We start from the raw sequence: 98,692 nt of genomic DNA on the forward strand, positions 1-98,692 counted from the left end.
CACCGTGGCCGAGGTCCAGCCCGCTTCCGCCAGCTGCTTCCAGACGGCCGCGTCCCAGCCCGGCCGCGTGCCGCGCAGCGCGCGCAGGCGCGATAGGGGGGAGACCTGGGCCAGGATGCCCGCGGCCGCCTCCATGAATTCGGCGTGGCGCGGCAAGGCGCCGAACAGCGCGTGGGGGGCTAGCGTTTCCATGATGACCTCGAGAATGACGTGGACGGGCTCGTGACTGGAATTCTAGGAACGGCGCCGCCCCCGATTCATAACGTCCCGCTGAGACCAGCTATTCGGCGCGCCGGCGCCCGCCGCGCCCTTTTCTTTCTAGAATCGGACCATGAGAGACGCGGCCACGAAGAAAACATCGGGGACATCGACAAGCATGAGCAGCGATCAGGACCAAGCAGGCTGGGACCTCAAGGCCTTGCGGATATTCTCGATGGTGGCGCGCCACGGCAGCATCACCAAGGTGGCCATCGACCTGGGCGTGAGCCAACCGGCCGTCAGCCGCTATCTGTCGATGCTGGAAAAACAATGCGGCGGATACCTGTTCACGCGCAACGGCCGCGGCGTGGGCCTGACGGACCTGGGCGCGCAGATCCTGCCCGTGGCCGAGCAGGTGCTGTCCAGCGCCCATGACCTGAACGACGTGGTGGCGGCCGCGCAGGGCAGCGTGTCGGGCGTGGTGCGCCTGGGCACTTTGCCGTCGCTGAGCGAGCCGCTGATCGTGCCGCTGCTGCTGCGCCTGCAGCGCGAATATCCCCGCATCCACATGCAGGTAGTGGATAGCGCCGCCGGGCAGATCGAGAACTGGCTGCAGCGGCGCGAGATCGACATCGGCCTGCCGTACCGCAGCCACGATGCGCTGGGCAGCGACGAGGACGTGCTGATGCGCCTGCCTTCTTACCTGATCGGGCCGCCGGGCGACCAGGTGACCAGCGCGCCGCAGGTGCCGTTCGTCAAGCTCGATGGGTTGCCGCTGGTGCTGTCGCGCAAGCCTTCTTCGGTGCGCATGATGCTCGACGAGATGGGCAAGCGCAACGGCATCGCCATCAACGTGCCCATCGAGGCGGACTCGGGTTTGATCCAGAAGCAGATGGTGGTCCGCCGCGGCGGCTACACGGTGCTGCCCTGGCACGTCGTGGCCGGCGAGGTCGCGGCCGGCGAGCTGCAGGCCGCCGAGATCGTGCAGCCCGGCGTGCTGCGCATCGTGTCCCTGATGCATTCCGACCGCCCCACCCAGGCGGTCAAGACCGTGGTGTCGATGCTGCGCGAGATCGTCGGCGAAACGGTCGGCCGGCTGTCCGCGCGCGCCTGACGAAGCAACGGCCCCGTCAAGACCCATCACGGCCTCGAACCCTACACACAGGAAGCCCCATGCCGCACCCGCTTTCCCACATCCGCGTGCTCGACCTGAGCCGCGTGCTTGCCGGTCCCTGGGCCAGCCAGACGCTTGCCGACCTGGGCGCCGCGGTCACCAAGGTCGAACAGCCCGAGGTGGGCGACGATACGCGCGCCTGGGGCCCGCCGTTCCTGCATCGCCCCGACGGCTCGCGCACGCACGAGTCGGGCTATTACCTGATCTGCAATCGCGGCAAGCGCTCCATCACGGTGAACCTGAAGACGCAGGAAGGCCAGGACATCGTGCGGCGGCTGGCCAAGGATGCCGACGTGGTGCTGGAGAACTTCAAGGTCGGCACGCTGGACAAGCTGGGCCTGGGCTACGAGGACCTGCGCAAGGAAAATCCGAGCCTGGTCTATTGCTCGATCACCGGCTTTGGCCAGTCGGGGCCGCGTGCGAAGCAGCCCGCGTACGATTTCATGATCCAGGCGATGAGCGGGCTGATGAGCATCACCGGCGAACCGGATCATCTGCCGGGCGGCGGGCCGATGAAGATCGGCGTGCCGATGGTCGACCTGATCACCGGCCTGTATGCCACCACCGGCATCCTGGCCGCGCTGGCGCGCCGCGCGCACACGGGCGAAGGCGAGCACGTCGACATGGCCATGCTGGACGTGGGCGTGACGCTGCTGGCCAACCAGGCCATGAACTATCTGCTGACCGACAGTGTGCCGCCGCGGCGCGGCAACCGGCATCCCAACATCCAGCCGCAACGGGTCTTCGAGTGCCGTGACGGCCGGATCATCATGGCCATCGGGTCGGACAGCCAGTTCGCCAAGCTGTGCAAGGTGCTGGGGCATCCCGACATGGCACAGGACGAGCGCTTCCGGACCAACGCGGGCCGCGTCACCAACCTGCCCGAGCTGGACGCCTGGCTGGACGAACAGCTGGTGCACCACGACAAGCGCGTGCTGCTGGACGCGCTGGAGCGGGAAGGCGTGCCGTCCGCGCCGATCAACGACATCGCCGAGGTGTTCCAGGATCCGCAGACGCGCCATCGCGAGATGCTCTTTCACGTCGAACATCCCGACGGCATGCGCATTCCGCAGGTCCGCAGCCCGTTCAGGTTCAAGAATTCCGAGCTGCGGCTGGACCAGGCGCCGCCCACCGTCGGGCTGCATACCGACGAGGTGCTGGGCGAGTTGGGGCTGGCTGAGGAGCAGATCGCGGCGCTGCGCGCCGCCAAGGCGATCTGAGGGGGCAGGCCGCGGGCCGCGCCGGGTGGCCGGCCCGCGGCACCGGACGCGCGGCTCGGCAAGAAAGACAAAGGGCGGGGTCCTGACTGAACCCCGCCCTTTTTTTTGCTCAAGACCCCGTCAGACCGTGACCCCGGCCTTCACGATGACGTCCTTCCACTTCGCCTGCTCGCGCTGGATGCGCTGGCCCAGCTGTTCGGGCGTGTCCAGCAGGATGGTGTAGCCCTGCTCTTGGACACGGCTCTTGGTGGCGGGCTCCTGCAAGGCTTTCCTGAACGCCTGGGACAGGGTCGCCACCACTTCCGGCGGCGTTCTGGGCGGCGCCAGCACGTAGTTGATCGCGCCGGATTCGAAGCCGGGCACCGTGGCCGCGATGGTGGGCACGTCCGGCAGCGCGGGATGCGGCGCCAGCGTGCCGATGCCCAGGGCCCGCAGCCCGCCGGAGCGGATGTGCGGCAGCACCGTGGAGATGGTGTCGATGGTCAGCTGTACGCGGCCGGCCAGCAGATCCGTCATCGCCGGCCCGCTGCCCTTGTATGGCACGTGCGTCATCTGCACGCCGGCCATCAGGTTGAACATTTCGCCCGACAGATGCGAACTCGACCCGGGACCCGAGCTGGAGAAGTTAAGCTTGCCCGGCTGGCTCTTGGCCAAGGCGATCAGCTCGGCCACGGTCCTGGCGGGCACGCTCGGATGCACGACCAGCACGTTGGGCGCGTCGAACAAGGGTCCCACGGGCACGAACTGATCGGGATCGTACGGGATGCTCTTGAACAGGTAAGGGTTGATCAGCTGCGTGCCCGGCGTGGCCATGAGCAGGCTGTAGCCGTCCGGCGCGGCCTTCGATATGAAGTCGGCGGCGAGGACGCCGCCCGCGCCCGGCTTGTTCTCCACGACCAAGGTTTGGGCCAGGCCGCGGGTGACGGGCTCGCTGATCAGGCGGGCAAACGCGTCCGAAGCGCCGCCCGCGGCGAACGGCACGATGAAGCGCACCGGGCGCTCGGCCTTCCACGTCGCGGCGGCGCGCGCCGAGGCGAACATTGCCGGGCCCGCGGCGGCCAGGATCCCCATCGACACGCAGAATCTGCGCCTTGTATTCATTGTCTGTCTCCTTGTCGGCCCGGGCGTGATCGCCCTTTTGCTTGATTGTCGGTCTGCATGTAGCCAGCGGTCGCCGTGCTGTTCGAGGCTGGCTGACGTATGGTAGGCAATCGGCCGCGTTTTCGACTTATCACGATCTGCATATCAGGTATGCACGTTCTGGTACGAACGAGGCCGCACCAGCGCACCAGAATGGCGGGCACGAATGCTCGTGGATTGCCGAACAAGGAGGGTGGAGATGGGGCGTTTCGACGACAGGATCATCCTGATCACCGGGGCCGCGCATGGCCAGGGCGCGGAAGAGGCCACGCGCTGCATCGAGGAAGGCGGGATCGTGTTCCTGGCCGACATCGACGACGAGGCCGGAACGGCGCTGGCCGGCTCGCTGGGCGCCAGGGCGCACTACCTGCGCCTGGACGTCGGCCAGCAAGCCGATTGGCAGCGGGCCATGGCCGAGATCGCCAAAGCGGGACCGCTGTACGGCCTGGTGAACAACGCGGCCATCTATCGGCCCCAGCCGCTGCTGGACACGTCCGTGGCGTCGTTCGACCAGCACGTGCAGATCAACCTGCGCGGCAGTTTCCTGGGGATGCAGCACGCGGCGCGGGCGATGGCGGCGGCCGGCTCGGGCACGATCGTCAACATCTCGTCGACGGCCGGGCTGCGCGCCTCGCCGGGCTCTTTCGCCTACAGCGCCACGAAGTGGGGACTGCGCGGCATGACCTTGTCCGCCGCCGCCGGCCTTGCCGCGCAGGGCATCCGCGTCAATGCGGTCTATCCGGGGCCGATCGACACGGACATGCTCAAGGTCAAGACGGCCGACGAACTGGCCGCGCGGGTGAAGCGCGTGCCCATGGCGCGCCTGGGCACGTGCAGCGAGGTGGCGGCGGCGGTGCTGTTCCTGCTGTCGGACGACAGCGCGTACATGACGGGCGCCGAGTTGACCGTGGATGGCGGGGCGACGCTGTAACGGTCTGCGGTTGCGCGCCCCGTCCGCCAGGCGGGATCGAGCCCGGACAGCGCGCCGCTACTGCGCGCCCCCCGTCGCGCTGGACACGTACTTCGCCAGGGCCTGCACATCGGCATCGCTGAGCCCCTTGAAGGCCGGCATGACGCCGATGCCATTGCGTACCGCCTTTTCCACGCGGCTGGCATCCGGCTTCATTTCGTCCAGGTCCGGACCGATGGTGCCAGCCGCGCCGGCGTCGGCCAGGGTATGGCAGACGGCACAGGCCGGGGTGGCGCCCTTGAGGAACAGGGTGCGCCCGGCCTCGGCGTTCTGCGTGTCGGCCGCGCACGCCGAACCGCCCGCCAGGAACAACAGGCCCGCCGCCAGCGCGGCCCACGCCCGTCGCCCGGCCGGGCGACGGGAAGCAACATACCTCAGGCTGCCGTGCATCGATGCCGCCATGATCAGGACACGACGACCGTCAGCGCATGGTCGCGCCAACTGCTGTTGAGATAGCCGTCCAGGTTCTCGGCGCGCGCCTCGACCTGCACATTGCCCGCCGTGTCCTCGACGCGGCTGGCCAACACGTGCTTGCCGGCGGGCAATTCCACCGGCAGCGCGAACTGCCGCCAGGCGTACTTGCCCAGGTCCGGTCCCACCAGCGCGGCCTGCTTCCAGGTCTTGCCGCCATCGACGGACACGTCCACCCGCTTGACCGCATGCATGCCGCCGAAGGCCACGCCGCGCACCACGGCGCGCCCTCCCTTGACCGCCTGGCCTTCCGCGCCGGGGCCCGTGATCCAGGACTTGGGCTCCATGGCCCAGACCGAGGGATGCTCGGGGCCGGGCTTGGCATCCATCGGCACCAGGCGGTAGCCGCTCTGCTGGATCTTCGCCGGGCTCTGCTCGGCCGTGAAGGCCAGCCGCTTGATGTACTTGACGTTGTTCACGCCGGTATAGCCCGGCACGATCAGGCGCAGCGGGCCGCCGTGGGCCAGCGACAGCGGCTCGCCGTTCATTTCCCAGGCCAGCATGGCGTCCTGCATGGCGTCGCGCGGTACCGAGCGTTCCACCAGCAAGGTCTTGGGGTCCAGGCCCTCCGGCAGGGTTTCGCCGCCCGTGCCCGTCATGTAGGGCAGCGAGCCTTCGAGGCCGCCCAGGTGCTCGACCAGGACGCGAACCGGCAGGCCCGTCCACATGACGCAACCGGCGGCGCCGACCTGCCACTGCGTGCCGCTGCGCTTGTCGGGAAAGAATCCGCGGCCATTGCCCGAGCACTGCAGCACCGTGGCCATCGTGTCCATGCCCAGGGTCTTGAGTTCGCCCAGGCTCAGCGTGCGCGGTTGCTTGACGCCCTGGACCTGCACCGTCCAGGCGTCCCGGTCATTCAGGATGGCGGGATCGGGCGGCGGCAGGTTGTTGCGGATGTAGAGCTGCCGCGACGGCGTGACGACGCCGTCGCCGAACGCGCCGCGCCGGGTCTCGATGGTGTTGGCGCTGTGCACGATGACGCTGTCGGCGTCTTTCCAGGCGGCATAGGGCGGCAACGGCTTTGCCGCCGCCGGCTTGGTGGCGGTTTCGCTGGCGCGCCCGATGCCTGGCGCGCCCAGGCCGGCCGCGGCCAGTGCGCCGGCGCTGCCGGCCAGCAGGCGGCGGCGTCCGGGATTGCGGGGGATTGTCTCCATGTCATGCGTCTCCGGTTGTCGCGCCTTGCGAGGCAGGCGCGGGTTTTTATCGGCCCGGCGAGTTGCGGCCCTCTGCATCATCGGCACCGCCCTCCTTTATGTCAACAAGTACTAAAGAACTATAGATTTATGCTTTTTCAGATATAAGCGTATTGGATAACCGCTCCGCCCCCGCGAGGCCTCCGAGGGTCTGGTCGCGTTGCGTGATACAGAACTTGACATTTAATCAACCAACTAGTAGATTGGAATCAGCTTCTGCCGTCGCGTCCGCAGCTCGGACCACGCCGCGGCCTATGGAAAAACATGGACACTACCCCGGAACTCTCCCCCCGCGCCGCTGAAATCGCCGAACACGCGAAGGCGTTGCTGGCCATCGGCGGCTACAACGGCTTCAGCTACGCCGACATCTCCGAGCGCGTGCACATCGGCAAGGCGAGCATCCATCATCACTTTCCCAGCAAGGCCGAACTGGTGCATACCGTGGTGGTGATCCACCGCGAACAGGCGCGTTCGGGCCTGGCGTCGCTGGATCGCCAGATCGAGGATCCGCTGGCCCGGCTCAATGCCTATACCGGCTATTGGGCCCAGTGCATCCGCGAGAACACCGCTCCCATCTGCATCTGCGCGATGCTGGCGGCCGAGTTGCCCGCCATCCCCAGCGACATCGCGCACGAGGTGCGCGGGTACTTCAATGACCTGTCCGGCTGGCTGGCCTCGGTGATCGAGCAAGGCGCCGCCATGGGCAAGTTCCAGTTGCAGGACGAGCCGGCCGTCGAGGCCCACAGCTTCATGGCCTCGGTGCATGGCGCGATGCTGTCCGCGCGGGCGCTGGGCAATGCGGAGACATTCGAGTCGATCACGCAGGCCGCGATCGGACGGATTGCCGTGCCAGCTTGAACGCGGGTGAACAGGCCGGACCCTCCGGCCTTATCCTGCCGCATTTTACCGACCAACTAGTTGATTGCAGTTGTAAACCGCGCCGGACGGGCCGGTTTCCCGGATATCCGAGACTTGCCGTCTTCCCCGCTTCCAAATGGAAACCTTTTGATCGCTTCGAGTCGTGTTTACTGTCCTTAGATGATGAGCGGGATGCCAGCGCCCGGCCTACGGACGCCATCCCGCCGCAAGGAGGTCGCCATGCTGTCCCCTATCGCCCCGTTGGAAAGCCCGTATGTGCAAGCCATCCGAGCCGTGCGGCGCACCGTGGCAGCCGATGCCGCCACGACGGCAGCGGCGCAGCGTGCCGCGCACGAGGCAGCCATGGCGAATGCGGTGACGGCCCCGGTCCGCGCGCACCATGCTCCGCGCGTGAGCCAGGACCTGCTGCGCGACCAGTATGCCGACGAGCGCATGCACCGCGCGGTGACGGAATACCAGCCGGCCGCGGCGAACTACGCGTCGGCCAACTGGGGCTCGGTCGACACCCTGCTGCCGCTGCAGCCGTACCGCGTGGCACTGGGCAATCCGCCGGTGGAAAGCTTCGGCCCCATGCTGGCCTCCACGCTGCGCCGGCTGGATGTGCCGCGCATCGAAAGCACGGGCCTGGATGACGGCTTCGAAAGCGCCCGCCAGCGCAAGCGGATGGCCAATTGGCCTTGAGGCGTGCCATGACGACGCGAGCAGCCTGAACGCGCCGCCTCATGACCGGCGCGACTTCGCAGCGTACTGTTCGATCAGCAATCCGTTGGGACGACGGGAGTACCATCCCGTTACCGCGCGGCCCATGCCCGCGCCCTACCTGATTCCAACGGAGCCTGCCTTGAAATACCGCAAACTCGGCCGTACCGATCTCGATGTCAGCCTGATCGGCCTGGGCACCATGACCTGGGGCGAGCAGAACACCGAAGCCGACGCGCACGCGCAACTGGACTACGCGCTGGAGCGCGGCGTGAACCTGGTGGACGCGGCCGAGATGTACCCCGTGCCGCCCAAGCCCGAGACCCAGGGCCTGACCGAGACCTACATCGGCACGTGGCTGGCCAAGACCGGCCGCCGCAAGGACATCGTGCTGGCCAGCAAGGTGGCCGGCCCGGTGCGCGATCCGAAGCGCCCCGGCCACATCCGCGACGGCAAGACCTTCCTGGACCGCAAGAACCTGACCGCCGCGCTGGACGCCAGCCTGAAGCGCCTGCAGACGGACTACCTGGACCTGTACCAGCTGCACTGGCCCGACCGCACCACCAACACGTTCGGCCAGCTGGCCTATCCGTGGGTGGAAGACGAGCACACGGTTCCCGTGGCCGAGACGCTGGAGGTGCTGCAGGACTTCGTGCGCGCGGGCAAGGTTCGCCACGTGGGCGTGTCGAACGAAACGCCATGGGGCATGGCGCAGTTCATCAAGCACGCCGAGGCCGGTCTGCCGCGCGTGGCGTCCATCCAGAACCCGTACAGCCTGCTGAACCGCGTGTTCGAGATCGGGCTGTCCGAGTTCTCGCACCGCGAAGGCGTGGGCCTGTTGGCCTACTCGCCGCTGGCGATGGGCGTGCTGGCGGGCAAGTACCTGAACGGCGCACGGCCGGAAGGCGCACGCATGACGCTGTTCACGCGTTTCACTCGCTACAGCAATCCGCAGGCGGAAGCGGCCACGGCCGAATACGTGGCGCTGGCCCGGGAACACGGCCTGTCGCCCGCGCAAATGGCGCTGGCCTGGGTGAACCAGCGGCCGTTCGTCACCAGTAATCTGATGGGCGCGACGACGCTCGCGCAACTGAAGGAGAACATCGAGAGCGTGGATGTGACGCTGGATGCAGACGTGCTGAAGGCCATCGAGGCCATCCACGCGCGGCATCCGAATCCGGCGCCCTGAGCACGGACGGGCTCGGGCCGGATCGGACATCGATGGCGGCAGACGGCGGGTGCCGCCGCCTTCCGCCGATGTACCGGGCACGGCCGGTCTTTACAGCCCCACCGCCTTCAACTGCGTCGCCGCCCTGTCGCCAGGCAGGATGCGCGGCTGCTTGGCGCGGCGCAGATCCGACAGGAAATTGTCGCGCCACTTGGCCAGATCGTAGCCGCGCAGCCGTTTCATCAGGGACTCATAACGCGCGGCGCGTTCGGCCAGCGGCATGCGCAGTGCGCGGTCCAGCGTCAGCGCCATGCCCTCGATGTCATAGGGGTTGACCAGCAGCGCGCCGTCTTCCATTTCGCGCGCCGCGCCCGCGAATTCCGACAGCACCAGCACCCCGGGATCGTCGGGCGGCTGGGCCGCCACGTATTCCTTGGCCACGAGGTTCATGCCGTCGCGCAGCGGCGTCACGAAGCCGACCTGCGAGGCGCGCATCAGCGGCATCAGCACCGAGCGTTCGTACGAGCGGTTCATATACCGCAACGGCGTCCACGCCAACTCGCCCCACTTGCCGTTGATGCGGCCGGCGGTGCGCTCCAGTTCGCGGCGGATCTCGCGGTAGCCCAGCACGTCCGAGCGCGAGGACGGCGCGATCTGCACGAAGGATACCGACGAGCGATGGCCCGGCACGCGCTCCAGCAGCTGCTCGAAGGCGTTGAAGCGCTCGACCAGGCCCTTGCTGTAGTCCAGCCGGTCGACACTGATGATGAGTTTGCGGTCGGACAGCCCGGACTTCAGCGCAACCACCTGGCGCGACCGGTCGGCGCGCGACATCTGCGCCACCGAATCCGGATCGATGCCGATGGGATAGGCGCCCATGCGCACCTGCCGCCCGTTCGCGGTCAGCACGTGGCCCGCGCGCTGCGCACGCAGGTAACGCACGCAATAGTCGCCGAAGGCCAACTGGTCGGCTTCCGTCTGGAAGCCCAGCAGGTCGTAGGCGCACATCGCCTGCGCCAGCTCGCGGCTGGGCGGCACGGTGCGGAACACTTCTGGGCCGGGAAACGGAATGTGCAGGAAGAACCCGATGCGGTTCTCGATGCCCAGGTCGCGGCAATAGCGGCCCAGGGCCAATAGATGGTAGTCGTGGACCCAGATGATGTCGTCGGGCTTGAGCAGCGGCGCAAGGCGCCGCGCGAAGTCGCGGTTCACCTGCAGATAGCCTTCGTAGTCCTTGCGCTGAAAGCTGCTGATGTCGGCACGGTAGTGGAAGGTGGGCCACAGCGTGGCGTTGGAGAAGCCGCGGTAGAAGCGGTCGTAGTCACGCTTGGCCAACGGGAAGGTGCAGTAGTCGATGCCGTCGTGCGAGGTGGTGGCCACGTCGACCTGCGCGCTGTCTTCCACGGTCTCGCCGTTCCAGCCCAGCCACATGCCTCCGGAGCCGCGCAACGCATCGTAGACGCCGACGGCAAGTCCACCGGTGGCCTTGCCATCGGCCGCCTGGGTGACACGATTCGAGACGACGATCAATCTGCTCATGAAGCACTCCCGTTAGTTGTTCTGGAACGCGCCTGACGCGCGCCTGCCCAGCCTGCCGGTCCCGCTTCAGCAGCCGGACTTGGCGCACAAGGCGCCGAGCCAGCGGGCCAGGTCGGCGGGACTGCCCAGCCGCCACGGCGCGGCGGAATCGCCCGGCCCGATCTTGATGCCGTAGCCGCCCGCGTCCCGTGCCGCGATGAAGGCCGATTCGTCCGTCAGGTCGTCGCCGGCCATCACGGGCACACGATCAGCAAATAGCGTGCCGCGCATGAACTCACGCAGTGCGCGTCCCTTGTCTATGCCGTGCGGCTTCAGTTCGTAAACCATTTTTCCGGGCTGGACGTCGAACTGCCCGGCATGCCGCGCCGCCACGTCCCGCACCAATGCGTGCACGTCTTCGCCCCGATCCGGTGCCATGCGGTAGTGCACGGCAACGCCCAGCGGCTTGGGCTCGATGAGAATGCCGTCCCAGACCGCGGCGCGCTGGCGCAGCTCGGCCAGGGCGTCCGCGAGGCCCGCGGGCGGCTCGATGCGGTCGACGCGACCGGCGAGATCGCGCCGCTCGGCGCCGTGGTTCGCGCCGTAGGGCAAGGCCAATGGCCGCAGCAACTCGTCGATGCCGCTGCCGGGACGCCCGGACAGGATGACGACCGCGCCGTCCAGCGCGGTCTGCAAGCGGCCCAATACGGCCACGGTGGACGCGGGCACGACCACCTGCGATGGCTGCTCGCACAGTTCCGCCAGGGTGCCGTCGACGTCGAGGAACAGCGCGGTGCGCGCAGGGTCCGGCAAGGGAGGCGGCGCGGCGGCGGCCGATAGTCGGGATTCTGGAGTTGCCTGCATCGAGGTTCCTGCGCAGCGGTGATGGCGCGCGAGGAGTCGGCAGTACATGAGAACGGACGGTCGCGCGCCCGGATGGTAGGACTTCAGAGTAACGCTGGAGGGGGGCGGCAGGCGTATCCAGGCGTTTCCGGGTCTGGGGTTTATTTTGATGGCCGTTGATTATTTATGTGGCGCTTCAGGGTTCTTATGGCGCCTGGGCCATGACTGCGTACTCTCGTCCTCGCGCTTTCGCGCTGCGGGCGAGAGTACGCAGTCATGGCCCAGGCTCACTGCAACGCCATGCCACGGTCGATAAACCCTTGCTCTGGATGAGCCGCTTGACTTAATGCGATTGGCACATAATGGCGGAGCCATCTCCGCATGGCCGCGGCGTCTCAAGCACTCAGGCCGAGACCGCATCGAATCAATCGCAAGCTGCAAAGACAACGCGCCACCAAAAGGCGGCGCGTAGATACTGCAATCGCTCTGGATCAGAGAGAAGAGCGAGATCAGTACTTCGAAGGCACGAACATATCCCCAGGCAGCGGATGGCGGATGTAGTCGGGATGGTGTTCGCGCTCGGGCAGCACGATGCTGGGATGCTCGACGTCCTCGTACGGGACCTGGCTCAGCAGGTGGTGGATGCAGTTCAGGCGAGCGCGCTTCTTGTCCACGCCTTCGACCACCCACCAGCGCGCTTCGGGGATGTGCGAGCGCTCGATCATCTCTTCCTTGGCCTTGGTGTAGGCCTCCCAGCGGCGGCGCGACTCCAGGTCCATCGGCGACAGTTTCCACTGCTTCAGCGGATCGTGCACGCGGGCCAGGAAGCGGCGGTTCTGCTCTTCGTCGCTGATCGAGAACCAGTACTTGATGAGGATGATGCCCGAGCGCACCAGCATCTTCTCGAACTCGGTGACGCTGCGGAAGAATTCCTCGTATTCGTCCGGCGTGCAGAAGCCCATGACGCGTTCGACGCCGGCGCGGTTGTACCAGCTGCGGTCGAACAGCACCATTTCGCCGCCGGCCGGCAGGTGCGACACGTAGCGCTGGAAGTACCACTGGGTTCGTTCGCGGTCGTTGGGCGCGGGCAGCGCGGCCACGCGGCACACGCGCGGGTTCAGGCGCTGGGTGATGCGCTTGATGGCGCCGCCCTTGCCCGCGGCGTCGCGGCCCTCGAACAGCACGACGATCTTCAGCTTCTTGTGCACCACCCAGTCCTGCAGCTTGACCAGCTCGCCCTGCAGGCGCAGCAGTTCGCGGAAATAGACGCGGCGGTCGATGTCGCCGTCGGACGTATCGCTGGGAGCCATCGCGTCCAGGCGATCGTCGTCCATTTCCATCTCCAGCTCTTCGTCGAGGCTGTCGATCATTTCTGCGTAAAGGCGGCGGGTCTGTTCGGAGAGGGTGTCGCGGTCGCTCATGATGTCCGTCAGGCAGGTAAGGGCCGGGCCAGGGGCGCGTCGGCCCGGCGCAGCGAAAACCGGCGGGGACGGGAAGGTCCATCCGCCGGCGGCGTGATGCGTCCGCACAATTTATGTCGTTCGGATGACATCTCTGTGAATGGGCCGTCCGAGGGGCCCACGCCAGGGCCCGCAGGGCGGGCGCTCCCGTCCCGCCTTGCCGTGACACCCCCGGTGTCACACCCCGATGCGGCGCCGAGCAAGAGGCGCGGCGCGATGCGCCCAAATGCGCAAAACGCCGTCATGGATATGCCCGGAAAATGGACGCCGGCCGCTCGCGCCCAAAAATATCGGAATCGTGCCGCGATAATGTTTCTGATCGTGGGGAGTATTTCGCCGAGCGTCACGCGGATCGAGAAAATGAAGCCCGCGCAAAATGGACGGCACGCGCGGGGAGGACCAGAGTCGAATAAAAGACGCGCGTCGAATGAAAAAACCGCGCGATGCGCGGCTTCGTTCATGTGTTCGTACGCCCGCTTGCTGGTCAGACGACGGCTTCCCGGCCGACGGCGTCAACCCAGCGCCGCCCGGATTTTGGCCGCGTGCTCGGCCAGCAGCTCGGGCCTGGCCATGTCGCCGGTATGCGGGCGCAGGGCCACGCCCTCGAAGCGCGGCAGGATGTGAAAATGGATGTGAAACACCACCTGCCCGCCCGACGGTTCGGAAAACTGCTGCAGCGTCAGGCCGTCGGCCTGCATGGCCTGGCGCGCGGCGATGGCGATGCGCTGGGTTTTCACGATCAGGTCCGACAGCGCCTCGGGCGCGATGTCGAAAATATTGCGCGCGGGCGTCTTCGGAATCACCAGCGTGTGGCCGTCGGTGCGCGGCATGATGTCCATGAAGGCCAGCGTGGAGTCGTCCTCGTAGACCTTGTGGCACGGGATTTCGCCTCGCAGGATCTTGGCGAAGATATTGCTGTCGTCATAACCTGACATGGGGGCTCCTAGCTATGGGGGTTATCTGGATGGCGAGCCGCTGTGTGAGGCCTGATAGTAGCAAGCTGCGGGGACGAAACGGGAAAGCCATTCCAGCCCGCCGGCATGCCAGGTTGGGCATGGTGATTGCTGGTTGCCCTCTTGCCACTTCCAAGCTGTGTTACAAGATGTTATAACCCAAGGTCGTGACATGTCCGTAGCTGGCAGGATGCGTACGAAACTCGGCTCCTGACCCTTTTTTCACCGTGACGGTTGAATACGGAGGAGGCCCAGAATGAAATGCCCCGAGATTCCGGCAACGGAGAATGCACGGCTCAAGGCATTGTCCGAATACGGCCTGAGCAGCGAGCGTCCCTTGCCCAGCCTGGATCCGGTCGTGCAGATCGCGGCCCACATGTTCGGCATGCCGGTCGCGGCGGTCAATCTCATCGGTAGCGAACACGTATTCCTGGCCGCCAACGTCGGCTGCGACCTGGTGGACCCGCGTCGCGACGTCTCGTTCTGTGCGCACGCCATCAACCAGGACGAGGTCATGGTGGTGCCCGACGCGACGCAGGACGATCGGTTTCACGACAACCCCCTGGTGGCCGGCGCCGGCGGCGACACGCCGGGCAAGATCCGCTTCTATGCCGGGGCGCCGCTGCGCTCGCCGTCCGGCCATGCGCTGGGCGCGCTGTGCGTCATCGACGAGCGCCCGCATCACGACTTTTCCGCGGAAGACTGCGAACGGCTGCGCGAACTGGCGCGCATGGCGGCCGACCGCATGGAACTGCGCCGCATCGAAATATCGGCGGAGCAGACCCGCCGCCCGTTCGACGACTATGCCAAGGATTCGCCCACCGCGGTGGTGTGGTTCGACGAGCAGCGCAACATCGTCACCTGGAACGCGGCCGCCGCCGTGCTGTATGGCTATCCGGCGGCAGCAGGTTCCGGACGCAGCGTCGACACCCTGCTGCTGGAGCGCGATCGTCCCGCGTTCCGCGACCTGGTGCAACGCGCTGTGGAACTGGGCTCGGTCGAGGACCTGACCATGCCGACGTCTTTGCACGGCCTGCGCCGCGACGGCACCACTTTCCAGTTGGGCATCTCGCTGTTCTGCTGGCGCGAGCGCGACCGCCTGACGTTCAACGCGCATCTGCAGGATCTCAGCGTGCGCCGCCAGGAAGAGGAAGAGCTGCGGCGCCTGGCCCATACCGACGCCCTGACCGGATTGGCCAACCGCGCCTGTTTCTATCGCCGCGTCGAGGAGACCCTGGCGCAGCCGCTGGCCGCATCCGTGCTGATGCTGGACCTGGACGGTTTCAAGGACATCAACGACACGCTGGGCAATGCCGTGGGCGACGCGGTGCTGCGCGAGGTGGGCCGCCGCCTGCAGTTCGTGGGCGGGCCGCAATCGACCGCCGCGCGCCTGGGCAGCGACGATTTCGCGTTGCTGCTGCCGGGCGTGGACGCGCGCGAATCGGCCCTGGCCGTGGCGCAGGCGGCGGTGTCGGCCATCGGCAAGCCCATCGTGGCGGCCGGCCACGAAGTCAACGCGGCCGTCAGCTGCGGCGTCGCGGTGGCGCCGCTGCAGGCTCAGGAAGCGCTGGAACTGATCGGCGACGCCGACCTGGCGCTGGCGCGGGCCAAGGACATCGGACGCGGCCAGGCCTACGGCTTCGTGCCCGCGCTGCGCATGGAGGCCACCGCGCGCCGGCTGCACGGCATGGAACTGCACCGCGCCGTCAACGACGGCGAGTTCGTGCTGTTCTACCAGCCGCAGGTGCGCCTGTCCGATGGCGCGCTGGTCGGCGCCGAGGCGCTCATCCGCTGGCGCCACCCGCGCCGCGGCCTGCTCGAGCCCGCCGCTTTCCTGCCCGCGCTGGAAACCGGGCCGCTGGCCGCGACGGTGGGCAGCTGGGTGCTGGACGATGCCTGCGCGCAGGCGGCGCGCTGGCGCGGCGATGGCGCGCCCGATTTCCGCATGGGCGTCAATCTGTTCGGCGCGCAGTTCCACGTGGGCGACCTGGCAGACGAGGTGATCCGCGCGCTGGCGCGCCACGGCCTGCCGCCCGAGGCGCTGGAACTGGAGATCACCGAGAACATCGCGCTGGACAATGACGAGGTGGTGCTGGAGACGCTGCGGCGGCTGCACCGCCACGGCGTGTCGATCGCGTTCGACGACTTCGGCACGGGCTATGCGTCGCTGTCGCTGCTCAAGCGCTTTCCGCTGTCGCGCATCAAGATCGACCGCACCTTCGTGCAGGGCATGCTGGAGTCCGAACAGGACGCCTCGGTGATCCGGGCGGTACTGGACATGGTACGCACCTTCCACCTGGAGGCCATCGCCGAAGGCGTGGAGACGCGCGCCCAGCTGGATGCGTTGCGCCACGCGGGTTGCGCCGAAGGCCAGGGCTACCTGTTCAGCCGGCCGATTCCCGCCCAGCAGTTCGCGCAGATGTACGGCCTGGTCGATGCGGTACCCGCGGTGCGGCGCGCCTGACCCTGCCCTGAACGCTTTGCCCGCGGCCGCGTCATGGCCGCGGCGGGTAAAGCCTGATGTCCGGCGCAACCAGGTTCGGTACCATGTGGGCGCATTCCATCACGACAACAGGAGACAACATGAGCCGTACCCCCCTGCGCCGCCTGGCCGCGCTGTTCGCCGTTTCCGCCTGCGCCGCGCTGCCCGCCGCGCATGCCGCCGATGGCAAGTGGCCCGACAAGCCGATCACCATCGTGTCGCCCTATGCGCCCGGCGGCACCACCGACATCCTGGCTCGCCTGCTGGCCAACCGCCTGAACGACAAGCTGGGCCAGACCATCATCGTCGAGAACAAGCCAGGCGCGGGCGGCAACATCGGCACGGCCCAGGTGGCCAAGTCCAAGCCCGACGGCTATACCTTCCTGCTGGCCGCCAGCGGCCCCATCGTGATCGCGGGCACGCTGTACAACAAGCTGAACTACAAGCCCGAAAGCGACTTCACCGCCGTGTCGCCGCTGGCGCGCACCAGCTTCGTGGTGGCGGTCAATGCCAAGTCGGGCCTGACGTCGCTCGACGACATCATCGCCAAGGGCAAGGCGAACGACCTGGCCTTCGGCTCGGCCGGCTCGGGCACGCCGCAGCACATCATCGGCGAGATGTTCAACGTGGCCGCCAAGACCAAGATCCAGCACATCCCGTACAAGGGTTCGGGTCCGCTGCTGAACGACCTGGTGGGCGGGCAGGTGCCGCTGGCCTTCGAGAACCCGCTGCCCATCATGCAGCAGGTCAAGGCCGGCAACCTGAAGGTGTTGGCCGTCACGGGCGGCCAGCGCTCCGCCGCGCTGCCCGACGTGCCCACGCTGGCCGAAAGCGGCATTCCGGGTTTCGACGCGCAGCCCTGGTATGGCCTGCTGGGCCCGGCAGGCCTGCCCGCCGACGTGACCGAGCGCATGAACAAGGAAGTGCAGGCCGTGCTGGCCGCGCCGGACGTGAAGAAGCAATTGGCCGACCTGGGCGTGGAGCCCATGGTGATGACACCGAGGCAATACCAGGACTTCATCGCCAAGGACATCGTGAAATGGGGCGCGGCCGTGAAGGCCTCGGGCGCCACCGTCGACTGACGTATCCCGGTTGACGAATCCAGGCGAGGCGGCGTATGGTCGCCTCGCTTTTTTTTTCATTCCAGCGCCTTGACTCTCCGGACCTGCATGCAGCCGTTTCTCGATCACGCCGCCGTTGCCCGACTGGCCGTCCGCTCAGATGCCGTCACGCAGCCCTGTGCCTGCGTGAAATCCTTGTCCGACGCCTGGACCAGCGAGCCCGTGTCGTTTCCCGAAAGCCAGCTGCGGCAGGTGGGCACGCTGCGCGAGTCGGCCTACGACGAACCCACGTTCGAGGAATACCACCCGGACGGCACGCACTTCTGGTCGCCCGAGGCGCCCATCGCGCCGCGCTACTTTCCGGCCAACCGCAGCGACGCATGGCAATGCGTGGTGTGCGAGAGGATTTTCCTGCGCTACGTGGAAGGCGGCGGATATTTCGTGGACCGCCGGGTGCGCAGGCTGATGGGCAAGCTGCTGGTGGACGCGCCGCTTTGACGACCGCGGCGCGCACGCCGCGGCAGGGGTATCACAACTCGATACCCAAGGCGGCAACGGCCGCGCCCTGAAAAAATGCCGCGCGCCCTGCCCGTACGGGCCCGACGCGCGGCCACGGGGGTGGTTTGCACCCCGACAGGTAGACAACCCTTGTCATGGCCCGATGCGCTACAGCACCTCGGCCGTGCCCAGGATGGCCGTGGACTGGCTGGACAGCGTGCCGCCGTTGCCATGCACCAGCGCCGTCTTCGCGCCCTGGACCTGGCGCTCGCCGGCTTCGCCGCGCAGCTGGCGCACGGCCTCGATGGTGATGAACATGCCGTACATGCCGGGATGCGTGCACGACAGGCCGCCGCCGTTGGTGTTGACCGCCAGGCGCCCGCCCGGCGCCAGCGCGCCGTCGGCCACGAACGGACCGCCCTCGCCCTTCTTGCAGAACCCCAGGTCTTCGAGGAAGAGGATGGGATTGATGGTGAAGGCGTCGTACAGCTCCAGCACGTCGATGTCGGCGGGGGTGAGGCCCGCCATGCCGAACGCGATGGGCCCGGACTGCGCGGCCGCGGTGACGGTCAGGTCGTCCATGGACGAGATCTGGCGGTTCCAGCAGGCGGTGGAACTGCCCAGCACGTAGACCGGTTTGTTGGGGAGGTCGCGCGCGCGGTCGGCGCGCACCAGCACGTAGGCGCCGGCGCCGTCGGTGACCAGGCAACTGTCGCGCACGGTCAGCGGATCGGACACCATGCGGGCCGACAGCACGTCCTCGATGGAAAGCGGATCGCGCATGAAGGCCTCGGGATTGAGCTGCGCCCACTTGCGCGCGGCCACGGCCACTTCGGCCAGGTGCTCGCGCCTGGTGCCGTACTGGTGCATGTGGCGCGCGGCGGCCAGGGCGTAGGAGCTGAGCGGGCTGAGCGGGTTGTACGGGGTTTCGTAGGGCTGCGGATCGAGCTTGCGGCGCGCGTTGCCGATCTCGGCGCGGTTCAGCGTGGAGGTGCGCTGGGTGCTGCCGTAGCAGACCAGCACCGCGTTGCACTGCCCGCTGGCCAGGGCCTGCAGCGCGGGCATCAGGTGCGCCACGAAACTGGAGCCGCCGATCATGGTGCTGTCCATGAAGGTGGGACGGATGCCCAGGTGCTCGATGACCGGCATGACCCACATGGTGGACGCCACGCTGGCGGTGGCGATGCCATCGATGTCGCGCATGGTGAGGCCGGCATCGGCCACAGCGCGCTGCGCCGCCTGCACCAGGATTTCCATTTCGGTGTAGCCGTGGGCCTCGCCCAGGCCGGCATGGCCCACGCCCACGATGGCGGTCGCGCCGCGCAGTTTCGGATCGATCATGCCTTGCCCTCCTGCTGGAACACCACGAGCTTGCCGTCGGGCGTGTCGATGAGCCGTACCTGGACCGCCATGCCGATGCGGACCGCGTCGGGCGCGATGCCGTCGACGCGCGACATGAGGCGCGGGCCTTCGGCCAGGTCGATCAGCGCCACGTTGTAGTCGCCGCCGTGCTCGGCCTTGCGGCGCACCACGGTGGTGGAATAGACCGTGCCCTTGCCCGAGGGCGTGAACCAGTCGAGCTTGCCGTCTCCGCAGTGCGGACAGATGGCGCGTGGATAGAACACGGCCTGCTTGCAGGCCAGGCAACGCTGGATCTGGAACTGGCCCTGCGCGAGCAGGTCATGGTATTGCTTCTCGGGCCCCGCGGGCTGGCCGCCCGCGGGCGTGCCCTGGTTCTGCGACATGGCTTGCGTCTCCTCTGTAACCGTGCGTCGATTGTGCGTTGCACGGCGGCCGGCCGCCATCTCGTTTTGCTTAGGCCGGCTTTTGGCGGACGTTAACGCTACCCACGGACCTGGCCTTCGCGGCTTTCCAGCGCCCTCGCCGCCGTCGTCGGCAGCACGCTGCCTACAATGTGCCAATCGCACCCTCCGCCGCGCACGCCATGCCCGTCCACGAACAGATCGACTTCTCGCCCACCGCCGCGCGCCTGCTGCGGGAACTCACCAGCGAGCGCGTCAACCAGGCGCTGGAGCGCTATGCGGAGATCCTGCGGCGCGAGCGCGCGGTCAGGCTGCTGTCGGAAAGCGAATGGTTCGCGCTGCGCGAGGCGCTGGACGATGGCGGCTACGACGTGGCACCCGCCAGCGCCATCGCGGGCTGGCTGTGGCGGCGCTGGGGGGCCGCGCTGGACACCGGCGTGGCCGAGCGCTGGCACATAGACGGCGCGGGCCTGCTGAACCGGCTGCGCCTGCTGACGTACGCGCAGGAAGTGGCGGTGCTGGAAGACCTGCGCGCCCTGGCACGCAAGCGGAGCTGACATGTCCGACCTCGACCTGCGCCGCCACGCGCCCGCCACCGAACGCAATCGCCAACCCATCCTGGACGTGCTGCGGGACGTCCTGCCCGCGTCGGGCCGGGTGCTGGAGATCGGCAGCGGCACGGGCGAGCACGCGGTGTTCTTCGCCCAGGCCCGGCCGGCATGGACCTGGCTGCCCAGCGAAGGCGATGCCGACATGCTGCCGTCGATCCGTGCATGGATCGCGCACGCGGGGCTGGCCAACGTCGAGCCGCCCCGGCTGATCGACGTGCAGGCGCCGGACTGGGGCGTGCCGCCCGTGGACGCCATCGTCTGCTGCAACGTCATCCATTATTCGGCGTGGGCCACCACGCCGGCCCTGCTGGACGGCGCGGCCCGGCTGTTGCGCCCGGGCGGCGTGCTGTACCTGTACGGCCCCTACCGCCGCCGCGGCGAGCACACCGCGCCCAGCAACGCGGCGTTCGACCAGTGGCTGAAACAGCGCGACCCGTCCTTCGGCGTGCGCAACCTGGAAGACGTGCAGGCCGAGGCCGCGGCGCGCGGCCTGGCCAGCGGGCCCGTGATCGAGATGCCCGCCAACAACCTGAGCGTGGTCTTCACGGCGGGCTGAGCCGCCTTCGCCCTGCCCGCGCCGCCTCGCCGCCTCGCCGCGGCGCCCTGCCCGCCCATCGCCCCATCCTCCCGGCGGCTCCGGCGCGCCGGCTGCCGCGCGCGTCTGGGCGGTCCCGGCACCCCATCCGCCGCGCGAGGTAGCCGGACCTGTCCCCACGGAACCGCCGCCCATGCGCGTCGCAGCCGATTTTTCGCCGCACGTGTCCCCTTAACGCAAAAAGTTCCCTTTAGCGTGTCCGGCGCAAGTCGGAAGTGCCGGCATTCGTAACTACCCGCTTGCATTCCACGTTGCCTCCGCACAACAGCCTGTCGGACAACTTCCACAAACTTCCGTAAAGATCGGCGAAAAATAGCGATATAAAGCGATACAAACGCCAATTCTATAGAAATAATTTTTGCATTTGAAAACAATTGAAGTATCTTGTTGTGCGAATTGTCCAACATGTGCGAACATCGCAAGGACACGTTTTGTTGTATTTGGTGTCTTTTCCTTGCAACGAAACCGGTAGCAGGTGTCCGTTCAGCACCTGCCAGCCGGGTGCAGATATGTTCGCCATCGTGAGTTTCCTCGTTTCTTTGCTGATCCCCGACGGTCCGGCCTCCTGCCTGCGCAGCACCAGGAGCCGGCTCCTTCAGTAGACAAGCCCGAACGTCGGGCTCTGCCCCTCTTTCACTTCCCCACTGTCGCGTTTCCCACGCAAGCGGCGTCACCTGCCGCATGCCGGGCCTTTGCGCGCCATCAATTCAGTGTCGTCGTCACAACAGGGTTTTATGTCCACCAAGCAATTCTCCATCCGGCTGGCCAGCTGCGCCCTCGGCGTCTCCCTCGCCCTGGCCAGCCTTGCCGCCGCCGCCGCCGATGCGCCGGCCAACGGCGCTGCCGCCAGCGTCATGGTCAGCAGCGTCACGTTCTCCGGCAACAAGACCTATACCAACGACCAGCTCAGCGCCCTGATCGCCAGCGACATCGGCCGCCCGATGTCGCTGGACGCCATGCGCGGCCTGGCCGCCAAGATCGAGGCGCACTACCACGCGCAGGGCTACACCCTGGTCAAGGTGGTGGTGCCGCAGCAGCAGTTCGGCGACAACCGCGCGCTGCAGCTGACCGTGCTGGAAGGCTGGCTGGGCAACATCACGGTCCAGAACAACCCGCGCTTCCCGTCCTACCGCGTCGAGCGCGCCCTGGCCGCCGAAGGCGTGGTGCAGGGCCAGCCGTTCACGCTGGAACAGATCGAGCGCGCGCTGACGCGCCTGAACCGCCTGTCGGGCATCACCGTGACCTCGCGCCTGCAGCCCGGCACGCAGGCCGGCTCGACCGACCTGTTCGTGGACGTGACCGAAGCCAACCGCATCACCGGCATGGTCGAGGTCAACAACTACGGCAGCGAGAACACCGGCCGCTGGCGCCTGATCCCGCGCGTGAACTTCGAGGACCTGACCGGCCGCGGCGACGAACTCGGCTTCATCGGCATGAAGTCGCTGGGCGACGGCGACCTGAAGTACGGCTCGCTGATGTACTCGCTGCCCGTCAACGCGCTGGGCACCAAGGTGATGGGCTACTACTCGAAGGGCAACGTCAACGTCGGCCGCGAGTACCAGGTGCTGGACATCAAGGGCGACAACTCGGGCTGGGGCCTGGGCGTGGCCCACGACTTCGTGCGCTCGGCGCGCCGCATCTACTCGGCCGAGGCCTGGTTCGAAAGCCAGGACCTGAAGCAGGAGATGCTGTCGACCACGACCTCGAAGGACGAGATCCGCAAGCTGCGCCTGGGCTTCACGTTCGACGACACCGGCCTGTCGGGCCGCACGCTGGCGCAGGTGCAGATGCACTACGGCCTGGGCGATGCGCTGGGCGGCATGGAAGACAACAGCCCCATGTCCAGCCGCGCCTATTCGCGCGCCGACAACCGGTTCACCAAGTTCACCTTCGACGTGGCCCGCATCGAACGCCTCTCGTCGCGCTGGACGCTGACGCCGCGCCTGTCGGGCCAGTACTCGACGGCGCCGCTGGTGTCGGCCGAACAATGGGTGATCGGCGGCGTGTCGTCGGTGGCCGGCTACGTGCCCGCCTACTACGCCGGCGACAGCGGCTACCTGGCCAGCCTGGAAGCCCGCTTCCAGATCCTGCCCGAGAACAGCCGCTACCAGGCCTTCACGCGCATCGACCATGGCCGGATCTTCATCCGCACGCCGTTCATCAACCAGGACTCGAACGCGCACCTGACCGGCGCCACGCTTGGCGTGCAGGCACTGCCCATCGACTCCGTGGAACTGCGTCTGGAAGTGACGACGCCGATCGGCGACCGCAACGGCAAGGGCGAATCGGTGTACGCGCAAGCGCGCTACCGCTTCTGATGACCGGCAGCGACCACGCGCCTCCACTACACAAAATTTCAGGTAAAGAAAATGTCTAGCAAGAAGCAAGCACGCCAGGACGTGCGCAAGACTTTCATTCTGTCCGCCGTGTCCGCCGCCCTGATGGGCGCGGGCTTCGGCGCCTGGGCACAGACGCCCTCCGCTTCGGACGCGACCGTGCGCGGCGGCACCATTTCCGCCATCCAGGAAGCGCTGAACAGCCTGACGATCACGCAGACGTCGAACCGCGCTTTCATCGACTGGCAGAAGTTCGGCGTCAGCCCGTCGCAGCTGGTGGAATTCATCCAGACGCAGGGCGCCAACTCGATCACCGTCAACCGCGTGGTCGGACCGGCCGCGTCGGAGATCCTGGGCCAGCTCAAGGCCAACGGCAAGCTGTTCCTGCTGAACCCCAACGGCGTGCTGATCGGCAGCGGCGCCGAGATCAACGTCGGCAGCCTGGTCGCCACGACGCTGAAGCTCAGCGATGACTCGCAGGGCGCCATCGACGCCTTCATCAACGGCGGCGCCCAGCTGGCCTTCTCCGACAACGCCGCCGGCCAGAAGATCACCAACAACGGCAAGATCACCGCCGCCGACAACGGCTTCGTCTACCTGATCGCAACCTCGGTCGAGAACAACGGCGAGATCGTCGCGCAGCTGGGCAAGGTCAGCCTGGCGGCCGGCAACAAGGCCACGATCGACCTGACGGGCAACAACCTGATCAACCTGTCGGCCGACGCGCTGACGCAGGCGGGCAACAGCGGCAACAAGGCCGGCGTGACCAACTCCGCGACCGGCAAGATCACCGCCGGCACGGTGGCCCTGACGGCCAACCAGGTCAGCAACCTGATGTCCTCACTGGTGTCCAACGAAGGCGTCATCGAAGCCACGTCGCTGGTCGACGTCGCGGGCGCCGAGATCAGCCAGCAGGGCAAGATCCAGGGGCTGACCGTCGGCCAGAACGTGGGCCGCGTGAACACCAATCTGGTCGCCACCGACAGCATCGTCACGGGCGCCAACAGCGTCACCAGGGCCAACGACCTGCGCCTGGAAGTGACGGGCGAAGGCAAGTCGGTGGGCGCGGAAGGCCAGGCGCTGCGCGTCGACGCCGTCACGCTGACCGCCAAGGCCAAGAGCGGCAACGTGATCGTGACCGACGTCGACGGCGGCGTGCAACTGAAGGAAGTCAGCACCGGCGTGGTCGACAGCGACACGCAATACCGCGCCATCATCACCGCGCGCAACGGCGCGATGACGGGCGTGGCCAACGGCACGAACCTGACCGCGTGGGCCGCCAACCTGGTCGCCGACGGCGCCATCGGCACCGACGGCCAGGCCGTCAGCACCCGCGTGCGCAGCCTGGCCGCGTCGACGCAGGACGGCAGCATCAACATCGCCAACACGGGCGGCGACATGGTGCTGGCCGCCATCTCGGCCGGCCAGATGGTCAGCGTCAACAACCAGAACACCTCGCTGCTGCCGATCTCGAACGCCGACGGCAGCGTGACCCTGAGCAACCAGGATCCGGGCACGTCCAAGATCCGCATCAAGTCCGACGGCAACGTCACGCTGGGCGGCGCCCTGGCGGCCGGCGCGGAGATCGCGCTGGAGACCACCGGCGGCAGCATCATCGGCACGGTGGCCAGCACCGACGGCACGACCGCCACGGCCAACCCCTCGGCCACCCTGACCGCCAAGCGCGTGGACCTGAAGGCCTCGGGCGCGGTGGGCAACGCCGGCGCGGCGATGCAGCTGCGCACCGAAAGCGTGGCCGCCACCGCCGGCAACGGCGGCGTGCACCTGTCCGACAACAACGGCCTGACGATCGAGAACATCGTCGCGCAAGGCCAGAACAACGACGTCAGCGTCGACGTGTCGCAGGGCAACCTGCGCGTGGGCGGCATCACCGCCACCGGCGGAAAGGTGCAGCTGAGCGCCACCGAAGGCAGCATCGCCGACAACAACGGCGACGCCAACAACGTGACCGCCGACACGCTGGAATTGCGCGCGCGCAACGACATCGGCGCCGCATCCAACCGCCTGGAGACCAGCGTGCGCGGCCTGACGACGGCCACCACCGCCGTCACCGCCGGCACCTACATCGCCAACGACCGCGCCCTGGAAGACCTGGACGCGACGACCGTGCGCGGCAACGTGGCCGTGTCCTACACCGGCGGCGAAGCCAGGTACGACAACGCCACCAAGCAACTGAGCGCCGGCGGCACGCTGCAATCGCTGCGCCTGGCCGCCCAGGACGCCATCAACCTGCGCGGCAACATCACCGCTTCCAAGAGCCTGACGCTGAGCTCCCTGGGTTCGATCACGCAGGAAGTCGGCACGCTGGTCACCGCCGAGAAGATCGACGCCAAGGCCACCGACGCCATCACCTTCGACCGCACCGCCTCGTCCTACATCAAGGGCGCGGCCGGCAACGGCGCCTTCAAGGTCGCCCAGAACACGGCCGCCACGCTGACGCTGGACGCCACCGCGGCCGGCGCCGCCGGCGACGTCACGCTGGGCAACACCAGCGGCGACCTGGTGATCGACAACGTCAAGGCCACGCGCAACGTCAGCCTGACGGCCGCGGGCTCGGTGCAGACCGCCGTCGACCGCCGCATCGCCGGCGCCTCGGTCGCCGTCACCGGCCGCACCCTGGGCTCGGCCGAACGCGCGCTGGCCACCACCACGTCCGGCGCCCTGAACCTGAATGCCACCAACGGCAACATCAACGCCGCCAACATCGGCTCGCTGACCCGCCTGGACGCCATCGCCAGCGGCACCAACACCACCATCGACCTGAACCTGTCCGGCGATGCCGCCCTGGGCGTGCTGCAGGCCGGCGGCGAGATCAAGCTGACGATGGCCGGCGGCGCGACGCGCGCCACGGGCGCCCCGGCGCAGAACGTGATCGCCGGCACCCTGACCGCCAGCGTCCGTTCGTTCGGCAAGGCGGGCGACGCCAACGCGATCCAGATGTCGGTCGACAAGCTGGTCATCGACACGGTCAACGGCGGCATCTACGTCGTCAACAACGGCAACCGCCCGCTGCTGGTCGAGCGCGCCGCCACCGCGGGTTCGGACGGCAACGTCAGCATCACGAACCGCGGCGGCGCCAACGCCGGCATCCAGGTCAAGAAGATCACGGCGGGCTCTTCCACCGTGACGCTGGCCAGCTCGGGCAGCATCGAAGATGCGCGCACCGACAAGACGGCCGCCAACGTGACGGCCGGCCGCCTGAACGTGGCCGCCGACCGCGGCGTGGGCAACAACGGCGAACTGGCGCTGGACGTCAACTACCTGGCCGCCTCGGGCGGCTCGGGCACGGTGCGCGCCGCCAACACCGGCGCCATCATCGTGGACGCCGATTCGCTGCAGAACAAGGGCGCGTCGAAGGTCTCCATCACCGCCACCGACATCACCATCCTGAGCCAGGGCGGCGGCACGATCCGCATGGACACCGGCGGCTCGCTGGAGCTGGTGGCCACGCGCGGCCACATCGTGTTCCTGAACACGAACGACACCATCGAACTGTGGGCCGATGCGCAAGGCAACGGCGGCGACGCCACCCTGCGCGCCCTGGGCGAGTCCCGCCTGGGCTACCTGGGCGCCATCGTGGCCGGCAACATCACCTCGCACGGCGGCGACATCAGCCTGGAAGCCGCGTCCAACATCACCATCGGCCTGCTGGACGCGGGCACGACGGGCAACGTCTCGGTCATCGCCCGCAAGGGCATCATCATCGACGGCAACGGCCTGACGGAGAACATCCGCGGCAACGTCGTCACGCTCGAGGCCCACACGCCCGATCCGGAAGATGCCAAGTACGTGCGTGAAGTGCTGGGCAACAACTACACGGAGAAGGCGGCCGAGGTCAACAGCACGCAGACGATGTTCAACGTCTACGAGGCCGAACTGCGCACTTACCAGCGTGCCCTGGCCGAAGCTCAGGCCAAGCTGGCGGCCGCGCAGGCCGACGCCAATGCCACGCAGCGCGACGTCGCCGTGCTGCAGGCACAGGTGGATGCCCTGAGCATCACCTTCCAGACGCTGAACGACGTGCTGACCGCCGCCGGCATCGCCAAGAACGCCGCGGCGTTCGTCGCGGCCGGCGCGCAGGCCATCCCGTTCTCGGGCGACGGCGGCGCCGACCTGGTGTTCGCCGGCATCGACCTGGCCCTGTCCATCGCGCAGACCGCCGTCGACGTGTTCCAGCGCCTGACGCTGGACCCGAAGGAAGGCGAGCTGGCCGACATGAACAACCAGCTGGACCAGGCGCTGGCCGGCGTCACGACCGCGCTGGGCGACATGCTGAAGGCCCAGACCGACCGCGACGTGACGTCCGAGTCGTTCAACACGATCAGCGTGGCGCTCTACCGCGCCCAGATCGCCCGCGACGCCGCCCTGAAGGTGCTGGAGCAGGGCCAGACCGCCGTCGTCCTGAACAAGGACATCGACAGCTCGGCCGCCAAGCCGCTGGGCATCAGCGCCAACCAGCTCAACGTCAACGGCACGCTGAACACCGACCTGTACCTGAAGGCAGACACCAACCTGGGCCTGGGCAACATCGCCGTGGCCTCGGGCAAGGTGATCGACGCCCGTGCCGGCAACGACATCGGCGTGGTGGGCAACGTGCGCAGCGACAAGTCGATCACGCTGAACGCCGGTGGCGACATCGTCGGCCGCGGCGGCAAGCTGGTCACGCCGCTGCTGTCGATGACCGCCGGCCAGGGCATCGGCGACGACGTCGACGGCAACCCGATGACCAACAATGTCGTCAACACGGAGACCTCCACGCTGGCCGCGCAGGCCTCGGCCGGCGGCGTGCACATCGCCAACGCCAACGGCAGCGCCCTGCTGACCGTCGGCACGGCGGGCGCCGTCAGCGGCATCACCGCCGCCGACAGCATCACGCTGAGCACCACCGGCGCACTGGCCGTGGACCAGCGGATCGCGGGCGGCAACAAGGCCACGGACACCGTCCGCCTGGTCAGCGGCGGCGCCATCACCAACGGCCAGGACGACGTGGCCGACGTGACGGGCCACCGCCTGGAGATCGACGCCAAGGGCGACGCCACGCTGCAGACCAACGTGCGGCAACTGGCGGCCGAGATCAGTGTCGCGGGCAACCTGACGCTGGCCAACATCGGCGGCGACCTGCTGACCGATTCGGTCATGCTGGCCGACGGCAATGCCTCGATCAAGACCGAAGGCAACATGACGGTGGGCCAGGTGTCGCTGAAGGGCGCGGACCGCAAGGCCGCCCTGGAAGCCAGCGAGGGCATCTCGCGCGACCTGGGCCGCACCATCGCCAGCAGCTACATCGACGCCGACAGCATCGAGCTGAAGGCCGGCACCTACATCGGCGACACCGGCGTCACCAGCGCGCTGGACCGCATCCGCGTCAGCACCAACACGCTGACGGCCACCGGCAGCGGCAACATCGACATCATCGAGGCCGACAACGCCGACCTGCCCAGCCGCGAGCTGAACGTGACGCGCGTGGCCACGACCGAGGGCAACGTCAGCCTGGTGTCGCAAGGCAACATGGTGGTCGACACCATCGAAGCCACCGGCGCCGACAAGGGCGTGGTGCTGGCGGCCGTGGACGGACAGATCCTGAACGGCCGCACCGACGCGCAGGCCAACGTCACCGCCAGCACGCTGGCGATGCGCGGCCACAACGGCATCGGCGGCACCAAGGCGCTGAACGTGAACGTCGCAACCCTGGCCGCCGACGGCGGCACGGGCGGCATCGCCGTCAACGACCTGGCGGGCGACCTGACGATCGGCCAGCTGGACGGCGCCAACGAGACCTTCGGCGGCTCGATCCCGCTGCGCGCAGCCGCGCGCCTGCCGGTGCCCGTCAACCAGGTCACCGGCCTGCAGGCCACCGGCGACATCAACGTCGCCGCGCAAGGCGGCAGCATGACGGTGTCCAACGTGGTCGCCACCACGGGCTCGGACGACCTGGCCGGCGACATCACGCTGCAGGCCGCCACCGGCCTGACGCAGAATGCCGCCGTCACCGCCGACAAGGGCAACGTCAGCCTGGGCACCACCCGCGGCGCGCTGGCGCAGAACGCCGACGTCACGGCAACCGAAGGCAACGTCGCCCTGACGGCCGCCACCGGCAACCCGGCCGCCACCAACCGCACCGGCAACATCGTCATGGCCGCCGGCACCCGCACCACCGCGGGCGGCGCCGTGACCTACGTGGCCGATGCGAACGTCACCACCCGCGAGATCCAGGCGGGCGGCAACGTCGGCATCACGTCCAACACGGGCGACGTGCTGCAGCAGGGCCTGGTGAACACCACAGGCGGCAACGTCGCGCTGGTCTCCGGCACGGTCGGCGGCGTGACCCAGAACGCCAACATCACGGCCAACGCGGGCAACGTCACCGTCTCGGGCGGCACCAAGGGCATCACGATGGCCGCCGGCACCGCCACCTCGGCGGGCACCGGCAAGACCATCGCCTACACGGGCGCCGGCAACGTCACCACCCAGGTGCTGACGGCCGGCGGCAACATCAACGTCACCAGCACCGACGGCGACATCGCGCAGCGCGCGGCCATCACGTCGGCCACGGGCAACGTCGCGCTGGCCGCGCTCAAGGGCGGCATCGACCAGCGGGCCAACACCCAGGCCACCGCGGGCAACGTCACGGTCAACGCCGGCCAGGGCGGCATCACGATGGCCCAGGGCACGCGCGCCGTCGCGGGCACCAACGGCACCCTCGCCTACGACGCCACCGGCAACGTACTGACCTACGGCCTGCAGGCCGGCCGCAACGTGAAGGTCTCGTCGGCCGAAGGCGATGCGACGCTGCAGGGCCAGGTGCAATCGGCCAGCGGCGACATCGCCGTGTCGGCCGGCAAGCACGTGGCGCAGAACGCCGACGTCACGGCCACCACGGGCAACGTGTCGGTCACGGGCGGCGCCGAAGGCATCGCCATGGCGACGGGCACCCGCACCACGGCAGGCACCGGCCGCAAGGTCGAGTACCGCGCCGGCGGCGACGTCGCCGTGAACGACATCCGCGCCACGGGCGGCGACGTCACGCTGCAATCGACGTCGGGCGCCGTGCTGGGCAACGCGGGCGTCGCCCGCCACGTCCAGGCCGCCACGCTGACGGCCTCGTCCGCCACCGGCACCACGCTGAACACCGCGGTGAACCAGCTGACGGCCGAGAACACCGGCGCCGGCGACATCAGCATCGACGAAGCCGATGCCGTCTCGCTGGAGAAGGTGATCGCCGCCGACGGTTCGGTCTACATCCAGGCCGGCGGCAACGTCAGCGCCAAGGACGTGCAGGCCACGCGCGGCACCGCCGAGCTGTCCACGTCGGGCCGCATCGAGATGGGCAGCGCCGACGGCCGCATCCAGGCCGACACGCTGTACCTGTCGGCCCAGAACGGCATCGACGCCGCGACGCGCGCCAATACGATCAACGCCAACGCCTACGGCGGCGGCGCCACGATCGCGCTGCGCGAATCCGGTTCGACCACCCTGCGCTCGATCCGCACCGACAGCGGCAACATCGCGGTCAGCGCGGGCGGCAGCCTGGACGTGCAGAGCGTCAACGCCGGCTACGGCCTGAACGACGTGTCGCTGCGGGCCGGCCAGGCCATCACGCAGGGCCAGCAGGACGCTCCGACGCTGAACCGCGTCGCGGCGCGCTCCCTGCCCGTCTCGCAAGCCAACGTCGTCGCCAACAACCTGCAGCTGTCCGCGGGCACCGGCATCGGCAACGGCGAGCGCGGCGCGCTGGTCACCGACGTGAAGACGCTGGACGCCAGCACCACCAGCGGCAACGCCAGCATCGACCAGGCCAACGCCGTGACGGTGTCGAACCTGAGCACCGGCGGCGGCGATGCCACCCTGGTGGTTCGCCAGGGCGATGCGCAGATCGGCAACGTCAACGCCACGGGCACGGCCACGCTGACCACCGAAGGCGGTTCGCTGCGCGATGACGGCGATGCCGGCACGCGCATCGTCGCCGACGCGGCCAACCTGAGCGCCTCGGGCGACGTGAACGCCGGCACGCAGGTCAACACGCTGAACGCCAACGGCCAGTCGATCACCATCGACGAGCAGGACGGCCTGCGCAAGCTGACCGCCACCGCCACCAACGGCGACGTGAGCGTGACCAGCCGCACCGGCAACGTGGTCGTCGACCAGGTCAACGCGGGCACGCACACGGCGTCCCTCAACGCCGTGCAGGGCTCGATCCGCAATGAAGTGCAGGGTTCGTCGGCCATCACGGCCCAGAATGTCCTGCTGAACGCGGGCGTGGGCCTGGGCGATGCGAACGGCGCGCTGAACCTGCGCACCGGCACGGTGTCGGCGCAGGCCGGCAACGGCGGCGCCCAGCTCAACAACCTGAGCCAGGGCACCCTGACGCTGGGCAACACCTCGGCCACGGGCGGCAATGTGGTCGTGAACACGGCGGGCCAGTTGGCCGTCGACGGCAACGTCAGCAACACCGGCGGCGGCGACATCACGCTGCAGGCCGGCGGCGACGTGAAGCAGTCGGGCAACGTCGTGGCCACGCGTTCGGGCAACGTCACCGTCAACAGCGGCGGCAACATCGACATGGGCGGCTCCGCCAAGACCTCGTCGGGCACGGGCAACATCACCTACGCCGCCGCCAACACGGTCACCGTCAACAGCATCTCGACGGGCCAGGGCGGCAACGTGGGCACCGTCACCCTGCGCGGCCAGAACGTGGTCAACGGCGGCACCAGCGGCCGCGCGGTCGAAGGCCGTGTCGTCAACATCGACACGCCCAACGCCAACTCGGAACTGGCCAGCTCGCTGCTGGGCAACACCCGCGAGCTGACGGTGGTGCGCTTCTCGGATCGTCCGGTGGGCGGTACGCTGGTCGAAGGCGGCCGCTTCTCGAACGAGCTGATCCAGGCCCAGGAAGTGCTGCAGCCCGGCCTGGTGAACCAGCTGGACGACAGCATCAAGCTGGACAAGCTGAATCCGCGTCCGATGGGCAAGAAGCTGATCGAAGTGTCGGGTCTCTGATCGCTGGAACCCGCGCCACCCTGACCGGGTGAGCAGGAACGGCACTGGCTTCGGCCAGTGCCGTTTTTTATTGCTGCTGTGATTGGGGGCTCGCCTTATGTTGCGGCGCCTCCTGCTCTCTACGCGGTCGGAATCGTGCCGCCGTCGATCACGTACTCGGTGCCGGTGATGGATGCCGCGCGCGGCGAGGCCAGGAACGCGATCAACTGGGCCACTTCCATCGGCGTGCACGGCCGGCCCAGGGGAATGCCGCCCAGGGACTCCATGATGATCTGCTTGCCGCCTTCGTAGTCGGTGCCCGCCTGCGCGGCCAGCCGCCGCGCCAGCGCGACGGAGGCTTCCGTCTCGATCCAGCCGGGCGCCACGCGCACGACCCGTACGCCGCCGGGCGCCACTTCCTTCGACAGGCTCTTGCTGTAGGTCGACAGCGCGGCCTTGGCGGCGGCATAGGCAGTGGTCGACTCGGGCAGAGGCAATTCACGCTGGATCGAGGTGACGTGGACGACCACGCCGCCGCCCTGCGCCAGCATGCCGGGCAACAGGGAGCGATCCAGCCGGACGGCCGGCAGAAGGTTGAGGCTCAGCTCGCGCTGCCATTCGTCCTCGCCCAGCGCCGCGAAGCCGCCGCCGGGCGCCGTCGAGCCTCCCAGCACGTGCACGATGATGTCCACGCCCCCGAAATTGTCCATGACGGCCCGCGCCACGGTGTCGCAGCCTTCGGGCGTCGTCAGGTCGGCGGCGACGAACACGTCCGCGGCGGCCTCTTCCGGTGCCTGCCGGGCCGTGGTGAGCACCTTCGCGCCGAGTTCGCGGAACAGGCCGACCACCGCCTTGCCGACCCCCTTGGTGCCCGCCGTCACCAGGACGCGCCTGCCTTCGAGTTCCTTGTGCGTGGACATCAGCCGATCTCCAGCGATCGGATCCTGCCGCCCGCCAGTTCGAACACGTGGTCCAGCCTGACGGGACTGCCGGGGAAGCTGCCGGCGACGTTCGCGGTGACCGCCAGGCGGTCGCCTTGCTGGTACGCGCTGACCGGCTCGACCGTGTATTGGAATTTCTCTCGCGCCTGGCGCTTCCAGGCCTGGATGGCCGCGTGGCCCCGATGCGTGCGGCCCTCGTCGAGGACGACGGCGTCGGGCCCGAAGCACTGGCCGATGGCGCTGCTGTCCGAGCCGTTGCTGATGTCGAAGTAGACGCGGACCGCGGTGGGCAGGGAAAGGGACATGGTCGGGTTCTCGCTATAGTTGCCGTACGGCATTTTCACCATCGGCCGGCTGGTCAACAAGAACGCACGAAAAAGTAAGGGACTGCGCCATGAGAAAGTCATACACCCCGGAGACCGCGGCCATCGGCGTGGAGGAAGCGCTGCGGTTCATCGACGGCCGCTGGAAGCTGCTCATCCTCTTCCATCTGTTCGATGGGAAGGTGCAGCGTTATTCGGACCTGGAGAGGCTGATCCCGGGCATCTCCCAGAAGATGCTGGCGCAGCAGCTGCGGCAGCTGGAAGCCGACGGGCTCGTGTCGCGCACGGTGTATCCGCAGGTGCCGCCGAAGGTCGAGTACCGGCTGACCGAATGGGGCCAGGCCTTGTGTCCGGCGCTGGATGCGATGCTGAACTGGACGGAACAGCGCGACGCACACGCGGCCCGGGATGCCACGGAGGGCACGGCCATAGGCTGATGCCGTTGTGGTCCGCGGGCCCTCGTCAGGACGCGTGACGCCCGACGAGGCTGATGCATGCCGCGTGCGAGCCGGCCCTCGGCAAGACCCATCGCCCGGATGCGCGCCCTGCTCTCATGCGGCTCGCATCTCGCGCGCGAAGCCGCCGGACGACTCGCCGACGTGCCACCAGCTGGGCAGCAGCGCGCGCACCTTGCGCTGGCGGAACCGGTCATCGATCAGGTGCACGGTGCCCGTGTCGGTCTCGGTGCGGATCACCCGCCCCGCCGCCTGCACCACCTTCTGCAAGCCCGGATAGAGATAGGTGTAGTCGTAGGCCAGCTGCTGGCCGTAGCGCGCGCCCATGGCCGCCAGGATCTGCTCGTTGACGGGATTGACCTGCGGCAGGCCCAGCGTGGCGATGAAGGCGCCGATCAGCCGCCGGCCAGGCAGGTCCACGCCCTCGGCGAACGCGCCGCCCAACACCGCGAAGCCCACGCCGCGCCCGTCTTCCGTGAAGCGCGCCAGGAACGCCGCGCGCTCGTCGTCGCTCATGCGCGGCGCCTGGGTCCATTGCGGCACGTGCGGATGCGCGCCGGCCATGCGCTGCGCCACCTGCTCCAGATAGGCGAAGCTGCTGAGGAACACCAGGTAGTTGCCCGGCTGCGCGGCGTATTGCGCCGCGATCAGGTCGGCGATGGGGGCCAGCGACCGTGCCCGGTCGCGCCAGCGCGTGGAGACGCCGGCCACCACGTGCACGCGCAGCTGGTCGGCGGAGAACGGGGCCGCCACGTCGATCCAGCCCGTGCCGGCGGGCAGCCCGAGCGTGTCGCGATGGAAGTCCGGCGGGCTGAGCGTGCCGGAGAACAGCACCGTGCAGCGCGCCGCCGCGTGCCGCGCCGCGAGGTACGGGGCCGGCACGACGTTGCGGATGCAGAGGTCCGAGGCGGGCGCGGCGCGCGGGGCCGCCTCGTCGCGCACCGTCAGGTCGAACAGCGCGTGGCTGCCGAAGCTTTCCGCCAGGCGGCCGAACTGCAGCAGCGTGAAATGCAGGGCCAGCGCGGGATCGCCGGGCGGCGCGGCCGTGCCCGCGAAATGCTCGGCCAGCGCCGCGCTGGCGCGCTGCGCGGCCTCGCGCAGCCCGCCGGGCACCATGTCGTAGGCGCCGTAGGCCCCGGGCTGCTTCTTCTGCAGGGCGCGCCACGAACGCAGCAGCCCGTCCAGCGGCTTGCGCAGGCCCTTCGGCACGACGGCGCGCGCGGCGCGGACGTCGTCGGTGGACAGCGAGACGCTGTACATGCCGCGCGCGCGCTCCAGCAGGTTGTGCGCCTCGTCCACCGCGATTGCCACGCGCCACTGATGCGCCAGCGTCGAGGCATACAGCATGGCGTTGGCGTCGAACCAGTAGTTGTAGTCGCCCACCACCACGTCGCTCCAGCGCGCCAGCTCCTGGCCCAGGTAATACGGGCAGATGCCGTGCTCATCGGCCACGGCGCGCACCGGCGCGCGCGACAGCGTGGCGTCGCCGCGGGCCAGCGCCTGCGCCCGCGCGGCCGGCAGGCGGTCGTAGAAGCCGCGCGCACGCGGGCAGGACTCGCCATGGCAGGCCAGGTCGGGATGCGCGCAGGCCTTCTCGCGCGCCACCAGCTCCACCACGCGCAACGGCAGGCCATCGCCGCCGCACGCCCCGCGCAAGGTCTCGACCGCATTCAACGCCAGGCCATGCCCCGGCCCCTTGGCCGACAGGAAGTAGACCTTGTCGAGCCCCTGCGTGGCGCAGGCCTTCAGCAAGGGGAACAGCGTGCCCAGCGTCTTGCCTACGCCCGTGGGGGCCTGGGCCATGACGGGATGGCCGTCGCGCGCGGCCCGGTACACGGCCACCGCCAGGTCGCGCTGGCCGGCGCGCATGGCGCCGTAGGGAAACGCCAGCGCCTCGAGCGCCGCGTCGCGCGCCTCGCGGTGCGCGCGCTCGTGCCTGGCCCACTGGGCATAGCGCTCGCACATGTCCTGGAAAAGGCTTGCCAGCGCACCGGCCTGCATGGTCTCGTCCACCACGGTCTCGGCTTCGGTGTCCAGGTTGAAATACACCACGGCCACCGTGATCTCGGCCAGCCCGCGATCGGCGCACAGCATGTGGCCGTAGACCCGCGCCTGCGCACGGTGCAGCGCGCGCTGGTTGTCGCGCAGCGCGTCCAGGTCGCCGCGGTAGGTCTTCACCTCTTCGATGCGATGCGCGCGCGGATCGTAGCCATCGGCCCGGCCGCGCACCGTCAGGCCGGCATGGGCGGCCGTCAGCGGGACCTCGTGCTCGACCTGCGCGCCGCGCCGCTGCGCGATGATGGCGTGCCCGGCCATGCCCTCCAGCGCCGTGGGCGCGGGCGTGAAGCGCGAATCCAGGTCGCCCGCGCGCGCCGTGAAGTCGCACAGGGTGCGCACCGCCACCTCGAGCTTCATGCGGCCTGTTCCTGGTATTCCTGCTGATCCGCTGCCACAGCCCAGCGCACGTGGCAGACCTGCACCGGCAGGCCATGCGCGACGGCATAGTGCAGCCAGCGCACCTGGTTGTCCTGCAGGCGGTCTCCGGGGCCCTTCACTTCGATCAGTTCATAGCGCCGCTCGGCCGGCCAGAAGCGCACCAGGTCGGGCAGGCCGGACCGGTTCGCCTTCGGATCGTCCAGCAGCCGCGCGAACCACAGCGCCAGGTGCTCGGCGGGGATGCAGTCGAGCGCGAGTTCCAGCAGCTCGCGCGTCAGCATGCCCCACGCCACGAAGGGCGACTGGATGCCCGCCTTCTGCTCGAAGCGCGCCAGGATCAGCGCGCGATGGCTGCCGTCGCGCAGCGCGTCCAGGCACGCCGCGAACGACGCTTCGCGGCGCGCGCGGAAACCGGGCTCGTGCAGATCGGCGGGACCGCGCTGGAAAGGATGGAAGAACGCGCCGGCCACCGGCAGGAAGATGGCGTCCCAGCACAACAGGCCGAACAGCGAATTGATCAGGCCGTTCTCGACCCAATGCACGCTGGCGCCGTCGACGGCGAAATGATCGCGCGTGACCACTTCCACGCGGCACGCTTCGTTTGGACGCGGCAGCGTCAGCATCATGGGCCGCACCGGCGGGCCGCCACGGCGCGCCGGCACGATATGCCCGGCCTGGCGCGCCAGGCGTGGCAGCATGCGCTGCACCAGCTGCCGCTCGGCCTCGCTTTCGGCGCGGTCCAGCGCCTGGCCGGCCAATGCATGCGCCTCGTCGAACCGCTGCTGCCGTTCCAGCACACGGATCAGCCGCTGGCGCGCCCCGGGATACGTGCTGGCGCGATAGGCCTGCTCCGCCTCGGCCCAGTCGGCGGCGCGTTCGCACCATTGCCCCAGGCGGAACCACACTTTGGCCCGGCGCCGCGCCAGCCAGGGCACGGCGGTCTCGCAGGCCGCGAGCTGGCCGCGCAACACGGCGGCCTGGTCGGCCACTGCCACATCAAGCTGGTCGCGAATCTGCTGCAGCGACAGATACACGTCGACGTCGGCGGCGCCCTGGAAGGCGCGGGTCGCGGCATCGATGTCGACCTTTTCGTACTGGAAGATGCCCAGGTCGGCCAGCACGAACTCCGACCAGCCCTGGTCCAGGTTGCCGAAGAACATCAGGCGCAGCCGCTGCGCCATCGGCGCCACCTCGACGGACCAGATCGCTTCGCCGGCCCGCGCGCCCCAGCCGCTGCACGGCCGCTCGCGCGGCTCGCCCAGCACGGCCTCCAGCCCCGCCAGCAGCTCGGCCTTGCGCAGCGACGCGCGCAGGCCGGCCTGCGGATAGCGGCGCGCCAGTTCGTCCTTGGTGTGCAGCGCCGCCCAGTCGGACCAGGGCAGCACGGGATCGGCACGCAGCCAGCCGAGTTCGAGCAAGGGCCCTGCGGCGGGTTCGACCGGACCGATCTCTTCGTACGCCAGCCGTTCGGCGCGATACACGGTATGGCGCCGCAACAGCAGCCGCACCAGCAAGGCCCGCGATGGCCGCGGCAAGGTCGGGAAGGCGCGCAGGAAGGCCTGCTCGCTCGGGCGGAACACGTCGGCATAGCGCGCACCCAACCAGTCCAGCGCTTGCTGGAAGTTGTGCAGGTAGTAGTAGCGGTGCTCGGGGTACATGCCGGGGGGCTGCGGGGGTCGCGATCGGATTGGACTGGATATGCATCCAGTTCCATCATAACCCGGGCCGAGCGCGGAAAATTGGAAATGCCGCATCTATGCCGCATGACACTCCCCTGGGCCTGGTCGTCCGTATATCCTGGCTATACACTGGCTCATAATGATCAAAACCTTCCGACACAAAGGCATTGAAGACTTCTTCCTGAAAGGGTCGAAAGCCAGGATCACGGCCGCACATGCAGCCAAGTTGAGGCTGCAACTTGCCGCCCTTCACAGCGCCACGTCGCTGGAAGATCTTGCAGCCCCTGCCAATTGGAGACTCCACCTGCTCATCGGAAAGAATCCAAAAGGCCAGAGTGTTGACGGTCATCATGCATTCGATGTCAGCGGGAACTGGCGGTCGACCTTCCGTTTCGAGGGCACCGACGTCGTCCTTGTCGACTATCACTAGGAGTATCGCCATGAGAATGTTCAACCCACCGCATCCGGGTGAGGTCTTGCGCGAGTATCTCGGTGACCTGAGCGTTACCGAGGCAGCGACGCACCTGCAGGTCACGCGCGCAATGTTGTCCCGGATCCTCAACGGACATGCTGCCATTTCGGCGGAAATGGCTCTCCGTCTTTCCCAAGCCTTGGGAACGAGTGCAGATCTATGGCTCGGAATGCAAGCTCAGTACGATCTTTGGCAGGCCGAACACACGAAAGGTGCAAGGCGTGTCCGCATCAAGCGTTTCAAGTTCCTCGCTGACGCCTCCGCGCTCAAGCGGGAAGACCAAGATGCAGAGCTTGCTGGCGCGTGACCGACGATTTGCCAAAGCCGAATGCCCCGCCCCGTGCGGGGTTTCGCTTATCTGGGCGATCGCCACGCAACGACCGGGAAAGACTAAAGCCGCCCAATGCAAAAAGCCCCGACAGAGACTGTACGGGGCTTTCTGGGACTTGCTTAATTCTGGCGGAGGCGGAGGGATTCGAACCCTCGATGCAGGTTTTTGCCCACATGCTCCCTTAGCAGGGGAGTACCTTCAACCACTCGGCCACGCCTCCAGAGAATCCAAGATTCTATCAGAAAAATTTGGCATTTTTCTGGCGTGGGTACGCGGATCGCGCACCCGCATCAAAAATTTTCGCCGGACGCCCTACGCCTTCTCGGCCGGCGCCTGGTCCAGGCCGAACGCCTTGTGCAGGGCGCGCACGGCCAGTTCCATGTACTTGTCGTCGATGATCACCGAGGTCTTGATCTCGCTGGTGCTGATCATCTGGATGTTGATGCCTTCCTGCGACAGCGTCTGGAACATCAGGCTGGCCACGCCGACGTGCGAGCGCATGCCGATGCCGACGATGGAGACCTTGGCGACCTTCTCGTCGGTGGCCAGTTCGCGGGCGCCCACGGCGGGGATCACTTCGCGCTTGAGCACGTCGACCACGCGCTGATATTCGTTGCGGTTGACCGTGAACGAGAAGTCGGTGGTGCCGGCGACGGACTGGTTCTGCACGATCATGTCGACGTCGATGTTGGCGGCGGCGACCGGGCCCAGGATCGAGTAGGCGACGCCGGGCTTGTCCGGCACGGCCAGCAGGGTGATTTTGGCTTCGTCGCGGCTGAAGGCGATGCCGGAGACAACGGCGGCTTCCATTTTTTCGTCTTCCTCAAAAGTAATCAGCGTGCCCGAGACCATTTCTTCTTCGAGCGGGATGAGCGGGTCGGTCAGCGAGGACAGGACCCGCGTGGGCACACGGTATTTGCCCGCGAACTCGACGGAGCGGATCTGCAGCACCTTGGAGCCCAGCGACGCCATCTCGAGCATCTCCTCGAACGAGACGACGGCCATGCGGCGCGCCTCGGGCACGACGCGGGGGTCGGTGGTGTAGACGCCGTCGACGTCGGTGTAGATCAGGCATTCGTGGGCGCCGATGGCCGCCGCCACGGCCACGGCCGAGGTGTCGGAGCCGCCGCGGCCCAGCGTGGTGATGTGGCCTTCCTCGTCGATGCCCTGGAAGCCCGTGACCACGACCACGCGGCCGGCGTCCAGGTCGGCGCGGATGCGCGCGTCGTCGATGGAGCTGATGCGGGCCTTGGTGTAGGCCGAATCGGTGCGCACGGGCACTTGCCAGCCGGTGTAGCTGCGCGCCTGCACGCCTTCGGCCTGCAGGGCGATGGCCAGCAGGCCGCTGCTGGCCTGCTCGCCGGTGGCGGCGATCATGTCGAGCTCGCGGCCGTCGGGCTGCGCGGCGATTTCGCGGGCCAGGCCCAGCAGGCGATTGGTTTCGCCGGCCATGGCGGAGGGAACGACCACGACCTGGTGGCCGGCGGCATGCCACTTCGCGACGCGGCGCGCCACGTTCTTGATGCGCTCGACCGAGCCCATCGAGGTACCGCCGTACTTGTGAACGATAAGGGACATCTCGTACTCGGGAAAGAACTGGATGATTCGAGCCGCGTCGCAAGACCAGCAAGCGCGGGCGGCAAACCCATGAGTTTACCTTGCTTGCGGCAATTTGCGTGAATATCCCCGATATGCCTGGAATCCAGCCATTCCAGGGCAACCGGGGATTATCGCGTGGGAAGCGCCGCCGCTCAGTCCAGCTTCAGGCCCAGCTTGTCGATCACCTGCCGCCACATGGCGACCTCCTTGCCGATCGTCGCGCCGAACGCCTCCGACGTGCCGCCCGCCGTATAGGCGCCGTCGATTTCCATCTTTTCCGCGGCCTCCGGCGTGGCCAGCAGCTTGTTCACCTCGCTGTTGATGCGCTGGACCAGCGGGGCTGGCATGCCCTTGGGGCCGACGAGGCCATACCAGAGCGTGACGTCGTAGCCGGGAAACCCTGCTTCCGCGATGCTCGGCACGTCGGGCAATGCCGGGACGCGCTTGGCGCTGGTCACGCCCAGGGCCAGGACGCGGCCGCCCTTGACCTGCGGCATGGCCGTGGCGGACGCGGCGAAGTACAGGTCGACCTGGCCGCTGACCAGGTCGGTCATGGCCGCCGCCCCGCCCTTGTAGGGAATGTGCGTCATCCGGATGCCGGCGCGGTCGGCGAACAGCGCGCCGGCCAGATGCAGCACGCTGCCCGTGCCCGACGAGCCATAGTTCAGCGTATCCGGCTTGTCCTTGGCCAGCTTGACCAGGTCGGCCACGGACTTGGCGCCCAGCCGCGGATTGACCACCAGCACCATCGGGCCGGTCGACACCTGGACGATGGGCGTGATGTCCTTGACGGAGTCGAACTTCAGTTTGTACAGGCTGGGGTTGACGGTGTGGCTCGACGAGATCAGCGTCAACGTGTAGCCGTCGGCGGGCTGGGATATGCCGTACTCCGTGCCGACCACGCCCCCGGCGCCGGTGCGGTTCTCCACGATGACGGTCTGGCCCAGCGACTGCGTCAGGCCCTTGGCGATGTAGCGGCCGATGACGTCCGCCCCGCCGCCCGGCACGTAGGGCACGATCAGCTTGATGGGCCGCTCGGGATAGGTCTGTGCCGCGGCCGGCGCGGCGATCCCCGCAAGGCAGGCGCCGACGAGCAGCAGCCGCAGCCAGGCCGCGAATTTCCGATGATGCATGGTTGTCTCCTTTCCAATACCGGCCCGTCGACACAGGCTCTCGGCGTCCCGCATTGTGGAGTCGCGGTTTCGGATAGGTCCAATACCCGTTGGGAATTTCAGAAATCCGTAAAGCGAATCGAAAGCCGGCCCACGGGCCCATGCCAGCGCCCGAGCAATTCATTCCGTACCGGAATCAGGCCGGCTCGAAAAACGTATTGGACGAATCTCCCCGCCATTGCAGAGAATCCCGGCATTCGATCGATACGTCCCGAGAACAGGAGAGAGCAATGGCAGGAAGACTGCAGGACAAAGTAGCCATCGTCACCGGCGCCGGCTGCGTGGGCAGCGGCTGGGGCAACGGCCGGGCCGTGGCCGTGCGCTTCGCCCAGGAAGGCGCCCGGATATTCGCCGTGGACAAGAACGCCGAGTCCATGGAAGAGACCCTGAAGCACATCCGCGACGCGGGCGGCGACGTCACGCCGTGGACGTGCGACGTCACCCGCAGCCAGGACGTCGCCGCCATGGTGAGCGCCTGCCAGCAGCGCTACGGCCGCGTGGACATCCTGGTCAACAACGTGGGCGGCTCCGCCCGCGGCGGCCCGGTGGACCTGAGCGAAGAGGCCTGGGACGCCCAGCTGGACTTCAACCTGAAGAGCGTGTTCCTCACCTGCAAGCACGTGCTGCCGCTGATGGAAGCCCAGGGCGGCGGCGCCATCGTCAACACGGCGTCGACGTCCGGCACCCGCTGGACGGGCGCGGCCCAGGTCGGCTATGCCTCCTCCAAGGCCGGCGTGATCCAGTTCTCGCGCGTGGTGGCGATCGAGTACGCCAAGCGCAACATCCGGGTGAACACGGTCATCCCGGGCCAGATGCACACGCCCATGGTCGAGACCCGCCTGGCCGGGCAGCGCGCCGGCGGCGACGTCGAAGCGCTGCTGCGCCAACGCCAGGCCCGCATTCCGCTGAACTTCATGGGCGACGGCCGCGATACGGCCAACGCCGCCCTGTTCCTGGCGTCCGACGAGGCCCGCTTCGTGACGGGCACCGAGATCGTGGTCGATGGCGGCATGAGCGTGCGCTGCGACTGACGCCGGCGCCAGAATCGGCCATCCTTGCCCGGGCCGGGCGCGGCGTTCAGACGATGCCCGACGCGCCCCCGTCCATGGCGACGACCGCCCCCGCGACATAGCTTGCGCGCGCGGACGCCAGGAACATCACCACGTCGGCGACTTCCTCGGGCCTGGCCATGCGGCGCATCGGCAGGCTCTCGGCCTGGCGGCGCAACACTTCTTCGTACGCCAGGTTTTCCAGGCGGGCCTGCGCCTGGACGCGCTGGGCGACGCGTCCAGTCTCGACCGTGCCGGGGTTCACCGCGTTGATGCGCACGCCCTGCGGTGCGTAGGCCTTGGCCAGGCCGACGGTCGCCATCAGCAGCGCGGCATTGGCCGAGCCCCCGGCCAGGTGCGTGGGCGATGCCACCCGCCCGCCCATGCCGACCACGTTGACGATGGCGCCGTGGCCGCGCTCGGCCATGGCCGGCAGCACGGCCTGCATCGCATGGATGTAGGTGAAGTACTTGGCCTGCATGGCAGCGTGCCAATGCGCCGCCGTCAGTTCGGCCGGCGTGGCCCGCTTGGCCGCGCCGGCCGAGTTGACGAGCACGTCGACTGGACCGAACGCGGATTGCGTGTCGGCCACGACGCGCGCGGCTTGCGCCGGGTCGGACAGGTCCGCGGCGATGGCCAGCACGTGCCCGGCATCCGCCTGCAGCAACGCCCTGGCCGCCTCGAGCTGCGCCGCATCGCGCGCCGTGATGGCGACCTTGGCGCCTTCGCGCGCGAAGCCCTGCGCGCAGGCCAGGCCGATGCCCTTGCTGCCGCCCGTGACCAGCACGACCTTGTCCTGGAGTTCGAGTTGCATGGAATCCCCTCAGTGTTCGATGCCCAGCGCCACCAGCAGGCGCGACACCATGTTGTACGCAGCCACCGTGGTCACCGCCTCGAGCACGCCACGCGCGTCGAAGCGGCGGGTAACCTCGTCCATGATCTCGGCCGGCACCGCCACGTCGCGCGTCATCGCGTCGGTCATGCGCAGCAGCACGGCCTCGTCGGACGTGAACGCCGCCAGGTCGAGCCGCGGCTGCTGCAGCGCGTCGATCTTGCGTTCATCGACGCCGGCCTTCTGCGCATGCGGGATGTGGGCATGCAGCTCGAACGAGGCCTTGTTCAGCACCGCGACCCGTATGATGACCATCTCGCGCAGATCCGCGGGCATCAGCGACTTGTTGCGCACCGCCGTCAGCATGCGCTCCCAGCCGGACGCGATGGGCTCGCTGTTGAGCAGCACCTGATAGAGCGGGGAAATGCGGCCCCGTTCGGCCATGATGGTCTTTTCGATCTCGGCCAGTTCGGGCCGTGTGCCGGGCTGTACCAGCGGAATGCGAGGAGTCGTTTGGCTCATGACGGTAGAAGAAAATGTGGACGGCCCCGAGGGACCCTGGGAGCCGCCCATTCTCCCTGCCGCGGCGCGGGCGGGTCCAATACGCATTTAGAATTCGAACCATTCTCGATCGGAATCAATCGCGCGTCCACGCGTCCGCCACGATGACAGTCCCCGGTTCTCCCCTGGATCTCAGGCTGCTGCGCCACTTCGTGGTCCTGGCCGAAGAACTGCACTTCGGCCGCGCCGCCCAGCGCCTGAACATCTCGCAGCCGCCGCTGAGCAAGCAGGTCCAGCAGCTCGAGGAACGCCTGGGCGTCGCGCTGTTCGACCGTGACCGCCGCAGCGTGCGCCTGACGCCCGCCGGAGAAACGCTGGCGCGCGAGGCGCGGCGGCTGCTGGCGCAGTCCGACCTCGCCCTGCGCGCCGTGCAGAGCGCCACCGACGGACACGTCGGCCGCGTGCGCATCGGCTTCGTGCCCGCCGCGCTCTTCATGGAAGTCGAGCAGGCCTTTCGCGACATCGGCGAACAACTGCCCGGCATACAGACCGCCTGGGAGGAGATGAGTTCGGCCGAACAGGTGCAGGCCCTGTTGCAGGACCGCATCGACCTCGGCTTCGCGCATGCCCCGCAGGGCCTGGGCGCCATGGCCAGCCGCAGCGTGGCCCGCGTCGCGCTGGTGGCCGCCCTGCCGGAGCGCGACCCGCTCGCCCACGCTCCCTCACTGCGCCTGGCCGACCTGTGCGACCATGCCTTCGTCTCGCTGCCGCGCGAAGTCGCCCCGGGCTTCCACGACCTGGCGATCTCGGTCTGCCTGTCCGCCGGCTTCAGCCCCCGCATCCAGCACTACGCGCACCATTTCCTGTCCATCATCAGCCTGATCTCGATGGGCCAGGGCGTCGGCATCCTGCCGCAATCGCTGCAGCGCACCACCGTGCCTGGCGTTGTGTTCAAGCCCCTGTCGGACGTGAGCGAGCACGCCGAATACTCGGTGATCTGGAACCCGCGCAACCGCCTGCCCGCCGTCGAGCGGATCCTCGCCCTGCTGGGCGTTCACGCCGGCGGCTGAATGATCCCCGCATGTCGTCGGCGACCGCGGGCAGCATGCCCTCAAACGCAAGGCACATTTGCGCTTTCCTGAAACCTGCGCCCGCCGCGGACTCCTAGAATCGTCTGCCAATCAGAGCATGCCGCGAGGCACGCCCCATTCAGCAACGCTGACCAGGAGACAACATGAACCCATCCGCGTCCCGGCGTATCGCCGCGGGCATCCTGCTCGCCGCATTCCAGGCGCTCATTCTTCCGGCCCCGGCAAGCGCCGCGGACGCCGCGCCATCGGGCCCCATCCACCTGATCGTGCCCTTCCCGCCGGGAGGCGGCACCGACACGCTGGCGCGCGTCATCGCCAAGGGCCTGGACCAGGGCCTGAAGACCTCCGTCATCGTCGAGAACAAGGCCGGCGCCGGCACCATCATCGGCAGCGAGCACGTCGCGCGCAGCCAGCCCGACGGCAACACCCTGCTGCTGACCACTTCCGCGCACGCCATCAACGCGTCGCTGGTCAGGCACCTGCCCTATTCCGTCGACAAGTCGTTCTCGCCGATCGCCCTGATCGCCTCCGCGCCCATGGTGCTGGTGGTGCGTCCGGACAGCCCCTTCAAGAGCATCAAGGACCTGGCCGAGTACGCCAAGGCGCATCCGGGCCAATTGACCTACGGCTCGTCGGGCTCGGGCACGGCGGTGCACCTGGCGGCCGAACTGTTCAAGAACATCGCCAAGGTGGACATGACCCACGTGCCCTACCGGGGCGCGAGCCCGGCCATCACCGACCTGCTGGGCGGCCATACCGACATGTTCTTCGGCACGTCCGGCGCGGTATCGCCGATGGTCAAGGCCGGCAAGCTGCGCGCCCTTGCCATCACCTCGGCCGAGCGCTCGCCCTTCTGGACCGGCGTGCCCACCATCGCCGAGGGCGGCTATCCCACGTACGCGGCGGACGTCTGGTATGCCGTCTTCGCGGCCGCCGGCACGCCCGCCCCGATCATCGAGCAACTGAACAAGGCCGTTAACGCCACGGCGCAATCCGAGGAATTCGCCAAGAGCATGGGAAGCGAGGGCCTGACGCCCCGCCCCATCACCCCGGACGCCCTGCGCCAGTACGTCTCGCAGGAAGAGGTCCGCTGGGGCAAGGTGATCGAAGAAGGCCACATCACGACGCAATGAGCGCCACCCGCAACCACCTGGGATACCCCACATGAGCATCAAGAGAAAACTGGAAGGCAAAGTCTGCATCATCGTCGGCGCGGGCCAGCAGGACGGGGAAACCGTCGGCAACGGCCGCGCCACGGCGGAGCGCTTCGCCGAGGAAGGCGCCACCCTGCTGCTGGTCGACATCAACGAAGACTATGCGAATTCCACGCTGCGGGCGGTTCAACAGTACGGCGGACAGGCGTCGATCCTGCGCGCGGACATCACCCGCGAGGAAGACTGCCAGGCCATCGCGCAGGCCTGCGTGGACCGCTACGGCCGCATCGACGTGCTGCACAACAACGTGGGCCGCTCGCTGGGCGACAAGCGCACGGTGGACCTGGAGGTCTCGGCCTGGGACGCCATCATGAACATGAACCTGAAGGGCATGTTCATGACCTGCAAGCACGTGCTGCCGCACTTCATCGCGCAGCGCTCGGGCTGCATCATCAACGTCTCGTCGACCTCGTCGCTGGCCGCCCGTCCCACCCTTACCTACAAGACCAGCAAGGGCGCGGTCAACACCATGACGCAACACTTGGCCATGGAGAACGCGCCGCACGGCATCCGCGCCAATGCCATCCTGCCGGGCCTGATCGACACCCCCATGGCCATCGAGCGCCGTGCCCGCGAGCGCGGCGTGTCGCGCGAACAGATCCGCCAGGAGCGCAATGCCCTGGTGCCGCTGGGCCGCATGGGTACGGCCTGGGACACCGCCAACGCGGCCGTGTTCCTGGCTTCCGACGACGCGCAATACATCACCGGCGTGCTGCTGCCTGTCGACGGCGGCCTGCTGGTCAAGCGAGGCTAGGCGCTCGCATCGTCCCAGGCGCCCGCCGGCCCGGGTCGAACGCCGCACAGGTGTTCGATGAGGCGGCCGGCGCCCGAGGGCAGCACCTGCCTGTCGCGCACGCACAGCAGGATCTGGCGCGAGGCCCAGGCATCGGTCAGGCTCACCAGCGCCAGAGGCATCGTGCGGGCATGGCTCCTGGCGATCATCTCGGGCACGATGGCCAGTCCCAGTCCTTCGGCCACCATGCGGCAGCGGGCTTCGTAGTTCGATATCTGGCAGCGCACCATGGGCGGGCGCGAGATGCTGTTGCCCGCCATCTCCATGAACGCTTCCACGGTGTGCCGGGGAAAGAAACCCAGGAAGGGATAGTCCAGGGTCTCTTCGAGCGACATGGCATCGCGGCCCGCCAGCACGTGATCCGTCGGCACCACCAGCCCCACGCGATCGATACGGTAGGGAATCGATGTCACTCCCGGCGCGGGCATGTGCGCGTGATAGAGGCCGATATCCGCATCGCCGCCCGCCACCAGGCGCGGCACGTCGCCGCTGAACGCCTCTACCAGGTCGAGGCGGAAATCCGGATGGCGGCGCAGGAAGCCGCTCAGGTCGGCCGGCAGGAACTGCACCATGGTCGACGGATTGACCGCCAGGCGGATGCGCGGCTGGCCGCTGTCGGAATACGCCGACAATGCCTCCCGCGCCTGTTCCATGCTGCGCAGGATGGCCTTGGCCCGCTGGTACAGCATCTCGCCCGCCGGGGTCGGCGTCACGCCGCGCCCGCTGCGACGCAGCAGGGCCGTGCCCGCCAGGCGTTCCAGTTCGGCGATGCGCCGGCTGGCCGCAGAGACGACGATACGCTCGCGCTGCGCCGCCCGCGAAAGGCTGCGTTCCTCGATGGCGGCGACCAGCATCCGCAGCAGTGGGATGTCCATGATGGCCTACGAAAGAACCACGACGCGTCCCCCGACGCAGGCGATGACCCGTCCCGCATGGGTCACGCGCAGGTTGCGGTCATGTCCCAGGGCGTGCAATTGGCGCAGTTGCCTGCCGAGCTCGGCCAGCCGCGCATCACTGGGCATGGGCAGGCCCTGCTCGGCAAGCCAATGGCGCAGCACCAGCAATTGCCGGGCGGCGGACAGGCCGCGCCAGGCCGCCAGCGAAAAGCTGGCATCGCGCCGCGAGAAGTCCAGGCCCTCGAGATCGGCCCGCGCCACCTCGGCCAGCACCTCGGCCGCCTCGGCCATGTGGCGGGCATGGCGCGCCACGATGGCCTGCCAACCCGGCCAGCGCGCATCGAGGACGGGCTTGAGCTGCGTGCGCACCGCCGCGCGGGTATAGCGGGCGTCGGTATTGGTGGGATCTTCCACGGGTTGCCAGCCCCGCTGGCCGACGAAGGCGGCCGCCGCCTCGCGGATGGCCGCGCGCGGCACGCCGAGCCAGGGCCGCAGGTAGCACAGCCCGTCGCGCCGGCTGAGCGGCGACATGGCCGCCATGCCCTCCAGGCCGGTGCCTCGCAAGAGGCGCAGCAGCACGGTCTCGGCCTGGTCGTCCTGGTGGTGGCCCAGCAGGACGTGGCTCGCGCCCGCCTGCCCGGCCAGCACCGCCAGGGCCTCGTAGCGCGCCAGCCGGGCCGCGGCCTCGATGCCCTTGCCCATGTCGTCGGACACGCGCACGCGCGCCTGTTTGACCGGCACGCCCAGCAGCAGGCCGAGGGCCTGCACGTGCGCGGCCCAGTCGTCGGCCTGCGCCTGCAGGCCGTGATGGATGTGGAAGAGGATGAGGTCCAGGCCCAGGCCGCGCGCCGCATGCGCCGCGGCCAGGGCCAGCATGGCCGAATCGGCCCCGCCGCTGACGGCGGCGGCGATGCATTGCGTACCCTGCGGCAGGCCGCGCAGCGCCGCCCGCACGGGCGCCTGCAGTTCAGCCGGGCAATTCGGCAGCGCAGGCGGGGCGGGATGGGCGTCGGTCACTGGTGTCACCTTCGAACTGCGCACTCCGGTATTCGCCCTCGCAGAGGGGGCCGCCCTCCCGCCGCCGGGTCAGGCGCGGGCTTCCTGGAAGCGTCCGTAGGACATGACGCGCTGCACGCGCTGCTCGATGAGCTGGTCGGCCGTCATGCCCTGCAGCTGGCGCAGCGAGTCGCCCAGCGCGCGGCGCAGCAGGCGCGCCATGACGCGCGGATCGCGGTGGGCGCCGCCGATGGGCTCGTTGACCACGCGGTCGATCAGCTCCAGGTCTTTCAGGCGCGGCGCGGTGATGGCCAGCGCCTCGGCGGCGTCGGGCGCCTTGTCGGCGCTGCGCCACAGGATGGACGCGCAGCCCTCGGGCGAGATCACCGAATACGTGGCGTACTGCAGCATCAGCACGGCGTTGCCGACCGCGATGGCCAGCGCGCCGCCCGAACCGCCTTCGCCGATGATGGTGCAGATCACCGGCACCTTCAGTTCGGCCATGGCGTACAGGTTGTGGCCGATGGCCTCGGACTGGCCGCGCTCTTCGGCGCCGATGCCGGGATAGGCGCCCGGCGTGTCGACGAAGGTGAACACGGGCATCTGGAACTTCTCGGCCAGGCGCATCAGGCGCAGGGCCTTGCGATAGCCCTCGGGACGCGGCATGCCGAAGTTGCGCGCGGCGCGCTCCTTGGTGTCGCGGCCCTTCTGGTGGCCGATGACCATGCATGGCGCGCCGTTGAAGCGCGCCATGCCGCCGACGATGGACTGGTCGTCGGCATACATGCGGTCGCCGTGCAGCTCGTGGAAATCGGTGAAGATCTCGCGCACGTAGTCCAGCGTGTAGGGACGCTGGGGGTGGCGGGCGACCAGGGCGGTCTGCCACGGCGTCAGCTTGCCGTAGATTTCCTTGGCAAGCGTCTGGCTTTTCTGCTGCAGGCGGCCGATCTCGTCGGAGATGTCGACGGCGGAGTCGGCCTGCACGTAGCGCAGCTGCTCGATCTTGTTCTCAAGCTCGGCCAGCGGTTGTTCGAATTCAAGGAAGGTATTGCGCATCGATGTGTGTGGTTCCGTTGAAGGGCGCCTGGCGGCCTGGGGCTAGTCCTGGATCGAATCCAGGCTGCGCCACAGATACCAGGTTGCCACGGTACGCCAGGGCTGCCACGCCAGCGAGACCTCGCGGGCCTCGAAGCGCGAGACGGGCTCGCCGCTGAAGTAGTGTAACGAGATTGCTTTCAGCAACCCAGGATCGTCCAGGGGCAGGACGTCCGGCCGCTGCAGATTGAAGATCAAAAACATCTCCGCTGTCCAGCGTCCGATGCCGCGGATGGCCACCAGCTCGGCGATGACGTCCTCGTCGCCCATGGCCGCCCACTTCTCGGGATGCACCTTGCGCTGGGCGAAGTGCTCGGCCAGGTCCTGGACGTATTCGGCCTTGCGCTTGGCCAGGCCGGCCTCGCGCAGGCCTTCCAGGCCCAGGCGCTGCACGGACGCGGGCGTGGGCCGCTTGCCCGCGGCCTCGAGGAAGCGCGTCCAGGCGGCCTGGGCGGCGCTGGTCGAGACCTGCTGGCCCACGATGGCGCGCGCCAGCGTGACGAACGGCGTGGCCGCCGGCTTGAGCCAGGTTTCGGGATGCTGCGGGATGATTTTCTTGAGAATGCGGTCGCGTACCAGATGGGCGACGGCCTCTTCCCAGTAATCGGGCTTGACGATGGCGGATTCAGCGCTGGACATGAAAAATGAAGCTTCCGGGTTCGGTCAGGCGCGGCGCCACTGCGTCACGCCGCCCGGCTTGTCGTCGAGTTCGATGCCCGCCGCGTGCAGTTCGGCACGGATGCGGTCGGCCAGGGCGAAGTCGCGCGCTTGCTTGGCGGCGGCGCGGGCTGCGATGCGGGCGTCGATCGCGGCCTCGTCCAGCGCGCCGTCGGCGGCGCCGGCCGGCTGCGCGCCGCGGGCCCCGTAGCGGGTGGACTTCTTGAAGTAGTCGGCGGGGTCCTGCCGCAGCAGGCCCAGCAGTTCGGCCAGCGCCTTCAGTTGTCCCGCGCTGCGCGCGCTGCGCGTGCGGTTGGCGTCCGACGCCAGCTCGAACAGCGCGGCCACGGCGCCCGACGAGTTGAAGTCGTCGTCCATGGCGGCCTTGAAGGCCTGCGCCTGGGGATCGTTCCAGTCGATGCCCTGCGTGTCGGGCGCGACGTTCTGCAACGCCTGGTACAGGCGGTCCAGCGCGTTCTGCGCGTCCAGCAGATTGTCGGGCGTGTAGTTCTGCGGGCTGCGGTAGTGGTTGCGCACGATGAAGAAGCGCAGCATTTCCGCTTCGCGCGGGTTGGCCTGGTAACCGGCGTCCGTGTCGGACAGGCCGGCGGCGTCGGCCACGGTCTGGCGGATGGTGCGGAAGTTGCCCAGCGACTTCGACATCTTGTCGGCGTCGACCATCAGCGGGCCGCAGTGCATCCAGACGTTGGCGAGGTTGCCGCCGAAGGCGCCTTCGGTCTGCGCGATCTCGTTCTCGTGGTGCGGGAATTTCAGGTCGGGGCCGCCACCGTGGATGTCCAGGGGCAGGCCCAGCAGCGCGTGGCTCATGGCCGAGCACTCGATGTGCCAGCCCGGCCGGCCCAGGCCGTAGGGCGACTGCCACTTGGTGTCCTCGGGCTCATCGGCCTTGGCAGACTTCCACAGCACGAAGTCCAGCGGATCGCGCTTGGACGAGCCCACGGCCACGCGCTCGCCGGCGCGCAGGTCGTCCAGCGACTTGCCCGACAGCTTGCCGTAGCCCTCGAAGCCGCGCACGGCGTAGTTCACGTCGCCATCGTCGGCCTGGTAGGCCAGGCCCTTTTCCTGCAGCCGGCCGATGATGTCGAGCATCTCGCCCACGTACTGCGTGGCGCGCGGCTCGCGGTCGGGCGTCTGCACGCCCAGCGCGCGCTCGTCGGCGTGCATGGCGTCGATGTAGAACTCGGTGACGTCGCCGATGCGGCGGTTGGTCTCGACGGCGCGGCGGATGATCTTGTCGTCGATGTCGGTGATGTTGCGCACGTAGTCGACCTGGTAGCCGCTGGCGCGCAGCCAGCGCTGCACCACGTCGAACGCCACCAGCATGCGGGCATGCCCCAGGTGGCAGTAGTCGTAGACGGTCATGCCGCACACGTACATGCGCACCTGGCCGGCGGTGGCCGGCTTGAACGGTTCCTTGGCACGCGACAGTGTGTTGTAGATGTGAAGCATGGCGCCCTGTGTCTGTGGCAAATGTATTCTTCGGATGGCGTCGGGATGATCCGCCCCGCGCGGCTGACGCGCCCTGCCCGGGCAGCGGCGATGCCGGCAATGCCCCGATGGGTACGCTGGTGACCCATCGTCCGGCCACGCAATGCGGGAAACGCAACCGGGGCTAAAATGGCGGTCGTCAAGTATAGCAAGCGGCCCGGATGCGCGCCCAGAAAGCGCGCCGATGCCGACCACAACGGAACCCATCATGCCGCGTCTACCTCTCGCGCTGCTGCTGGCGGCGCTCGGCGCCGCCCCCGTCGCCGTCCAGGCGCAAGCCATGGGCGGCGGCCCCGCCGGGCAGCACCACGACCTCACCACGCTGGATCCCTACCCCGCCGACCGCGGCTGGCAAGGCCTGGCGAACCTGCTGGAGGCCATGCGGCCCGGCACGGACACGCGCCTGGATCCCGCCCCCTCGCAAGTCACCGACCGCATCGAACTGCTGCTGGCGCAGGGCGACAATGCCGGCGCGCTGGCCCTGGTCGAAAAGCGCCAGGCCGAGCGCGACCGGCAGGGCGTGCGCGGCACCGACGTGCAGCTGATGTTCCAGCATGCGCGCGCCCTGGCCGCCCTGGGCCGCACGCAGGAATCGATAGCCGTCTACACTGACATGACCACGCGCTTCCCGGAATTGCCCGAGCCGTGGAACAACCTGGCAGCCCTGTATGCCGCCCGCGGCGAACTGGACCGTGCGCAAGATGCCCTGAACATGGCGTTGCGCGCCAATCCGGACTACGCCGACGCGCGGGCCAACATGGGCGACCTGCAACTTCTGATGGCCCTGCGCACGTATCGGCAGGCTGGCGGCCAAGGCGCCGCCGGCGCCCACGACAAGGCGCAGGAAATCGAAAATCTGCTGAAGGAAAAACGGCAACAATGAGTTTTCGCCTCCCGCTCTCCCTGCGACGCCTGACGGCGTGCGCGGTCACCATGGCGGCCCTGCTGCCCGCCGGCGCCGGCGCCCAGCCGGCCGCTTCCTCCCCCTCTACTTCCAAAGGCACATCTCAAATGAGCACGAATCCCCGCGTCAAACTGGAAACGAACCAAGGCAACATGGTCATCACGCTGGACGCCGAAAAGGCGCCCAAGTCGGTCGAGAACTTCCTGACCTACGTCAAGGAAGGCTTCTACAACGGCACGATCTTCCATCGCGTGATCGACGGCTTCATGGTCCAGGGCGGCGGCTTCGAGGCCGGCATGAAGCAGAAGCCCACGCACGCCCCCATCGAGAACGAGGCCAACAACGGCCTGAAGAACGACAAGTACACCCTGGCCATGGCCCGCACCAGCGATCCGCACTCGGCCACCGCCCAGTTCTTCATCAACGTCGCCAACAACGACTTCCTGAACTTCACGGCGCCCACGCCCAACGGCTGGGGCTACGCGGTGTTCGGCAAGGTCACCGAAGGCACCGAAGTGGTCGACAAGATCAAGGGCGTGAAGACGGGCAACAGCGGCTTCCACCAGAACGTGCCGGCCGAGGACGTCGTCATCACCAAGGCTGAGATCCTTGAATAATCTGGTGCTGCCGCGGGGGCCGGTCTGGCTGGCCTCCGACGTGCACCTGGGGCCCGCCACGCCCGCCACGCAAGAGGCCTTCCTGGCCTTCCTGCAGGCGGCGGCCGACGAGGCGGCCGCCCTGCTGCTGCCGGGCGACCTGTTCGACGCCTGGATCGGCGACGACGTGATCCGCGCCGCGCCGCCCTGGCTGGCGCAGGCCCTGGAGGGCCTGCGGGCCGCGGCGGCCCGTGTGCCGCTGTACCTGGGCCGCGGCAACCGCGACTTCCTCATCGGCGCCGAACTGGCGCAGGTGGTGGGCGCGCAGCTGCTGCCCGACCCCGCGCTGCTGGAAACCGAATTCGGCCGCGTGCTGCTGAGCCACGGCGACGAGTACTGTACGGACGATGCGGCCTACCAGCAGTTCCGCGCCATGGTGCGCGATCCGCAGTGGCAGGCCCAGTTCCTGGCCAAGCCCATTCCCGAACGCCTGCAGATGGCCCAGCAGGCGCGCGGCGAAAGCATGGCGGCCAACCAGGCCAAGACCATGGAGATCATGGACGTGAATCCGGGCGCGGTCGAGGCCGCCTTCCGCGACGCGGACGTGGCCTACATGGTGCACGGCCACACGCACCGCCCCGACCGCCACGTGCTGATGGTCGACGGCAGGAAGCGCGAGCGCTGGGTGCTGCCCGACTGGGACTGCGACCACGGCGCGCCGCGCGGCGGCTGGCTGGTCATCGACCAGGACGGTCCGCAGTTCTACGACCTGGGCGACGAATCGGCGGATTGAACGCCCCGGCGCTGCCGCCCGACGGCGCGACGCACCGGCTCTGCATGCACAACGGCGGCGGCCCCATCAGGTGCCGCCGCCGTTTTTCGCCGTGCTTGCTTCGCCCGGATCCGCCCGGCTCTCAGGCTGGATCGGTCCGGGTTTTCCGTCCGATCAGTCCAGCTTGATGTTCGCGGCCGCGGCCACGTCCTTCCACTTGGCGATCTCGGAACCCATCACCGTCCTGAACTGGTCGGGCGTATTGCCCACCACCGTGCCGCCCAGCTCTTTGAAGCGCTGTTGCAGCTCGGGGTCCTTCAGGGCCTCGACCGCGGCCTTCTGGATCCTGTCGGTCAGGTCGGCCGGCATGCCCTTGGGGCCGAGCAGGCCGTTCCAGGCCGACACGTCGTAGCTGCCGATGCCGGCCTCGACGAAGGTGGGCACGTCGGGAATCTCGGGCAGGCGCTGCGACGACGCCACCGCCAGGGCGCGCAGGCGGCCCGACTTGATGAACGGCAGCGACGAGGGCAGCGGCTCCCAGATCATCGAGACCTGGCGCCCGATCACGTCATTGAAAGCCGGGCCCGCGCCCTTGTAGGCCACGTGCAGGATCTCCGCGCCGCTGTTCTTCTTGAACAGCTCCATGGCCAGGTTGCCCAGCGTGCCCGCGCCCGACGAGGCATAGGTGTACTGCGTGGGATGGGCCCTGGAATCGGCGACCAGGTCGGCCAGCGTGGCGGCCTTCACGTCGTCGTTGACGCTGAGCACGCCCGGCACCGACACGATCTGCGTGATCGGCGTGAAATCCGCCAGGGCGTCGTAGGGCAGCTTGGCGTAGATGGCCGGGTTGGCGGCGTGCGTGCTGGACGAGGCCAGCAGCAGCGTATGGCCGTCGGGCTTGGCCTCGGCCACGAAGCGCGAGCCGATCACGCCGGCGGCGCCGGCCTTGTTCTCGACCACGACGTTGCCGTCCAGCTTCTGCCCCAGCTTCTGCGCGAACAGTCGGCCCACGATGTCGGCGGTGCCCCCGGGCGCGAAGGGGATGATCAGGCGGATGGGCTCGGACGGGAAGTCCTTGGCCACGGCGGCGGGCGTCGCGCCGAACAGGGTGCCGGCGGCGGCCAGGGCCGCGAGGGAACGCTTGAACATTTCTGTGTATCTCCTGTGTGCGTGCTGTGTTCTGAAGAGTTGGATGGCGGGCTATCGCAGCGCCCGGGATAGCCACGCGACGACCAGCGCCAGCACCTGGTCGCTGTTGCGGTCCAGCATGCAGGCATGGCTGTTGCCGTGCAGGCCGGCGGCGGGCAGATCCAAGACCGTCACGCGCGCGCCGCGCTGCCATAGCGCGTCGACGTGCCGATCCACGGATTGCCGGTAGGTGCGCCACAAGGGGCTCTGGTCCAGGTAGTCGCCCCACACCATCAGCTGGGGAACATCCACCGGCGTGCCCTGGGCGTCGGCGGGCATGCCGGTGGGCTCGACCGCCACGACCGCGCGCACCTGGCCGGGATGGCGCTGCAGCGCATGCGCGGCGTGGCCGCCGCCCTGGCTGTGCCCCAGCACGATGCAAGGGCCCACGGCCGCGATCATCTCGTCATAGGCGGCCAGCGCCATCTCGCCGTGGTCGAGCCAGCGCGGCACGAACTGGCACGCGAAGCGATCGAAATGCGCGACGGGAAACTGCGTGCCGGCATGCGCCCTGCCCGGCAGGCCCGAGGCGATGTCCAGCCCGGCGGGCGAAGCGTCGTGCTCACGCGCGGGTCCGAGCCGGAACACCTGCCACGCGTCCTGGTGGCTGCGGAAGATGGGCGCCGACGGATAGACCTGGGGATACATGCCCCACGAGGCGCGGCCGCGCTCGGGCGCGTCGCACACCCATACGTCGAAGCCGGCCGCCAGCAGCCCCCACAGCCAACCGGACCGGCCGTCCGGCGTGGCCTCCCACTGGGCGCCCGTCATGCCTCCGCCATGCCACAGCAGGATGGGCAGGGGAAAACGCGGCTGCGCCAGGGCGTAATGCATCGCGTACATCTGGCCTGCGGTGTAGGTGCCGTTCATGTCGAGCGCCCGCGGCGTGCCGTCGGCCACGGCGCGATGCGCGATGGGCAGGCCCTGCACGCGCGTGGGGGCGCCACCGAAGAAATGCGAACGGATGCTGCGTAGGGAGACGTTGGACATGGTGCGGTCGGCTCGATTGCGGCGCAGTGTAGCCATGTCGGCAGCGCTTTTTCCGCATCGGATGCGTTAATCTGTGCCGATTCGGCACTTGTCCGCCAACAGGCCACGCCCGCCATGGACCCCTCGAACGACCTCGACCTTGCCTTGCTGCGCGACCTGCTGGCCCTGGGCCAGGCGGGCACCCTGAGCCGCGCCGCGCAATTGCGCGGCATCACGCATCCCGCATTCGGCCGGCGTATCCGGGCCCTGGAGGCGTGGGCCGGCGCGCCGCTGGCCGAGCGCGGCGCGCGCCGCAGCCCGCTGACCGACGAAGGCCGCACGCTGGCCGCGGCGGCCCGCCAGATCGAGGCCATCCTGCGCAACACACGTGCCGTTCTGGCACATTCGCCCGACCAGGCCCTGCACACCATCACCATCGCGGCCGGCCGCACGCTGTCGCATACGCTGCTGCCGCGGCTGATCTCCGACGTGCGCGCCACGTACGGCGACGCGATCTGGAAAGTGAAGACCACCAGCCTGCGGCCCGGGCTGGAGATGCTGCGCGAGCGCCAGGCCGATTTCATGCTGGGCCACGCGCCCGAGGGCGCGGTGCCACCCGACATGGAAGACCTGCTGTCCTGCTCGGTGGGACGCGATGCGCTGGTCGCGGTATCGGCCCCGCTGGTGTCCGGCTATCCGAAGCACGCCATTCCGCGCAGCCCGTCGCAGCCCAGGGTGCCCTATCTGGCCTATGCGCCCGGCATGGCGCTGGGCGCCATCCTGGACGGCGCGCTGGCGGCGTCGGGATGCCGCGGGCAGCTGGTCACGCTGTACGAGGCCGACCTGGCCGATTCGCTGCACGCCATGGTGCGCCAGGGCGCGGGGCTGGCCTGGCTGCCGCTGAGCCTGGTCCGGGAAGACCTGCTGCAGGGCCGCGTGGTGCGGGCCGGCGAGAAGCACGAGGACATCGAGATCGACGTCCGCCTGTATGCGTGCCGCGGAACGCTGGACACCGTGCACGCGCGCGGCCTGTGGGAGGCCGTCGTCGGCCTGTACGGCGACGCGCAGGGCGCGCCGGGCGGGACGGGCTGAGCGCCCGCGCCGGCACTCAGAACAGCAGGACCACCGCCACCAGGATGCCCAGCGCGATGCGGTACCAGGCGAAGACGCGGTAGGTGTGGTTGGCCACGAAGCGCAGCACGGCGCGCACGATCAGCAGGGCGCTGAGAAAGGCCGCCACGAAGCCCACGGCGATGCCGGAGAGATCCTGCGAGGTCAGCAGGCCGATGTTGCGGTACATGTCGTAGACCGCGGCGGCCAGCATGGTGGGCATGGCCAGGAAGAACGAGAACTCGGTGGCCGTCTTGCGCTGGATGCCGGCCATCATGCCGCCGATGATGGTGGCGCCCGACCGCGACGTGCCGGGAATCATGGCCAGGCACTGCCCCACGCCCACGGCCAGCGCCTGCTTCCAGGTGATCTGTTCCAGCGTATGCGCGGTGGCCCGCTCGTCGGAGGCCGTATCGTCGGCCGCGCCGGGCTTGTCGCCCGGCGTGTGGTGCGTGCGGCGCTCGACCCACAGCATGATCAGGCCGCCCAGCACCAGCGTCACCGACACCACTTCGGGCGCGTAGAACAACCGCTTGATGGCCGAGATGAAGATGGCGCCGACCACCGCCGCCGGCAGGAAGGCGATCAGCAGGTTGCGGGTGAAGGCCACTTCCTGGCGCTCGCCGCGCAGCGTGCCCGAGATGAGCTGCCACAGGCGGGCGCGGAAGATCCACATGACGGCCAGGATGGACCCCAGCTGGATGACGACCTCGAACACCTTGCCCGAGCTGGACTCGAAGTGGATCCAGTCGCCGAAGAGGATGAGGTGCCCGGTGCTGGACACCGGAATGAATTCGGTCAGGCCCTCGAGGATGCCGAGGAAGAAAGCCTTGAGCAGATAGAGCGTACCGTCAGACATGTAGTGATGGAGTGACCGATGAGGTTAAACGTCGCTGCCCTCGGGCGCGGCGTCTGGATCGACGTGCTCGTAGGGGCGCTTCTCGACCCGGACGGAGGCGATGCGGCGGCCGTCGAGCTGCAGCACCTCGAAGCGCAGGCTGGCGTACGGGGTGTCGAACTCGCAGGCGTCGCCGGGCTGCGGCAGGTGGCCGAAGCGCGCCAGCAGATAGCCGGCCAGCGTCGTGTAGTCCTGGGACTCGTCGATCAGACCGTCGACCTCGAGCACTTGTTCCACATGATGCAGGTCGGCCGCGCCGTCGATCTTCCAGATGCCGTCCTGCTCGGCCACGATGTCGGGCATCTCGTCTTCGTCCGGGAACTCGCCGGCGATGGCCTCGAACAGGTCGATGGCCGTGGCCAGGCCGACGATGGCGCCGAACTCGTCGGTGACCAGCACCAGCTGGCCGCGCGAGCGCTTCAGGGTGTCCATCAGCACCAGGATGCCGGTGTTCTCGTGCACGATGATGGGATCGCGCAGCGCGTCGCGGCGTATGCGGCCTTCGGTGATCAGTTCGGCCACCATGCTCTTGGCCCGGCCGATGCCGATGACCTCGTCCAGCGAGCCGCGGCACACCGGGAAGAAGCTGTGCGGCGAGGCGTCGAGCTGCGCGCGGATCTCGTCCGCGTCATCGTCGATGTTGATCCACGTGATGTCGTTGCGCGGCGTCATGATGGAGTGGATGCTGCGCTCGGCCAGGGTCAGCACGCCGCTGACCATGTTGCGCTCTTCCACCCCGAAGGCCTGCAGCGAGGGCATCTCGGCCGTGGGCTCGGCCGGCTCGTCGCTGGCGGCCGGCGGGCGCTTGCCCAGCATGCGCAGCACGGCCGTGGCGGTGCGCTCGCGCATCGGGCGCCGGGCGTCCAGCTTGAGCAGGTTGCGGCGCGCCACCTGGTTCAGGGCCTCGATCGCCACCGAGAAGCCGATGGCGGCATACAGGTAGCCCTTGGGCACCTTGAAGCCGAAGCTTTCCGCCAGCAGCGAGAAACCGATCATCAGCAGGAACCCCAGGCAAAGCACCACCACCGTGGGGTGCGCGTTGACGAAGCGCGTCAGCGGCTTGGAGGCGATCAGCATGATGCCGATGGCGATGACCACCGCGATCATCATGATGGCCAGGTGATCGACCATGCCGACGGCGGTGATGACGGAGTCCAGCGAGAACACGGCGTCCAGCACCACGATCTGCGTGACGATGACCCAGAAGCTGGCGTAGACCCGCGGGCCGCCCGCGTGCTCGCCATGATCGCCCTCGATGCGCTCGTGCAGCTCCATGGTGCCCTTGAACAGCAGGAACAGGCCACCGATCATGAGGATGAGATCGCGGCCGGAGAAAGAGGCAGGTCCGACGGAGAACAGCGGCTGGGTGAGCGTGACCAGCCAGGACATGACCGACAGCAGCGCCAGGCGCATGACCAGGGCGAGGCTCAGGCCTAGGATGCGCGCGCGGTCCCGCTGTGCGGGCGGCAGCTTGTCTGCCAGGATGGCGATGAAGATTAGGTTGTCGATACCCAGGACGATCTCGAGGACCACCAGGGTAAGGAGGCCGACCCACGCAGCAGGGTCCAGCAGCCACTCCATCAGGAGCTCCGGAAAGTTGTAAACCGACAATCGTACAAGAAATCCCGTGACAGCCATGACGCTACCGCACCGCCGCGCGCGGGGAAATCGTGCAAAGCGGCGACAGGGGGAACCCTGGGATCGGCTGCGCTAGACAGGCAGGGGAACCGGCCGCCGGGCCGACTTGCCGGCTTGCGGCCCCTCGACGCGGCGATGCGGTCGCGTCGCGTTCGCCGCGCTGGCCACAGCCTCGTCCGGTCGGCGGGCGCTCTCCCGGAACGGCAAGGCGATGCCAGCGTCGTCGGCCAGCTCCTGGAAGACCTCCGGCCTGCGCATGGCCACCTTGAGAAAGCGCGTCAGGGTCAGGTCGGGATAGCTCTTTTCGGTTTCGAACCGCGAGAAGGCGATGATGCCCCGGCCGAACACGGCGGAAAACTGCTGCTGCGTCAGCCCCCAGCGGCGCCGGAATTCCGCGATGTCCTCGCCCAGCAGATACTCGCCGTAATGCGCCTTTCGCGCGGCGCGCAGGCGCAGGTTCTCATCGGCCTGCGATGCCAGGACGGCCTGCTTGCCGCACGAATCGCAGCGTGCGGAAAACTGGCGTACCTCGACCGTCTGGCCGGTGGGCGGCCTGAACGCCTCGACGTGCTCGACGGCCTGCATGTGGCCTTGCCGGCAACGGCGACACTGCACGGGCTGGTTCATGGGGACGCTCTCAAGGTTGGATCAGTGGCACGACAGCAGCGCCTGCAATGCAGCCAGATCGAAACGGCCCGGGCAAGCGCGTTTTCCTGCCACGGTGAGGCGCCAATGACTCAGCGTCGCGTAGCCCCAGGGTATTCGTCATTTTATCACAGCGATAAATTAAAGGACTGACATCCATGACCCCGAAGACAGGCCCCACGCATGCGGCCAACAGCGCCGGCGCTGGAAAGCCGCGAGTTCCTAGAGTCCGGCGCTCGCCCGGGATGAGGCAGGATTCTATCGGTGCCCCAAGCCTAGGGCAGGCTCGAAAAGTCGCACTTGTCCCTGCCCGCGCGAGACGGCCGGAAACGAAAAATGTCCGCTGTCAGGCTTCGATGTGCGAGGGTACAGCAGGGCGAAGGCTTGCTGGGCCGAGCAATTAGGTCAAGCGCCAAGCTCTGCATGCCTTTGTGCCCTGTGGATCAAGAGTCATGTAGGGGCATTGCGCCAGCAAGCTCCACAGCAATGTGGCAGGCGGTGAGTTAGGTAGCTGTCAACGATCGCGGGGGAGATGAACTCCGAGCAAAACAGCCAGCACGAGCGGAAAGCTGAATCTCATCCTCTATCCCTACTGCGCTTGGAAACTCGACAATCGGCTCTTCATAAGTTCGAGCTTGGCCTTGTGCGCAAGCGGTCGCGTGAACACCCGATTCTGGATTTGGTCGGACACCTTGCTGATGGCGATGTAGGCCATGCTCAACCCGGAATCGCGCATTGATCCCTTCTTCTCGATGAAGTCATAAGGGAAGTCCTCGCAGAAATTGGTGAAGCCGGAGAACTGGCCGACATCCTTCGTGAACCGAAACCCATCTGGCGTCAGGCGCGAGCGGCGCGAATGGTAGAGGTCGGCAAACAATATGAACCACTCACGCCCGTTGAAAGAGACGGCCTCGAACACGTCCACAGTGCCCATTGCGCCGAGCCGGTGAAAGAGGATGCGCTGTCCCGACTGCGTTTCGAGCTTGGACAAATAGGCGAGCTGGCCGATTGGCCCGTTGACGGGAATCGGGTTGGTCTCGATGAAACCGAACGGGCCGGTGCCGTTCGGGTCTTTGTTGAAGGCCGGGGCGGACTCGATTATCTCCTTCATAGCCGGGTTGAGCAGCTCCAACTGGTACTTCTCGTCATCGATGATGCGATGGATCATGCCAAGCGCCTCGCGCAGCGCCTTGTCTTCCTTGTTGCCATCGAACAGGTTTGAGAGAAATCCCATTGCCTGCTTCCTCAGCCTTTAATGAACATGAACAAGACCAAGCCAATCGAAATTGCGATATGCCAATAGTCGAACGGTCGGAGCGCCCCTTTTCCCAAGAACCTGTAACCACCACCCGTAGGTATGACCCGGTAGCGTGAGATCGGGAAGATTGGGATGAAGAAGAACACGAAATAATAGGTCGCCATGTGCGACCCATCGGGTTTCGGATCGGTATTTCCATAAAGCGTAGTGCCGATCCCGTTAATGGTGTGCAGCGAGGGGGCTTTCTTGATCGGGTCAAGGTCTCCGAGACTGTCGTAATTTCCTCGAACGATGGTCAGATTCTCGTTCAGTTTCTTCCGGAGTTCTGTGTCTGATGCCAGCTCCAACGCCTTTTGCAATAGGGACATGCAAGGGCCCCACTTGGAAGTCTGATTCCCAAAAGCAATGGCGCATTGCATGATGCCAGCCGCTAGAATGTTTTGCGCTTCACGATAAATTGGGGAATTGACCTTGATCGGTGCTGCCCTCAAGAGCGACAGGCCCTCACTGAGCAACCGCTCCCCAACATTGTTTGCCGTACCCGGGCTGCGTTCGATGTTCTTCAAAACGCCTTCAACAAGGCTTCTGATCGGATCAATTGCAGACGCCTCATCTCTGCGTTGCTGAATATTGGAAAGTGCCTCCGCATCTTCTGCAACCTTCTCAACAACGTCCGGCACTTCGGCAAAAATCTCCTGAATTAAACCGGTAAGCCTCTGACACTGCCTCAGCATGTCGTGATCATTGAATAGATCAATCGCCAGACTACGAATTGCCCATGCCAGATTGCGGCTCTGATCGTGGTCAATGCCACGTGCTTTCGAGCTGAGTTGAATTGGCTGTGCAACCTTGTCCCAGTTCCGTGCAACGGTGTCGATTTTATCGACGTAGGATTTGACTGCAACCTCGCCAGAAGCAGCAGAATCGCGCGCAGCTTTGATGAGAGTTTGGAGTTTCTCGGCCTCGGTTTGCAGGAAGCTCTGAGTCTCAACTTCGTAGCTATCGACAAGGTCATCGATCAAGCCGGGGGCATGATCTTCACCACCCAAGGTCGCACCATCGACCGTCTCGGTCATGACTTGCACGAGCTTCGCAGACGGCAGCCTGTCCAGTGCCTCCTTGATGGCGTTCCGGAAATACCGCTTACGCTCGGTCAGTTCCTCTTCGACCTGTGCGAGTGCGTTGATTTCGGGAAACTTGGAAACCGCGCGGTCTTCATTGATGTCGCGCAGCACATCTTCGGGATACAGGTCTTCGGCAAGATGCGCGATTTCTTGAATGAACGTGGCAAGGTCTGCCGAGTCGTGATCGCCGTTCACCGTCTCGAAAGCCGATGCCATCAAGTTCAAGTGCGCAAGAGTGGGAAGTCCCGATTCCTCTCTGACGGCCATTGGATTCTGGAGAAGGTTGTCCACCAGTTGGGATGCCTTGCGTGGCGACACGCCCGGTAGCCACGCGATCTCCGCGCCCAACCGGGTACGCGGATTCGTCAGATCGGAACGCGCCTTTTGGCAAACCTCATGATCCAACTCCAACGATTTCTCTTCGGCCAACTCAACGATGCGCCTGCGGTCGTCGCGTGTCGTCACGCCCAGCACAGCGAACGGCGACTGATGCAGCACGGTCGTGGTGAGACCGGATTCTGCTTTGACCGGCAGTGGCGGCGGAGCAACCCGCTGCGGGGCTGCCGGAGGAACGGGCGGAGGCTGGCGTGTCGCTGCGGGTGCTGGCACGGGAGATGCCGGTTGAGGCTGCGCGCCGAGCATCGCCAGAAGTTGCGGGTCTTTCAGAGCATCATTGGCTTGGATGATGTCCTTGAATGGCACGGACGCACCTTTATCAGAGCGAAGTTCATGGCTGTATCGAACGAGTTGCTCTTTGGATGACACATGGTCAGAGAGCGCCAGGGACAACGCAAGATCGTCATGAGTTCGCGGCATAGCGCGGCACCCCTGGCAGGGAACCAGCGCGCCGGATTTCGCGGAACCACATTTGAAGCAGACTGCCATTGTCATAACTTCGCTCGCTCACTATCACCGTAGTCTCGCCAACTGCTGAGACAAACATCTGTTGTATGCCGCTGGCCCGTTGACATATTTGTCCGTGGAGCAGGCAGACTCAATTGACCTTCTATCTGCCGTCGAAAGCCGGGATAAATCCGGCCCGCCTCCCTGCTGATCTAGTGCTGCGAGTTGGGTGTTGAGGCATCTGTTGTAGGCAGCGGGGCCATTGACATACTTGTCTGTTGAGCATGCCGCTTCGATAGACTGCCGTTCAGAACTGGAAAGATGGGATAGATCGGGCCTTCTGCTTCCTTGCCCAGACATGGCCGAAAGTTGACGTGCTAGACATTGGTTGTAGGCCGCAGGCCCATTGACATACTTGTCAGTCGAACAAGCGGCCTCAATGGACTGCTGTTCTGCGGAGGACAAAGAACTAAGGTTCGGCCTCCGCACACCTGCCGCCAAAGCTGCTTTTTGGCGATCCACGCACGCTCGATACGCAGCAGGGCCATTGACGTACTTGTCTGTCGAACACGCTGCCTCAAGCGAAGCAGCCTCTGCGGATGACAACTGAACTGAGCTGCTGACGGGGCGGCTATCTACTGATGGAGTTGATGTGAGGGCAGGAGCACGCTGTAGCTGAAGCAGCAACGCTTGATCTGCCACACCAGTCGCAGCCAAGCCCCTGTTCTGTTGGAATGCGATGATTGCTGAACGAGTGCCCCTTCCCATCAGTCCGTCAGCAGTGCCAGCTTCGTACCCAAGCTCGTTGAGCTTGCGCTGGATGGCTTGCACGGTTGCGTCGGGTGCCGGACGCGACGGCGCTTGGGGTGACAGCGCCCCAGTGGGACTACGAGCAAACCTGCTCCTGCCTTCGGATTGAAGTTGGCTCCGGTATGGCTCAATGTCTCGTTGAGCACTCTTCAAATCATTGCGTCCTCGATTACTGGTCTGATATCGAAATGAGCTACAACGGCTGTTGTAGTCGGCCACCATCGCGTTGAACCGATCCACATCGGCATCGATGTAGTTGTTGACGGCGGACTTCGCGGCATCCAGGCGAATGTCTTCGGCCAAGCAATACCGAATCTGCTCCATTGAGAACAGGAGGTCTTGGCTGACTGGCGGCTTGGACTCAACCGGACGCGAAGGTGCTTGTGATTGCGGTGGCGGCGAATAGCTCGGTGCGGTGCTCGCGGGCGGGGAGTAGGCGGGAGCCGGGGGAGTCGTGGTCTTGTTGAATTGGCCGATCAGCCAGAGCACGCCGATGACGGCGGCAATGCCCAGCACCCACTTGCCGCCGGACGAGCCGGAGGACGGCGGCAGAGGTTCTTGATAGGTTTGACGCTGGCTCGGTTGCGGCTGTGGTTGAGCGGACTGCGGGGCCGGACGCGCGGCACTCGGTGCAGCGGCGGCAGGTTCCTTCTTGGCGGCAGGAAGCGGCGTCGTGTCCACATCGGACACAAGCGAGGAGAGACCCGCGAAGCCTTTGCCTTCTTCCTTCTTGTCGTTTTCCCCCGCAGCCACACATGCCTCCCCTAAATGAATCCGATCCGCCGCTTGGTCTCGCTGCCACCCTCACGTTCCCGCGCCGGTGACGATTGCAGGGCAGCCAACAGGCTGGCCTGATTCAACCGATCTTTGCCGCTACGTGCCGCCAGCCGCGCGCCTTCGCGCACCACGAACGAAACATCGGACAAGGGCCTGCCCGCTAATTCCTTCGCCAGCGGCTTGGAGTCCACGTCCGATTCCTTCGGCAAGGAGGACAGCAGCTTGTCCAGCAGCGCCTGCACCTCGACCTCGCTGGCTAAGTCCACCTTGATGACGTGATCGAAACGCCCACGGCGCTGGATGGCCGGGTCGATCATATCGATGCGGTTCGTCATGGCGATGATCAGCACGTCGTTCTTCGCCGCCTCCGGAATGCGGCGCAGGAACTCGGCCACTTCCTCCACGCGGTGATGGCCTGACCCCATCTCGCGGTCGGCAAGGAAGGCCTCCATCTCGTCGATGACGAGGACGGACGGCGCGTTTTCCATCGCCTTGTCGAACACCTGCGCAACCTTCTTGCTGGTCTCGTGGATATAGGGGCTGGCCACGCTGGAGGCGTCGATCTGGAAGCTCGGCCAGCCGAGGAAATCCACCAGCCGCTCGACTGCGAAGGTTTTGCCGCAACCCGGAGGGCCGTGCAGGATCACCGCTGACGGGAACTCAATGCCGAGCGCCTTGTAGCGGTCGCGGTGAAGGATGATGTCGACGATGTGCTCGTTGAAGAAGGCCGCCAATTCCGGTCGCCCGGCCAGCTCGAATACCTTGTTCGGCTCAGGCGCGGCGCGCTTGGCCTCAATCTTTTCTTCGACGGGTGCCGCTTCGGTCTTTTCGGACGGCTTTTCCGGTTTTCCTTCGAGCGGGATGATCTCGCTGACTTCGAAGCCCGCCGCCTGCACGACATCCTTCAAGTGGCCCGCGCCGAGCCAGCTCATGTTCTGGCGCAAGCGGCGGAAGGACGTGGCCGGAATGCTGGTGCCGCCGGTCAGCCAGTAGCCGAGCACGACGTCGTCGCCGGTTCTGGAACTGATGCTGTAGGTGGGCAGCAGTCGGGTGATCTTCTCGACGTAGAGAGCATCTTGCAGCGGCGACTCCTCATCGATGTTGCGTGTCGCCTTCAGCGCCAGCGCGAAGGCCAAGGCTTCGGATTTGTTGTCTGGAGATTTGCCTTCGCTGACCGGGCAAAGCGTCTGGCTCGGCGCACTGGAAATCGCCCGAAGGTGGCGGTCGCCAAATTGGAAGGCGTCCAGCGTACCTTCGTCGATCAGGCCCGCCTCGATCCAGCGTTGCGCCAAAACGTCCTGCACGACCAGCGCACGCCCGCTGCCCATCGTTTCGCAGATCTGCCAGTCCGTGCCCTCGAACAGCGCGACACGCACCTTCGCGCCATCCGGCAACTTGAACCCAACAGGCAGCCACGCTTCCAAGGCCATGATCAGTTCCGAACGATGTTCGCGCCCGCCATCATGTCGTCCTCGCCCGCAGAACCGATGCGGATGGAGTCGAGATTGGCGACGACGGCGCGCAGCTTGTCGATGTCGTTGGTCTTCAGCGCCTCGGAGCCAACGGCCACCCATTGCGCGTGTTCGTGGAGATCGGCGAAGAGGTAGGTGTCCTGAGCAAGCCACTTGAAGCGGTCGATCACGAACCAGTCTTGACGCCACAGGATCATGAAGTTACGGCCCCGCAGATCATCCAAGTGCGACTCGAAGTCGTTGCTGTTGTTGTCGAGGGCGCGCTGCGCCGTCTTCACCAAATTGTCGAACGACGATGCTTCGGTGGGGCGGGCGTGCTGACGCACGGTCTTCTCGAAGAAGTCGACGGCCCTGTCCAGTTCGAGTTGGCGGATGTCCTTCAGGTGCTCCTTGCGGGTCAGCGCCAGCAGGCGCTTGGCCTCCTGCACGTTGTCCATTGCCTGCTTCGCCGTTTCCGGATCGGCCTCGCCGGACTCGATGGTGCTGGCCTGCTCCAGTTTCTCGCGGGCCTGTTCTAGACGCGGGTCGTCTACTTTGGATGCCATCTCTTCGAGACGCTCCAACGTGTGCTCCGACTGCTCCTGAATGTTCTTGGCCTGATTCGTGTAATCGATCTTGCCTTCCTGACTGGAGTAGTAGTTTCGACCGCTCTTGAACGAGCCGCTGATCGAGGGCACCGAGACCTCCAACTGGATGTTGCCGGAGTCGAGCACTTCGAACTCGCAAACCAGTTCTGCGCCAGCCGTGATGACACCGTCGTCGAAATCCGAACCCTTGATCTCGAACATGCCGATGAAGCGGTTGTCGTTGATCGGATCGGAGATTTCGCCTTCCCACAACTTGAACTTGATCGAACCGGCGCTGCCGGCCTTGAGCGACTCGCCCGCCTTGAAGGTCTTTTTGCCCTTCTTGGGCAATTGATCACCCTCACGCATGAGGTAGTCGAGCACCAAGCGCCCGCCGACCTTGTCGCGGGCTTCGACGCCGATGGAGTGCGATGCCGGAATCGCGTCGATGCTGGCGGCGGTGCGGGCGATGACGATCTTGTCTTCGCGCAAGGCGATGGGTGCGCCGTTCGAGTCGAACACGAACACCTTGAAGGTGTTGTCGCCGGGCTTGGTCAGACTGAGTTCGACGCTCGCGCCATCCTTCAGCACGACACGACCGGACGACCAGCCCGTGTCGAGACTGTCGATCTGGAACTCGATGCCCGCAGGGGCGCGCGACAACTTGGCGACGATCTTGGCTTTGGGTTCCGGCGTGCGGGCGATGTAGTTGAACGAGAGGTCGAGCGCGCCACCGGCGCTGAGTGCGCCACGGGAACTCTTGCGTCCACGGCTCTGCGAGGCCCAGTCGATGGATTCGGCGAACACCGCCGCGCCCTCGGCTACAGCCGTCATCGGGTTCACGTCGGTGGACGGCGCAATGCCAAGCTCGAAGGCCACCTTGTCGCGCAGCGGCTTATAGTGCGTGGGGCCGCCCACGAACACGACGCGCTCGACATCGTGCGGACTGAGCCCGGCCTTTTCCAGCGTCTCGCGGGCGGACTGGATGGACTCCTCGACCTTCGAGGCGATCAAGTCGTCGTAGCGTTTGCGATCCACGGCGATGTCGATGTAAATCTCCGCGCCCGACTGGTCGCGCACGCCCAGCTCGGTTTCGGGAAGGCTGACGACGGCATCTTCCTTCTGCGAGAGTTCGATCTTGGCCTTCTCCGTTGCCCACGTCGCCATACGCAGCAAGGACTTGAACTGCGGGTTCGCCGTCAGGTCTTCGGGCAGGTCGAAGTTCTCCAGCAGCCACGGCTTGACGAGGTTGTCGAACAGGATGCGGTCGAAGTCGCGTCCGCCGCACATGGCGATGCCGCCGTGTGCCAGCAGATTCACGCGACCGGCGATGCTTTCGGCGATGGCGATGTCGAGCGTGCCGCCACCGAGGTCATAGACGACGAACACGCCGTCGTTCTTCCGCTGGCGCATGACGCTCATCACGGCAGCTACCGGCTCCTGCATCAGTGCGACTCGACCGAGGCCCGCCATGTCGGCGGCGGACATCGTCGAGTCCTTCTGCATCTGGTTGAAAGCGGCGGGCACGGTGATAACGGTGCCGATGTCGCCGTCGCCGCGAATCTCTTCCGGCAAGTAGCCGAACAAGGTGCGCAGCACCTCGGCAGAGCATTCTTCCGGCGTCATGGTAAGGTTGACAGCAGGCAGCTTCACTGGCGTGCTGGTGCCCATGAGCCGCTTGAACAAAGTGGCTGCATTGTCCGGATTGCGGGCTGCGTTCATGTAGGCGCGCGAGCCGATGTACTTGTTGCCGCGCCGGTCGATGAAGATCGCCGATGGCGTTACATCGTGCTGTTCCGGACTTTTGTAGAGCTGAATCTTCTCACCGTCGAACGAGCAGATGGCACTGTTGGTCGTGCCGAGGTCGATACCGACGTATTTCATGCTTCCACCTTCCTCAACATCACCGTGCCCTGTTTGCGCAGGCCGTTCGGCCCCATGATGATCGGCTCCACCATCTGTTCGACGAGGAGCACGTCGTCGGGGCCGAAGTCGCCCAAGTTCAAGGCGGCCACCGGCATACCAGGGTCGTAGGGTTGCCCCTCCATATTCACCAGCTTGAGGCTGTTCGATTCGAGGCTTTCCTCGACCTTCTTCTGGAAGTAGCGGAGTTGGTTGGCGTAGCGTCCCGACTCACCCGCATCGAGCTTGCTGACGACCTTTCCGAACAGACGCGAGAAGCGCCAACTCTCGACAGCGATATCGATCAGCGACTGCTCCAACCGGTTATCAACTTCGGTTCCCTGAATCATTCACGTCCCCTGCTGTGATCACGTTGTTCCGGTTTTGCCAACCATCGAATTGCTGCTGAATCCGTGGGATTAATCTCGGCGCTGATATGGAGTCCCCCAGCCTTGATCGAGGAAATTGTAATGGTTTGTGAATGACTTGTGATGGCGTGACGCCCTATATTTGACTCTCTTGCCGCCTGCCATTCTCTCGATGTGACCAGCCGCCCGCTGGCGGGCATGTCGCCAGTCGTTGACAACCTACTTGCTGCAGGCCGACATGACGCCTTCCGAACCGCTGGCGCGCGTCATCGAGCGGGCTATTTCGGGCGTTTCCAATCCGCGCCGCAGATCTACTTTCCGAGATTCAACGTACCGATGCTCTGGCGCAGCAAGGCGTGTTGCTGCGTAGGTGGCACGTAACCGAGCCAGTAGTCATGCGGCTCCGCACGTTTCGACGGCACGGCGCCGTATTCGACACGTGCCGCGCTAATCCCATGCGTAGACCGGCTTTCGTCACGGCGAAGTGCCGCGACCTTTTATCTAGCCTTCCACCGTCGTGTGCCTGCCGGCACTCAACGGTGAGCGGCAGCGACGCTGCCGCAGCCTTGCTGCTGGACATGAGAAGGCATCGATCATACCCGCGAGATGCGCAGTGCATTCCCCACTTAGCCGCCTATGCAGCCCAGAAGCAGGCGCGATGCCACGCCGATGGCAAGCCGTCATGCAACATATTTGCAAGCTCATGGCGGCAGGATCAGGAAGCGTTGCAGCGGCTCCTGATGCAGTTCCGCCATCAAGATGCAGTCTCCACCGTGCAACGCGCCACCAATCAAGCCAGCACGTCCAGCGAGCCAATGCGATACGTTTGCGCCAGATGTTGAAAGTGCCGAATCTCGTCTGCCGTGCGAGCACGCCGCACGTCCCGCAGTAGGCCGTTGACCTGCAGCAGCCGCAGGTTTTCCGGGTGGATCAGCGCCAGCATGGTTTCCACCTTGCCGACCTTTTCCTGCAAGTGTTGCAACGCATCGGCTTCGGTCTGTACGCCGTACCGTTTCCACGCCGGTTCGTGATGGAGCAGCCGGCCCGAAGGCCGGCTTGGCGTGACACGGTGGCGCCCTCGGGCGCGCGGGTCGTCAGGCGGGCTTGGCGCCGCCCTGCAGCGTGGCCATCATCTGCGTGAAGATCTTGGGGCTGCCGGCCAGCACGTCGCCGGACGAAAGCCAGCCCTGCTCGCCCTCGAAGTCGGAGATCAGGCCGCCGGCTTCCAGCACCAGCAGGCTGCCCGCCGCCACGTCCCAGGGCTTGAGGCCCACGCCGCAGAAGCCGTCCAGGCGGCCGGCGGCCACGTTGGCCAGGTCCAGCACGGTGGCGCCGAGGCGGCGCACGCCCGAGCAGCCCTGGGCGATGTCGCGGAAACGCGCGGCGCCGCCGTCGGGGCCGGCCGAGCCGGCCCAATGCGCGCCCAGCAGGGCGTCGTGGAAACGGGTGCGGCCCGTGACGCGCACGCGGCGGTCGTTCAGGAACGTGCCGCTGCCGCGGCTGGCGGTGAACAGCTCGTTGCGGGTGGGGTCGTACACCACTGCCTGCGAGACCTGGCCGCGATGCAGCAGCGCGATCGACACGGCGTAGATGGGCAGGCCGTGGATGAAGTTGGTGGTGCCGTCCAGGGGATCGATGATCCACTGGAACTCGGCGTTCTCGTCGCCCTGCTGGCCGTATTCCTCGCCCAGGAAGGCGTGGTCGGGGTAGGCCGTGCGCAGGACGTCGACGATGGCCTCTTCCGAGGCACGGTCGACTTCCGTGACATAATCTCGCGGCCCCTTGCGCGCGATGGTGAGGTGTTCCAGATCGAGGCTGGCGCGATTGATGATGGTGCCGGCACGCCGGGCCGCCTTGATGGCGGTATTGAGCATCGGATGCATAGAATTCCGTACGGGGTAGCGATGAGGGCCGCCTGCCGGATCACCGCCGCAGGCAAGAAATCAGGTAGGCCAGATGGGCCAAACACAGCATTTTAAATGACTCGAGCTTTTTCACGCGTGCGCTTCGTCATGGTACAGCCCAGCCACCCCGGCAACGTCGGTTCGGCGGCGCGCGCCATCAAGACCATGGGCTTCTCCGAACTGGTGCTGGTCGAGCCCCGGTTTCCCGACATGGTGGACCAGCCCGAGGCCGTGGCGCTGGCCAGCGGCGCGGGCGACGTGCTTTCGCAGGCGCAGGTGTACGACACCCTGGAAGCCGCGCTGGCGCCGGTCACCCTGGCCTTCGCCCTGACCGCCCGCGTGCGCGACCTGGGCCCGCCGCCCTGCGACATCCGCCAGGCGGCCGACCTGGCCCGCCGCCACCTGGACGACACCGCCGAGGGCACCGTGGCCATCGTGCTGGGCACCGAGCGCGCCGGGCTGACCAACGCCCAGATCGGCCTGTGCCACCGCATCTGCCACATCCCGGCCAATCCCGAGTACAGCTCGCTGAACGTGGCGCAGGCGCTGCAGCTGGCTGCCTGGGAGATGCGCTACGCCCTGCTGGCGGCCAGCGGCGCGCCCATGCTGCCGCCCTCGCCGCCCAGCCAGTCCGAATCCGGCGCCGAGCCCGCCCCCGGCGCGGCGGTGCAGGCGCTGCTGGCGCACTGGGAAGAGGCGCTGATCGCCGTGAAGTTCCTGGACCCGGCGCATCCCAAGAAGCTGATGCCGCGCATGCGGCACCTGTTCAGCCGCCAGGCGCTGACGCGCGACGAGGTGGACATGCTGCGCGGGGTGTGCACGGCCATGCTGGCGACGGTGAAGCGCAAGCGCGAAGAGTAACTGCGCCCGAGCCCCTTCCGGGCATTTCGGCCAGACAAAAAAAGGCGCGCCACACGGGCGCGCCATTTTTTTGGGGAAAGCCGCGATCAGTCGACCGTGGCGCCCGAGCCCTTGACCACCGGGGCCCAGGTCTCGACTTCGGACTTGATGAAGGCGCCGAACTCGGCCGGCGTGGTCTTCTGCGCCACGGCGCCCAGGTCGGTGTAGGCCTTCAGCACTTCGGGCTTGTCCAGCGCCTTGACCATGGCGGCGTTGAGCTTGTTGACCACTTCGGGCGGCGTGCCGGCCGGGGCGATCAGGCCGAACCACGACGACACGTCGAACTTGTCGAAGCCGGATTCCTGCATGGTGGGCAGGTCGGGGGCGCTGGGCGAACGTTGGGCGGTGGTCACCGCCAGGGCGCGCAGCTTGCCCGACTGGGCGTGCGGCCAGGCCGACGGCATGTTGTCGAACATGAATTGCACCTGGCCGCCGATCAGGTCGGTCAGGGCCGGCGAGCTGCCCTTGTACGGCACGTGCAGCACGTCGATGCCGGCGCGCTGCTTGAACAGTTCGCCCGCCATGTGGATGGACGTGCCGCTGCCCGACGACGCGAAGTTCAGCTTGCCCGGATTCTTCTTGGCGTAGTCGACCAGTTCCTTGACCGACTTGACCGGAACCGACGGATTGACCACCAGGATGTTGGGCACCTTGGCGCCCAGCGCCACCGGCGTGAAGTCCTTCGTCAGGTCGAAATTGACGTTCTTGTACAGCGTCTGGTTGATGGCGCTGGTGACGGCCACGAACAGCAGCGTGTAGCCGTCGGGAGTGGCGCGGGCCACCAGGTCGGTGGCGATGTTGCTGCCGGCGCCCGGCCGGTTCTCGACCACGAACGACTGGCCCAGGGCCTGGGTCAGTTCCTTGGACATGATGCGGGCGATGACGTCGGTCGTGCCGCCGGCGCTGAAGCCCACCACGACGCGCACGGGCTTGTCGGGATATTCGGCTTGGGCGGGAGCGTGGAAGGCAAAGGCTGCGGCCAGGCCCGCGAAAAAGGCGGCCGCGGTACGGCCGCGACGCGGCGTGGAATCCATCTTCATGGATCAGTCTCCATTGATTTGTCCATCGTGTGGACGTTTGAGATGCTTTGACACGATTGTCCGCTAGCATCCCGGCATAAGGCAAGGCAAAGTCCATCGGATGGACAACTATTTGTCAGCTTTTTCTCTCCTCCCGCTATACCCCTGGAACGGCGACTGACCATGCAAGAACTCGATACGGCAGACGCTGAGGCCGGCGAAGTACCCGGCGATGCGGCGGGCGACACGTCCGGCGCCGGCCCCCGCACCCTGCGGCGCGGTCTGATGGTACTGGCCGCCCTGCGAGATCAGGGCGGCGCGGGCCTGAGCGTCACCGACATCGCGCGGCTGACGTCCATCCAGCGTCCCACCATCTATCGCCTGCTGGCCGCGCTGCTGGAGGCCGGCCTGGTGACGGCGGTGGAAGGCAGCAAGCGCTACCGCGCGCAACTGGACAACGAGCCGGAGCTGACACCGCCCGACCCGCGCGTGCGGCAGATGCTGCCCACGCTGCGGCGCCTGGCCGAGCGCACGGGCGACGCGGTGTTCCTGGTAGTGCGCGACGGCGATGAATCGGTCAGCCTGCATCGCGAGATCGGCAGCTATCCGGTGCAGATCCTGGCGACGTATGCGGGCAAGCGGCAGCCGCTGGGCGTGGGCTCGGGCGGCATGGCCCTGCTGGCCGCCCTGCCCGACCGCGCGGCGCATGGCATCGTGATGCGCAACTCTGCCAGGCTGGACGAGTATGGCGGCATGACCGCCAACGAGATGCTGCGCCTGATCGAGAACACCCGCGCGCGCGGCTATGCGGTGGTGGGCAACCACGCGGTGCGCGGCGCGCTGGGCGTGGGCTGCGCCCTGCTTGACGCGCAGGGCGCGCCGGTGCTGGCGGTCAGCGTGACCGCCATCATCGACCGCATGCCGGCGCAGCGGCAGCGCGAGATCGCCGGCTGGATCAAGGCGGAGCTGGGACGGCTGGCGCCGCGCGCCTGAGGCCCGCACCGCAGGTCCAGGCGCCGCGGCGGGATTCGCGCGGCATGACGGAAAACGGCCTGGCATCGAACGCCGATGCCAGGCCGTTTCCTGTCCTGCGCGGCAGCGGAGCCCGCCGCCGCCGGCAGGCACGTCAACCCGGATTGCCGGAGCCGCCGGCCGGAGTGCCCGGGTTGCCCGCCGGATTGGCGGGACTGGCCAGCGCGGCCGGGTTCTTCGCGGCCTCGGACAGGCTCTGGCCCTGGCCCTTGTCGGCCTCGGGAATGTGCAGGGCGCGCTGCATCGGCACTGGCGACTGGAAGCCCGCGTCGTCCAGCGTCTTGCGCACCTCGCGCAGCATCGCCCAGCGCAGGTCGCCGTACTTGGACGCCTGGGTCCACACGCGCACGTTCACCAGTACGCCGTTGTCGCGGTAGTCCTCGATCTTGACCACCGGGGCGGGCGAGTCCAGCACGTCGTCATGGGTCGCCACCAGCTTCTGCAGGCGCGCGATGGCGTCGTCCACGTCGTCGCCGTACTGGACGATGACGGGCACGTCCAGGCGGCGCGTGGCGTTGCGCGCGTAGTTGGTGATGGTGGCGTTCCATACGGTGCTGTTGGGAAGCGTGACGGTGATGCCGTCGCCCTTGATCAGGCGCGTCAGGAACAGGCCGACCTCGTCGACGGTGCCGTCGATGCCGGTGCTCAGCGCCACGTACTCGCCGGCGCGGATGGGACGCAGGATCAGCAGCATGATGCCGGCCGAGATGTTCTGCAGGGTGCCCTGCAGCGCCAGGCCGATGGCCAGGCCGGCGGCGCCCAGCACCGCGATCAGGCTGGCCGTCTGCACGCCGAAGCGCGCCAGCACGGCGATGATGGTGAACACGCGCACCGCCCAGACGACGGCGCCGTAGAACATCGGGATGACCGTGCGGTCGATGTGCGCCGAGCGGCTGGCCAGGCGCCGCACCCAGCTGCCCAGCAGGCTGGACACCCACCAGCCGATGCACAGTATCAGCAGCGCCACCGCCAGGTTGACGCCCAGGTCGAAGACGCGCGGCCAGATGCCGACCAGCCCGTTCCAGGTACTTTCCATGCTTGCTCCCGTGGAAAAGAAAAAGGGGGTACGCGACGCGCTCGCGGCGGAACGCCGCGGCAGGCGCGCCCGCGCGGGGTGCGCCACCGCAAGCGGCGCGCCCGGTTGCCTACAGGGACTCTAGCAGATGGAAACGGCAAGCCGCGGCATTGCGCGGGCCGCGATGCAAACCCTTACAGGCGGCGGAAGTGGTTGTCCCATGCGAGCCCCGCGTCGGTGGGCCGCACCGGGCTGGAAGCGATGCCGGGACCGGCGTGGACCATCGCGCCCAGGCCGCTGCTGGCCAGGAAATGGCCCTGCGCGCGCGGCGCCACGCCGCAGCCGTCGGGCAGCTTCGTCACGCCCAGGTAGCGGCCGCTGGCCGCGTCCCAGTACATCACCTGCCCGCCCACCGGGCTGGAGGTGGCCATGACGTGGCCGCTGGCATCGGCGGCCACGGTGCCGATGTAGTGGCGCATGTCGCGCAGCACCTCGGCGGGGCCAGGGAACAGTTCGGGCGCATGGCCGCGCCGATGGCGGCCCACCAGCGCGGGCCGCTCGTTGTCGGGACCCACGTGCTGGCAGCCGAACCACACCGCGCCGTCGCCGGCCAGGCCCAGGTGGCGCAGGGACAGCTGGTGCAGCGAGGCGTCCAGCTCGGCCTTCTCCAGCAGGCGGCCGTCGGCCGCGTCCAGGTAAGCCAGCGAGGGCCGCATGGAATCCAGGTTCAGCTCGAGCTTGCCGTAGTCGGGATGCGTGAGGATGCCGCCGTTGGCGACGCACAGGGTCTTGCCGTCGGGCAGCAGCACGACCTCGTGCGAGCCCACGCCGCCCACGTCGAACTCGCCCAGGCGACGATAGCCGCCCCCCGGCGAGGCGTCGTAGACGCCCAGCACCGCACGGCCGTTCTCGTAGTCGTTCTCCGTGGCCAGCATGCGCCTGCCGTCGGGCAGGAACACGCCGTGGCCATAGAAATGGCGACCCTCGGCGGCCGCCAGGGGCTGCGGCGGCCGGCGGCCCGCCACGTCGAACGCCACGGCGAAGAAGCCCGGCTGGCGGCCGAACACCACCGCGCGGCCGCGCGCGGCGTCCAGCGCGAAACTGTGGCCGCGGTCCGGCATGGGCACCCGCAGCAGGTCCGCCCCGCGCGCGTCCAGCACCACGGCCTCGTGGCGGCCCGCGCGCCGCCGCGCGGTCACGTAGCAGGGCTCGCCGTCGGCGCGTTCCTCCGCCTGCGCGGCGGCGGCCAGGACAGCCGGCGCGCCGGGCAGGCCCAGCGCGGCGCTCCAGGCCAGGAACCGGCGGCGGTCGATGCGCACCGTCAATCCCCGTCCAGGGCGTTGAAGCCGATGGACACGCCGTAGGCCGCCGCGAAATCCTGGTCGACGATGTCCTTGGCGTTCTTCAGCACCAGCGTGGCCAGCGTGAAGGGCTGGCGCGCGGCCGCGTCGCCCGCGGCCTGCTCGATGGGTTGCGACACCTCGGACAGCGCCTGGCGCACGCGGCCCAGTTCGTCGCGCACCGCGTGGCCGGTCCAGCGCGCATCGGGCGGCAGGGCCTCGGTCAGGTGGCCGGTCCAGGCGCCCAGGCCGTCCAGGCCGGCCATCATCGACGGCACGGTCAGGCCGCTGCGCCAGAAGGCCGCGCGGCGCGGCTTGGCGTCGGCGGGCGTGTTGCCCAGCACCGGCAGCAGCTTGACGTCACGCGCGAACTGCAGGCCGGTGGACAGGGCCTTGACCGCCTCGGCGGCCACTTCCTGGCCGTTGCGGTACAGGTCGTTGGCGGCCGCGGGCGAGGCGAACTGGCGGCCGAAATCGCCCTGCGGGCTCCAGGCCTGCACCAGCTCGGCGGCCACGGCGCCGGTATTGGCGGCGATGGCCCGCGCATAGCGGCATTCGTAGGCGAAGCCCGGCGCGTCGCGCGACTGCAGCACGCCGCCGTCGCGATACAGCACGAACTCCAGCGCGGGCAGGCCCTGCACGGCCACGCTGCGCGAGGCCAGCGCGCCCGGCGCCAGCAGCGCCTCGTCCTGTTTGGCCAGGGTCTCCTGCACCTGGCGCAGCACCACGCCGCGCGGGTCGGGCCAGAAGGCCAGGCGTTCGTAGCGGTTGCCCTGCACCAGCGGACCGAAGCGCAGGAACTCCACGCCGGTCCAGGCCTGCACGGTGTCGCCGAAGGCGGCCGAGACGCGCCGGGCGGTCTCGGCATCGCCGCCGGCGCACCAGTCCTTCAGGCGGGCCTGCAGGCCCTGCGTGGCAGCCTCGAAAGCGGCGAAGGCCGGCCGCGCATAGCCTTCGGCCAGGCGCTGGCCCAGGCTTTCGGCCGTGGGCTCGGCGGCCTGCGCGCCGGGTGCCGCGCAGGCGCAGCCCAGGGCGGCGGCGGCCAGCATCTTGCGTAACGGGAGAGACATGGCATCGATTCCTTTTGCATGGCCGGACACGGCGCGGCGCGGACCGGCCGGCGCATGCGCGCCGCGTCGTTCCGCGCCAGGCCATGCCGCTCGCGGGCCCATCATGGCCGCGGGCCTTTCAGCGGGCCGTTCATTCACAGCGACTCCAGGAAGCGCACCAGGTCGGCGCGCTCCTGCGGCGTCATTTCCACCACGCGGTCGCGCGCCGGCTGCGCTTCCCCGCCGTGCCACAGGATGGCCTCCAGCAGCGTGCGCGCACGGCCGTCGTGCAGCCAGGTGGCATTGGGGTTGACCGTCTTGGTCAGGCCGATGCCCCACAGCGGCGGCGTGCGCCAGTCGCGGCCCGTGGCCTGCGCCTCGGTCACGTCGTCGGCCAGGCCGTCGCCCATGTCGTGCAGCAGCATGTCGGTGTACGGCCAGATCAGCTGGAAGCGATGCTCGGGCCGCGCCGCGTCGCGCCGCGTCACGTACTTGGGCACGTGGCAGGCCACGCAGTTGGCCTCGTAGAAGAGCTTCTTGCCCGCCAGCACGCGCGCGTCGTCCACGTCGCGGCGCTGCGGCACGGCCAGGTTGGTGGAGTAGTCGGCGACCAGATCCATCAGCGGCGCGGGCACCTCGTGCTCGCCCAGGTGCGGCTGCGCGCCGTGCGGCAGCTTGAAGCACTCCTTCTGCGGCGCGGTGCACTCCCCGTAATGGCTGGGGAACATCGGCGTGGACAGGCCCATGTCATTGGAGAACGCCACGGCGGACTGCTGCTCGACGGTGGGCTGGCTGGCCTTCCAGTTGAAGCGGCCCAGCACGGGCTTGCCGGTGCGCGCGTCGATCACCCAGTTGGGCTTGCCGCGCACGCCGTCGCCCTTGTCCGCCGCGGCATTGGCCAAGATGTCGGCCTCGTGCACGGCCTCCAGCAGCCCCAGGCCGATCATCGGCGGCGCCAGGCGCGGCGACATCTGCACGTCGGCGCGCATGGGGCCGTATCCCAGGTTGTCGATGCGGTAGGCGGGCTTCATCAGCGTGGCGGTCTCGCCGCCATTGAGCTCGACCTGCACCGGCGTGTAATCGATTTCCAGGCTGCCTTCCGCGGGCAGCCCGGCCACCGCGAAGTTCTGCAGCTGCGATCCGTACACGGGGTCCGGCAGGAAATGGATCTCGCCCGTATGGATGCGGCGCAGGTCGGCCGGGTCCAGCGCCGGCACGGCCAGCCGCATCAACAAGGCGACGGCGTCGCTGCGCTCCAGCGGATCGAAGCCCGGCACGGTGCCGCGCCCGTCCTTCACGTGGCAGGCCTGACAGGACCGCGCGTTGAACAACGGCCCCAGGCCGTCGGAGGCCTGGGTGGAAGACGGCGACGACACCCAATCCTTGCGGAACAGGCTGTTGCCCATCTGGAAGCGCTGCCGGCCCTCGAAATCCAGGGTGGCCGACGGCAACGAGAAGATGTCCGCGTTGATGAGCGGACGCACTGTCGCCGCGCCGGCCTGCATCAGCTCGAACGGCTCGGCCTTGGTGAAGTCGTCTGTGGCCTGCGTGACCTGGCGCACGCGCGCCAGGTCCTTGGGATTCAAATCGGTGCGTTGGCGCTTGGCCGCCGCCGCGCCCGCCTCGGCGATGCCCTGGGGCGCCGGCGAGGCGCCGCCGGGGGCGTTGGGCCCCTTGATGACCCCGTCCTGCTGCGCTTGCTGCTGCGGCGCCCCGGCGGGTTCGGCTGCCGCCGCCTGAGCGGCGGCGGCAAGCGCCGCCAGCGCCGCCGCGACCATCACTTGCTTCATTTGAATACGGCGGCCGGGTTGTCCAGGCTGTCGGAACCCTCGAGTTTGACCTCGCCCACGTCCAGCAGCGCGATCACGCGTTCGAAGCTGCGGGTCTGCGCGACCAGCGCATCGATGGCCTTCTGCACCACCGCGTTGCCCTCGGCATTGCCGCTGGCGATCATCTGGTCGTAGGTCTCCACCGTCTCGGCGCGCGTCTTCATGGCCTGCATGGCCTTGACCGTGTCCTCCAGGCGGGCGCGCACTTCGGCGTCCAGCTTGGCATCGCGGCCCTTGACCAGGTCGGACAGGCTGGCGCCCTGCACCGTCTTGCCGTCCACGCGGGCATAGGCGCCGGTGTAGACGTTGCGGATGCCGATCTGGTTGTAGAAGTGCGAGTTGTGCGTGTTGTCCGAGAAGCAATCGTGTTCTTCCTCGGGATCGCCCAGGATCAGGCCCAGCTTCATGCGTTCGCCGGCCAGCTCGCCGTACGACAGGCTGCCCATGCCGGTCAGCATGGCCTTCAGCCCGGCCTTGGGATCGCTTTCCACGGCCTTGCGGGCGGCGCCGTCGGCCTTCCAGTTGCCGACCATGGTTTCCAGGTCGGTGACCAGCAGGTCGCCGACGGCCTTCAGGAACTGGACGCGGCGCTCGCAATTGCCGCCGGTGCAGTGCTTCGTGTCGAAGTCGGTGTGCGGACGGTTGCCCGAGTGGCGTTCCTGCGGCGTGCCCTTGCGGTCGGCCGGCGCCGGGCCGGTGCCGTTCAGGTCCTGGCCCCACAGCATGAATTCGATGGCGTGGTAGCCGGTGGCGACGTTGGCCTCGTTGCCGTCGGCTTCGTGCAGCACGTCGCTCAGCAGCTCGGGCGTGATCCGCGAGGCGTCGATCGTCTTGCCGCCCACCGAGATCTTCGAATTGGCGATCAGGTTGACCACGTAGTAGGCATTGGCATCGTTCTCGGTGCCGTACGAGGCATCGACGTAGTCCAGCATGCCTTCGTCCAGCGGCCATGCGTTGACGCTGCCTTCCCAGTCGTCGACGATCGGATTGCCGAAGCGGAACGCCTCGGTCTGCTGGTACGGCACCCGCGCCGCCAGCCACGCGTCGCGCGCGGCCTTCAGCGTCTGCTCGCTGGGCTTGGCCACCAGGCCGTCGATGGCCTGGCGCAGGGTGCGCGCCGTGGCCAGCGAATCCTCATAGCCCGCCAGCGCGATGTCCGAATAGGTGCGCGCGATGGCCTTGGGCTCGACCGCGGCCTGCGCGCCGGCGGCGCCCAGCGTAGCGGCCAGGGCGGCGCCGCACAGCAGGCCTCGTAGCGACTGATGCATCGACAATCTCCGTTGTAAGCACGCCCGCCCCGCGACGGACGGCGTGTTGTGAACTCACGAGAGACGGCAGTGTAAACGAGATTCGTTCTTTGTTCAGAATACTGTCAGTTGCTATAGGGGTTTGCGGCAAGGGACGCGCTGGTTGCACGCGGCTGCGCCGTCCTGCGTGGCCGGCCGGTCCTGAGTGGCCGCCACCGTCAGGACCGCAGCGCCTTCATCGCCCGCGGCTGGCTGCCGGCATACAGCCAGCCTCGCAGCAGGCGTGTGATCACCGGCATGCACACGAAGGAAAGCACGGGCGTCATGCAGGCGGTGGTGACCAGCACGCGCCAGAACAGGGGCAGCGCGCTCAGCACGGGATTGAAGATCGTGGAGAACAGCAGCAGCATCGGAAAATAGGCCATCCAGATGCTGATCGCCTGCTTCCAGCGCGGCGGCGCCGACACCTTCGGACCGAACCAGCTGTCCATGCCGCTGACGCGGGTCTCGTGCGTGGCGCGCACCAGCGAGGCGCCACGCTCCAGCCACATGCGGCGCGGCAGCGAGCCCTCCCAGCGCGCCAGGCTGGACGCGTCGGTGAAGCGCAGCACGATCTGGTATTGGTCGCCGCCCTCGGGCGGCTGCAGCACCCCCGATCCCAGGAAGCCCGGAAACCCTGCGGCGAGGATCTCGCCCTGGCGCATCCAGGCCAGGAAATCGCTGTAGCGGTCCGCGGAGATGTGGCGGGTCACCAGCATCGTCACGGGAACGGGCGCGGGTATGGCGGGACGGGCGGCGGACATGATGGACTCCTATGCAGCGGTCGGCCTGGACACGCCTGCTGGCGCGTCCGTACTTACCCTTAAGCAATAGGCATGCCAACCTTGCAATGCAGCAACCCCCCAGCACCGCCTGAGAACCTTGCGGCTTGCTTGCGGCCCCCGGATTATTCCGCACTGCACAAATCCCCGTTTCAGGGATAACCCCAACCCAATGCACCGCGACGGTGCATGCTCGAGGGGGCGTAGGGGCCGCGGCCCGATGCCGCCGTTGAACGCGCAGGACACGTTCTCTACACTGGGCCGACCTTACCCACAGGAGCATGCGCCCATGAGCACCACCAAAATCGCCGTCCTGGTCGGCAGTCTGCGTTCCGCTTCCATCAACCTGCGCCTGGCCCGGGCTTTGGAAAAACTGGCGCCCACGGATTTCAGCTTCGAGTTCGCGGACCTGAACGTGCCGCTGTTCAACCAGGACCTGGAAAACGACTTGCCGCCGGCGGTGGCCAGGCTGAAGCTGCTCGTCACGCAATCGCAGGGCGTGCTGTTCGTCACGCCCGAGCACAACCGCTCGATCCCGGCGGCACTGAAGAACGCCATCGACTGGGGCACTCGCCCGTGGGGGCAGAACGTGTGGATGGGCAAGGCCGGCGGCATCGTCGGCGCCTCGCCCAGCGCCGCCGGTTCGGCCATGGCGCAGCAGCACCTGCGCAACGTGCTGGCCGCCGAAGGCGTCAACGTGCTGACTACGCCGGAAGTCTTCCTCCAGATGAAGGAGGGGCTGATCGACGACCAGTTCCAGATCACCAATGAGGACACGCGCAAGTTCCTGCAGGGCTGGATGGACCGTTACGTCGCCTGGGTACGCAAGACGGCGTGAGGACTACACGCGGCGGGGTCCAGGGTTCCCCTGTTTATCCCCGCCGCATGTGGAAAACCTTGTGCCCATCACCGGGAAACCGAACATTTCCCTTTACAGATCAATGATGTAAGTTCCGTGATCAAAAAAGGGTCAAGGACAGTAAAGAGTTTTCCACCGCGCTTGTGGACAAGGCTGAGGACAGGCTGCGGGCAGGTCGAAAAAGCCCTTACGCCTCAGACAGTTACAAAGAGCGGGCAGAAAGCGCCCAGTGCGGCCATTTGATACGGCCGACGTGCCACCCGGCCTTGGGTGACGCTCCACCCCGCTCACTTATCCACGCGCAATGTGGACAAGCCTCTGCACAGCTATCTGACAAGCCATGAATAGCCAGTGGAAACAATGGCTTGGACGCGCTGGTTAATTTCTTTCCGAAAGACGTCCGGACGCCGGTTCGGCAGGATTCGGCACGCTTGTCCACCATCGGACCCTCCGCCTAGCTGCCCGGCCGGCATGCAAACCCGGCTTATCCACCGGCAATGTGGACAAGTCTCTGCACAGTTATCTGACAATCCCGAAAAACCGTGCGCTGACAGGCACTTGGACGCGCTGCGCAAAATCTTTCCGCATTGTGCCCGCCCGGCCCGCACGCACGGACGCCGCGGTTATTCCTCCAGGCGCATGCCCACCTTGAGGCCCACCTGCCAGTGCGCCACCTTGCCGTTCTCGATATGGCCGCGCACTTGGGTCACCTCGAACCAGTCCAGATTGCGCAGCGTTTGCGACGCGCGCTGGATGGCTTGGGCGATGGCATCGTCCGTGGAATTCGTGGACGAGCCGACCAGTTCGATCTGTTTGTAGACGTGATTGGACATGGGCATGGCCTCCTTGCGGCTCCAGCGCGCACCCCGCGGAAACAGTCCGCGGAGATGGCTGGGATGCCTCTCCCCAGCACGTATCGTGCCGAGGCACCACACCCGCAATGGCGTCGCACGGCAGCAACGTCATAACCCGCTGCCGATGCAGCGGCCGCCCGTTTCGCCTATAGGGAGCGAGATGCCTGGCCGTCCCTAAAAGCAACGAATTTTCAATTCTTGACTATGTGAAAGAATTTTGTTTACTAGCGCCTGAAACATATGTCAAATAGCATCCATTAATTCGAAATGTAAGACCATCGCCGTCAGAGTGCCCATGCCGCGTCCATCCGAATTCCAGCGTTCCGCCGTTCTCCCCTTCCCCCTGCGCGCCGGCGTCGCCGCGATGGTCCTGGCGCTGGCCGGTCCGGTCGCGGCGCAGAGCGTGCCGCAACTGCCGTCGGGCGCCGAGCCGGGGCGGCAGCTGCCGCAGCCGGTCATGCCGCAAAGCACCACCGGGGCGCCGCGGGTCACCGTGCAACAGGGCAACGCGACGGAAGCGCCCGCGGGCGCCGAGAAACTGGAATTCACGCTGACGGACATGCGCGTGGAAGGCGTCACGCGGTACCCCGCCGACGCCGTGCGTCCGCTGTACCAGGGCATGGTGGGCAAGACCATCACCGTGGCCGACGCGTTCAAGGTCGCCAACGACATCGAACTGCGCTACCGCAACGACGGCTACGTCACCACGCGCGTCATCGTGCCGGAGCAGACCATCGAGGATGGCGTCTTCCGCATCGTGGTGGTCGAGGGCTACATCTCCGAGGTGCGATACGACGGCGACATCGGTCCGGCACAGGCCGCGGTCGAGAAGCTCGTGGCACGGCTGCGCGGCGTGCGGCCCATCAGCGTGGCGGAGGTCGAGCGGCAGCTGCTGCTGGCCAACGACCAGGCGGGCCTGACGGTGCGCGCTTCGCTGGAAGCCTCGCCCAAGGACGTCGGCGGCTCGGTGCTGGTGGTGCACAGCGAACGCAAGGCCATCGACGCGACGATCGGCTTCGACAACCGCGGCTCGCCCTACCTGGGCTGGGGCCAGGCGGTCACGCAGCTCAGCCTGAACGCGTTCGGCCCCAATGCCGACCGCTTCACCGTGACGGGACGCCTGGGCACACCGGCCTATCGCAGCAAGGCCGTCGCGGCCAGCTACGACATGCTGGCCACCAGCAGCGGCCTGGCCCTGGGCGCCTCGGCCAGCTACGCCAAGAGCAGGCCCGGCCGCGAGCTGGCCGACCTGAACGTCGCCAGCGACGTCGAATCCTATGCGGCCACCGCCTCGTATCCGCTGATCCGCTCGCGCCTGCAGAACCTGCGCGCCGTCGGACAGTTCGAAGTGCGCAACGTCACCACCGACATCACCGACACGCCGTTCACGCGCGACAAGCTGCGCGTGGTGCGCCTGGGCCTGAGCTACGACCGCACCGACAGCTGGAACGGCATCACCGCGGTGCGCGGCACCTTCCACCAGGGCCTCGACGGCCTGGGCGCGTCCAAGGAAGGCTCGGACCTGGCCTCGCGCGAGAAAGGCCGTCCGGACTTCTTCAAGTTCACCGCCGAACTGACCCGCCTGCAGCAGCTGACGGACCGCGCAAGCCTGGTGGCCACGTTCGCCGGCCAGTACAGCGCCAGCCCGCTGCTGGCCAGCGAAGAGTTCGCCCTGGGCGGACCGAGCTTCGCGCGCGGCTACGACGACGGCGAGATCTCGGCCGACAGCGGCCTGTCCGGCTCGCTGGAACTGCGCTACGCGGTGTCCTCGGAGAACTTCCTGCCCAGCGGCGCCCACGTCTATACCTTCGTCGACGGCGGCCGCCTGTGGTCGCGCAGCGAAAGCCCCGAGCTGGCCCGCAGGAAGCTGTCGTCCTACGGCGCCGGCATGCGCGCCAACCTGACCAAGAATTTCTACGCCACGCTGGAAGTCGCCAAGCCCATGAGCTCGGACGTGCAGACGCAAGGCGACAAGAACCCCCGCATTTTCTTCAGCATTTCGGCCCAGTACTGAGCAGCGAGACGACCCGATCATGAAGCCCACCGCCCGCACCGCCAAGCGTTCCGCCGCCAAGCACGCCCGCCGCCTGCACCTGAAGAAAGAGACCGCCCTGCCCGCGCTCAGCACGCTGGCCATGGTGATCGGCTCGCTGGCCTCGGCCGGCGCGCATGCCAATCCCACCGGCGGCAACGTCGTCGCGGGCTCCGCGACGATCAATGATCGCGGCAACGGCACGCTGGACATCAACCAGTCGACCGGCAAGGCCATCATCAACTGGAAGAACTTCAGCATCGGCGCCAACGAGACGGTCAACTTCCGTCAGCCGGGCAGCAAGAGCGTCACGCTGAACCGCGTGGTGGGCAACGACCCGTCGGCGATCTTCGGCAAGCTCAATGCCAACGGCACCGTGATGCTGGTCAACCCCAACGGGGTCGTGTTCGGCAAGGGCGCGCGCATCGACGTGGGCGGCCTGGTGGCCACCACCGCGAACATCAACGACAAGGATTTCCTGGCCGGCAACTACAAGTTCGACCAGGCCTCGAAGAACAAGAACGCCGCCATCGTCAACGAAGGCACGATCAGCATCAAGGACAGCGGCCTGGCCGCGCTGGTGGCCCCGTCCGTCAGCAACTCGGGCGTGATCCAGGCCAAGCTGGGCAAGGTCGCCCTGGCCGGCGCCAAGACCTTCACCGTGGACTTCCAGGGTGACGGCATGCTGAGCTTCGATGCCAGCGCGGTGGTCGACGAGCTGCCGCGCGATGCCCGCGGCAACCCGGTCTCGGCCCTGGTGACCAACCGCGGCGAGATCCGCGCCGACGGCGGCACCGTGCTGATGACGGCGCGCGCCGTCAAGAACGTGGTCGACAACGTCATCAACACCGATGGCATCGTCCGCGCGCAATCGGTCGGCAGCAAGAACGGCAAGATCGTGCTGTCCGGCGGCGACGCGGGCGCGGTCAAGGTGGCGGGCACGGTCGATGCCAGCGGCACGCAGGCCGGCCAGACCGGCGGCAAGGTCGTGGTGACGGGTGAGCACGTCGCGCTGGCCGGCACGGCCGTGGTCGACGTGTCCGGCGCGGCCGGCGGCGGCGAGATCGCGCTGGGCAGCCTGGGCGTGAAACCGGACGACGGCTCGGCCGCGTTCAGCGGCAAGTCCGCCACCGTGTCGGTGGCCAAGGGCGCCAAGCTGAAGGCCGACGCCCTGGACAAGGGTAACGGCGGCAGCGTCACGATGTGGTCCAACGAGGCCACCGCGTTCGCCGGCACTCTGTCGGCGCGCGGCGGCGCCAACGGCGGCGACGGCGGCTTCGCCGAAGTCTCCAGCAAGAAGAACATCGGCCTGACGGGCAAGGCGGACCTGCGCGCGCCCAAAGGCAAGACGGGCCTGCTGCTGATCGACCCGACCGACCTGAAGATCGTCGACGGCACGGGCGACCAGGATGGCGCAGCGGGCGACGGCACGATCAATCACGGCGACGCCAACACGGCCGACAACACGGTCTCGCGCCAGCTGCTGGAAAGCCTGGCCGGCAACGCCAACATCAAGCTGGAAGCTACCGGCCTGATCACGATCGCGGACATGAGCGCGATCAACCTGCAGACCACCTCGGGCAACACCTTCACGCTACGCTCGACGCAATCGGGCGGCATCAAGTTCGAGAACAGCGCCACCGAGATCAGCACGCAGGGCGGCAACATCACGCTCGAATCGCTGGGCGTGGGCGCCAAGCTGGACAACATCGGCAAGCTGAACAGCCGCGGCGGCAACGTCACGCTGAACGCCAACGGCGACATCAACCTGGCCGGCGCGATCGATGCCGGATACGGCTCGGCCACCATCACCAGCACCTCGGGTTCGATCCGCAACACCGGCGGCGCGGGCCAGTCCGTCGCGGGCGGCAACGTGGCGCTGAACGCCACGGCCGGCAACGTCGGCGCGCCTGGCCAGGCCATCAACACCAGCGCGCAGGCTTTGTCGATCGCTTCGGGCGGCAACATCCACGTTGCCAACAGCAACCCGCTGTCGTCGTTGACGCTGTGGCATCAGCACGCCATCACGGGGCAGACCAACAGCTTCGACATCCAGTCGCCCCTGCTGGCCTTCGCCATGACGGACGGCGCGCGCTATCAGCTGAGCGATGTCGACCAGCCGTCGGGTCTGGCCTTCACGTTCACCGGGGACCGCGGCATCGACGTCGGCCGGATCAACCTGCAGGCCGGCCGTGTGTCGCTGACGTCGACACAGGGCAGCATCCTGAACGCCGCCAACGGCGCCGGCATCAAGGCCTTCCAGCTCAAGCTGCGCGCGGACAACGGCGCGATCGGCGCCTCGACCGACGCGCTGGCGGTCAGCGGCTATCTGAGCGTCGATGCGGCCGCCGGCGCGGGCGGCATCCACGTCCGCAGCGCCGACCTCCTGCAACTGGTGTCGGCCAATACCTCGGGCGACCTGACGGCCGTGGCCAGGGATTCGCTGTACGTCGGGGCGTTGACGGTGGGCGGCAATGCGTCGCTGGAAGTGACCAACGGCAGCATCTCGGACGACGGCAACGCCGCGACCACCATCGCGGCCAACCGCCTGACGCTGCGCGGGCAGAACGTCACCGGGCTGACGACCAGCGCCGCTGTCGTGAACGCCACCGCGACCGCATACGCCCTGTCGCTGAATACCACGGGCAACGCCACCTACATCGAGCAGGCCAGCGCCAACGCGTCGCTGGTCATCAACGCCGGCGGCGCCCTGACCCTGGGCAACGTCACCTCCGCCGGCGGCGCGATCTCGCTCAGCGGCAAGAGCATCGATCTGGGCGACGGCGCCGCCGTCGCCGCGGGCACCGGCACGGTGGCGCTGACCGCGCGCGACGGCAACATCACCGGCACGACCACCTCGCTGATCTCGGGCGACACCGTCACGCTGCTGGCGCCTTCGGCCTCGGGCACCTACACCGTCGGCACGCAAGCCACCGCCCTGCGCGTGCGCGCGAACAAGGTCAACGCCGAAGCCGGCGCCATCTACCTGTACGGCACCGCGGGCTCGATGCGCCTGAACGCCGTCAAGGCCTACAGCGGCGTCAACGTCAGTTCGGAAAGCGCCATCCAGGTGAACCAGGTCGATGCCGGCTTCGGCGACCTGACCCTGCAGTCGCGCAATGGCAGCATCCTGACCTACCTGGCCAGCAACCTGCTGTCCGGCCGCCGCGTCAGCCTGAGCTCGGCCTACGACATCGGCGGCAGCTCGTCGCGCATCCGCACGCGCACCAGCGATCTCTCGCTGACCAACCGCGGCAACGTCTACGTCGACAACATCGAGAAGTCGCTGGACAGCCTGGCCATCTACAACTCGCACCGCGACGCCAGCCAGGTCAACACGCTGTCGATCACCTCGCCCTATCTCGACTTCGACGTCCGCGACTCGCTGGGCGGCTACGAGCTGGTCAAGGTGTACAGCACGCCGCTGACCTCGTTCACCTTCGAGGGCGACCGCGGCCTGGTCCTGGGCAACATCAAGGGCGGCGGCTGGGTCACCCTGGCGACGAACCAGGGCAACATCCTGGATGACGGCGACAACGAGACGCGCGTCACGGCCGGCAACGTCACGCTGGCGGCCTACAACGGCAGCATCGGCACCAGCACGCGAGAAGTCGAGACCAACGCCTCGTCGCTGAACTTCATCACGCGGGGCAATCTGTATGCCACCAGCGTCGCCGACCTCGGCTCGCTGAGCATCGAGGCGCGCCATGCGTCGGCCGACCAGGTCAACGAACTGCGCCTGCGCGCGCCCAGCCTGCTGTTCGACGTGCTGGACAGCACCGACGGCTACACGCTGCGCGACGTGCGCGACAGCAGCTCGCTGAACTTCAACTTCACCAGCGACCGCGACATCACGGTCGGCACCGTCGATGCCAGCGTCAGCGGCTCCATCTCGATCACGGCGGAAGACGGCGCGATCAAGGACGACGGATCGAGGACGACCTGGCTGCTGGCCAACTCGGTGGGCCTGTACGCCAACCGCGCGGTCGGCGCGTCCAACACCGGCTACATCGACGTCCTGACCACCAACCTGAGCGGCCGCGCGGACGACGGCGGCTTCTACGTGCGCCTGCCCAGCCCGGCCGGCGTCAGCAACTACACCGGCACCATCAACCTGAGCAGCATCTACGCCCAGGGCACCGTCGCCGTCACCGCGGCGCAGGGCGACCTGGCGCTGACCGGCACGGTGCAAAGCTATGGCGCAGGCGTCACGCTCGCCGCGCTGACGGGCGGCATCGCCAACGGCAACGGCTACGGCATCATCCGCGCCAACGACACCGTGCGCCTGAACGCATACAAGGCCATCGGCGCCGCCGACCTGACCACCCCGGGCGGCGGCGACAGCAACCGCCGCGCCATCCTGCTGGACGGCACGGCGGCGCTGAACGTCACCGCCGCCAACCTCAGCGGCGGCGGCAGCATCTACCTGTCGAACCTGGGCAGTGGCGACACCATGCTGCAGAGCATCATCACGGCAGGCGACTTCGTCTACAAGCAGGCCGGCGGCGACACCATCATCGTCGGCGTGCAGGCCAACGCGTCCGCCCGCCTGGCCAACCAAACCGGCTCCTTCCTGGACGACGGCGTCGCCAACACCCGCATCGTGGCGGGCAGCGTCGTGCTAGCCTCGGGCAACGCCATCGGGTCGGCGGGCTCGGCCCTGGGCGTGTCCACCGCGAACCTGGCCGTGACCGCGCCGGGCAGCATCGTGGTCAACAACGGGCGCGCCTTCGCCAACCTGGACATCACCCGCACCGGCGTGGGCCAGGGCGCGCTGGCCATCACCGCGCCCAACCAGACGTTTACGCTGAGCGACGACGGCAACGCCTACCACCTGACCGACGTCCGCAGCGCCAGCGCGCTGGCCTTCGGCTTCACCGCCGGCTACAAGAACGTGCTGGTGGGCAACATCGACGTGGGAACGGCCGGCTCGGTGCGGCTGGCCGCGACCAACGGCAACGTCGCCAACGAGGACCTGGAGAACGTCGGCAAGATCCGCGCCGGCAAGGTCGCGCTGTCGGCGGGCCTGGGGTATTCCATCGGCGCCGCCGTCGAAGGCGGCGCCCTGCAGGTTTCCGGCACCACCGACCTGGACGTGACGTCGGGCCGCAACATCCACGTGGCCAGCGACACGGCGCTTGCCCGTCTGGCCATCACCAGCAACGCGAACTACTACACGACGTCCACGATCGCCATCACGGCGCCGGACCAGACCTACGACATCACCGACGCCGGCTGGACCCATAGGCTGAACCAGGTCGGCGGGGCCGGACTGCTGGACTTCAGCTTCACCAACAGCAAGAACATCGAAGCCAACAGCGTCGCCGCGCAGGACGCGATCACCCTGAAGACCGCGGGCGGCGACTACTACTCGTCCATCCTCAGCTCGGCCGGCGGCACCGGCCGGATCGCCGCCAGATCGGTCACGCTGTCGGCCATCGGCCCGGACGGCAACCCCACGTATGGCGGCAACCTGGGCAACAGCAGCAACGGCTGGCTGCGCCTGTCCGCTGAAAACCTGAAGCTGACCGCCAACGACGACATCGTCCTCAACAACAACGTCACGCTCAAGAGCCTCGACCTCGACCTGACCCGCCGCACCAGCGGCGGTACGCTGGTCAACAACTTCTACGGCTTCACCCTGGCGGCCGGCCAGGTCCTGCAACTGCAGCAGAACGGATCCGGCACGCAGATCCAGGGCTCGCTGGGGGCCGCCAACCTGGCGCTGAGCGTCAACTCCAGCATCCAGGTCAGCAACAACCTGCAGCTGGCCCAGACCGGCTCGTCGGTCACGCTGGTCGCCCGCGATACGGGCATCGACGGCCTGTACTCCACCATCAGCGGCAACGGCGTGATCTTCGCCGAGAACCTCACGCTGTCCGCCCTCGGCAAGTACGGCGCCATCGGCCCCAGCGGGTCGGTTCTCACCTCCGCCCGCAACCTGACGCTGGCCTCGGCAGGCGACATCCGTGTGGCCAACAACGCCGTCGTCGACCTCGCGTCGCTGAACATCGATGCGCGGCACAGCGATAGCGGCCAGGTCAACACCTACAACATCGGCAGCAACAACGTCGCGTTCAACGCCACCGACTCGACGGACTGGTCGCGCGGCGTGACCTTGAACAACGTCACCAGCGCCGGCGACATCGCGTTCACGTTCGCCACCGATCGCGCGCTGACCGTCGGCCACGTCGAGACCGGCGGCAATGGCTCGGTCACGCTGAAATCCGACGGCACGATCTACGGCACCAGCACGGGCGCCGCGGGCAGCGGCCGCGGCTCCGACCCGCATGGTCCGGACATCATCACCGGCGCCCTGACGCTGGAAGCCAGCTCGGTGCAGGGCAAGTACGGCGAAATCCCCGCCACGCCGCTGTTCACCAGCGTGCAGTCGCTGTCGTCCAGCATCAAGAACGGCCTGAGCATCAGCAACGACAAGACCCTGGCACTGGTGAACAACAGCGTGGGCTCCTCGGCCAGCGTGGAAGTCACCGACGGCTCGATCATTCAGTCGGGCACCGGCCGCTTCGTCTCGCCGGTTCTGTCGCTGTCGGCGCAGCAGTCCGTCGGCTTCGCCGGCGGGGCCATCCTGACCGACACGCGCCGCCTGACCACGCGCACCGGCGAAAGCCTGGCCGTTTCCAATGCGAGCAATCTGTTCAGCCTGGACATCGGCATGCAGCACGCCACGGCGGGCAACAAGTCGCTGAGCGTCACTGCCGAAGGCCTGACGCTCAACCTGATCGACAACTCCAACGGCGCGGCGATGATCGTCAACGTCGGGGACACCACCGGCCTGGATTTCACGCTCAGCAGCGACAACACGCTGCGCATGAACAACATCGACGTCGGCGCGGGACATGCGCTGTCCCTGACCGGCGCGAAGATCGACAACTATCAGTTCGTTCCGGCCGTCATCCGCGGCGACAAGATCACGCTGGCCGCCTCGGGCGCGATCGGCAGCTCCGGCTCGGCCATCCACACAGCCACGCGCGACCTGAACATCATCGCCGGCAACAACGCGTTCGTCACCAACGACCGCGACCTGCTGTCGCTGTCCCTGACCGCCAACGCCGCGCCCGGCACGCCGGTGTCCTACGGCATCATCTCGCCGCAACTGGCCTTCGGCGCCACGGACGACGGCACCACCACCCAGCTGAACACCGTCACCGACCAGACGGGCCTGAACTTCACGTTCCGCACGGGCCACGCCCTGCAGGTCGGCAACATCGACGTGCTGACCAGCGGCACGGTCAACCTGGAATCCAGCCGCGGCATCTCCGTGCTGGATCCGCTGGGCTCCGACCGAATCACCGCGGGCCAGGTCTACCTGACCGCCAGCGGCAACTCGGACATCGGCTCCGCGGGCAACGGCCTGCGCATCAGCGCGCCGGTGCTGTCCATCCACAACACCGGCGATGTGTACGTCGGTTCGGACACGCACCTGGATACGCTGACGCTGTACGCGAACGGCTCGGACGCGCGCAGCTACGGCATCAACGCCCCGACCCGCGATCACCAGGGCAGTCTGACGTTCGACGTCGACGACGACGGCTCCACGATGCACCTGATCGACGTGGGCGACGCAGACGGCATGACGCTGAACGTGACCAGCTCGCGCGGCATCAAGGTGGGCGCCATCGACGTCGGCAACGACGACGTCTCGCTGTACGCACAGAACAGCGCGCTGGTCGACGACGGCGACGCCGGCACCCGCATCCTGGCGGCCAACCTGCGCCTGTCCGGCGACACCAGCATCGGCACCCTCGGCCAGGGCATAGACAGCAAGGTCGACAGCCTGACCGCGAACTCGCGCGACGGCGGCGTCAACATCACGCTGAACGGCACGACCTCGCTGCAGGGCCTGACCGGCCGCGGCGACAGCTCGCTGGTCAACTACCTGGGCGACATCGCCCTGGGCTCCATCAACCTGAACGGCCACTCGCTGGACATCGACAACCGCGGCGGCTCGATCCTCAGCGGCATCATCCGCGACACCATCAACGTCACGCTGAAGGCGGCGGGCTCCATCGGCAACGACAGCGCCATCCAGACCTATGCCTACGGCGGCGGCACCACCACGGTGACGCTGACGGCCCAGGCCGCCAACGGCGCGGACGGCAGCATCGCGCTGCAGGAGCAGTACGGCCTGAACGCGACCAGCGTCACGGCCGACGGCGACGTCACGCTGCAGGCCGACCGCGGCAACAGCCAGGCCACTCTGACGGTGGGCACGGTGACCGCGGGCGGCGCGGTCGTCCTGTCGTCCGGACAAGGCGACATCCTCGCCGCCAGCCCGGCCAACCAGGTCAAGGGCCAGAGCGTCACGCTGCAGGCAGGCTACGACTCGTTCCGTACCATCGGCACCAACGCCACGCGCCTGAACGTCGACACGGCCTCGCTGACCGTGCGCACGCCGGGCAGCTTCTATCTCAACTCGGTCTCCGACCTGAGCGACCTGGTCATCGACCGCACCAGCTCGCCCGCCGGCAACGCCAGCGGCGGCACGCTCAGCATCACCGGCAGCAACCTGGTGGTGAACGGCACGGATGACCACGGCAACGTCACGCTGTACACCGTGACGGACTCCACCGGCCTGAACTTCTCGCTGGTGGCCAACGGCCGCATCGCGGTGGACAACATCGACGTCACCCACGCGGGCAGCGTGTCGCTGAGCGCCGGCCAGGCCTCGGGCACGGCCGACGGCGAAGGCGGCATCCGCTCGGCGGGCTCCAATTCGATGATCACCGCGGGCAAGCTCGTGCTGGACGCGGGCGAATCGGCCACCCACCACATCGGCGACGCGGTGCGCAGCCTGTTCACCGACGTCGACAGCATCGTCGCGACCGCGGGCGGCGGCATGTGGCTGCACCAGAATGGCACGATCGACCTGGACGACGTCCAGGTCGGCGGCGACCTGTGGGTGAAGACCACCACCGGCGACATCCTGGTGGGCCAGTTGCAGTACGGCAACAACGGCAGCCTGACGCTGACGGCCGACGCCGGCAGCATCAAGGGCAACGCCAATGCCGGCGTGATCGGCGGCGACGGCAGCGGCTACGTCAGGCTGACCGCCTCCGACGGGATCGGCGCCAAGGATGCCGCGCTGCAGATCGCGGGCGGCAGCAAGACGGTCGTCGCGACGGTGACCGGCGACGGCTCGCTGTACCTCGCCAACCAGGGCAACATGTCGGGCAGCCTGGCGACCTCGGTGAACAATGGCGCCACCGTGGTCACCTCGACCGGCAACCTGACGCTGAACGGCATGCAGTCGCTGACCGACGCGGCGGGCAACGACATCACGGTCAGCGCGGACGGCTACATCATCACCGGCGACGTCACCGCGGGCGCGGAGCACGGCCGCATCTCCATGACCGCCGGCGGCGGCAACATCTACGCCAACGGGCTGGACGCCACCATCAACGGCTATGCCGTCACGCTGGCCGCCCTGGGCGACATCGGCCACACAGCGTCGCGCATCACGGTGGGCGGAGAACACGTCGACGCCCGCAGCCAGACCGGCTCGCTGTACCTGAAATCGCACACGGGCGACACGGTCTTCGCGTACCTGTCGGGCCGCGCCGTCGACGTCATCGCGCAGGGCAACCTGCAGGTCGCCAACGCCATCGCCACCAATGGCGACATCAGGATCGTGGGCAACGCCAGCACGGCGAACAAGCATCTGACGGTGGGCAACCTGAATGCCGGCGCCGGCACGATCGACCTGCAGTACAACCAGGCCGGCGGCACCATTGCCGACGACGGCAACGCCGACACGCGTCTGGTCGCCAGCACGGTCAGCCTGATCGCCGGCGCGGGCATCGGCGGCAGCCAGGCCGGCGGCCGCGATACGGTCCAGACCACGGCATCGACACTGCAGGCGCGCGTCAACGGCGCGGGCGCGATCCATATCGACGACAATCGCACCGCGGGAGTCTGGCTCTCCACCATCAGCACGGCGAACGGCGCCATCGGCATCACCGCCGCCGGTCCCGTCACCGCGTACGACGTGCGCGTCGACACCGCCGCGTCGGGCAACGACATCTCCATCGCCACCACCAACGGCGGCATCTCGGTCGGACAGATCGACGCGGGCAGCCTGGGCGACGTCACGCTGCAGGCGACGGGCGACATCACCGCGAACGCGCCCACGGGCACGCTGATCACGGCCGATACGCTGAACCTGACCGGCAACAACTTCGGCACGGTGACCGACCTGGCCACCGGGGACGGCGTGGCGCTGCGCACCAACGTGGCCGCGCTGGGCACGCTGCAGTCGGCCGTCAACGGCATCGTCTCGCTGGACAACATCGGCACGACGGCCCTGGTGCTGAACGCCATCGACCAGGGCACGGGCTCGTTCTACCTGCGCACCGCGGGCGACCTGGACGCCCGCGCGGGCACCGTCGGCGTCAACCTGCTGCTGAAGTCGGGCGGCACGCTGAAGATCGCCGACAGCGGCATCCAGACCACCGGCACCGTCACGCTGGCGGGCGCGACCGACGTCGTCTCCTCCACGCGCACGATCAAGGTCAAGGCGGATACGCTGAACCTGACCACGGGCTCGACGGGCGGCGACACGGTCCTGACCAGCGAGGTCGGCACGCTGAATGCCACGCAGACCGGCATGAGCACGAAGTGGCTCCAGGTCACCAACACCGGCGACCTGGACGCGACCGCGTCCTGGAACGGCACCATCAGGATCACCGCGCACGGCGACCTGACCGCCACGAGCGTGGCGGGCGCCGGGGACGTCCAGCTGCAGGCCGACGGCGGGGTCGACGCGCAGTCGGTCTCCACCACCGGCGTGTCCCGCACGATCATGATCACGGCGGACGACGGCGACATCGACATCGGCACCGTCGACGCCGGCGCCACCGGCGCGGTCAACCTGAGCGCGGTCCAGGGCAACCTGGTCGATCCCACGCACGGCGGCGGCATCACGGCCGCCAGCCTGCAGATGACCAGCCTGGGCGCCATCGGCAGCGCGGCCGATTACTTCACCACCGGCGCGACGCAGGTCAGCGCCAACGTGCTGGGCACGGGCGGCATCTACCTGGAGGGCACCGGCGCGCTGACGCTGAGCCGCGCCACCACCGCCAACGGCGACGTCTACGTCGTCGCGGCCGACGACCTGACGACCACTGGCCTGCTGACGGCCGGCAAGACGCGCGACGCCGACGATCCGCTGGCCGGCCAGGGCGGCCACATCTCGCTGACCTCCACGGCGGGCGACGTCTCGGTCGGCCAGGACATCGGCAAGTTCGACGCCACCAGCGTGACGCTGACCGGCGACGGGATCACCGTGGGCTCGGTGGACACGTCGGGCAGCCAGGTCTACGCGGGCGACCTCACCCTCAACGGAAACCTGATTGCCGGCAGCATCGACATCCAGGGCGACCTGGCGATGACCGGCAGCTCGCATACGCTGTCCACCGAGGCGGCCAACGGCGACATCGAGATCGATGGCACGGTCACGGGCACGCTGGCCTATACGCAACTGCGCGCGGGCGCCGGCGACGTGACATTGAACGGCGCTGTCGACGGCCTGTTCGGCCTGGCGATCAGCGGCGGCCAGATCAGCGTGGGCGACGTCGAAACCTTGTACGGCCAGCAATACGCCGGCACGCTCACCACGCTGAACGGCCAGTACACCACCACGCAGAACGGCGACTTCACGGTGTGGGGCAACGTCGGCCTGGGCGGCAACGTGTCCATTTCCACGGGCCTGGGCAACATCGATTTTGAGAACGCCATCAGCGGCAACCACGCGCTGACCGTCGACACCGGCGCCGACACTCTGTTCAAGGGCGCGGTCGATGTCGGCTCCCTGGACAGCATCGGCACGGGCACCGTCACGCTGATCAGCGGCGTCACCACCGCGACCACGCAGCGCTACGTCGGCCGCCTCATCCTGAACAACCCCACCAACCTGACCGGCAGCTACGTCTCGGTGCTGGGCGGCGCGGACAGCTTCGAATGGGGCAATAATGCGCTGACCATCACGGGCGACGCCACGCTGGGCGGCGCCTTCGGCGGCACCTACAAGCTGGGCGGCCTGACGGTCACCGGCGCGACCGTGCTGCAGAACGCCACCATCGCCACCACCGGCGACCAGAGCTACCAGGCCGTCACGCTGACGGGCAACCAGACGCTGACCACCGAGACTGGCGACGTCACCTTCGGCGGCAAGCTGGGCGGCAACTACAACCTGACCGTCACGTCCACGCTCGGCGGCGACGTCACGTTCGGCCAGATCGGCAGCGCGGACATCCTGCCGGCCTTCGTGGTCTTCGGCGCCCCGGCGCCCAGCACCGGCCGCATCGGCGACCTGACGGTCAACACGGCGGGCAAGACCACGTTCGGCGGCACGGCGTATGCACAGTCCATTTCGACGGACACGGCCGGCACGCTGGCAATCAACGGCGGCCTGATCCAGACCACCCTCTCGCAGTCGTACGGCGAACGCGCCGTGCTTGGCGCCGACACGACACTGACGGGCGACTCCGTCACGCTGTCGCAAGGCGCGGATGCCGCGGCCGCCGGCGGCCAGTCGCTGACGGTCAACGGCTATGCGTTCGTCAACGGCGCGCTGGGCGCCAATGCCGCGCTGGCCGCGCTGAGCCTGAACGACGAGGCACGCCTGGATGCCGGCATCATCAAGACCACCGGCGGCCAGTA

73 protein-coding genes and 1 tRNA gene (1 of these 74 cut by a window edge) are annotated in these 98,692 nt (G+C 67.6%); 29 read left to right on the plus strand and 45 right to left on the minus strand.

The window, feature by feature from the left end:
* A protein-coding gene (locus tag FS845_RS25130) for an acyl-CoA dehydrogenase (RefSeq protein ID WP_144640941.1) crosses the window boundary here: on the minus strand, positions 1 to 192 show its 5' portion. Its footprint begins 2,136 nt before the window's first position; 192 of the gene's 2,328 nt are visible here — the first part of the coding sequence; it begins with the start codon at positions 190 to 192; the stop codon falls past the left edge of the window.
* 184 nt (positions 193 to 376) lie between these two features.
* On the opposite strand from FS845_RS25130, the gene FS845_RS25135 reads away from it, so the two are divergent.
* Together FS845_RS25135 and FS845_RS25140 are read left to right on the plus strand one after the other, a co-directional pair.
* Positions 377 to 1,312 carry a LysR family transcriptional regulator gene (locus tag FS845_RS25135; protein WP_144640943.1) on the plus strand — a complete coding sequence of 312 codons (936 nt, stop codon included), beginning with the start codon at positions 377 to 379 and terminating at the stop codon, positions 1,310 to 1,312.
* A 59-nt stretch (positions 1,313 to 1,371) separates the two neighbouring features.
* Positions 1,372 to 2,592, plus strand: a complete 1,221-nt coding sequence (locus FS845_RS25140; RefSeq protein ID WP_144640945.1) for a CaiB/BaiF CoA transferase family protein — start codon at positions 1,372 to 1,374, stop codon at positions 2,590 to 2,592.
* A gap of 120 nt (positions 2,593 to 2,712) precedes the next feature.
* On the opposite strand, the gene FS845_RS25145 is transcribed toward FS845_RS25140, so the two are convergent.
* A complete protein-coding gene (locus FS845_RS25145; RefSeq protein WP_144640947.1) occupies positions 2,713 to 3,693 on the minus strand; it encodes a Bug family tripartite tricarboxylate transporter substrate binding protein in 981 nt (326 codons plus the stop codon).
* 238 nt (positions 3,694 to 3,931) lie between these two features.
* Here FS845_RS25145 and FS845_RS25150 point away from each other — a divergent pair, with 238 nt between their 5' ends.
* Positions 3,932 to 4,663: an SDR family NAD(P)-dependent oxidoreductase gene (locus FS845_RS25150; RefSeq protein WP_144640949.1), complete on the plus strand. Its 732-nt coding sequence runs from the start codon at positions 3,932 to 3,934 to the stop codon at positions 4,661 to 4,663.
* Between the two features lie 57 nt (positions 4,664 to 4,720).
* Here the strand turns inward: FS845_RS25150 and FS845_RS25155 are convergent, their stop codons facing one another.
* Positions 4,721 to 5,104, minus strand: a complete 384-nt coding sequence (locus FS845_RS25155; protein WP_144640951.1) for a c-type cytochrome — start codon at positions 5,102 to 5,104, stop codon at positions 4,721 to 4,723.
* A gap of 2 nt (positions 5,105 to 5,106) precedes the next feature.
* Complete coding sequence (locus FS845_RS25160; protein ID WP_144640954.1) at positions 5,107 to 6,327, minus strand: sulfite oxidase; 1,221 nt, start codon at positions 6,325 to 6,327, stop codon at positions 5,107 to 5,109.
* Between the two features lie 303 nt (positions 6,328 to 6,630).
* Here FS845_RS25160 and FS845_RS25165 point away from each other — a divergent pair, with 303 nt between their 5' ends.
* The 3 genes from FS845_RS25165 to FS845_RS25175 all read left to right on the plus strand — a co-directional run bounded on the left by FS845_RS25165 (position 6,631) and on the right by FS845_RS25175 (position 9,133).
* Complete coding sequence (locus FS845_RS25165; RefSeq protein ID WP_144640957.1) at positions 6,631 to 7,224, plus strand: TetR/AcrR family transcriptional regulator; 594 nt, start codon at positions 6,631 to 6,633, stop codon at positions 7,222 to 7,224.
* Between the two features lie 240 nt (positions 7,225 to 7,464).
* Positions 7,465 to 7,926 carry a hypothetical protein gene (locus FS845_RS25170; RefSeq protein WP_144640960.1) on the plus strand — a complete coding sequence of 154 codons (462 nt, stop codon included), beginning with the start codon at positions 7,465 to 7,467 and terminating at the stop codon, positions 7,924 to 7,926.
* 160 nt (positions 7,927 to 8,086) lie between these two features.
* Positions 8,087 to 9,133, plus strand: a complete 1,047-nt coding sequence (locus FS845_RS25175; protein ID WP_186332419.1) for an NADP(H)-dependent aldo-keto reductase — start codon at positions 8,087 to 8,089, stop codon at positions 9,131 to 9,133.
* A 90-nt stretch (positions 9,134 to 9,223) separates the two neighbouring features.
* Here FS845_RS25175 and otsA read toward each other — a convergent pair whose 3' ends face one another.
* The 4 genes from otsA to FS845_RS25195 all read right to left on the minus strand — a co-directional run bounded on the left by otsA (position 9,224) and on the right by FS845_RS25195 (position 13,868).
* Positions 9,224 to 10,651: an alpha,alpha-trehalose-phosphate synthase (UDP-forming) gene (gene otsA, locus FS845_RS25180; protein ID WP_144640965.1), complete on the minus strand. Its 1,428-nt coding sequence runs from the start codon at positions 10,649 to 10,651 to the stop codon at positions 9,224 to 9,226.
* A 66-nt stretch (positions 10,652 to 10,717) separates the two neighbouring features.
* Entirely contained in the window at positions 10,718 to 11,494 is a 777-nt protein-coding gene (otsB, locus tag FS845_RS25185) for a trehalose-phosphatase (RefSeq protein WP_186332420.1), read from the minus strand.
* Positions 11,495 to 11,982: 488 nt separating this feature from the next.
* A complete protein-coding gene (gene ppk2 / locus FS845_RS25190; RefSeq protein WP_144640972.1) occupies positions 11,983 to 12,894 on the minus strand; it encodes a polyphosphate kinase 2 in 912 nt (303 codons plus the stop codon).
* 551 nt (positions 12,895 to 13,445) lie between these two features.
* Entirely contained in the window at positions 13,446 to 13,868 is a 423-nt protein-coding gene (locus FS845_RS25195; protein ID WP_144640974.1) for an HIT family protein, read from the minus strand.
* A gap of 274 nt (positions 13,869 to 14,142) precedes the next feature.
* Between FS845_RS25195 and FS845_RS25200 the strand changes: the two genes are divergently transcribed.
* The 3 genes from FS845_RS25200 to FS845_RS25210 all read left to right on the plus strand — a co-directional run bounded on the left by FS845_RS25200 (position 14,143) and on the right by FS845_RS25210 (position 17,927).
* Entirely contained in the window at positions 14,143 to 16,350 is a 2,208-nt protein-coding gene (locus tag FS845_RS25200; protein ID WP_144640977.1) for a putative bifunctional diguanylate cyclase/phosphodiesterase, read from the plus strand.
* 119 nt (positions 16,351 to 16,469) lie between these two features.
* Entirely contained in the window at positions 16,470 to 17,450 is a 981-nt protein-coding gene (locus FS845_RS25205; protein WP_144640980.1) for a Bug family tripartite tricarboxylate transporter substrate binding protein, read from the plus strand.
* A 165-nt stretch (positions 17,451 to 17,615) separates the two neighbouring features.
* Entirely contained in the window at positions 17,616 to 17,927 is a 312-nt protein-coding gene (locus FS845_RS25210; RefSeq protein WP_313960328.1) for a hypothetical protein, read from the plus strand.
* A 168-nt stretch (positions 17,928 to 18,095) separates the two neighbouring features.
* Here the strand turns inward: FS845_RS25210 and FS845_RS25215 are convergent, their stop codons facing one another.
* Positions 18,096 to 19,268 (minus strand): thiolase, encoded by a 1,173-nt coding sequence (locus FS845_RS25215; RefSeq protein ID WP_144640985.1) that lies wholly within the window; start codon positions 19,266 to 19,268, stop codon positions 18,096 to 18,098.
* A complete protein-coding gene (locus FS845_RS25220; RefSeq protein WP_144640989.1) occupies positions 19,265 to 19,672 on the minus strand; it encodes a Zn-ribbon domain-containing OB-fold protein in 408 nt (135 codons plus the stop codon). Before FS845_RS25220 ends, FS845_RS25215 begins: the two co-directional genes overlap by 4 nt.
* 200 nt (positions 19,673 to 19,872) lie before the next feature.
* Here FS845_RS25220 and FS845_RS25225 point away from each other — a divergent pair, with 200 nt between their 5' ends.
* From FS845_RS25225 to FS845_RS25240, 4 genes are all read left to right on the plus strand, one after another.
* Positions 19,873 to 20,247, plus strand: a complete 375-nt coding sequence (locus FS845_RS25225; protein ID WP_144640992.1) for a hypothetical protein — start codon at positions 19,873 to 19,875, stop codon at positions 20,245 to 20,247.
* 1 nt (position 20,248) lies between these two features.
* Positions 20,249 to 20,857: a DUF938 domain-containing protein gene (locus FS845_RS25230; protein ID WP_144640995.1), complete on the plus strand. Its 609-nt coding sequence runs from the start codon at positions 20,249 to 20,251 to the stop codon at positions 20,855 to 20,857.
* Positions 20,858 to 21,630: 773 nt separating this feature from the next.
* Positions 21,631 to 23,214 carry a ShlB/FhaC/HecB family hemolysin secretion/activation protein gene (locus tag FS845_RS25235; RefSeq protein ID WP_144640998.1) on the plus strand — a complete coding sequence of 528 codons (1,584 nt, stop codon included), beginning with the start codon at positions 21,631 to 21,633 and terminating at the stop codon, positions 23,212 to 23,214.
* A 51-nt stretch (positions 23,215 to 23,265) separates the two neighbouring features.
* A complete protein-coding gene (locus FS845_RS25240; protein ID WP_144641001.1) occupies positions 23,266 to 32,250 on the plus strand; it encodes a filamentous hemagglutinin N-terminal domain-containing protein in 8,985 nt (2,994 codons plus the stop codon).
* A 119-nt stretch (positions 32,251 to 32,369) separates the two neighbouring features.
* Here the strand turns inward: FS845_RS25240 and FS845_RS25245 are convergent, their stop codons facing one another.
* Positions 32,370 to 33,149: an SDR family oxidoreductase gene (locus FS845_RS25245; RefSeq protein ID WP_144641005.1), complete on the minus strand. Its 780-nt coding sequence runs from the start codon at positions 33,147 to 33,149 to the stop codon at positions 32,370 to 32,372.
* On the minus strand, positions 33,149 to 33,475 hold the full coding sequence (locus FS845_RS25250) for a nuclear transport factor 2 family protein (RefSeq protein WP_144641008.1): 327 nt from the start codon (positions 33,473 to 33,475) through the stop codon (positions 33,149 to 33,151). Before FS845_RS25250 ends, FS845_RS25245 begins: the two co-directional genes overlap by 1 nt.
* Positions 33,476 to 33,564: 89 nt before the next feature.
* On the opposite strand from FS845_RS25250, the gene FS845_RS25255 reads away from it, so the two are divergent.
* Positions 33,565 to 33,930, plus strand: coding sequence for a winged helix-turn-helix transcriptional regulator (locus FS845_RS25255; protein ID WP_144641012.1), 366 nt, complete (start codon positions 33,565 to 33,567; stop codon positions 33,928 to 33,930).
* A gap of 114 nt (positions 33,931 to 34,044) precedes the next feature.
* Here the strand turns inward: FS845_RS25255 and FS845_RS25260 are convergent, their stop codons facing one another.
* Both FS845_RS25260 and FS845_RS25265 read right to left on the minus strand, forming a co-directional pair.
* Positions 34,045 to 36,363 carry an ATP-dependent DNA helicase gene (locus tag FS845_RS25260; RefSeq protein ID WP_144641015.1) on the minus strand — a complete coding sequence of 773 codons (2,319 nt, stop codon included), beginning with the start codon at positions 36,361 to 36,363 and terminating at the stop codon, positions 34,045 to 34,047.
* Positions 36,360 to 38,042, minus strand: coding sequence for a VRR-NUC domain-containing protein (locus tag FS845_RS25265; RefSeq protein WP_144641018.1), 1,683 nt, complete (start codon positions 38,040 to 38,042; stop codon positions 36,360 to 36,362). The genes FS845_RS25260 and FS845_RS25265 overlap by 4 nt, the downstream gene beginning before the upstream one ends.
* A gap of 160 nt (positions 38,043 to 38,202) precedes the next feature.
* Here FS845_RS25265 and FS845_RS25270 point away from each other — a divergent pair, with 160 nt between their 5' ends.
* The gene (locus tag FS845_RS25270) at positions 38,203 to 38,493 is read left to right on the plus strand and encodes a type II toxin-antitoxin system RelE/ParE family toxin (protein WP_144641021.1); all 291 of its coding nucleotides are present in this window, start codon (positions 38,203 to 38,205) and stop codon (positions 38,491 to 38,493) included.
* A 10-nt stretch (positions 38,494 to 38,503) separates the two neighbouring features.
* A complete protein-coding gene (locus FS845_RS25275) occupies positions 38,504 to 38,842 on the plus strand; it encodes a HigA family addiction module antitoxin (protein ID WP_144641024.1) in 339 nt (112 codons plus the stop codon).
* A gap of 150 nt (positions 38,843 to 38,992) precedes the next feature.
* Here FS845_RS25275 and FS845_RS25280 read toward each other — a convergent pair.
* The 3 genes from FS845_RS25280 to FS845_RS25290 all read right to left on the minus strand — a co-directional run bounded on the left by FS845_RS25280 (position 38,993) and on the right by FS845_RS25290 (position 41,598).
* A tRNA-Ser gene (locus FS845_RS25280) sits at positions 38,993 to 39,086 on the minus strand.
* Between the two features lie 92 nt (positions 39,087 to 39,178).
* Positions 39,179 to 40,444 (minus strand): aspartate kinase, encoded by a 1,266-nt coding sequence (locus FS845_RS25285; RefSeq protein ID WP_144641027.1) that lies wholly within the window; start codon positions 40,442 to 40,444, stop codon positions 39,179 to 39,181.
* 173 nt (positions 40,445 to 40,617) lie between these two features.
* The gene (locus FS845_RS25290) at positions 40,618 to 41,598 is read right to left on the minus strand and encodes a tripartite tricarboxylate transporter substrate binding protein (RefSeq protein ID WP_186332421.1); all 981 of its coding nucleotides are present in this window, start codon (positions 41,596 to 41,598) and stop codon (positions 40,618 to 40,620) included.
* A gap of 269 nt (positions 41,599 to 41,867) precedes the next feature.
* Between FS845_RS25290 and FS845_RS25295 the strand changes: the two genes are divergently transcribed.
* A complete protein-coding gene (locus FS845_RS25295) occupies positions 41,868 to 42,668 on the plus strand; it encodes an SDR family NAD(P)-dependent oxidoreductase (RefSeq protein ID WP_144641033.1) in 801 nt (266 codons plus the stop codon).
* A 46-nt stretch (positions 42,669 to 42,714) separates the two neighbouring features.
* On the opposite strand, the gene FS845_RS25300 is transcribed toward FS845_RS25295, so the two are convergent.
* Both FS845_RS25300 and FS845_RS25305 read right to left on the minus strand, forming a co-directional pair.
* Positions 42,715 to 43,500: an SDR family oxidoreductase gene (locus tag FS845_RS25300; RefSeq protein ID WP_144641036.1), complete on the minus strand. Its 786-nt coding sequence runs from the start codon at positions 43,498 to 43,500 to the stop codon at positions 42,715 to 42,717.
* A gap of 9 nt (positions 43,501 to 43,509) precedes the next feature.
* On the minus strand, positions 43,510 to 44,040 hold the full coding sequence (locus FS845_RS25305; RefSeq protein WP_144641039.1) for a carboxymuconolactone decarboxylase family protein: 531 nt from the start codon (positions 44,038 to 44,040) through the stop codon (positions 43,510 to 43,512).
* Between the two features lie 143 nt (positions 44,041 to 44,183).
* On the opposite strand from FS845_RS25305, the gene FS845_RS25310 reads away from it, so the two are divergent.
* From FS845_RS25310 to FS845_RS25320, 3 genes are all read left to right on the plus strand, one after another.
* Positions 44,184 to 45,089: a LysR substrate-binding domain-containing protein gene (locus FS845_RS25310; protein ID WP_186332422.1), complete on the plus strand. Its 906-nt coding sequence runs from the start codon at positions 44,184 to 44,186 to the stop codon at positions 45,087 to 45,089.
* A 164-nt stretch (positions 45,090 to 45,253) separates the two neighbouring features.
* Complete coding sequence (locus FS845_RS25315) at positions 45,254 to 46,243, plus strand: Bug family tripartite tricarboxylate transporter substrate binding protein (RefSeq protein ID WP_144641045.1); 990 nt, start codon at positions 45,254 to 45,256, stop codon at positions 46,241 to 46,243.
* A 31-nt stretch (positions 46,244 to 46,274) separates the two neighbouring features.
* Positions 46,275 to 47,078, plus strand: a complete 804-nt coding sequence (locus FS845_RS25320) for an SDR family NAD(P)-dependent oxidoreductase (RefSeq protein ID WP_144641048.1) — start codon at positions 46,275 to 46,277, stop codon at positions 47,076 to 47,078.
* Here FS845_RS25320 and FS845_RS25325 read toward each other — a convergent pair.
* The 5 genes from FS845_RS25325 to cysS all read right to left on the minus strand — a co-directional run bounded on the left by FS845_RS25325 (position 47,075) and on the right by cysS (position 52,231).
* Positions 47,075 to 47,992 (minus strand): LysR family transcriptional regulator, encoded by a 918-nt coding sequence (locus tag FS845_RS25325; RefSeq protein WP_144641051.1) that lies wholly within the window; start codon positions 47,990 to 47,992, stop codon positions 47,075 to 47,077. The two genes, FS845_RS25320 and FS845_RS25325, sit on opposite strands and share 4 nt — an antisense overlap.
* A gap of 6 nt (positions 47,993 to 47,998) precedes the next feature.
* Positions 47,999 to 48,979, minus strand: a complete 981-nt coding sequence (tilS, locus tag FS845_RS25330) for a tRNA lysidine(34) synthetase TilS (RefSeq protein ID WP_409929339.1) — start codon at positions 48,977 to 48,979, stop codon at positions 47,999 to 48,001.
* A 120-nt stretch (positions 48,980 to 49,099) separates the two neighbouring features.
* Positions 49,100 to 50,065 (minus strand): acetyl-CoA carboxylase carboxyltransferase subunit alpha, encoded by a 966-nt coding sequence (locus tag FS845_RS25335; protein WP_144641057.1) that lies wholly within the window; start codon positions 50,063 to 50,065, stop codon positions 49,100 to 49,102.
* Between the two features lie 42 nt (positions 50,066 to 50,107).
* The gene (locus FS845_RS25340; RefSeq protein ID WP_144641060.1) at positions 50,108 to 50,743 is read right to left on the minus strand and encodes a DNA-3-methyladenine glycosylase family protein; all 636 of its coding nucleotides are present in this window, start codon (positions 50,741 to 50,743) and stop codon (positions 50,108 to 50,110) included.
* 24 nt (positions 50,744 to 50,767) lie between these two features.
* Positions 50,768 to 52,231, minus strand: a complete 1,464-nt coding sequence (cysS, locus tag FS845_RS25345) for a cysteine--tRNA ligase (protein ID WP_144641063.1) — start codon at positions 52,229 to 52,231, stop codon at positions 50,768 to 50,770.
* 247 nt (positions 52,232 to 52,478) lie between these two features.
* Here cysS and FS845_RS25350 point away from each other — a divergent pair, with 247 nt between their 5' ends.
* From FS845_RS25350 to FS845_RS25360, 3 genes are all read left to right on the plus strand, one after another.
* On the plus strand, positions 52,479 to 53,153 hold the full coding sequence (locus FS845_RS25350) for a tetratricopeptide repeat protein (protein ID WP_260986442.1): 675 nt from the start codon (positions 52,479 to 52,481) through the stop codon (positions 53,151 to 53,153).
* A 128-nt stretch (positions 53,154 to 53,281) separates the two neighbouring features.
* On the plus strand, positions 53,282 to 53,791 hold the full coding sequence (locus tag FS845_RS25355) for a peptidylprolyl isomerase (protein WP_144641069.1): 510 nt from the start codon (positions 53,282 to 53,284) through the stop codon (positions 53,789 to 53,791).
* Positions 53,784 to 54,563: a UDP-2,3-diacylglucosamine diphosphatase gene (locus FS845_RS25360; protein WP_144641072.1), complete on the plus strand. Its 780-nt coding sequence runs from the start codon at positions 53,784 to 53,786 to the stop codon at positions 54,561 to 54,563. The genes FS845_RS25355 and FS845_RS25360 overlap by 8 nt, the downstream gene beginning before the upstream one ends.
* A gap of 153 nt (positions 54,564 to 54,716) precedes the next feature.
* Here FS845_RS25360 and FS845_RS25365 read toward each other — a convergent pair whose 3' ends face one another.
* Together FS845_RS25365 and FS845_RS25370 are read right to left on the minus strand one after the other, a co-directional pair.
* On the minus strand, positions 54,717 to 55,691 hold the full coding sequence (locus FS845_RS25365) for a Bug family tripartite tricarboxylate transporter substrate binding protein (protein ID WP_144641075.1): 975 nt from the start codon (positions 55,689 to 55,691) through the stop codon (positions 54,717 to 54,719).
* A 51-nt stretch (positions 55,692 to 55,742) separates the two neighbouring features.
* Entirely contained in the window at positions 55,743 to 56,756 is a 1,014-nt protein-coding gene (locus FS845_RS25370; RefSeq protein WP_260986444.1) for an alpha/beta fold hydrolase, read from the minus strand.
* Between the two features lie 78 nt (positions 56,757 to 56,834).
* On the opposite strand from FS845_RS25370, the gene FS845_RS25375 reads away from it, so the two are divergent.
* Positions 56,835 to 57,791, plus strand: a complete 957-nt coding sequence (locus FS845_RS25375; RefSeq protein ID WP_144641078.1) for a LysR family transcriptional regulator — start codon at positions 56,835 to 56,837, stop codon at positions 57,789 to 57,791.
* Between the two features lie 16 nt (positions 57,792 to 57,807).
* Here FS845_RS25375 and FS845_RS25380 read toward each other — a convergent pair whose 3' ends face one another.
* The 11 genes from FS845_RS25380 to FS845_RS25425 all read right to left on the minus strand — a co-directional run bounded on the left by FS845_RS25380 (position 57,808) and on the right by FS845_RS25425 (position 71,993).
* A complete protein-coding gene (locus tag FS845_RS25380) occupies positions 57,808 to 58,668 on the minus strand; it encodes an undecaprenyl-diphosphate phosphatase (protein ID WP_144641081.1) in 861 nt (286 codons plus the stop codon).
* Positions 58,669 to 58,692: 24 nt separating this feature from the next.
* Complete coding sequence (locus FS845_RS25385; protein WP_144641084.1) at positions 58,693 to 60,288, minus strand: TerC family protein; 1,596 nt, start codon at positions 60,286 to 60,288, stop codon at positions 58,693 to 58,695.
* A gap of 129 nt (positions 60,289 to 60,417) precedes the next feature.
* Positions 60,418 to 60,972: a type II TA system antitoxin MqsA family protein gene (locus FS845_RS25390; protein ID WP_144641087.1), complete on the minus strand. Its 555-nt coding sequence runs from the start codon at positions 60,970 to 60,972 to the stop codon at positions 60,418 to 60,420.
* Positions 60,973 to 61,579: 607 nt separating this feature from the next.
* Positions 61,580 to 62,224, minus strand: a complete 645-nt coding sequence (locus FS845_RS25395) for a hypothetical protein (protein WP_144641090.1) — start codon at positions 62,222 to 62,224, stop codon at positions 61,580 to 61,582.
* Positions 62,225 to 62,235: 11 nt separating this feature from the next.
* Positions 62,236 to 64,074: a hypothetical protein gene (locus tag FS845_RS26660; RefSeq protein WP_186332423.1), complete on the minus strand. Its 1,839-nt coding sequence runs from the start codon at positions 64,072 to 64,074 to the stop codon at positions 62,236 to 62,238.
* 207 nt (positions 64,075 to 64,281) lie between these two features.
* The gene (locus tag FS845_RS25405; protein ID WP_222130027.1) at positions 64,282 to 65,778 is read right to left on the minus strand and encodes a peptidoglycan-binding domain-containing protein; all 1,497 of its coding nucleotides are present in this window, start codon (positions 65,776 to 65,778) and stop codon (positions 64,282 to 64,284) included.
* Positions 65,779 to 65,789: 11 nt separating this feature from the next.
* Positions 65,790 to 67,232, minus strand: coding sequence for an ATP-binding protein (locus tag FS845_RS25410; RefSeq protein ID WP_144641093.1), 1,443 nt, complete (start codon positions 67,230 to 67,232; stop codon positions 65,790 to 65,792).
* Between the two features lie 2 nt (positions 67,233 to 67,234).
* Positions 67,235 to 69,724, minus strand: coding sequence for an Hsp70 family protein (locus tag FS845_RS25415; RefSeq protein WP_144641096.1), 2,490 nt, complete (start codon positions 69,722 to 69,724; stop codon positions 67,235 to 67,237).
* Complete coding sequence (locus tag FS845_RS25420; protein ID WP_144641099.1) at positions 69,721 to 70,092, minus strand: hypothetical protein; 372 nt, start codon at positions 70,090 to 70,092, stop codon at positions 69,721 to 69,723. Before FS845_RS25420 ends, FS845_RS25415 begins: the two co-directional genes overlap by 4 nt.
* A gap of 808 nt (positions 70,093 to 70,900) precedes the next feature.
* Entirely contained in the window at positions 70,901 to 71,062 is a 162-nt protein-coding gene (locus FS845_RS26665) for a hypothetical protein (RefSeq protein WP_186332424.1), read from the minus strand.
* 142 nt (positions 71,063 to 71,204) lie between these two features.
* Entirely contained in the window at positions 71,205 to 71,993 is a 789-nt protein-coding gene (locus tag FS845_RS25425) for an inositol monophosphatase family protein (RefSeq protein ID WP_144641102.1), read from the minus strand.
* 96 nt (positions 71,994 to 72,089) lie between these two features.
* Here FS845_RS25425 and FS845_RS25430 point away from each other — a divergent pair, with 96 nt between their 5' ends.
* On the plus strand, positions 72,090 to 72,875 hold the full coding sequence (locus tag FS845_RS25430; RefSeq protein ID WP_144641105.1) for an RNA methyltransferase: 786 nt from the start codon (positions 72,090 to 72,092) through the stop codon (positions 72,873 to 72,875).
* Positions 72,876 to 72,961: 86 nt separating this feature from the next.
* On the opposite strand, the gene FS845_RS25435 is transcribed toward FS845_RS25430, so the two are convergent.
* A complete protein-coding gene (locus FS845_RS25435) occupies positions 72,962 to 73,954 on the minus strand; it encodes a tripartite tricarboxylate transporter substrate binding protein (RefSeq protein WP_144641108.1) in 993 nt (330 codons plus the stop codon).
* Positions 73,955 to 74,116: 162 nt separating this feature from the next.
* On the opposite strand from FS845_RS25435, the gene FS845_RS25440 reads away from it, so the two are divergent.
* Positions 74,117 to 74,926 (plus strand): IclR family transcriptional regulator, encoded by an 810-nt coding sequence (locus FS845_RS25440; RefSeq protein ID WP_144641111.1) that lies wholly within the window; start codon positions 74,117 to 74,119, stop codon positions 74,924 to 74,926.
* A gap of 133 nt (positions 74,927 to 75,059) precedes the next feature.
* Here the strand turns inward: FS845_RS25440 and FS845_RS25445 are convergent, their stop codons facing one another.
* The 6 genes from FS845_RS25445 to FS845_RS25470 all read right to left on the minus strand — a co-directional run bounded on the left by FS845_RS25445 (position 75,060) and on the right by FS845_RS25470 (position 82,248).
* Positions 75,060 to 76,001, minus strand: coding sequence for a mechanosensitive ion channel family protein (locus tag FS845_RS25445; protein ID WP_144641115.1), 942 nt, complete (start codon positions 75,999 to 76,001; stop codon positions 75,060 to 75,062).
* Between the two features lie 173 nt (positions 76,002 to 76,174).
* Positions 76,175 to 77,299 (minus strand): DUF1513 domain-containing protein, encoded by a 1,125-nt coding sequence (locus FS845_RS25450; RefSeq protein ID WP_144641118.1) that lies wholly within the window; start codon positions 77,297 to 77,299, stop codon positions 76,175 to 76,177.
* A gap of 2 nt (positions 77,300 to 77,301) precedes the next feature.
* Positions 77,302 to 78,390: an imelysin family protein gene (locus FS845_RS25455; protein WP_144641122.1), complete on the minus strand. Its 1,089-nt coding sequence runs from the start codon at positions 78,388 to 78,390 to the stop codon at positions 77,302 to 77,304.
* 134 nt (positions 78,391 to 78,524) lie between these two features.
* Positions 78,525 to 79,874, minus strand: coding sequence for a di-heme oxidoredictase family protein (locus tag FS845_RS25460; RefSeq protein ID WP_409929340.1), 1,350 nt, complete (start codon positions 79,872 to 79,874; stop codon positions 78,525 to 78,527).
* A gap of 281 nt (positions 79,875 to 80,155) precedes the next feature.
* Positions 80,156 to 81,466: an imelysin family protein gene (locus tag FS845_RS25465; RefSeq protein WP_144641125.1), complete on the minus strand. Its 1,311-nt coding sequence runs from the start codon at positions 81,464 to 81,466 to the stop codon at positions 80,156 to 80,158.
* A gap of 197 nt (positions 81,467 to 81,663) precedes the next feature.
* Positions 81,664 to 82,248, minus strand: a complete 585-nt coding sequence (locus tag FS845_RS25470; RefSeq protein ID WP_186332425.1) for an antibiotic biosynthesis monooxygenase — start codon at positions 82,246 to 82,248, stop codon at positions 81,664 to 81,666.
* 307 nt (positions 82,249 to 82,555) lie between these two features.
* Between FS845_RS25470 and FS845_RS25475 the strand changes: the two genes are divergently transcribed.
* Positions 82,556 to 83,104, plus strand: a complete 549-nt coding sequence (locus tag FS845_RS25475) for an NADPH-dependent FMN reductase (RefSeq protein WP_144641128.1) — start codon at positions 82,556 to 82,558, stop codon at positions 83,102 to 83,104.
* A gap of 644 nt (positions 83,105 to 83,748) precedes the next feature.
* Here the strand turns inward: FS845_RS25475 and FS845_RS25480 are convergent.
* Positions 83,749 to 83,958: a dodecin gene (locus tag FS845_RS25480; RefSeq protein WP_144641132.1), complete on the minus strand. Its 210-nt coding sequence runs from the start codon at positions 83,956 to 83,958 to the stop codon at positions 83,749 to 83,751.
* Positions 83,959 to 84,274: 316 nt separating this feature from the next.
* Here FS845_RS25480 and FS845_RS25485 point away from each other — a divergent pair, with 316 nt between their 5' ends.
* Together FS845_RS25485 and FS845_RS25490 are read left to right on the plus strand one after the other, a co-directional pair.
* The gene (locus tag FS845_RS25485; RefSeq protein ID WP_260986446.1) at positions 84,275 to 85,993 is read left to right on the plus strand and encodes a ShlB/FhaC/HecB family hemolysin secretion/activation protein; all 1,719 of its coding nucleotides are present in this window, start codon (positions 84,275 to 84,277) and stop codon (positions 85,991 to 85,993) included.
* Between the two features lie 19 nt (positions 85,994 to 86,012).
* The coding region (locus FS845_RS25490) for a filamentous hemagglutinin N-terminal domain-containing protein (RefSeq protein WP_144641135.1) at positions 86,013 to 98,692 on the plus strand (12,680 nt) is incomplete at its 3' end.

Origin of the sequence: Bordetella genomosp. 13 (assembly GCF_007679965.1) — a bacterium.
In the GTDB taxonomy this organism is placed as follows: domain Bacteria; phylum Pseudomonadota; class Gammaproteobacteria; order Burkholderiales; family Burkholderiaceae_B; genus Bordetella.

Excerpts from the sequence above, each read along its gene's own strand:
- FS845_RS25135 (WP_144640943.1), top strand. The coding sequence starts at position 377 with ATGAGCAGCGATCAGGACCAAGCAGGCTGGGACCTCAAGGCCTTGCGG.
- FS845_RS25140 (WP_144640945.1), top strand. The coding sequence starts at position 1,372 with ATGCCGCACCCGCTTTCCCACATCCGCGTGCTCGACCTGAGCCGCGTG.
- FS845_RS25145 (WP_144640947.1), bottom strand. The coding sequence starts at position 3,693 with ATGAATACAAGGCGCAGATTCTGCGTGTCGATGGGGATCCTGGCCGCC.
- FS845_RS25150 (WP_144640949.1), top strand. The coding sequence starts at position 3,932 with ATGGGGCGTTTCGACGACAGGATCATCCTGATCACCGGGGCCGCGCAT.
- FS845_RS25155 (WP_144640951.1), bottom strand. The coding sequence starts at position 5,104 with ATGGCGGCATCGATGCACGGCAGCCTGAGGTATGTTGCTTCCCGTCGC.
- FS845_RS25160 (WP_144640954.1), bottom strand. The coding sequence starts at position 6,327 with ATGGAGACAATCCCCCGCAATCCCGGACGCCGCCGCCTGCTGGCCGGC.
- FS845_RS25165 (WP_144640957.1), top strand. The coding sequence starts at position 6,631 with ATGGACACTACCCCGGAACTCTCCCCCCGCGCCGCTGAAATCGCCGAA.
- FS845_RS25170 (WP_144640960.1), top strand. The coding sequence starts at position 7,465 with ATGCTGTCCCCTATCGCCCCGTTGGAAAGCCCGTATGTGCAAGCCATC.
- otsA (WP_144640965.1), bottom strand. The coding sequence starts at position 10,651 with ATGAGCAGATTGATCGTCGTCTCGAATCGTGTCACCCAGGCGGCCGAT.
- otsB (WP_186332420.1), bottom strand. The coding sequence starts at position 11,494 with ATGCAGGCAACTCCAGAATCCCGACTATCGGCCGCCGCCGCGCCGCCT.
- ppk2 (WP_144640972.1), bottom strand. The coding sequence starts at position 12,894 with ATGAGCGACCGCGACACCCTCTCCGAACAGACCCGCCGCCTTTACGCA.
- FS845_RS25195 (WP_144640974.1), bottom strand. The coding sequence starts at position 13,868 with ATGTCAGGTTATGACGACAGCAATATCTTCGCCAAGATCCTGCGAGGC.
- FS845_RS25200 (WP_144640977.1), top strand. The coding sequence starts at position 14,143 with ATGAAATGCCCCGAGATTCCGGCAACGGAGAATGCACGGCTCAAGGCA.
- FS845_RS25205 (WP_144640980.1), top strand. The coding sequence starts at position 16,470 with ATGAGCCGTACCCCCCTGCGCCGCCTGGCCGCGCTGTTCGCCGTTTCC.
- FS845_RS25215 (WP_144640985.1), bottom strand. The coding sequence starts at position 19,268 with ATGATCGATCCGAAACTGCGCGGCGCGACCGCCATCGTGGGCGTGGGC.
- FS845_RS25220 (WP_144640989.1), bottom strand. The coding sequence starts at position 19,672 with ATGTCGCAGAACCAGGGCACGCCCGCGGGCGGCCAGCCCGCGGGGCCC.
- FS845_RS25225 (WP_144640992.1), top strand. The coding sequence starts at position 19,873 with ATGCCCGTCCACGAACAGATCGACTTCTCGCCCACCGCCGCGCGCCTG.
- FS845_RS25230 (WP_144640995.1), top strand. The coding sequence starts at position 20,249 with ATGTCCGACCTCGACCTGCGCCGCCACGCGCCCGCCACCGAACGCAAT.
- FS845_RS25235 (WP_144640998.1), top strand. The coding sequence starts at position 21,631 with ATGTCCACCAAGCAATTCTCCATCCGGCTGGCCAGCTGCGCCCTCGGC.
- FS845_RS25240 (WP_144641001.1), top strand. The coding sequence starts at position 23,266 with ATGTCTAGCAAGAAGCAAGCACGCCAGGACGTGCGCAAGACTTTCATT.
- FS845_RS25245 (WP_144641005.1), bottom strand. The coding sequence starts at position 33,149 with ATGTCCACGCACAAGGAACTCGAAGGCAGGCGCGTCCTGGTGACGGCG.
- FS845_RS25250 (WP_144641008.1), bottom strand. The coding sequence starts at position 33,475 with ATGTCCCTTTCCCTGCCCACCGCGGTCCGCGTCTACTTCGACATCAGC.
- FS845_RS25255 (WP_144641012.1), top strand. The coding sequence starts at position 33,565 with ATGAGAAAGTCATACACCCCGGAGACCGCGGCCATCGGCGTGGAGGAA.
- FS845_RS25260 (WP_144641015.1), bottom strand. The coding sequence starts at position 36,363 with ATGAAGCTCGAGGTGGCGGTGCGCACCCTGTGCGACTTCACGGCGCGC.
- FS845_RS25265 (WP_144641018.1), bottom strand. The coding sequence starts at position 38,042 with ATGTACCCCGAGCACCGCTACTACTACCTGCACAACTTCCAGCAAGCG.
- FS845_RS25270 (WP_144641021.1), top strand. The coding sequence starts at position 38,203 with ATGATCAAAACCTTCCGACACAAAGGCATTGAAGACTTCTTCCTGAAA.
- FS845_RS25275 (WP_144641024.1), top strand. The coding sequence starts at position 38,504 with ATGAGAATGTTCAACCCACCGCATCCGGGTGAGGTCTTGCGCGAGTAT.
- FS845_RS25285 (WP_144641027.1), bottom strand. The coding sequence starts at position 40,444 with ATGTCCCTTATCGTTCACAAGTACGGCGGTACCTCGATGGGCTCGGTC.
- FS845_RS25290 (WP_186332421.1), bottom strand. The coding sequence starts at position 41,598 with ATGCATCATCGGAAATTCGCGGCCTGGCTGCGGCTGCTGCTCGTCGGC.
- FS845_RS25295 (WP_144641033.1), top strand. The coding sequence starts at position 41,868 with ATGGCAGGAAGACTGCAGGACAAAGTAGCCATCGTCACCGGCGCCGGC.
- FS845_RS25300 (WP_144641036.1), bottom strand. The coding sequence starts at position 43,500 with ATGCAACTCGAACTCCAGGACAAGGTCGTGCTGGTCACGGGCGGCAGC.
- FS845_RS25305 (WP_144641039.1), bottom strand. The coding sequence starts at position 44,040 with ATGAGCCAAACGACTCCTCGCATTCCGCTGGTACAGCCCGGCACACGG.
- FS845_RS25310 (WP_186332422.1), top strand. The coding sequence starts at position 44,184 with ATGACAGTCCCCGGTTCTCCCCTGGATCTCAGGCTGCTGCGCCACTTC.
- FS845_RS25315 (WP_144641045.1), top strand. The coding sequence starts at position 45,254 with ATGAACCCATCCGCGTCCCGGCGTATCGCCGCGGGCATCCTGCTCGCC.
- FS845_RS25320 (WP_144641048.1), top strand. The coding sequence starts at position 46,275 with ATGAGCATCAAGAGAAAACTGGAAGGCAAAGTCTGCATCATCGTCGGC.
- FS845_RS25325 (WP_144641051.1), bottom strand. The coding sequence starts at position 47,992 with ATGGACATCCCACTGCTGCGGATGCTGGTCGCCGCCATCGAGGAACGC.
- FS845_RS25335 (WP_144641057.1), bottom strand. The coding sequence starts at position 50,065 with ATGCGCAATACCTTCCTTGAATTCGAACAACCGCTGGCCGAGCTTGAG.
- FS845_RS25340 (WP_144641060.1), bottom strand. The coding sequence starts at position 50,743 with ATGTCCAGCGCTGAATCCGCCATCGTCAAGCCCGATTACTGGGAAGAG.
- cysS (WP_144641063.1), bottom strand. The coding sequence starts at position 52,231 with ATGCTTCACATCTACAACACACTGTCGCGTGCCAAGGAACCGTTCAAG.
- FS845_RS25350 (WP_260986442.1), top strand. The coding sequence starts at position 52,479 with ATGCCGCGTCTACCTCTCGCGCTGCTGCTGGCGGCGCTCGGCGCCGCC.
- FS845_RS25355 (WP_144641069.1), top strand. The coding sequence starts at position 53,282 with ATGAGCACGAATCCCCGCGTCAAACTGGAAACGAACCAAGGCAACATG.
- FS845_RS25365 (WP_144641075.1), bottom strand. The coding sequence starts at position 55,691 with ATGTTCAAGCGTTCCCTCGCGGCCCTGGCCGCCGCCGGCACCCTGTTC.
- FS845_RS25370 (WP_260986444.1), bottom strand. The coding sequence starts at position 56,756 with ATGGCTACACTGCGCCGCAATCGAGCCGACCGCACCATGTCCAACGTC.
- FS845_RS25375 (WP_144641078.1), top strand. The coding sequence starts at position 56,835 with ATGGACCCCTCGAACGACCTCGACCTTGCCTTGCTGCGCGACCTGCTG.
- FS845_RS25380 (WP_144641081.1), bottom strand. The coding sequence starts at position 58,668 with ATGTCTGACGGTACGCTCTATCTGCTCAAGGCTTTCTTCCTCGGCATC.
- FS845_RS25385 (WP_144641084.1), bottom strand. The coding sequence starts at position 60,288 with ATGGAGTGGCTGCTGGACCCTGCTGCGTGGGTCGGCCTCCTTACCCTG.
- FS845_RS25390 (WP_144641087.1), bottom strand. The coding sequence starts at position 60,972 with ATGAACCAGCCCGTGCAGTGTCGCCGTTGCCGGCAAGGCCACATGCAG.
- FS845_RS25395 (WP_144641090.1), bottom strand. The coding sequence starts at position 62,224 with ATGGGATTTCTCTCAAACCTGTTCGATGGCAACAAGGAAGACAAGGCG.
- FS845_RS25410 (WP_144641093.1), bottom strand. The coding sequence starts at position 67,232 with ATGGCCTTGGAAGCGTGGCTGCCTGTTGGGTTCAAGTTGCCGGATGGC.
- FS845_RS25415 (WP_144641096.1), bottom strand. The coding sequence starts at position 69,724 with ATGAAATACGTCGGTATCGACCTCGGCACGACCAACAGTGCCATCTGC.
- FS845_RS25420 (WP_144641099.1), bottom strand. The coding sequence starts at position 70,092 with ATGATTCAGGGAACCGAAGTTGATAACCGGTTGGAGCAGTCGCTGATC.
- FS845_RS25425 (WP_144641102.1), bottom strand. The coding sequence starts at position 71,993 with ATGCATCCGATGCTCAATACCGCCATCAAGGCGGCCCGGCGTGCCGGC.
- FS845_RS25430 (WP_144641105.1), top strand. The coding sequence starts at position 72,090 with ATGACTCGAGCTTTTTCACGCGTGCGCTTCGTCATGGTACAGCCCAGC.
- FS845_RS25435 (WP_144641108.1), bottom strand. The coding sequence starts at position 73,954 with ATGAAGATGGATTCCACGCCGCGTCGCGGCCGTACCGCGGCCGCCTTT.
- FS845_RS25440 (WP_144641111.1), top strand. The coding sequence starts at position 74,117 with ATGCAAGAACTCGATACGGCAGACGCTGAGGCCGGCGAAGTACCCGGC.
- FS845_RS25445 (WP_144641115.1), bottom strand. The coding sequence starts at position 76,001 with ATGGAAAGTACCTGGAACGGGCTGGTCGGCATCTGGCCGCGCGTCTTC.
- FS845_RS25455 (WP_144641122.1), bottom strand. The coding sequence starts at position 78,390 with ATGTCTCTCCCGTTACGCAAGATGCTGGCCGCCGCCGCCCTGGGCTGC.
- FS845_RS25460 (WP_409929340.1), bottom strand. The coding sequence starts at position 79,874 with ATGCAGGCCGGCGCGGCGACAGTGCGTCCGCTCATCAACGCGGACATC.
- FS845_RS25465 (WP_144641125.1), bottom strand. The coding sequence starts at position 81,466 with ATGCATCAGTCGCTACGAGGCCTGCTGTGCGGCGCCGCCCTGGCCGCT.
- FS845_RS25470 (WP_186332425.1), bottom strand. The coding sequence starts at position 82,248 with ATGTCCGCCGCCCGTCCCGCCATACCCGCGCCCGTTCCCGTGACGATG.
- FS845_RS25475 (WP_144641128.1), top strand. The coding sequence starts at position 82,556 with ATGAGCACCACCAAAATCGCCGTCCTGGTCGGCAGTCTGCGTTCCGCT.
- FS845_RS25480 (WP_144641132.1), bottom strand. The coding sequence starts at position 83,958 with ATGTCCAATCACGTCTACAAACAGATCGAACTGGTCGGCTCGTCCACG.
- FS845_RS25485 (WP_260986446.1), top strand. The coding sequence starts at position 84,275 with ATGCCGCGTCCATCCGAATTCCAGCGTTCCGCCGTTCTCCCCTTCCCC.